At 70.5% G+C, this 111762-nt stretch carries 109 protein-coding genes, 1 tRNA gene and 1 pseudogene (1 of these 111 only partly in view); 48 read left to right on the top strand and 63 right to left on the bottom strand.

Annotation, left to right across the window (positions count from 1 at the left end; genetic code table 11):
* The 7 genes from LUU90_RS10430 to LUU90_RS10400 all read right to left on the bottom strand — a co-directional run.
* Positions 1–955, bottom strand: partial view of an MFS transporter gene (locus tag LUU90_RS10430; RefSeq protein WP_275003354.1) — the 5' portion only. The gene continues 290 nt to the left of window position 1, outside the view; 955 of the gene's 1245 nt are visible here — the first part of the coding sequence; the start codon lies at positions 953–955; the stop codon falls past the left edge of the window.
* A 143-nt stretch (positions 956–1098) separates the two neighbouring features.
* Positions 1099–1878 carry a hypothetical protein gene (locus LUU90_RS10425; RefSeq protein WP_275003353.1) on the bottom strand — a complete coding sequence of 260 codons (780 nt, stop codon included), beginning with the start codon at positions 1876–1878 and terminating at the stop codon, positions 1099–1101.
* Positions 1879–1924: 46 nt separating this feature from the next.
* The gene (locus LUU90_RS10420; RefSeq protein WP_275003352.1) at positions 1925–2800 is read right to left on the bottom strand and encodes an oxygenase MpaB family protein; all 876 of its coding nucleotides are present in this window, start codon (positions 2798–2800) and stop codon (positions 1925–1927) included.
* A 30-nt stretch (positions 2801–2830) separates the two neighbouring features.
* On the bottom strand, positions 2831–3709 hold the full coding sequence (locus LUU90_RS10415) for a formate/nitrite transporter family protein (RefSeq protein WP_275003351.1): 879 nt from the start codon (positions 3707–3709) through the stop codon (positions 2831–2833).
* Positions 3710–3883: 174 nt separating this feature from the next.
* Positions 3884–4822 (bottom strand): Ppx/GppA phosphatase family protein, encoded by a 939-nt coding sequence (locus LUU90_RS10410; protein ID WP_275003350.1) that lies wholly within the window; start codon positions 4820–4822, stop codon positions 3884–3886.
* 96 nt (positions 4823–4918) lie between these two features.
* Complete coding sequence (locus LUU90_RS10405) at positions 4919–5353, bottom strand: VOC family protein (RefSeq protein WP_275003349.1); 435 nt, start codon at positions 5351–5353, stop codon at positions 4919–4921.
* 72 nt (positions 5354–5425) lie between these two features.
* Complete coding sequence (locus LUU90_RS10400) at positions 5426–7345, bottom strand: ABC transporter ATP-binding protein (protein ID WP_275003348.1); 1920 nt, start codon at positions 7343–7345, stop codon at positions 5426–5428.
* A gap of 131 nt (positions 7346–7476) precedes the next feature.
* Here LUU90_RS10400 and LUU90_RS10395 point away from each other — a divergent pair, with 131 nt between their 5' ends.
* Positions 7477–8034 carry a TetR/AcrR family transcriptional regulator gene (locus tag LUU90_RS10395; RefSeq protein ID WP_275003347.1) on the top strand — a complete coding sequence of 186 codons (558 nt, stop codon included), beginning with the start codon at positions 7477–7479 and terminating at the stop codon, positions 8032–8034.
* Between the two features lie 36 nt (positions 8035–8070).
* On the opposite strand, the gene LUU90_RS10390 is transcribed toward LUU90_RS10395, so the two are convergent.
* Entirely contained in the window at positions 8071–9246 is a 1176-nt protein-coding gene (locus LUU90_RS10390) for a Gfo/Idh/MocA family protein (RefSeq protein ID WP_275003346.1), read from the bottom strand.
* The gene (locus LUU90_RS10385; protein WP_275003345.1) at positions 9231–9938 is read right to left on the bottom strand and encodes a ThuA domain-containing protein; all 708 of its coding nucleotides are present in this window, start codon (positions 9936–9938) and stop codon (positions 9231–9233) included. The genes LUU90_RS10390 and LUU90_RS10385 overlap by 16 nt, the downstream gene beginning before the upstream one ends.
* A gap of 132 nt (positions 9939–10070) precedes the next feature.
* Between LUU90_RS10385 and LUU90_RS10380 the strand changes: the two genes are divergently transcribed.
* Entirely contained in the window at positions 10071–11090 is a 1020-nt protein-coding gene (locus LUU90_RS10380; RefSeq protein WP_275003344.1) for a LacI family DNA-binding transcriptional regulator, read from the top strand.
* Between the two features lie 17 nt (positions 11091–11107).
* On the opposite strand, the gene LUU90_RS10375 is transcribed toward LUU90_RS10380, so the two are convergent.
* Positions 11108–12868: an acyltransferase gene (locus LUU90_RS10375; RefSeq protein ID WP_275003343.1), complete on the bottom strand. Its 1761-nt coding sequence runs from the start codon at positions 12866–12868 to the stop codon at positions 11108–11110.
* Positions 12869–12955: 87 nt separating this feature from the next.
* Positions 12956–13993 (bottom strand): DNA topoisomerase IB, encoded by a 1038-nt coding sequence (locus LUU90_RS10370; protein ID WP_275003342.1) that lies wholly within the window; start codon positions 13991–13993, stop codon positions 12956–12958.
* Positions 13994–14139: 146 nt separating this feature from the next.
* On the opposite strand from LUU90_RS10370, the gene LUU90_RS10365 reads away from it, so the two are divergent.
* The 3 genes from LUU90_RS10365 to LUU90_RS10355 all read left to right on the top strand — a co-directional run bounded on the left by LUU90_RS10365 (position 14140) and on the right by LUU90_RS10355 (position 16461).
* Positions 14140–14589, top strand: coding sequence for an SRPBCC family protein (locus LUU90_RS10365; protein WP_275003341.1), 450 nt, complete (start codon positions 14140–14142; stop codon positions 14587–14589).
* Positions 14590–14781: 192 nt separating this feature from the next.
* Positions 14782–15891 carry a TerC family protein gene (locus tag LUU90_RS10360; protein WP_425596217.1) on the top strand — a complete coding sequence of 370 codons (1110 nt, stop codon included), beginning with the start codon at positions 14782–14784 and terminating at the stop codon, positions 15889–15891.
* A 114-nt stretch (positions 15892–16005) separates the two neighbouring features.
* A complete protein-coding gene (locus LUU90_RS10355; protein ID WP_275003340.1) occupies positions 16006–16461 on the top strand; it encodes a hypothetical protein in 456 nt (151 codons plus the stop codon).
* A gap of 83 nt (positions 16462–16544) precedes the next feature.
* Here the strand turns inward: LUU90_RS10355 and LUU90_RS10350 are convergent, their stop codons facing one another.
* The gene (locus LUU90_RS10350; RefSeq protein ID WP_275003678.1) at positions 16545–18617 is read right to left on the bottom strand and encodes an MDR family MFS transporter; all 2073 of its coding nucleotides are present in this window, start codon (positions 18615–18617) and stop codon (positions 16545–16547) included.
* Between the two features lie 129 nt (positions 18618–18746).
* On the opposite strand from LUU90_RS10350, the gene LUU90_RS10345 reads away from it, so the two are divergent.
* The 3 genes from LUU90_RS10345 (at position 18747) to LUU90_RS10335 (ending at position 22573) form a co-directional block, all read left to right on the top strand.
* Positions 18747–19808 carry an ATP-binding cassette domain-containing protein gene (locus tag LUU90_RS10345; protein WP_275003339.1) on the top strand — a complete coding sequence of 354 codons (1062 nt, stop codon included), beginning with the start codon at positions 18747–18749 and terminating at the stop codon, positions 19806–19808.
* Complete coding sequence (locus LUU90_RS10340) at positions 19805–20611, top strand: ABC transporter permease (RefSeq protein ID WP_275003338.1); 807 nt, start codon at positions 19805–19807, stop codon at positions 20609–20611. Before LUU90_RS10345 ends, LUU90_RS10340 begins: the two co-directional genes overlap by 4 nt.
* A gap of 150 nt (positions 20612–20761) precedes the next feature.
* Positions 20762–22573 (top strand): calcineurin-like phosphoesterase family protein, encoded by a 1812-nt coding sequence (locus LUU90_RS10335; RefSeq protein ID WP_275003337.1) that lies wholly within the window; start codon positions 20762–20764, stop codon positions 22571–22573.
* A 95-nt stretch (positions 22574–22668) separates the two neighbouring features.
* Here LUU90_RS10335 and LUU90_RS10330 read toward each other — a convergent pair whose 3' ends face one another.
* The 3 genes from LUU90_RS10330 to LUU90_RS10320 form a co-directional block, all read right to left on the bottom strand.
* Positions 22669–24069 carry a cryptochrome/photolyase family protein gene (locus LUU90_RS10330; RefSeq protein ID WP_275003336.1) on the bottom strand — a complete coding sequence of 467 codons (1401 nt, stop codon included), beginning with the start codon at positions 24067–24069 and terminating at the stop codon, positions 22669–22671.
* A 140-nt stretch (positions 24070–24209) separates the two neighbouring features.
* Positions 24210–24581, bottom strand: a complete 372-nt coding sequence (locus LUU90_RS10325) for a nuclear transport factor 2 family protein (RefSeq protein ID WP_275003335.1) — start codon at positions 24579–24581, stop codon at positions 24210–24212.
* A gap of 144 nt (positions 24582–24725) precedes the next feature.
* Positions 24726–28634: a S8 family serine peptidase gene (locus tag LUU90_RS10320; protein WP_275003334.1), complete on the bottom strand. Its 3909-nt coding sequence runs from the start codon at positions 28632–28634 to the stop codon at positions 24726–24728.
* Between the two features lie 108 nt (positions 28635–28742).
* Between LUU90_RS10320 and LUU90_RS10315 the strand changes: the two genes are divergently transcribed.
* Positions 28743–28937: a hypothetical protein gene (locus LUU90_RS10315; protein WP_275003333.1), complete on the top strand. Its 195-nt coding sequence runs from the start codon at positions 28743–28745 to the stop codon at positions 28935–28937.
* Positions 28938–28953: 16 nt separating this feature from the next.
* Here LUU90_RS10315 and LUU90_RS10310 read toward each other — a convergent pair whose 3' ends face one another.
* The 3 genes from LUU90_RS10310 to LUU90_RS10300 form a co-directional block, all read right to left on the bottom strand.
* Positions 28954–29310, bottom strand: coding sequence for a DUF5134 domain-containing protein (locus tag LUU90_RS10310; RefSeq protein WP_275003332.1), 357 nt, complete (start codon positions 29308–29310; stop codon positions 28954–28956).
* Positions 29292–29471, bottom strand: coding sequence for a hypothetical protein (locus LUU90_RS10305; protein WP_275003331.1), 180 nt, complete (start codon positions 29469–29471; stop codon positions 29292–29294). Before LUU90_RS10305 ends, LUU90_RS10310 begins: the two co-directional genes overlap by 19 nt.
* A gap of 218 nt (positions 29472–29689) precedes the next feature.
* Positions 29690–30586, bottom strand: coding sequence for an SDR family oxidoreductase (locus tag LUU90_RS10300; RefSeq protein WP_275003330.1), 897 nt, complete (start codon positions 30584–30586; stop codon positions 29690–29692).
* 96 nt (positions 30587–30682) lie between these two features.
* On the opposite strand from LUU90_RS10300, the gene LUU90_RS10295 reads away from it, so the two are divergent.
* Positions 30683–31258: a TetR/AcrR family transcriptional regulator gene (locus LUU90_RS10295; RefSeq protein ID WP_275003329.1), complete on the top strand. Its 576-nt coding sequence runs from the start codon at positions 30683–30685 to the stop codon at positions 31256–31258.
* A gap of 60 nt (positions 31259–31318) precedes the next feature.
* On the opposite strand, the gene LUU90_RS10290 is transcribed toward LUU90_RS10295, so the two are convergent.
* Positions 31319–31705 (bottom strand): VOC family protein, encoded by a 387-nt coding sequence (locus tag LUU90_RS10290; protein WP_275003328.1) that lies wholly within the window; start codon positions 31703–31705, stop codon positions 31319–31321.
* A 242-nt stretch (positions 31706–31947) separates the two neighbouring features.
* Here LUU90_RS10290 and LUU90_RS10285 point away from each other — a divergent pair, with 242 nt between their 5' ends.
* The 10 genes from LUU90_RS10285 to LUU90_RS10240 all read left to right on the top strand — a co-directional run bounded on the left by LUU90_RS10285 (position 31948) and on the right by LUU90_RS10240 (position 42238).
* Positions 31948–33411, top strand: a complete 1464-nt coding sequence (locus LUU90_RS10285; protein WP_275003327.1) for a family 43 glycosylhydrolase — start codon at positions 31948–31950, stop codon at positions 33409–33411.
* Positions 33412–33518: 107 nt separating this feature from the next.
* Positions 33519–34781 (top strand): carboxylate--amine ligase, encoded by a 1263-nt coding sequence (locus LUU90_RS10280; protein WP_275003326.1) that lies wholly within the window; start codon positions 33519–33521, stop codon positions 34779–34781.
* Complete coding sequence (locus LUU90_RS10275; RefSeq protein ID WP_275003325.1) at positions 34774–35580, top strand: aspartate/glutamate racemase family protein; 807 nt, start codon at positions 34774–34776, stop codon at positions 35578–35580. The genes LUU90_RS10280 and LUU90_RS10275 overlap by 8 nt, the downstream gene beginning before the upstream one ends.
* Positions 35581–35656: 76 nt before the next feature.
* On the top strand, positions 35657–37333 hold the full coding sequence (locus LUU90_RS10270; RefSeq protein WP_275003324.1) for a PQQ-binding-like beta-propeller repeat protein: 1677 nt from the start codon (positions 35657–35659) through the stop codon (positions 37331–37333).
* Positions 37334–37453: 120 nt separating this feature from the next.
* Positions 37454–38341, top strand: a complete 888-nt coding sequence (locus tag LUU90_RS10265) for a hypothetical protein (protein WP_275003323.1) — start codon at positions 37454–37456, stop codon at positions 38339–38341.
* Positions 38342–38515: 174 nt separating this feature from the next.
* Positions 38516–38589: transfer RNA gene (locus LUU90_RS10260), tRNA-Pro, on the top strand.
* Between the two features lie 322 nt (positions 38590–38911).
* A complete protein-coding gene (locus LUU90_RS10255; protein ID WP_275003322.1) occupies positions 38912–39406 on the top strand; it encodes an aminoacyl-tRNA deacylase in 495 nt (164 codons plus the stop codon).
* Positions 39407–39582: 176 nt separating this feature from the next.
* Entirely contained in the window at positions 39583–40416 is an 834-nt protein-coding gene (locus tag LUU90_RS10250; RefSeq protein ID WP_275003321.1) for a CPBP family intramembrane glutamic endopeptidase, read from the top strand.
* Positions 40413–41582 (top strand): sensor histidine kinase, encoded by a 1170-nt coding sequence (locus LUU90_RS10245; protein ID WP_275003320.1) that lies wholly within the window; start codon positions 40413–40415, stop codon positions 41580–41582. The genes LUU90_RS10250 and LUU90_RS10245 overlap by 4 nt, the downstream gene beginning before the upstream one ends.
* Positions 41579–42238 (top strand): response regulator, encoded by a 660-nt coding sequence (locus LUU90_RS10240; RefSeq protein ID WP_275003319.1) that lies wholly within the window; start codon positions 41579–41581, stop codon positions 42236–42238. Before LUU90_RS10245 ends, LUU90_RS10240 begins: the two co-directional genes overlap by 4 nt.
* Before the next feature lie 106 nt (positions 42239–42344).
* On the opposite strand, the gene LUU90_RS10235 is transcribed toward LUU90_RS10240, so the two are convergent.
* From LUU90_RS10235 to LUU90_RS10195, 9 genes are all read right to left on the bottom strand, one after another.
* Positions 42345–44966, bottom strand: a complete 2622-nt coding sequence (locus LUU90_RS10235) for an FtsX-like permease family protein (protein WP_275003318.1) — start codon at positions 44964–44966, stop codon at positions 42345–42347.
* Entirely contained in the window at positions 44966–45784 is an 819-nt protein-coding gene (locus LUU90_RS10230; RefSeq protein ID WP_275003317.1) for an ABC transporter ATP-binding protein, read from the bottom strand. Before LUU90_RS10230 ends, LUU90_RS10235 begins: the two co-directional genes overlap by 1 nt.
* 130 nt (positions 45785–45914) lie before the next feature.
* Entirely contained in the window at positions 45915–47048 is a 1134-nt protein-coding gene (locus tag LUU90_RS10225; RefSeq protein ID WP_275003316.1) for an epoxide hydrolase family protein, read from the bottom strand.
* A 120-nt stretch (positions 47049–47168) separates the two neighbouring features.
* Positions 47169–47876: an NADPH-dependent F420 reductase gene (locus LUU90_RS10220; RefSeq protein ID WP_275003315.1), complete on the bottom strand. Its 708-nt coding sequence runs from the start codon at positions 47874–47876 to the stop codon at positions 47169–47171.
* Between the two features lie 31 nt (positions 47877–47907).
* Positions 47908–48852 (bottom strand): SDR family oxidoreductase, encoded by a 945-nt coding sequence (locus LUU90_RS10215; RefSeq protein WP_275003314.1) that lies wholly within the window; start codon positions 48850–48852, stop codon positions 47908–47910.
* A gap of 135 nt (positions 48853–48987) precedes the next feature.
* Entirely contained in the window at positions 48988–49611 is a 624-nt protein-coding gene (locus LUU90_RS10210) for an NADPH-dependent F420 reductase (RefSeq protein WP_275003313.1), read from the bottom strand.
* Between the two features lie 67 nt (positions 49612–49678).
* Positions 49679–50581, bottom strand: coding sequence for a TIGR03619 family F420-dependent LLM class oxidoreductase (locus LUU90_RS10205; RefSeq protein WP_275003312.1), 903 nt, complete (start codon positions 50579–50581; stop codon positions 49679–49681).
* 120 nt (positions 50582–50701) lie between these two features.
* Positions 50702–51325, bottom strand: coding sequence for an NADPH-dependent F420 reductase (locus tag LUU90_RS10200; protein ID WP_275003311.1), 624 nt, complete (start codon positions 51323–51325; stop codon positions 50702–50704).
* A 72-nt stretch (positions 51326–51397) separates the two neighbouring features.
* On the bottom strand, positions 51398–52171 hold the full coding sequence (locus LUU90_RS10195) for an SDR family NAD(P)-dependent oxidoreductase (RefSeq protein ID WP_275003310.1): 774 nt from the start codon (positions 52169–52171) through the stop codon (positions 51398–51400).
* 180 nt (positions 52172–52351) lie between these two features.
* Between LUU90_RS10195 and LUU90_RS10190 the strand changes: the two genes are divergently transcribed.
* The gene (locus tag LUU90_RS10190) at positions 52352–53263 is read left to right on the top strand and encodes a LysR family transcriptional regulator (protein WP_275003309.1); all 912 of its coding nucleotides are present in this window, start codon (positions 52352–52354) and stop codon (positions 53261–53263) included.
* 368 nt (positions 53264–53631) lie between these two features.
* Here LUU90_RS10190 and LUU90_RS10185 read toward each other — a convergent pair whose 3' ends face one another.
* Positions 53632–54114, bottom strand: a complete 483-nt coding sequence (locus LUU90_RS10185; RefSeq protein WP_275003308.1) for a DUF1003 domain-containing protein — start codon at positions 54112–54114, stop codon at positions 53632–53634.
* 108 nt (positions 54115–54222) lie between these two features.
* On the opposite strand from LUU90_RS10185, the gene LUU90_RS10180 reads away from it, so the two are divergent.
* The 3 genes from LUU90_RS10180 to LUU90_RS10170 all read left to right on the top strand — a co-directional run bounded on the left by LUU90_RS10180 (position 54223) and on the right by LUU90_RS10170 (position 55690).
* Positions 54223–54630, top strand: coding sequence for a hypothetical protein (locus LUU90_RS10180; protein ID WP_275003307.1), 408 nt, complete (start codon positions 54223–54225; stop codon positions 54628–54630).
* Between the two features lie 200 nt (positions 54631–54830).
* Entirely contained in the window at positions 54831–55205 is a 375-nt protein-coding gene (locus LUU90_RS26490) for a WYL domain-containing protein (protein WP_425596220.1), read from the top strand.
* Positions 55094–55690 carry a hypothetical protein gene (locus LUU90_RS10170; protein ID WP_275003305.1) on the top strand — a complete coding sequence of 199 codons (597 nt, stop codon included), beginning with the start codon at positions 55094–55096 and terminating at the stop codon, positions 55688–55690. Before LUU90_RS26490 ends, LUU90_RS10170 begins: the two co-directional genes overlap by 112 nt.
* A 213-nt stretch (positions 55691–55903) precedes the next feature.
* On the opposite strand, the gene LUU90_RS10165 is transcribed toward LUU90_RS10170, so the two are convergent.
* Positions 55904–56656 (bottom strand): SDR family NAD(P)-dependent oxidoreductase, encoded by a 753-nt coding sequence (locus tag LUU90_RS10165; RefSeq protein WP_275003304.1) that lies wholly within the window; start codon positions 56654–56656, stop codon positions 55904–55906.
* Between the two features lie 139 nt (positions 56657–56795).
* Between LUU90_RS10165 and LUU90_RS10160 the strand changes: the two genes are divergently transcribed.
* Entirely contained in the window at positions 56796–57716 is a 921-nt protein-coding gene (locus tag LUU90_RS10160; RefSeq protein ID WP_275003303.1) for an AraC family transcriptional regulator, read from the top strand.
* Between the two features lie 89 nt (positions 57717–57805).
* Here the strand turns inward: LUU90_RS10160 and LUU90_RS10155 are convergent, their stop codons facing one another.
* From LUU90_RS10155 to LUU90_RS10135, 5 genes are all read right to left on the bottom strand, one after another.
* Positions 57806–58387, bottom strand: a complete 582-nt coding sequence (locus tag LUU90_RS10155) for a TetR/AcrR family transcriptional regulator (RefSeq protein ID WP_275003302.1) — start codon at positions 58385–58387, stop codon at positions 57806–57808.
* A 147-nt stretch (positions 58388–58534) separates the two neighbouring features.
* Positions 58535–59476, bottom strand: a complete 942-nt coding sequence (locus LUU90_RS10150; RefSeq protein WP_275003301.1) for a CPBP family intramembrane glutamic endopeptidase — start codon at positions 59474–59476, stop codon at positions 58535–58537.
* A gap of 522 nt (positions 59477–59998) precedes the next feature.
* Complete coding sequence (locus LUU90_RS10145) at positions 59999–60640, bottom strand: hypothetical protein (protein ID WP_275003300.1); 642 nt, start codon at positions 60638–60640, stop codon at positions 59999–60001.
* Positions 60641–60998: 358 nt separating this feature from the next.
* Positions 60999–61907: a LysR substrate-binding domain-containing protein gene (locus tag LUU90_RS10140; RefSeq protein WP_275003299.1), complete on the bottom strand. Its 909-nt coding sequence runs from the start codon at positions 61905–61907 to the stop codon at positions 60999–61001.
* Between the two features lie 236 nt (positions 61908–62143).
* Positions 62144–62314: a hypothetical protein gene (locus LUU90_RS10135; protein ID WP_275003298.1), complete on the bottom strand. Its 171-nt coding sequence runs from the start codon at positions 62312–62314 to the stop codon at positions 62144–62146.
* 160 nt (positions 62315–62474) lie between these two features.
* On the opposite strand from LUU90_RS10135, the gene LUU90_RS10130 reads away from it, so the two are divergent.
* Positions 62475–63050, top strand: coding sequence for a small multidrug efflux protein (locus tag LUU90_RS10130; RefSeq protein WP_275003297.1), 576 nt, complete (start codon positions 62475–62477; stop codon positions 63048–63050).
* A gap of 266 nt (positions 63051–63316) precedes the next feature.
* Here the strand turns inward: LUU90_RS10130 and LUU90_RS10125 are convergent, their stop codons facing one another.
* Positions 63317–63616, bottom strand: coding sequence for a hypothetical protein (locus tag LUU90_RS10125; protein ID WP_275003296.1), 300 nt, complete (start codon positions 63614–63616; stop codon positions 63317–63319).
* A gap of 134 nt (positions 63617–63750) precedes the next feature.
* On the opposite strand from LUU90_RS10125, the gene LUU90_RS10120 reads away from it, so the two are divergent.
* Both LUU90_RS10120 and LUU90_RS10115 read left to right on the top strand, forming a co-directional pair.
* Positions 63751–64074: a DUF1330 domain-containing protein gene (locus LUU90_RS10120; RefSeq protein WP_275003295.1), complete on the top strand. Its 324-nt coding sequence runs from the start codon at positions 63751–63753 to the stop codon at positions 64072–64074.
* Positions 64075–64192: 118 nt separating this feature from the next.
* Positions 64193–65188 (top strand): zinc-dependent alcohol dehydrogenase family protein, encoded by a 996-nt coding sequence (locus tag LUU90_RS10115; protein WP_275003294.1) that lies wholly within the window; start codon positions 64193–64195, stop codon positions 65186–65188.
* A gap of 37 nt (positions 65189–65225) precedes the next feature.
* On the opposite strand, the gene LUU90_RS10110 is transcribed toward LUU90_RS10115, so the two are convergent.
* From LUU90_RS10110 to LUU90_RS10070, 9 genes are all read right to left on the bottom strand, one after another.
* A complete protein-coding gene (locus LUU90_RS10110; RefSeq protein WP_275003293.1) occupies positions 65226–66173 on the bottom strand; it encodes a GlxA family transcriptional regulator in 948 nt (315 codons plus the stop codon).
* Between the two features lie 162 nt (positions 66174–66335).
* A complete protein-coding gene (locus LUU90_RS10105) occupies positions 66336–67544 on the bottom strand; it encodes a low temperature requirement protein A (RefSeq protein WP_275003292.1) in 1209 nt (402 codons plus the stop codon).
* Positions 67545–67547: 3 nt separating this feature from the next.
* Complete coding sequence (locus LUU90_RS10100; protein ID WP_275003291.1) at positions 67548–67880, bottom strand: GNAT family N-acetyltransferase; 333 nt, start codon at positions 67878–67880, stop codon at positions 67548–67550.
* Positions 67877–68512 (bottom strand): nuclear transport factor 2 family protein, encoded by a 636-nt coding sequence (locus LUU90_RS10095; RefSeq protein WP_275003290.1) that lies wholly within the window; start codon positions 68510–68512, stop codon positions 67877–67879. Before LUU90_RS10095 ends, LUU90_RS10100 begins: the two co-directional genes overlap by 4 nt.
* A gap of 103 nt (positions 68513–68615) precedes the next feature.
* Complete coding sequence (locus tag LUU90_RS10090) at positions 68616–69575, bottom strand: CPBP family intramembrane glutamic endopeptidase (protein WP_275003289.1); 960 nt, start codon at positions 69573–69575, stop codon at positions 68616–68618.
* Positions 69572–70399 carry a CPBP family intramembrane glutamic endopeptidase gene (locus tag LUU90_RS10085; RefSeq protein WP_275003288.1) on the bottom strand — a complete coding sequence of 276 codons (828 nt, stop codon included), beginning with the start codon at positions 70397–70399 and terminating at the stop codon, positions 69572–69574. The genes LUU90_RS10090 and LUU90_RS10085 overlap by 4 nt, the downstream gene beginning before the upstream one ends.
* Positions 70400–71108: 709 nt before the next feature.
* Entirely contained in the window at positions 71109–71837 is a 729-nt protein-coding gene (locus tag LUU90_RS10080; RefSeq protein WP_275003287.1) for a CPBP family intramembrane glutamic endopeptidase, read from the bottom strand.
* Positions 71838–71885: 48 nt separating this feature from the next.
* On the bottom strand, positions 71886–72827 hold the full coding sequence (locus LUU90_RS10075) for a CPBP family intramembrane glutamic endopeptidase (protein ID WP_275003286.1): 942 nt from the start codon (positions 72825–72827) through the stop codon (positions 71886–71888).
* Positions 72824–73381 carry a small multidrug efflux protein gene (locus LUU90_RS10070; RefSeq protein WP_275003285.1) on the bottom strand — a complete coding sequence of 186 codons (558 nt, stop codon included), beginning with the start codon at positions 73379–73381 and terminating at the stop codon, positions 72824–72826. Before LUU90_RS10070 ends, LUU90_RS10075 begins: the two co-directional genes overlap by 4 nt.
* A gap of 813 nt (positions 73382–74194) precedes the next feature.
* On the opposite strand from LUU90_RS10070, the gene LUU90_RS10065 reads away from it, so the two are divergent.
* The gene (locus LUU90_RS10065) at positions 74195–74935 is read left to right on the top strand and encodes a DUF899 family protein (RefSeq protein WP_275003284.1); all 741 of its coding nucleotides are present in this window, start codon (positions 74195–74197) and stop codon (positions 74933–74935) included.
* 113 nt (positions 74936–75048) lie between these two features.
* On the opposite strand, the gene LUU90_RS10060 is transcribed toward LUU90_RS10065, so the two are convergent.
* Complete coding sequence (locus LUU90_RS10060) at positions 75049–75708, bottom strand: response regulator (protein WP_275003283.1); 660 nt, start codon at positions 75706–75708, stop codon at positions 75049–75051.
* A 55-nt stretch (positions 75709–75763) separates the two neighbouring features.
* Complete coding sequence (locus LUU90_RS10055) at positions 75764–77815, bottom strand: sensor histidine kinase (protein WP_275003282.1); 2052 nt, start codon at positions 77813–77815, stop codon at positions 75764–75766.
* Positions 77816–77930: 115 nt separating this feature from the next.
* Here LUU90_RS10055 and LUU90_RS10050 point away from each other — a divergent pair, with 115 nt between their 5' ends.
* From LUU90_RS10050 to LUU90_RS10035, 4 genes are all read left to right on the top strand, one after another.
* Positions 77931–78134, top strand: coding sequence for a hypothetical protein (locus LUU90_RS10050; protein ID WP_275003281.1), 204 nt, complete (start codon positions 77931–77933; stop codon positions 78132–78134).
* The gene (locus LUU90_RS10045) at positions 78107–78259 is read left to right on the top strand and encodes a hypothetical protein (protein ID WP_275003280.1); all 153 of its coding nucleotides are present in this window, start codon (positions 78107–78109) and stop codon (positions 78257–78259) included. Before LUU90_RS10050 ends, LUU90_RS10045 begins: the two co-directional genes overlap by 28 nt.
* 109 nt (positions 78260–78368) lie before the next feature.
* Positions 78369–79946 carry an alpha/beta hydrolase gene (locus LUU90_RS10040; RefSeq protein ID WP_275003279.1) on the top strand — a complete coding sequence of 526 codons (1578 nt, stop codon included), beginning with the start codon at positions 78369–78371 and terminating at the stop codon, positions 79944–79946.
* A gap of 78 nt (positions 79947–80024) precedes the next feature.
* Positions 80025–80450, top strand: coding sequence for an OsmC family peroxiredoxin (locus LUU90_RS10035; RefSeq protein ID WP_275003278.1), 426 nt, complete (start codon positions 80025–80027; stop codon positions 80448–80450).
* Positions 80451–80541: 91 nt separating this feature from the next.
* On the opposite strand, the gene LUU90_RS10030 is transcribed toward LUU90_RS10035, so the two are convergent.
* Positions 80542–81297, bottom strand: a complete 756-nt coding sequence (locus LUU90_RS10030) for an Atu4866 domain-containing protein (RefSeq protein ID WP_275003277.1) — start codon at positions 81295–81297, stop codon at positions 80542–80544.
* Positions 81298–81616: 319 nt separating this feature from the next.
* Between LUU90_RS10030 and LUU90_RS10025 the strand changes: the two genes are divergently transcribed.
* The 5 genes from LUU90_RS10025 (at position 81617) to LUU90_RS10005 (ending at position 88437) form a co-directional block, all read left to right on the top strand.
* On the top strand, positions 81617–84604 hold the full coding sequence (locus LUU90_RS10025; RefSeq protein ID WP_275003276.1) for a glycosyl hydrolase: 2988 nt from the start codon (positions 81617–81619) through the stop codon (positions 84602–84604).
* Between the two features lie 212 nt (positions 84605–84816).
* Complete coding sequence (locus LUU90_RS10020) at positions 84817–85323, top strand: SRPBCC family protein (protein ID WP_275003275.1); 507 nt, start codon at positions 84817–84819, stop codon at positions 85321–85323.
* Positions 85324–85434: 111 nt separating this feature from the next.
* Positions 85435–86394, top strand: coding sequence for a quinone oxidoreductase family protein (locus tag LUU90_RS10015; protein ID WP_275003274.1), 960 nt, complete (start codon positions 85435–85437; stop codon positions 86392–86394).
* A gap of 54 nt (positions 86395–86448) precedes the next feature.
* Positions 86449–87666, top strand: a complete 1218-nt coding sequence (locus LUU90_RS10010; RefSeq protein WP_275003273.1) for an FAD-dependent monooxygenase — start codon at positions 86449–86451, stop codon at positions 87664–87666.
* A gap of 132 nt (positions 87667–87798) precedes the next feature.
* Entirely contained in the window at positions 87799–88437 is a 639-nt protein-coding gene (locus LUU90_RS10005) for a TetR/AcrR family transcriptional regulator C-terminal domain-containing protein (RefSeq protein WP_275003272.1), read from the top strand.
* Positions 88438–88442: 5 nt separating this feature from the next.
* On the opposite strand, the gene LUU90_RS10000 is transcribed toward LUU90_RS10005, so the two are convergent.
* Positions 88443–89870, bottom strand: a complete 1428-nt coding sequence (locus tag LUU90_RS10000) for an MFS transporter (RefSeq protein WP_275003271.1) — start codon at positions 89868–89870, stop codon at positions 88443–88445.
* 71 nt (positions 89871–89941) lie between these two features.
* On the bottom strand, positions 89942–91396 hold the full coding sequence (locus tag LUU90_RS09995) for a DHA2 family efflux MFS transporter permease subunit (RefSeq protein WP_275003269.1): 1455 nt from the start codon (positions 91394–91396) through the stop codon (positions 89942–89944).
* A gap of 227 nt (positions 91397–91623) precedes the next feature.
* Between LUU90_RS09995 and LUU90_RS09990 the strand changes: the two genes are divergently transcribed.
* A complete protein-coding gene (locus tag LUU90_RS09990) occupies positions 91624–91974 on the top strand; it encodes a TraR/DksA family transcriptional regulator (protein WP_275003268.1) in 351 nt (116 codons plus the stop codon).
* Positions 91975–92130: 156 nt separating this feature from the next.
* On the top strand, positions 92131–93066 hold the full coding sequence (locus LUU90_RS09985; RefSeq protein ID WP_275003267.1) for a cold-shock protein: 936 nt from the start codon (positions 92131–92133) through the stop codon (positions 93064–93066).
* A gap of 68 nt (positions 93067–93134) precedes the next feature.
* Here LUU90_RS09985 and LUU90_RS09980 read toward each other — a convergent pair whose 3' ends face one another.
* The 3 genes from LUU90_RS09980 to LUU90_RS09970 form a co-directional block, all read right to left on the bottom strand.
* On the bottom strand, positions 93135–93950 hold the full coding sequence (locus LUU90_RS09980) for a hydrolase (protein WP_275003266.1): 816 nt from the start codon (positions 93948–93950) through the stop codon (positions 93135–93137).
* A gap of 181 nt (positions 93951–94131) precedes the next feature.
* Complete coding sequence (locus LUU90_RS09975) at positions 94132–95223, bottom strand: Gfo/Idh/MocA family protein (protein WP_275003265.1); 1092 nt, start codon at positions 95221–95223, stop codon at positions 94132–94134.
* Between the two features lie 73 nt (positions 95224–95296).
* Complete coding sequence (locus tag LUU90_RS09970; protein WP_275003264.1) at positions 95297–96268, bottom strand: aldo/keto reductase; 972 nt, start codon at positions 96266–96268, stop codon at positions 95297–95299.
* 147 nt (positions 96269–96415) lie between these two features.
* Here LUU90_RS09970 and LUU90_RS09965 point away from each other — a divergent pair, with 147 nt between their 5' ends.
* Positions 96416–97000, top strand: a complete 585-nt coding sequence (locus tag LUU90_RS09965) for a MarR family winged helix-turn-helix transcriptional regulator (protein ID WP_275003263.1) — start codon at positions 96416–96418, stop codon at positions 96998–97000.
* A gap of 174 nt (positions 97001–97174) precedes the next feature.
* Here LUU90_RS09965 and LUU90_RS09960 read toward each other — a convergent pair whose 3' ends face one another.
* The 4 genes from LUU90_RS09960 to LUU90_RS09945 all read right to left on the bottom strand — a co-directional run bounded on the left by LUU90_RS09960 (position 97175) and on the right by LUU90_RS09945 (position 100500).
* Positions 97175–97459, bottom strand: coding sequence for a helix-turn-helix domain-containing protein (locus LUU90_RS09960; RefSeq protein ID WP_275003261.1), 285 nt, complete (start codon positions 97457–97459; stop codon positions 97175–97177).
* Positions 97459–97959, bottom strand: coding sequence for a DUF2975 domain-containing protein (locus LUU90_RS09955; RefSeq protein ID WP_275003260.1), 501 nt, complete (start codon positions 97957–97959; stop codon positions 97459–97461). Before LUU90_RS09955 ends, LUU90_RS09960 begins: the two co-directional genes overlap by 1 nt.
* A 178-nt stretch (positions 97960–98137) precedes the next feature.
* Positions 98138–99319 carry a glycoside hydrolase family 76 protein gene (locus tag LUU90_RS09950; RefSeq protein ID WP_275003259.1) on the bottom strand — a complete coding sequence of 394 codons (1182 nt, stop codon included), beginning with the start codon at positions 99317–99319 and terminating at the stop codon, positions 98138–98140.
* Positions 99320–99519: 200 nt separating this feature from the next.
* The gene (locus LUU90_RS09945; RefSeq protein ID WP_275003257.1) at positions 99520–100500 is read right to left on the bottom strand and encodes an ArsR/SmtB family transcription factor; all 981 of its coding nucleotides are present in this window, start codon (positions 100498–100500) and stop codon (positions 99520–99522) included.
* Between the two features lie 145 nt (positions 100501–100645).
* On the opposite strand from LUU90_RS09945, the gene LUU90_RS09940 reads away from it, so the two are divergent.
* The 3 genes from LUU90_RS09940 to LUU90_RS09930 are packed head-to-tail and all read left to right on the top strand — an operon-like array spanning position 100646 to position 102717.
* On the top strand, positions 100646–101290 hold the full coding sequence (locus tag LUU90_RS09940) for a dihydrofolate reductase family protein (RefSeq protein WP_275003255.1): 645 nt from the start codon (positions 100646–100648) through the stop codon (positions 101288–101290).
* 49 nt (positions 101291–101339) lie between these two features.
* Positions 101340–102083 (top strand): class I SAM-dependent DNA methyltransferase, encoded by a 744-nt coding sequence (locus LUU90_RS09935; protein ID WP_275003254.1) that lies wholly within the window; start codon positions 101340–101342, stop codon positions 102081–102083.
* Positions 102084–102123: 40 nt separating this feature from the next.
* The gene (locus tag LUU90_RS09930; protein WP_275003253.1) at positions 102124–102717 is read left to right on the top strand and encodes a hypothetical protein; all 594 of its coding nucleotides are present in this window, start codon (positions 102124–102126) and stop codon (positions 102715–102717) included.
* Positions 102718–102753: 36 nt separating this feature from the next.
* Here the strand turns inward: LUU90_RS09930 and LUU90_RS09925 are convergent, their stop codons facing one another.
* The 3 genes from LUU90_RS09925 to LUU90_RS09915 all read right to left on the bottom strand — a co-directional run bounded on the left by LUU90_RS09925 (position 102754) and on the right by LUU90_RS09915 (position 105710).
* The gene (locus LUU90_RS09925) at positions 102754–103590 is read right to left on the bottom strand and encodes an HAD family hydrolase (RefSeq protein ID WP_275003251.1); all 837 of its coding nucleotides are present in this window, start codon (positions 103588–103590) and stop codon (positions 102754–102756) included.
* Between the two features lie 271 nt (positions 103591–103861).
* On the bottom strand, positions 103862–105055 hold the full coding sequence (locus tag LUU90_RS09920) for an MFS transporter (RefSeq protein WP_275003249.1): 1194 nt from the start codon (positions 105053–105055) through the stop codon (positions 103862–103864).
* 154 nt (positions 105056–105209) lie between these two features.
* Positions 105210–105710 (bottom strand): group II truncated hemoglobin, encoded by a 501-nt coding sequence (locus tag LUU90_RS09915; protein WP_275003248.1) that lies wholly within the window; start codon positions 105708–105710, stop codon positions 105210–105212.
* 188 nt (positions 105711–105898) lie between these two features.
* Between LUU90_RS09915 and LUU90_RS09910 the strand changes: the two genes are divergently transcribed.
* Both LUU90_RS09910 and LUU90_RS09905 read left to right on the top strand, forming a co-directional pair.
* Complete coding sequence (locus tag LUU90_RS09910; RefSeq protein WP_275003247.1) at positions 105899–106327, top strand: ribonuclease domain-containing protein; 429 nt, start codon at positions 105899–105901, stop codon at positions 106325–106327.
* A gap of 86 nt (positions 106328–106413) precedes the next feature.
* Positions 106414–106824, top strand: a complete 411-nt coding sequence (locus LUU90_RS09905; RefSeq protein ID WP_275003245.1) for a barstar family protein — start codon at positions 106414–106416, stop codon at positions 106822–106824.
* Here the strand turns inward: LUU90_RS09905 and LUU90_RS09900 are convergent.
* Positions 106760–107437, bottom strand: coding sequence for a TetR/AcrR family transcriptional regulator (locus LUU90_RS09900; protein WP_275003243.1), 678 nt, complete (start codon positions 107435–107437; stop codon positions 106760–106762). The genes LUU90_RS09905 and LUU90_RS09900 overlap by 65 nt on opposite strands.
* A gap of 66 nt (positions 107438–107503) precedes the next feature.
* Here LUU90_RS09900 and LUU90_RS09895 point away from each other — a divergent pair, with 66 nt between their 5' ends.
* Positions 107504–108496, top strand: a complete 993-nt coding sequence (locus LUU90_RS09895) for an oxidoreductase (RefSeq protein WP_275003242.1) — start codon at positions 107504–107506, stop codon at positions 108494–108496.
* The gene (locus tag LUU90_RS09890) at positions 108493–108948 is read left to right on the top strand and encodes a nuclear transport factor 2 family protein (protein ID WP_275003241.1); all 456 of its coding nucleotides are present in this window, start codon (positions 108493–108495) and stop codon (positions 108946–108948) included. The genes LUU90_RS09895 and LUU90_RS09890 overlap by 4 nt, the downstream gene beginning before the upstream one ends.
* A gap of 58 nt (positions 108949–109006) precedes the next feature.
* Here LUU90_RS09890 and LUU90_RS09885 read toward each other — a convergent pair whose 3' ends face one another.
* Together LUU90_RS09885 and LUU90_RS09880 are read right to left on the bottom strand one after the other, a co-directional pair.
* Positions 109007–111616, bottom strand: coding sequence for an ABC transporter permease (locus LUU90_RS09885; RefSeq protein ID WP_275003677.1), 2610 nt, complete (start codon positions 111614–111616; stop codon positions 109007–109009).
* Positions 111616–111762, bottom strand: a pseudogene (locus LUU90_RS09880) (ABC transporter ATP-binding protein); the annotation flags it as partial. The gene LUU90_RS09885 and the pseudogene LUU90_RS09880, both read right to left, overlap by 1 nt.

Below are 111762 nucleotides of genomic sequence, written 5' to 3'. Positions count from 1 at the left end.
CGCCGAGGCCCCAGAGTGCGACGGCGATGCCTGCCAGGACCGGGTTCGGCGCGAAGACGACCCCGGCGACGCCGATCGCCCCACCGACGGCGCTGACCGACAGGACCGCGCGCCGTCCGTAGCGGACCACGAACGGGCCGCCCGCGAAGCGACCGACGGTCATCGCGAGCGCGAAGCCCGCGTAGACGAGCGACCCGCTCGCGGCGGAGACGCCGTGCCCGTCGACCATGAGCAGCGGGAGCCAGTCGTTGGCCGAACCCTCCGCGAAGGCCATCGCCAGCACGACGACACCGATGAGCACGAGCCGCGAGTCACGCCAGACGCTGGGGCGACGCTCCCGGGTGCGCCGGCTGTCGTCGTCCTGCCGCCCGTGTGCTCGCGTGCGGCCCGTGCCTGCGGGGATCCCGGGGAACGCCCACAGGGCGAACGCGGCCATGACGACGGCGACCGCCAACAGGTGCCAGACCACCGGGAAGCTGACCGCGGTCAGCCCGATGCCGGCGAGCGCGCCCACCACCGTGCCGAGGCTGAAGCAGCCGTGCAGCAGCGGGAGCACCGGCCTGCGGGTGGCCGTCTCCACCGCTGCCGCCTCGATGTTGAGGCCGATCTCGCCCAGTCCGCCGCCGAGCCCGACGAGCAGCAGCCCTGCGAAGACCCCCGCCGCCGCCGCCGCGCCCGCGCCGAGGGCGATCACCGCCACGCCGACGACCGTGAGCGCGGCGCCCACCACGATGACGGGCCGGGCGCCGTGGCGGCGGACGTAGTAACCCGCCGACAGGACACCGACCATCGACCCGACCGACAGCCCGAACAGGATCAGGCCCATCCCCGCGGTCGACGCCTCCACGGCGTCGCGCACCGCGGGCGTGCGGGTCACCCACGAGGAGAGGCCGATTCCCGTCAGGAGGGAGAGCGCGAACAGGGATAGTCGTCGACGACGGTACGGGTCGGCCATGGAGCGATCGTACGGTGCCAATGTACGAACGTACACAACTGTGCCGGAACGATTCGAGCGGCAGTTTGGAACCCGCACCGGCGCGTCCCCACACGTCGCCGCGCAGGCCGGGACCCTGCCCATGGTGGATCCCCGGAACTGAGTCAGCCGAAGATCGTGCTCCGGGCGTGGATCCTGCGGAACTGAGCATCGCGGGCGCGTGCCGACCGCACCGCGGCGACACCCGCCCACGCCTCCGCGGGCAGAGCGGCGATCGCGACCGTGTCCGCGGGAACGCCGCCGACCCACTGCCGCAGCTCGAACCCGGGACCGAGCACCGTCGCGAGCGCACGCAGCGTCGTGTCACGGGTCTTCGGGGTCACCGTCCGCTCACCGTGCGGTCCGCTGATCGTGAGGCGCCCGGCGGCGCTCCGGCGGGCGCTGACCGGCACGCCGTCGAGCAGCCGGCTCACCCCCGCGACCACCGACTCGTCGTCGTCCCGGTGGTCGACCCACAGCACGACGTCCGACAGCAGCCGCTCGAAGCTCTCGGGACCCGGCGACCCGAGATAGGCGACGATGTTGTCCGCGGCCGACGGCCTCGGGCCGCTCGCACGCCGCGCCAGCTTCGCCGTGCGCTCCGCCGCGACGCGCAGCGACTCGCGCAGGGCCAGGGCGTTCCGCTCGACGCCGTCCGCCACCCACGGGTCGTCCGTCACCTCGAGCTCGGAATAGCTCGCGGCCCAGTACTCGCCGGTGCGGAACTCGAGCCCGCCCGGTGTCACGCCGACCGCCGTCGGCCGCCCGGATCCGAGCCCCCAGGCGAGGTAGGGCGGCTCGTCAACGCCTCCGGCCGAGAAGACCGGGGTCGTGGCGGCGCCCTCCAGCCCGGCCTCGATGTCGCGGATCAGCGACGTCACGTCGCCCTCGGTCAGTCTCCCCATGCGCCGGAAGCTAGCAGCCGCCTCTGACACGGCGTCAGCCACCGGGTCACCGGCGACGGCCCTGGCGCGAGACGCTGTCCATGCCCCAGCGGACGGCACGGACGGCGACTCCCCCGGCGGGACCGCCGAGCGTCCGGCTGAACCGTGTGCCGGCATCGAGCTCGTCACGCGCCCACGCGGGCAGCAGCGCGACGGCCCCTGCGGCGAGCAGTCGGTAGGGACCCCGCGCCGGCCAGGGCAGCGGGGGCTCACGCAGCAGGAAGCGCGCGGCGTCGAGGGCGGCGGGCGTGGCCTCCAGCTCGCCGCGGTAGGACTCCAGGCAGTCGGCGAGCTCGCGCACCGTCTCGGGCACGTCCTCGGCACCGAGAGCACGCGCGACCCGGCCGGACTGGGCGACGTACTCGTCCGCCTCGTCCGGGCCGAGCGGCCGGACGCCGTAGCGCTGGTGGGCGGTCAGGAACGAGTCGGCCTCCGCGACGTGCACCCACGTGAGCAGGTGCGGGTCGCTCGCCCGGTACGGGCGGCCGTCCGGCGCCCTGCCCCGCACCCGCGCGTGGACGGCGCGCACCCGGTCCACCATCTCCTCGGCGTGCTCCGCCGTCGCGAACGTCGTGTACGCGAGGAACGTGGACGTGCGGGCGAGACGGCCCCACGGGTCGCCGCGGTAACCGGAGTGGCCGGCCACTCCCGCCATCGCGAGCGGGTGCAGCGACTGCAGCAGCAGCGCCCGCAGCCCGCCGACGAAGGTCGCCGAGTCGCCGTGCACCCGCTGGATCGGGCTGTCGGGCGGGAACCAGCGGGGTCCGGGCGTGAGGTGGATCCGGTCGCGCGCCTCGTACCCACCCGGACCGGCGACCCGCAGGAAGAGCGCGTCGCCCACCCGGGTACGCAGACGCTCGACGGGCTTCGAGACAACCGACATACGGCCAGTATCCGCCTGGCAAGACGGCGCTCAGACCAGCTCGCGCTCCCGGTCGACCGCCGGCTCGCTGACCACGGGCTCCGCGACGTTGCCGACCACGGTGGGGCGCCGGCTCGGCGCCGTCCGGGCGTACGTGGCGTACAGGACGAGCCCGACGAAGGTGAGCCCACCCACGAGGTTGCCGATCACCGTCGGGATCTCGTTCCAGACCAGGTAGTCCATGATCGTGAAGTCGGCGCCCAGCAGGAGGCCGGACGGGAACAGGAACATGTTCACGATCGAGTGCTCGAACCCCATGTAGAAGAACAGCATGATGGGCATCCACATCGCGACCACCTTGCCGGTCACGCTGGTCGAGATCATCGCGAAGACCACGCCGGTGGACACCATCCAGTTGCAGAGCACGCCGCGGACGAACAGCGTCAGCATGCCGGCGGCGCCATGGTCGGCGTAACCGACGGTGCGGCCCTCGCCGATCACGCCGATCGCCTGGCCCACCTCGCTGGGCTCGGTCGAGAAGCCGTAGGTGAAGTAGATGGCCATCAGGACGGCCACCATGATCGCGCCGGCCAGGTTCCCGAGGAACACCAGACCCCAGTTGCGCAGCACCGCGCCGACGGTGACCCCCGGCCGCTTGGCCAGCCACGCCAGCGGCGCGAGCGTGAAGACGCCGGTGAGCAGGTCGAACCCGAGCAGGTAGAGCATGACGAACCCGACGGGGAACAGGATCGCGCCGAGCAGCGGCTCCCCCGTCTGGGTGGACACCGTGACGGCGAACGCCGCGGCGATCGTGAGCAGGGCCGCGCCCATGAACGCCCTGATCAGGGTGTCCCGGGTCGACAGGTGCACCTTCGCCTCCCCCGCGTCGATCATGCGGGTCACGAGGTCCGCGGGCTTCACGTGGGTCATGGTTCTCCCAGGGCGGTCAGAGGCGGGTCGTTGGTCAGAGGCGCCACCATGCGGTGGCGCCCCATGACACGGAGACTCGCGAAGGCCCGTTTCGCGCCGCGTGCCGGGGCGTTACGTTCGGGGCGCTTTTTTCTCACGATCCGCCGTCCGACGCCGAGAGCCGCGCCGCAGGACTCAGCCGAAGCCGATGTGCGGCATCTGGTCGAGGCGCTGCAGGATCACTCCCTCGCGCAGCGCCCAGGGGCAGATCTCCAGCTCGGTCAGGTCGAAGACGTCCATGCACGCCTCCGCGACGAGCGCGCCCGGGACGATCTGGTGGGCCCGGCTCGGCGAGACCCCCGGCAGCCGGGCCAGATCGTCAAGCTTTGTGCGGGTCAGCTCGTCGACCCGGTCACGGAGCGCCTCGAGCGACAGCACCCGGCGCACGAGGGGCCCGTCCGCCGCCGGCGCCGCCCCGCAGATCCGCGCGAGCGAACGGAAGGTCTTGGATGTCGCGGCGGCACGGTCGGGCCGCCCGGCACGCAGCAGCGTCCCCGCGTTCTGCGCGATCTCGGCGCGAAGGTCACGACGCAGGGCGTGCAGCGCCTCGGCGTCCGGCACGACGGCGAAATGCGTGCGGGCCAGGCGCGCCGCCCCGAGCGGGAGCGACCACGCGGCGTCGGGCGCCTCGTCGGCGCCGCCCGCGATCTCGAGGGAACCGCCGCCGATGTCGAACACGGCGAGCCGGCCGGCCGACCAGCCGAACCACCGGCGCACCGCCAGGAACGTCAGCCGGGCCTCGTCCTCGCCGCTCAGCACCTCGAGCCGCACCCCGGTGCGCTCCTGCACGGTCTTGAGCACCGTGTCGGCGTTCACGGCGTCGCGTACGGCCGACGTCGCGAACGCCAGCGTCTCCGCGCAGCCCCGCTCCTCGGCGACACGCACGGCCTGTGCGGTGAACTCCACGAGGGCCTCGACACCGGCCGGGCTGACGGCGCCGTCGTCGTCCAGGTGCTCGGCGAGACGCAGCGGCTCCTTGTGCGAGGACGCGGGCAGCGGCGCCGCACCACCATGGGCGTCGACCACCAGCAGATGTCCTGTGTTGGACCCGATATCGAGAACGCCCAGACGCATGGAGCAGACGCTACCCCGGCTCGCGCCGGGGTAGCGTCGGTCGGCCTGTCGGTCGGCCTGTCGGTCGGCCTGTCGGTCGGCTCGTCAGTCGACCCGTCAGTCGACGCAGAACTCGTTGCCCTCGATGTCCTGCAGCGTGATGCAGGACTCGTTCTCCTCGTCGGCGAGCTGCGTGAGCACGTGGGTCGCGCCGAGCGCGATCAGCCGCGCGGCCTCGGCCTCGAGCACGGCGAGACGCTCGTCGCCCACGAGCCCGGTGCCCACCCGCACGTCGAGGTGCACGCGGTTCTTGACGATCTTGCTCTCGGGCACCCGCTGGAAGTAGAGCCTCGGGCCCTCACCGGTGGGGTCCTGGCAGCCGAACCAGGAGTCCCGCTCCTCGGCGGGCAGCGAGCTGTTGTAGTCGTCCCAGGTGGCGAACCCTTCGGGAGGTGGCGGCACGACGTACCCCAGTACCTCGCACCAGAACCGGGCGACACGCTCCGGCTCCGCGCAGTCGAAAGTGACCTGGAACTTCTTGACCGACGACATGCGCGACACCGTAACCAGGAGTGCCGGTCAAGGCCCAGCTGATTTCGGCGGCCGTCGGACGGCCGAGCGCCGTTACGCCCTGACCGGCGCAGGTTCCTCGACGCCCGGTACGGCCCTGCCCGTCTCCATCCGGAGTGCGGCGACCAGCTCGCGGTAGAGCTCGTCCGTCTCCAGCAGCTCGGCGTGCCGGCCGACCGCGCGGACCCGGCCCCGCTCGAGCAGCACGATCTGGTCGGCGTCGATGACCGTCGAGAGCCGGTGCGCGATGGTCACGACGGCCCCGGTGCTCGCGACCTCCCGGATCGCGGAGGCCAGCGCGGCCTCGGTGAGGCCGTCGAGCTGCGCCGTCGCCTCGTCGAGCAGCAGGATGTCCGGCCGGGCCACCAGCGCCCGCGCTACCGCCACCCGCTGCCGTTCGCCGCCGGACAGCTGCGAGGCGCTGACCTCGGTATCCAGGCCGTCCGGCAGCGCGGCCACGCGCTCGGTCAGCCGCAGGGCGTCGACCGCCGACCGGACCTCGGCGTCGGTGGCGCCCGGGGCGGCGTAGGCGAGGTTCTCCCGCAGGGTGCCCGGCACGATGGGGGTGTCCTGCTCGACGTAGGCGATCCGGGACCGGATCTCGTCGGTGGTCCAGTGCTCGTAGGGGTGGCCGTCGAGCTCGACGCGCCCCTCGGCGGGACTGAGGAACCGGAGCAGGAGCGACATGATCGTCGTCTTGCCGGCGCCCGAGGGCCCGACGATCGCGGTGTGGCCGCGCCGCGGGACGTCGAGGGACACCCGGTCCAGCGCCGGCGCGGCCTTGCCGGCGTAGCGGTACGTGACCTGGTGCAGCCGCAGCACCGGGGGCGTGCCGCCGACGCCCGCGGAGCCGGTGCCCGCCCGCGGCACGGCACCGGCGGAGGCGGCATCGTCCGTCTCCAGCTCCATCTCCTCGACCTCCGCGATCCGCGCGGCGGCCGCGAGGCCGGACTGCAGCGACGTCATCGACATCGTCAGGAGCATGACCGGCATCATCAGCTGGAACACGTACAGCAGGAAGGCGACGAGCGTGCTCACGGTGATCGCCTCGGTGGAGACCCGCCACGCCCCGATGCCCAGCAGCAGCAGCACCGCCAGGTTCACCGCGACGCCGGTGATCGTCCACGACACGTTCTCGAGCTTGACCGCGCGGATCCCGCTCCGGGCGGAGGCCTCGGCGTGGCTGGAGACCCGTTCCGTCTCGCGCGACTCGGCGCGGGCGGACTTCACCGTCCGCAGCGCGCGGACCACCCCTTCGAGGCGGCCGCCGAGCGCGCCCACGTGCTCCTGCGCCTCCTGCTGCGCCTTGGACAGCCGCGGCATGAGCGCGACGACGCTGATCCCGGCGAGGACCAGGACGGCGATGGTGACGCCGAGCAGCACCACGTCCAGGTAGGCCATGAGCACCACCGCGCCGACCAGGCCGATGATCCCGTTGACGAAGTTGACCACGCTGGACGTCGTCGCCTCGCGGATGAGCAGCGTGTCCGAGGTGACCCGGGTGACGAGCTCGCCGGGCGCACGGGAGGTGACCTCCGGGACCCGGGCACGCAGGAGATGGCGCACGAGGCCGGTACGGGCCGCGAGGATGATCCGCTCGGCCAGGGTGCCGAGCATGATGCCCTGGACCAGCCCCATGACCGACCCGGCCACGAGCAGCACCGCGAGGATCGTGATGGGCGCGCGCAGGGACGCCGACGTCTCCAGCCCGTCCAGCACCGACTTGGTGACGAGCGGCGTCGCCAGCTCGGTGGCGGTGCCGAGCGCGCCGAGTACCAGGGCGACGACGAGCACCGCCTTGTGCGGGCGGGCGTAGGCCCAGAGGATGCGCGCCTTGTCCTTGGTGGTGCGGTCCTTGGTGGTGCGGTCCTTGGTGGTGCGGTCCTTGGTGGTGCGGTCCGTGGTGGTCCGTTCGCCGGCCCCGATCGCCTCGGGGGTGGTCCGCCCGCCGGTGTCCCGCTCGTCAACAGTCATGCCCTCTGGCACGTCACCACTCCGTCCGCTCGGTTCGCGCTCGATCGCACTAGCGCGAATCATTCTGCGACACCACTGTCGCATTTCGCAACTGAATTGTGTCTCGGATGGTGACGGCATACCCTCGGCACGTGACGACGGAGCAGATCGAGCGAGGTGCGCGTGCACGGACCCGCCAGGCCGTGCTGGACGCGGCGGCATCGGTATGGGCGCGCGACTTCTCCGCCTCGCTGAGCACGATCGCCGAGCGGGCAGAGGTCAGCCGCTCCACCCTGCACCGCTACTTCACCGACCGGCAGGCGCTCATCGACGCGCTCCTGCTCGACTCGCTGGCGCGGCTGGAGTCGCTGGACGACGGCAGCGCACCGGCATCGGCGATCTACACCCTCGAGCAGCACCTGCGCGCCGGCGTCGAGATGGGCGACCGCGTGATCTTCCTGTTCTCGGACCCGAACAGGTTCGACGGCAACCCCCACTGGTCCGCCGACGACGGCGACGAGGAGATGCGGGCGCTCATGGACAGGGCACGCGACGAGGGGGCCGTCGCCCCCGAGATCCCGACCACCTGGGCGGTCACGCTCTTCTACGCGCTGCTCTACAGCGCCGCGGAGGTCAGCAACCAGGACCTTCCCCGCCATGTCGCCGCCGACCTCGCGGTGCAGTCCTTCCGGCGCGGCGTCGCGCCCTGAGCGCGACGCCGCACCGGTCCGGGCCGGATGTCCGGCTCAGCTCGGCGCGTCGGACAGCGGCATGTCCGACAGCGGCATGTCCGACAGCGGCATGTCCGACAGCGGCATGTCCGACAGCGGCATGTCCGACAGCGGCACTGCCGCCGGCCGCTCGCACGTGCTCTCGACGGCGACGCCGGTCCCGCTGCCCGCCGACGCGAGCAGCGACGTCATGATGTCGAGCACGTGGTACGCGAGGTCCCCGTTCGCGCGGGCGGGGGTCCCCGGCGGGGTGGTCGCGAGGTCCACGACGCCGTAGCCGCGCGCCGCGTCGCGGTACCCGGCGCTGGGCGGCAGGGTCCGCCAGGCACCGCCGAGCTCGTGGAGCTGCACGTCGCCGTCGAACCTGTTGGGGTCCGGGACGATCAGCGACCCCGTCTGGCCGTGGACCTCGATCTCGGAGGCCCGGGTCGCTACCGAGTCGAAGCTCATCACGAGGGTCGACAGCGCGCCGGACTCGTGGCGGAGCACACCGGTCACGTGCGTGTCGACGTCGACCGGGATGACCTCACCCTGCCGCGAACCGGACCCGATGGTGCGCGTTGTGCGGGTGTGGCTCGCGGTGCCGACGACGGAGGCGACCGGGCCGAGCAGCGTGACGAGCGTGGTCACGTAGTACGGGCCCATGTCGAGCAGCGGGCCGCCGCCGGGCTGGTAGTAGAAGTCGGGGTTCGGGTGCCAGCGCTCGTGGCCGGGCGTCATCATCGTCGCGGTCGCCGCGACCGGCTCGCCGATCGCACCGCCGTCGATGGCCGCGCGCGCCGTCTGCACGCCGGTGCCGAGCACCGTGTCGGGTGCGCAGCCGACCCGCACCCCTGCCGCACGGCCCGCCTCGAGGACGGCGCGCGCGTCCTCGAGCGTGGCCGCGAGGGGCTTCTCGCCGTAGACGTCCTTGCCGGCGGCGATCGCCTTCAGCGCGATCTCGGCGTGCGCGGCCGGGATCGTGAGGTTGAGGACGAGGTCGACCTCCGGATCCGTGGTCAGCTCGTCGACCGTCAGCGCGCGCACGTCCTGCTCGGCGGCGACCGCCGCGGCGCGGGTCGCGTCAAGATCGGCGACCGCCACGACCCGCACCGCGCCGGGGCGCACCGCCTCGAGCCGTGCGAACGTGGACAGGTACTGGCCGGAGATCGCCCCGACGCCGACGATTCCCACCCTCAGCGGCTGGCCCACAGGATGCCCCTCTCGATGACGGTGCGGACGTTCGGGTCCTCGACGACGGCGAGGTCGTGGCCCGGCGTCGAGACGAAGACGCGGCCGAGGCCCCACTGCCGGGTCCAGATCGCCGGGCAGGTGACCGGCCGGTGCCACGGGTCGAAGTCGCGTGCGGCGAGCGTCGTGGTCGCGAGCACGTCGTTGTAGTCGTCGGACAGGACCCAGTACTGCTCGGTGGTCAGCTCGAAGTCGGAGATCCCGGCGACGATCGGGTGGTCCGCCCGCTCGGGGACGATGTCGACCGTGTGGCGCACGAAGTTGTCGGACGCGTCGCCGGCCAGCTCCTCCGGGAGAGCGCGGGGCGGATGGGCGGCGAACTGCCCGCCGATCAGCTGGAGGTAGTCGGAGCTGCTCCGGTACGAGTCGGCGATGCCGCCGTGCCACCCGGCCAGGCCTGCGCCGTTCCGCACGGCGGTGATCAGGCCACGGAGCTCGTCGCCCTCGATCGTGTTCATCGTGTTGGTCTGGACGACGACGTCGACGCCGGCCAGGTAGTCGGCGTCGGCGTAGACCGCCGTCGTGTTCTCGACCCGCACGTCGTACCCGTGCTCCTTCAGGAACGGGAGGAACGAGTCGGTGGTCTCCACGGGCTGGTGCCCGTCCCATCCCCCGCGCACGACCAGGGCGCGCTTCGTCGTCGAAGTAGTCATGTGGTGCTCGCTCCAAACATTGCGCAACATTGAGCCGGGCGAAGTGCCGCAGGTCTTTGATACAGCACGACCAAGGCTCGATCAAGGTCCAGAATGTTGCGCAACTTCGGCCGCCGTGGCTAAGGTCGCGACATGCAGCAGCCCCGCAGGACGACCCTCGCGGACGTCGCGAAGGCGGCCGGGACGACGGTGCCCACCGTGTCGAAGGTGCTGAGCGGCCGCTCCGACGTCTCGGCGGAGACCCGCTCCCGCGTCATGGGCCTCGTCGCGGAGCTCGGTTACCGCGGGCGGTCCGGCCGGGACGCAGTGACGCGCGGAGCGCACTCACCCTTCGTCGACCTGGTGCTGAGCGGGGTCGAGGGCACCTGGGCGAACCGCGCGCTCAGCGGCGTCGAGCACGCCGCGGAGGAGGCGGGCGTCGACGTCGTCGTCTCGGTCGCCCGGCCGCCGGACGACGCCTGGCTGACCAGGCTCCTGGCCCGCCGGCTGCGTGGCGCGGTGCTGGCCCTCGTCGACACCACGAGCGACCAGCTCGCGACACTGGCCGCCGCCCAGGTGCCCATCGTGCTGCTCGACCCCGTGTCGCAGCCGCCGAGCACCGTCGCGAGCGTCGGGGCCACCAACTGGGCAGGGGGCCGCGCGGCCGCGGAACACCTGCTCTCGCTCGGCCACCGCCGCTTCGCCGTGCTGGCCGGACGGCGCACGCACCTCTACAGCCAGGCGCGCATCGACGGGTTCCGCTCGGCCGTGGCGCAGGCCGGCATCGAGCTTCCGGACGAACGGATAGCGCACACCGACTGGCAGCGTGCGAGCTCCGCCGAGCAGGCCACGCGGCTGTTGCGGCAGACCCCGGCACCCACGGCGGTCTTCGCCTGCTCCGACACCATGGCGCTCGGCGTGTACGACGCCTCGGCCGCCCTGGGCCTCCGCATCCCCGAGGACGTCAGCGTGGTGGGCTTCGACGACTCCCCCGAGGCCCAGTGGGTGAGCCCCGCACTGACCACCGTGCACCAGCCCATCGCGGAGATGGGCTCGGCGGCGCTCCGGATGCTGTTGCGCATCAGCACCGGCCAGCCGTCCGTCGCGCCACGGGAGGAGCTCGCCACCACGCTCGTCGTCCGCGGGTCCACGGCCGCCGTCGTGGGCAGCTGAACGGCGGTGCGGCCGGGTCAGCGCTCCCCGACAGGTGCCAGCCGGACGAGCGGGTCGGGGCTGTGCACGCCGCGCGGCCGGTAGCCCAGTGCATCAGCGATGCCGAGGTAGTCGGACAGCAGCCAGACGATGCTCAGCCACATCTCGGTGCCCTGGAGCCCGGCCACGGCATCAGGACCGCCGGACGCCGGGGCGAAGGCGAAGCCCGCGCCGTCGGTCCAGCTCCGCAGCGCGCGCCGCAGCTGGCCGCGCGCCCACGCCTCGCCCTCGGCACGGCGGTGCCCCGTCTGCCGGGCGGCGAGCCAGAGCGGATGGATGATGTCGAGGACGTTGCAGGCGGTGTACCCCTCGGGCGTGGCCAGGTAGGGGTCGGCCGCGTGCTCCAGCACGGTGTCGACCGCGGCCTCCGGATAGGGCAACGGCAGCCCGAGCTGCGCGTACGAGCCGCGGGTGAGCCGGTAGAACCCGTTCACGGCCTGCAGCCAACGGGGCGCGGGCTGCGGTGTGCCCCACATGCCCGTGCGGGGGTCCGCCGCGGCCGACAGCCAGCCCATGAGCCCGTAGACCGGGCCGGCCCCGCCGTCGGGCAGCTCCGCCGAGAAGTCCGCGATGTTGAGGGCGCACGCCGTGGCGAGCGCGTCGACGGCGGCCCCGCTCCCCCAGGCCTGCGCGCCCCAGTCGCGCGCTTCGAGGGACCTGACGAGGTCGCGCTCGGTCATCGAGTGGACGGCCCGGACCGGGTACGGCAGGCGCCCGCCGAGCAGCCGGACCGCATAGCCGACGCTCAGGATGTGGTAGCTCGCGCTGCCGTCCATGGGGTCGAGGCGTTCCTCGGACGCCGGCGGCTGTGCCGGGCTCCGCTCCGACACACCGCTGTCGGACAGGTCACCCTCGGGGATCAGCCCGGTCGCCGGGTCCTGCCGGGCGGTGAGGCGCCGGACCAGGTCCCCGGCGTCGAACCCGGGCGGCGGCCCGCCGAGCAGCAGGTCCGCGATCTCGACGGCGTCGGCCCACGGGCGCACGGCGGGCTCCAGCGGCCCGGCAGCCGCGGCGGGCCGGTCGACGAACCGGCCGTCCTCGAAGCAGCGGGCCAGCAGCTCACCTGCCTGCTCCCGGGCGCGCCCGGCGAACGACCGGAGCTCCGCGGCGAGGTCCGCGGTCGCGTCCGCTCTCGCGTCCGGCGTCACCTCCGGGGCCGAGGCGGCGCCCTGCTCCGCGCGGCGGTCCCGGATGACTCGCGCCGGGTTGCCCGCGACGATCGCCCAGTCGGGCACGTCCTTCGTGACGACGGCGCCCGCCCCGACGATCACGTGGTCCCCGACCGTGACACCGTCGAGGATCGTGGCGTTCGAGCCGATCCAGACGTCGTCGCCGAGCGTGATGCCCTTGCTCCACGTGCCCTGCTCGAAGATCGGCCGGTCGGTGGACATGCTGTGGTTGAACCCGAGGATCGACGTGTGCGCACCGATGCGGACGCCGTCGCCCATCCGGATCTCGCCACGGACAACGGCGTAGGGGTTGATCGAGCAGTCGGCGCCGATCGTCAGGTCACCCGTGACGTAGGCGAGCGCGGCGATGTACGTGCGGTCGCCCACCGCGAGCCGGTCGCAGAAGACCGCCGCGCTCGGTGCGATGAAGACACCCGTGCCGATCAGCGCGCCGGCGTCGACCAGCTCGCCCTGGCGCGCCTCCTGGGCCGCACCCTCCTGCGACGTGGGGTCGTACTCCCAGGGAAGAAAGTCGATTCGTCGGACGCCCTCGGCCATGGAGTGATGCACGTCGGCAACCCTATCTTTCCCGCCCGTGCGTCTCTTTCCCGCCCGTGCGTCAAGCCGTCCGTCGCGCCTGCCGGACACGCCTGCCCGTCACGCGGCCGGCGCCTCGTGGGCCTCCTCCGCGGCCGTCAGGAACTTCAGGAGGGCGCGCTCGTCGGCGTCCATCCAACGGGACCCGCGGGAGGCGTTGGCGTGGGACCGCTCGATCAGGCGGTCGAGGTCGGCCCGGTCGTCGGCGAGGATCGCGGGGTGGATGTAGCTCTTGCGGCACACCGCGGGGGTGTTGTGCAGGTGGGCGGCGGCGATCCGGACGGCCTCGGCGCGCTGCGCGTCGTGCTCGCGCCGGCTGCCCGGGTCGAGACGACGCAGGTGGCCGAAGGCGACCGCGCTGGCGCCCCACGTCCGGAAGGTCTTGGCCGTGTAGTCCGCGGCGGTCACCCTGCCGAGGTAGTCGTTCACGTCGCGCGACCCGATGCTCTTCACCTGGTCGCCCTCCACGTACTGCAGCAGCTGCTGACCGGGCAGCTCCCGACAGCGGCGGACGATGTTTGCCACCCGCCGGTCGTGGACGACCACGTCGTGCGGCGTGCCCGACTTACCGGGGAAGCGGAACCGCACCTCCGCCCCCTCGATGGTGGCGTGCCGGTTCCGCAGCGTCGTCAGCCCGAACGACTCGCCGGAGCGCACGTACTCGTCGTTGCCGACGCGGATCAGTGTCTCGTCGAGCAGCCGGACCACGGTGGCGACCACACGGTCCGGCCCCAGCCGCGGCGCACGCATGTCGGCGTCGACCCGCTTGCGCAGTGCGGTGAGCCCCTCACCGAACTCCAGCAGCTCGTGGAACTTGGCGGCGTCGCGGTGCTCGCGCCACCGGCGGTGGTACAGGTACTGCTTGCGGTTCTTGGCGTCACGCCCCGTGGCCTGGATGTGCCCGGTCGCGTCGAGGCAGATCCACACGTCGGTCCACGCGGGCGGGATGGCGAGCGAGCGGATCCGTTCGAGCGTCTCCGGGTCGGTGACCCGCGCGCCGCGGTGGTCCACGTAGCTGAACCCCCTCCCGCGCCGGCGACGGTGGATGCCGTTGTCGGCGTCGCAGCTGTGGGTGAGGCCGTTCCCGACTGCGCCCATCGCCACCTCCTCCTGGTGCCTGCCGCCACTACTCCCGCCACTACTCCCGCCACTATGGACCGGCGGACGTCCGCTGGCATCCCGCGCGCCGACACCTGACCTGCGGCGGGGTACGGTCGTGTCCGAGAGCACGACGGAAGGCAACGATGAGCACCGAGACCCCGCGCCACAGCGTCACCGCGACGACCCACATCGCCGAGCCCCCCGAGCGCGTCTGGGCCGTGCTCGTGCACCCGGGCGCACGATGGATGCTGGGCGCCAACATCGAGACGGACTTCCAGCCGGGCAGCCCCATCACATTCGAGGGCCACTTCTTCGGCCGGGTGTTCGCGGACAAGGGCACGGTCATCGCCGTCGACCGCCCGCGGCTCCTGCACTTCACGCACTTCGCGCCGCTGAACGGCCTCGACGACGTCCCCGAGAACTACCACGAGATCCGCATCATGCTCGAGCCGGACGACGGCGGCACGCGGGTCACCGTCGTCGAGGAAAACATCGACACCGAACGGCACGCGATCGCCGCCGAGGGGTACTGGAAGGACGCGCTCGCCACGCTCGCGCACCGGGACGGCGGGACCAGCGCCAAGCACCGGTAGCCCGGCGCGGTCAGGGCCGCGGCTCCAGCCTGTCAACGCTTACCTCATCCAGAAACCTGTCGTAATATGCGCTGTGCGGGGGGAGTACTTCCCAAACATCGTCCGGTCAGTACGGTCGCACCAGCGACCTCGGGCGGCGACCTTGCTGCGGCAAGGTGAAGGAGACCTCGGAGCCATCTACCAGGAGACTCCTTGCTCACCCTCACCACTGCCCCTGCCTCTGCCCTGACCTCGATCGCCACGCCCACCATGTGGGCCGTGACCATCCTCGCCGTCCTGGCTCTGCTCGCCGTGGACTTCCTCATCACCCGACGCCCGCACGAGGTGTCCATGCGGGAGGCCCTGGGCTGGAGCGCCTTCTACATCGCCCTCCCCCTCGCCTTCGGCGGGTGGATCTGGGCCACCTACGGCTCGGACACCGGCGTGCAGTACCTCACCGGGTATCTGGTCGAGAAGTCGTTGTCCGTCGACAACCTCTTCGTCTTCATGCTCCTGCTCACCGCCTTCGCGGTGCCGGCGGTGCTGCAGCAGCGTGTGCTCCTGCTCGGCATCATCGGGGCGCTCGTGCTCCGCGGGATCTTCATCGCGCTCGGGGCGGCGGTCCTGGCCAACCTCAGCTGGGCGTTCCTGCTCTTCGGCGCGATCCTGCTCGCGACGGCCGTCAAGATCCTCGTCGACCAGGTCAAGGGCGGCGCGCACGACACCGACGTCTCGCAGATGCGTTCGGTCCGGCTGATCCGCCGCTTCATGCCCGTCACCGAGGACTACCGCGGGCCCCGGCTCTCGGTCCGCGAGAACGGGCGGCGCATGCTCACCCCGCTCGCCGTGGTGGTGGTCGCCGTCTTCGCCACCGACATCGTCTTCGCAGTCGACTCGGTCCCCGCCGTCTACGGCATCACGAGCGACCCGTACCTGGTGTTCGCGACCAACGCCTTCGCCCTGCTCGGCCTGCGCGCCCTGTACTTCGTGCTCCAGGGCGCCCTCAGCAAGCTGGTGCACCTCGGGTACGGGCTCGCGACGATCCTGGCGTTCATCGGCGTCAAGCTCGTCCTGCACTGGGCCCACGGCATCTGGGCGAGCGTCCCCGAGATCCCGACGCTCGCGTCGCTCGGCGTCATCATCGGCGTCCTCGCCGTGGTCACGGCGACCAGCCTGTACGCCACGCGCGACTCCGGGGACACGGAGGCGTCCGCGCACGTCGCCGAGCTGGGCCGTCGCCCGCACCAGGGCGCGCCGGCCGACGCCGAGGCCACCACCGACGCCGACGCGGCGCCGGGCACGTCCTCGACGGAAACGCGGTGACCTCGACGGGCCGCCCGGTCACCCGGGCGGCCCGTCCACGGCCCCCGCAATCGCGACAAATCCGCTTTGATGGGTGAACAACCACCACCGCGTCGACGACGAGGAGATCGCCCGATGAGCCACGTAGCCCAGGTCGGCACCGTCTACCAGACCAGCCAGGAGCTTCTCGACGCCGACCTGCCCCACCTCAGCGTCGCGCTGGACGCCAGCGGCTACGCGGTCCAGCGGGACGTGGACGGCAACTGGTACAGCGTGTCCTCCGTCGGGCCTGCGGACCTCGCCGAGGTCTACACCCTCATCCATCTCCCCGCCCAGGCCCTTCCCACCACCTACGGATCGGTGGTGATCGCCGACAACGGCACGCCTTTCATGCGCCGCTGGGACGCGGCGACCGACGACCGCTTCGGCGTCGAGCACTGGATCGGGCCCGACGGCGCCACCGTGACCGGCGACCATCTGCGCCGCCTCGGCATCGCGCGGGCCTGGGACGCCGGAGCGCCCAACGGTGTACCGGGCGGCGCGGGCCCCCGCGGACGGGTCCGCACTGCCCCGCCCTCCCCCGGGCACTGAGGGCCGACACGCCGTCCGGCGCGGGGCGTCAGTGGCGGCACCGGGCCAAACCGTCACCGACCATCACCGACCGTCACTGACCATCACGGCCGCTCCGCGTGATCGATCTTGTCGGTCAGGAGGTCGTGCGCCAGCTGGTCCACGAGCTGGGTGACCTCCGGCTCGTCACCGTCGGGCCACTCGGCGACGTAGCGTCGCAGCCGTTCCCGCTCCGCGGCCCGGATCGACTCGGCGACGTCGTCCGCACCGGGCAGGGCGTGGACCGTGTCGCCGTCGACCTCGACGAGCCCGCGGGCGGCGAGGGCGCCGGCGACGTCCCGCACGACGTGCTCAGGGCTGGACGTGCGCTCGGCCATGAGCCGCACCGACCGGACGCGCTTGAGGGAGACCCGCGTGACCATCCACGCCTCCGCCGGGGACAGGCCGACGTCCTGCGCGACGACCTCGTAGACCCGCAAGGGGTCCCGCTTGCCCACACGGCGCCAGAGGATCATCCGCAGCTCCTCCAGCGACGTGCGCGACGACGGCAGGGCGAAGGACTCCCCCGCCGCGTGCCCCGCGGACGCGCCGTCGCCGCCACGGGTGGCCGTGCGCAGCTCGACCTCGGGCAGCAGCCAGGTCAGCAGGAACGCCAGCGCCGCCACCGGCACGGCCCCCAGGAAGACGACGTGCAGGGCTCCGGCGTAGGCGTCGAGGAACCAGGCCTGCACCTCGGGCGAGCACCGCGCGAGCGCCTGGGTGGTGGCCGCGAGCGCCTCCGGCCCGCAGGGGCCCTGGGCGGTGCCGGGGACGCCGGTCATCAGCTCGTCGGTGAGGCGGCTCGAGAAGATCGTGCCGAAGACGGCGACCCCGATGGACGAGCCGATGGTGCGGAAGTAGGTGGCGCCCGATGTCGCGGTGCCGAGGTCGCGGTAGCTCACGGCGTTCTGGACGGCGATGACGAGCACCTGGGTGACCATGCCGAGGCCGGCGCCGAGCACGAACATGCTCAGGCCCGCCTGGAGGGTCGTCGTGTCCTGGTCCATGAGGGAGAGCAGGTAGAGCCCGACGGCGGTGATCGCGGTGCCGAGGATCGGGTAGATCTTGTAGCGGCCGGTACGGGAGATGAGCTGCCCCGACGCGATGGACGTGATGAGCAGGCCCAGCATCATCGGTGTCATCTCGAGCCCGGACTGGGTGGGGGTCGAGCCCTTGACGGTCTGCAGGTAGAGCGGCAGGTAGGTGATGGCGCCGAACATCGCGAAGCCGACGGCGAATCCGATGACCGCCGCGACGGAGAACACCTTGTTGCGGAAGAGGTGCAGCGGCAGCACGGGCTCGGGGGCGCGCCGCTCGGCCACGACGAAGGCGACCAGCGCCCCGATCGCGAGCGCGCCCATCGCGTAGACGGGGCTGGAGTCCCACTCCCATGTGGTGCCGCCCAGGCTGGTCATCAGCACGATCGCCGTCGAGAGGGTGGCCAGCAGGGTGATCCCGGCGTAGTCGATGCGCGGCCGGGCGCCCGTGGTGATGCGGGGCAGGACGGCGGCGACGGCGACGAGGGCGACGGCCCCGAGCGGGATGTTGATGTAGAAGACCCAGCGCCAGTCGAGGTGGTCGACGAAGAAGCCGCCGAGCAGCGGCCCGGCGACCGACGAGACGCCGAAGACCGCGCCGAACAGGCCCTGGTACCTGCCGCGCTCCCGGGGTGGGACGACGTCGCCGATGATCGCCTGGGACAGCACCATGAGACCGCCGCCGCCGATGCCCTGCACGGCGCGCCAGGCGACGAGCTGGCCCATCGTCTGGGACGTTCCGGCCAGGATCGACCCGGCGAGGAAGATGACGATGCACGCGATGAACAGCGTCTTGCGGCCGAAGAGGTCGCCCAGCTTCCCCCAGAGCACCGTGGTGGCGGTGCTGGCGAGCATGTACGCGGTCACGACCCAGGACAGGTGCTCCGCTCCACCGAGGTCGGAGACGATGGTGGGCAGCGCGGTGGCGACGATGGTCTGGTCGAGGGCGGCGAGCAGCATCGCGAGCATGAGCCCGCCGAAGATCGCCCAGACCTTGCTCTGCGGCAACGCCTGCGGTTCGGCCTCTGCGCTCGGTGCGGTCATGCGGCGCCTCCCAGCGTCCGGCGGACGGCGAGGTCCGCGCACTCCCGCCACACACATTGACACGGGCGGTCCGGGTCGGCACGGGGAGCCGCCGCTCGCGCCCGGGGTGGTCCCGGTTCGACCGGCGCCGAAACCGATTGAGCCCCCGTCCCCGCGGTGGGACAGTGGGACCTGGAGGGAGACCACATGTCCGACTCGCTCGCCGTCGAGGCGCGAGGCCTCGTCAAGCACTTCACCAGCCGCAAGTCCGTCACCAAGGCGGTGGACGGCATCGACCTCTCGATCACCGAGGGCAGCGTCTTCGGTCTGCTCGGCCCCAACGGTGCGGGCAAGACCACGGTGGTCCGCATGCTCGCCACCCTTTTGCGGCCCGACGCCGGCACCGCCAGCGTGCTGGGCCACGACGTCGTGCGCGACGCCGACGCCGTGCGCTCCGCCGTCGGCCTGACCGGGCAGTACGCCTCTGTGGACGAGGACCTGACCGGCACCGAGAACCTGCTCATGCTCGCCCGGCTGTACGGGTTCGGACCCGCTGCCGCACGCCGGCGGGTGCAGGGTCTGCTGGAGGCGTTCGACCTGGCCGACGCCGGGTCCCGGCAGGTCAAGACCTACTCCGGCGGCATGCACCGGCGCATCGACCTCGCCGCGTCCCTGGTGCTCGCTCCGCGGGTGCTGTTCCTGGACGAGCCGACCACCGGCCTGGACCCGCGCAGCCGCAACCAGGTGTGGGACATCGTCCGGGTGCTCGTGGACGACGGCGCCACCGTGCTGCTCACCACCCAGTACCTCGACGAGGCGGACCAGCTCGCGGATCGCATCGCCGTCGTCGACCACGGGCGCACGATCGCCGAGGGGACCTCGAGCGAGCTCAAGCGGTCGGTCGGCGAGGGGGCCGTGCACCTGCGCGTCGCCGAGGTGGGCGACCGCGCCCGGGCCGCCGAGATCACCGAGCGCGTGCTCGGCGCCGAGGTCACCTTCGACTCGGACCCGCACGCCATCGCCGCCCGCGTGCCCGACGCCGGCGCCGACGCCGTGCCCCGCCTGCTGCCCGCCCTGGCCGAGGCGGGGATCAGCGTGCCCGAGTTCAGCCTGGGTCAGCCGAGCCTCGACGAGGTGTTCCTCGCGCTGACCGGCCAGCCCCTGCCGGACGACGTGGAGCCGGGCGCGGAGCCGGGCGCGGAGCCGGGCTCCGACTCAGGCTCGGGGCCGGGGCCGGGAGCCCGTGAGTCCACGGAGGTGTCCCGATGACCACCACCCTGCGCGACGCCGTCGCCCTCACCGAGCGCCCCTCGCGGCCGTCGCCCGTGTCGACCACGCTCACGTTCGGCTGGCGCGCCCTGCTGAAGATCAAGCACGTGCCCGAGCAGCTGTTCGACGTGCTGGTCTCCCCCATCATCTTCACGCTGATGTTCACGTACCTGTTCGGTGGGGCGCTCGCCGGCTCCACGCAGGCATACATCCAGTTCCTGCTGCCGGGCATCCTCGTGCAGACCATCCTGTTCGTGACCATCTACACCGGCTACACGCTCAACACCGACATCTCCAAGGGTGTGTTCGACCGGTTCCGCTCGCTGCCCATCTGGCGCCCCTCGCCCGTGGTGGGCGCGCTGCTGGGCGACACCGTGCGGTACACGATCGCCTCGGTCATCACCATCTCGCTGGGGCTGATCCTCGGTTTCCGGCCTGACGGCGGAATTCTCGGCGTGCTGCTCGGAGTACTGCTCCTGCTGGTGTTCGCGTTCGCGCTGAGCTGGACGTTCATCATCCTCGGGCTGCTGGTCCGCTCGCCCAACGCCGTGATGGGCATCTCGATGATGGTGCTCATGCCGCTCACGTTCGCCTCGAACGTGTTCGTGGACCCGGTGACCATGCCGTCCGGCCTGCGCGCGTTCGTGGGCGTCAACCCGGTGAGCCACCTGGTCACCGCCGTGCGCGGCCTGATGGCGGGCAGCCCCGACGCCGCGGAGATCGTCTGGGTCCTGATCGCGTCCGTGATCCTGACGGCGGTGCTGGGCCCGATCGCGATGCGGATCTACCGCACCAGGACCTGAGGCACCAGGACCTGAGGCGGGCCCGTCGACTGGTCGTCGGGTGAGATTTGCCGTGCCGTGAGGAGGAGGACAGCCCGAGTTCATGACCGGGCGGCAGCGTGATGGCCGACCGGCCGGAGGGCCGGTTCGCGATCACGACAGGAGAATTCTGTGAAATCGACTGCCACCCGATCGACCACGCGCTGGCTCCGCACGCTCGGCCTCACCGGAGGAGGGCTCGCGCTCGCCCTCACCGGCGCGCTGCTGCCGTCCGCCACGGCGGCTCCCGGCGGCCAGACCGGCGGATCGTGGGCCGAGACCGCCTACCGCGGCAGCGTCGACGTGGTCGCCGGGCCCGACGAGGACCAGGACACCATCGACGGTGTCGTCTTCGTCGACCGCGACAAGGACTCCGAGCAGGACCGCGGTGAGCGAGGCCTGGGGGGCGTCACCGTCACGAACGGCCGGGACGTCACGACGACCGACCGCAAGGGCCGCTACGAGCTCCCGGCGTTCGACAACATGACGGTCTCCGTCACCCAGCCGCGCGGCTACCAGGTGCCGGTCGACGACGACAACGTCGCGCAGTTCTTCTACCACCACCTCCCCGAGGGCTCCCCCGAGCTGCGCTACGGCGGCATCGAGCCGACCGGCCCGCTCCCGGCCGAGGTCAACTTCCCGCTCGCCCCCAGCACGCTCACCAGCTCGGCGAAGCAGCACTGCCTCATCGGCGGCGACATCCAGACGTACGACCAGGACGAGGTCGAGTACGCCCGCAACGGCGCCTTCGCGGACCTCGCGGCACGCACCGACTACACGGGCTGCGGCGCGCTCTTCATCGGCGACGTCGTGGGCGACGACCTGTCGCTCTACCCGCAGACGCGCGAGCTCGTGAGCATGCTCAACGGCCCGGCGCGGTTCCTGCCCGGCAACCACGACCTCGACTTCGACGCCGCGAGCAGCGAGCACACGTTCGACACCTTCCGCGCCAAGCTCGGGCCGGAGTACTACTCCTACGACGTGGGCAAGGCGCACGTCGTCGCCCTGAACACCGTCGAGTACAAGTCGGGCACCTCCTACACGGGCGCGCTCGACGAGCGTCAGCTCGAGTGGCTGCGCAACGACCTCGCGGAGGTGCCGAAGAACAAGCTGGTCGTCATCGCGGCGCACATCCCGCTGCTCGACTTCGCCGACGAGAGCAGCAACCGGCACCAGGTGGCGCAGGTCAAGGAGATCTACGAGCTCCTCGAGGGCCGGGAGGCCATCGCCCTGGGCGGTCACACGCACAGCATCGAGAACCTGCGTGCGGGCGACAGCCTGCAGGGCTGGTCGGACGTCATGGGTGTCGACGAGCTGCCGTTCACGCACATCACGGCCGGCGCGATCTCGGGTGACTGGTACTCCGGCACAGTGCTGCCCGAGGGCTACCCCGCGGCGCTGCAGCGCGACGGCGGGCAGCCCGGCGTCCTGACGCTCGACATCACCGGCACCCAGGTCAAGGAGCGCTTCACCGTCCGCGGTGCCGACGACAGCCACCAGATGGCGCTGGGCGTGAACACGCCCCGCTACCGCGAGTGGTTCGCCGCCCACCGCTCCGCCGTCGGCTCGGCGCCGGAGTACACCGACCCGCTCGTCGTGTCGCGGGCCGACCTGGCTGACACCACCTGGCTGACCACGAACTTCTGGATGGGCAGCACGGGCTCGACGGTCACGGCGACCCTCGACGGCGGCGAGCCCGTCGAGGCCGTGCGCACGCAGCCGATGCAGGGCGAGGCACAGAAGATCGGTGCCGAGTGGTCCGACCCCGTGGCCGTGCAGCAGCAGCTGGTGCACGGCGGCAGCGTCGCCGAACGCTCCATGCACCTGTGGCGCGTCGAGCTGCCTGCCGACCTCGCGGTCGGCACGCACACCGCCGAGGTCACCGCGACGGACGTGCACGGACGCGAGTTCGTGGAGTCGCTGACGTTCGAGGTCACCGACTGACCCGAGGCCGCACCGCGCCCTGACGGCCCGATGGTAGGACGGCGGGAGATCTCCGCCGTCCTACCACCGGGCCGTCCGCGCTCTCTCGTCCGTCGTCAGGATCTGTCCCGCTCGCGGCGTCGCACCTCCCGGACGGCCTCGTAGCGGTCGAGGGCCACCGCACGCTCGTGCTTGTGGTCGACGACGGGAGCCGGGTACCCGGCCGGTGGTCCGCCCGGCAACGCCCAGGGCTTGTGCACCGCGGCGCCGGCGACGTCCGCGAGCTCGGGCACGTAGGTGCGCACGTAGTCGCCGTGCGGGTCGAACCGTTCACCCTGGAGCACCGGGTTGAACACCCGGAAGAACGGTGCGGCGTCCGTGCCCGTGCCCGCCACCCACTGCCAGCCGTGCTGGTTGGACGCGAGGTCGCCGTCGACGAGCAGACGCATGAAGTGCCGGGCACCCCACCACCACGGCAGGTGGAGGTCCTTGACGAGGAACGAGGCCGTGATCATGCGCACGCGGTTGTGCATCCAGCCCTCGGCCCGCAGCTGTCGCATCCCGGCATCGACGACGGGAAAGCCCGTGCGACCCTCGCGCCACGCTTCGAACAGCCGGTCGGCCTCAGGGCCGCTGTCGGTAGCCAGCGCGTCGTACGCCCGGTCGTAGTTGCGGCGGGCGGAGTCGGGACGCTGGTCGAGCACGTCGGCGTAGAAGTCACGCCACGCAAGCTCCGTGCGGAACGCCTGTGCGCCCTCCGACGTGCTGTCCGCGAGGTCGGCGAGGAGCGTGCGCGGGTGCACGCAGCCGTACTTCAGGTAGACCGACATCCGGGAGGTGCCCGGCTGGTCGGGCCGGTCACGGCCGGTGGCGTACCCGTCGAGATGCCCGCCCAGGAACTGCTGCCACCGCTCCCGGCCCGCTGCCTCACCCGGGGCTGGAAGTTCGGCGGTGACGGCGGGTAGCGCGGGCACCGGCGCCGCTTCGACCTCGACGCCCGCCGGGTCGATCCAGTCGAGGTAGTCGGCGTCGGTCCTCGCCGGTGGGCGCCAGCCATGGTCCGCCCACGCCTGCCGGAACGGCGTGAACACGCGGTAGCGGCCCCCGTCCGCGGTCCGGACACGGCCGGGTGCCACCGCGTACGGGGAGCCCGTGCGCACCAGGGACCGGCCCTGCTCGGCGAGCGACTGCTCCACGCCACGGTCCCGGAGCCGGCCGTACGGCCCGAAGTCCGCGGCGATATGGACGTCGTCCGCACCGACCTGTTCGGCCACCCGCGGGACCACCTCGGTCGGGTCGCCCTCGACGACCAGGAGCCGGCCACCCAGGCTCCGGTCGAGGTCACGCAGGCAGCCGTAGAGGAACCACAACCGCGCGGCGCCCGACGGCGCGAGCAGCCGCCGGTCGAGCACGAACAGGGCCAGTGCGCGAGAGCCCTGTCCGGCGGCGAGGAAGGTGGGCTGATCGGCGACACGGAGGTCGCGGCGGAACCAGACCAGCACCGTGGGTGCGGTCATGACAGGGCCCTCGGACCGCGCACTCGCCGTCCGCACCACGGTGGAAGGTTCTGGATGGTCACTGCGCCCCCTCGTTGTGCCTAGCCAGGCTATCTTCTAGCGTAGGACGCAGTGGCTGAAGGTGCGGGGTCGCCGGGTGATCAGCCGGCCTGCGGCACGGGGGTCTGCTGGTAGAGCGCGAGCTTCCACACGTCGCCCGCACGCGTGTAGACGCTCGACATCAGCGCCACGAAGGCCGGTTCCTCACCGTCGCGGTAGGCGCGCCCGCGGTAGACGAGGGCCGCGTCCCGGTCGCCGATCCGGACCAGTCGCTCGTCGGTGATCTCGTAGGCCCGCCACGGCGGCGCGTCGTTCAGGGAGGCCACGACCGCCGTCCGGTCGAAGACCTGGCCGTGCGCCAGGACCATCACGCCGTCCGCGGTCATGATCGACCCGTAGAAGTTCCCTCCCGTGCCGTCGCACAGGGAGCGCCATCCGTGGTGCTCGAGATCCAGCAGCTCGTCGATGTCCACCGTCCCGCCCTTTCGTCACCTGCTGCCGCCGTCGGTCAGGAACGACGGTAGCCACGAACGGAAAGTGCCGTCGAGCGGGCACCACCCGCCCGGGGGCGGCGTAGGGCCCGAGCCCTCCGCCGCCCCCGTCGTCCGGTCCGGCCGTCAGCGGCGCACGCTGTACGCCCGGATCACCGTCTCGCTCACCTGCGAGCCCGCCGCGTCCCGCGCCTCGGCCCGCAGCGAGACGTGCTCCGTGCCGCGCGGCACCCGCACGACCGCGGTGAACCCCGCGTCACCGTGCGACCCGCTGCCGCCCGTGACATCGACCGGCGTCCAGGTCTCCCCGTCGTCGGCTGATGCCCAGAGCCGCATGTCCTCCACCGCGGACGGCGTGGAGCCGTCCTGGTGCGCCGCCGACAGGTGGAGCACCTCGCGGCGTTCCCCGCGGTTGCGGTCGTCGAGGGACAGCCCGTAGTCGATCTGCAGCAGCGGCAGGACGACGCGGTCGTCCTCGAACGCCGAGGTGAACTCCCACTCCGTGGTCACGCTGGTGGACAGCTCCCACCACGGCGTCGAGCGGGCGACGTCGGACCGCAGGCGGTAGCGCGCCGTCTCCTCCGGGAGGTCGAAGACCGAGCCCCACGTGACCGGGCTGTCGAGCAGGAGCTCGTCGTCCTGCCACAGCCGGAAACGGACGTCGGCCTCCTCCTCCCAGGGCAGGGCGATCGGCATGGAGTGCCCGGCGTCGTCGACCCAGAACGGCATCTCGAACGTGAACGTGTCCCAGTCGCGGACGGCGGACGGTGGACGGAGCTGCCCGTCGCCGCCGACACCCGGCGGCGTGAACCCGCCGTGGTGCGCCTGGGCGAGCCAGACCTCCTCGGCGGTGTCCCCCGGCCGGAACGCACGGAACTCGGACTCGAACGCGCCGGCCAGCATCCCGCCCGTGTGCCGTGGCATCACCTGGTGGTACCAGCGGACGTCCTCGGCGGCGCTCACGTACTCCGTGCGCTTGACCGGTGCCGTCAGCTCGCTGTCGAGACCGTAGACGCCCTGCCGTCCGTCCCGGACGATCACCGGCGTGGCCGTCACCTGCCCCTCCGCCCCGATCGCGCGGTACTCCATGTCGAGCGTCGCGAGGTTGCCCGGTCCCGCGTGCAGGGTCAGGTCCTCGTCGGGCACCTGCCCCTCCCGCTCGACCACCGTGTCGAAGCTGTAGGCCGCCTGGTCGCGCCCGACGACTCGCAGCCGCACCGGCCGGCTCCCCAGCTCGTCCCGCAGGCGGTCACCGGTGTCCCGGTCGGTGGCGAGCACCGGGATACCCGCTCCGTCGACCGTTCCGGGAACCGTGCCGAGCCCGGCGCCGCGGACCAGCAGACCCCTCGCACCGGCTGCCTCGGCGGCCGCCGCCTGCGCCGCCACGTCGCCCTGGTCCACGAGCGCGAACCGGCCACGCACCCGCGCGTCGGCGAGCTCCGCGGCCGACCCGCCGCGGGCGTCGACGAGCCGTGCCCACGCACGGCCGGTCACCGGCCCGGACCCGGGCACCGCCGTGGCGGGCACGTCGCCCGCGCCAGGGTGGGCGGTGACCTGCAGCACCGGCTGACGCTGCTGCGTCAGGGAGACGAGCTCGAACTCGACCCCCTCGCCGACACGCTCGGTGGGCAGCGCGTAGAAGTCGGGCGCGGCGACGTCGTCGGTGTAGCCGCCGTACTCCGCGCTGACCGTGCCGTTGTACTCGCCGTCGACCAGCCGGTAGAAGAGCAGCTTCTTCCCGGAGTCGTCCGTCGCGCGGTGCGTGGTGACGTCCAGGGCCCGGGCGTCGCGGGCGTCCAGCTCGACCGTCGTCGTCCCTGCCACCTCGATCATCGGCTCGGCCACGGCTGTGACCGCGGTCGGCCAGGACGAGCCGTCGTCGCGCGCCTCGAAGAACCCGGCGAGGTAGTACGAGCCGGGGGCGAGCCGCACGGTGGCCACACCATCGGTGAACCGCGGCTCGATCCACGTCCAGTCCCACGGGTCCGCGGCGTTCTGCAGCACCAGGTGGTCGTCCGACGTCGCCGGCGAGCCGTCGACGTCGGTGGCCCGGATGGTCAGGTCGTACTTCTCGCTCTCGTTGACGAACCCGACGGCGGTGCGCACCTGGTCGCCGTCCGCGGACCGCGCGACCAGCGCGCCGCCGTACGCGCCCGGCGGCGCCGTGGCGGGGTCCAGGGTGAGGTCGACGCTCGCGGCGCCGCCGGGCGGCACCGCCAGGCGGGACACCGACGTCGTCACCGTGCGGTCCGGGGCCGGTTCCCCCGCCTCGTCGCGCACCGTGAGCTCCAGGTCGAGCTCGACCGCCGCCTCGCCGGGGTTGCGGTAGGTCACCGTCCGGGTCACCGGCTCCGCCTCGTCCTGCGGGTACGGCACGATGCCGAACGAGAGGGACGGCGGATCGGAGGTGACGGTCTGCCGCAGCGCACCCGGGATCCACACCCGGCCGGTGCCTTCCTGCCACACCGAGTTCCCGCCGGGCTGCGTGGACGCCATGAGCACGTCCTTGAGCTCCTGCCCGCTCAGGTCCGGACGCGCGGACCGCACGACGGCGGCGGCGCCCGCGACGTGCGGCGCCGCCATCGAGGTGCCGCTGGCGGCGACGTGCAGGTCGTCGACCGGCTCGTCGAGCGTGGTGCCGGCGGCCCGCGCGGCGACGATCCCGACGCCGGGCGCCGCGATGTCGGGCTTCAGGGCGCCGTCGACCCGGGGGCCGACGCTGGAGAACCCGGCGACCACGTCGTCGTCCCCGACCGCGGCGACCGTCAGGGCGCTCGACGCCGTGCCGAAGGTCGGGATGGTGCCCGGCAGCGGTCCCTCGTTGCCGGCGGCGGCGACGGCGAGCAGCCCGTACCGCTCGCTCAGCGCGTCCACGGCGAGCGACGCCGGGTCGGTGCCGTCCGTGTAGTTGCCGGGCTCGCCCAGGGAGAGGTTGAGGATGTCGGCGCCCTGCTCGGCCGCCCACTCCATCCCGTCGATCACCCAGGAGGTGTCGCCGCCCTGGGGCGTGAGCACCTTGGCGTCCAGCACGCGCGCGCCGGGCGCCACGCCCCGGTTCACGCCGTCGGACGCCTCGCCCGAGCCCGCGACGATCGAGGCCACGTGCGTGCCGTGCCCGACGTCGTCGGTGGTGCTCTCCGGGTCGTCGCCGGAGCCGGTGAAGTCCCGCGCGGCCGCGACCACGCCGTCGTCCAGGTCGGGGTGCGTGTCGTCGACGCCGGTGTCCACGACGCCGACCGACACACCCTCGCCCGCGTGCCCGGCGTCCCAGGCCTGCGGGGCGCCGATCTGCGGCATCGAGTCCGCGTCCTGCGGCTCGACCCGGCGGTCCAGCCACACCTTGGTGATCGCGCCCGCCGACGGCGCGGCCTGCGCCGCGGCGCCGCTGCGCTGGGAAACGCTGCCTCCCCCGGCTCTCCCGCCTCCCCCGGGGGCGCCCAGCGCGCGGAGCAGCGCCCAGGACGACGCAGGCTCGCCAGGTCCGGCGGTGGTCTCCAGGTCACCGGCGACGGCACCGATGGACTCGAGGGTGCGTTCCGGGTCGACGCCGAGCGCCGCCCAGTCGGGCTGCCGCGCCGCGCGGGCGTCGCGCCCGCGCGTCTGGACGATGACCGGCACGTCGCCGGTGCGCCCGTCGGCCACCAGCCGTTTGACGTCGAACAGGTCGCGGTCCAGCCGGTCCGGGACCAGCGAGAGCACGTCGGTCGGGATGACCAGGTGCCGTTCTTCGCCGGCCACCTGGTGGAACGCCACGGGTGCACCGCCAGGACGCGCGGCGGGCAGGACCCGGACGAGGTCCTCACCCGCGCGCTCCGTGACGACGACCCGGTCGCCGGTGACGAGAGTGACGACGGTGGTGGTGGGGCGTTCCCGGGGCGCCGCGCGTTCCGGGGCGGCGCCACCAGGCGCGGCGTCGCCGGGCGCGAGCGCCGCGCCGGACGTCGCCACGAGGGCGACGACCGACGCGGCCGCGACGACGATCTTGCTGATGGTCCGGCGGCCTGACCCTGCCGTCCGGCGTGCACGAGCTCTCATCATTGAACCCCGATCCTCATTGGGAAGACGCCTCTCCCCTATGACGCTCCGGAGGCCCGAACAGTTGGGTCGGGCAGGGAGGCGACCGAGCACTCTCAGCTAGTTCATGTGGCGACGTTCTGCGGCAAGTGCGACTGCGGATGCCCCGAGCTGTTCGTCGACCGGACCGCCGAGCCCTTGAAGCAGATCGTGATCACCGGCGACTTCGGTCAGCGCATCCAGATGAGCCACGACCAGCTCGCGGACCTGGTGGAGCAGGCCCGCAGCGGCGCGCTGGACGCGACGGCGCTCCAGCCCGCCTGACCCGGTCGGGTGCAGGTCAGCCGACGAGCATGAGCCAGCACATCCCTGCCGTACCGAGGCTCATCGCGGCGCTCGCGACCAGGTCCACGCCGTGCCCGGCCCTGGCCGGTTCCTGGCGACGCAGATGCCGGACGAGGCCGACCACGAAGCACACCCCGCCGACCGCGAGCGCCACCGCCAGCACGGCACCGCTGACCGCGGCCCAGCCGCCGAGCTCTGCGTGGGCCGCGACGTGCGCCGCCGAGTGTCCGTGCTCCGGCCCCAGCCCGTGCCCGGCGCCGGGCCCTGACGACAACGCCGGCCCGCTCGCGACGCCTGGGGCCATCGCGGCCACCGCCCAGACCATCGCCAGCATCATGGCCGCACCCACCACGGCCACACCATGGCGATCATGACCGCGCTCATGCCCAGGTGGAACAGGTAGCCGGCCGCGACGAACACCTGGCGGACGGTGACGAGACGCCAGAGGGAGTGCACGGTCAGCAGGGCGAAGAGGCCTGTGCTCACCCACTGCACGACGGGGTCCGACGTCATGGGCCTCCCCCGGGTGATGTCACGTGAGCGCCCGGACGGTCTGGGCGACCAGCTCGATCGACACCGGGCGGCCCCGCGCTGGTCCCATGCGTCTCAGGCTCCCACGCCCTGGCGGTGAGCGGCACGCCGAGACGGACACCCCTGGAGCACCGCCGAGGGCGCCGCCAGGGATGCCACCAGGGATGCCCAGCGCGTCCGGCCACGGACCGGTCAGCAGGTCAGTGCGGCGTGTAGGCGCCGGCCGCGATGTCCTCGACGAGGGTCGGCCCGGTCGGGGTCCAGCCCAACAGCTCCTGGGTCGCCACGCTCGTCGCGGAGATGTCCACGCCGAAGAACCCGCCGATCCAGCCGAAGTGGTCCACCGCGCCCTCGGGCGCCACCGAAGCCACCGGCAGGTCGAGGACGCGCCCGATCGCCTCGGCGATCTCACGGGTCGGCACGCCCTCCTCGGCGACCGCGTGCACCAGCGCACCGGCAGGGGCCTTCGCCAGCGCGAGGGCGACGAGCCGTGCGGCGTCCGAGCGGTGCACGGCCGCCCACCGGTTGGTGCCGTCGCCCGGATAGGCGGAGACCCCGTGCCGCCGCGCGACGTCCGTCAGGACGGCGATGAAGCCGTGGTCGCCGGTGCCGTGCACCGTCGGGGAGAACCGCAGGCTGACCACCCGGACGTCGCGGTCGACGAACTCGAGCGCGAGGTTCTCAGCGCCACCGCGTGGCGAGTCGGGACCGTGGAACGGGGACACGTCGCGCTCGGTCACCGGCCGGCCCGTGGCCAGCCCTGCGCTCCCCGCCGCCAAGAGGAACGGGCGGCTGGTACCGGCCAGCGCCTCCCCGAAGGTCTGCACCGCGGCCCGTTCGGCCGCGTTGGACACCGCGGGGTTCGAGAAGTCGTGCTTGTTCGCGAGGTGCAGCACCGCCTCGGCGGCGTCGGCGCCGCGGCGCAGACCGTCGAGGTCGTCGAGGTCACCGCGCTGGACGCGGATGCCCTTGGCCTCGAGCGCCGACGCCGAGGCGTCGGACCGAGCGAGAGCCGTGACGGCATGGCCGTCGGCGAGCAGCTCGTCCACGGCCGCTGAGCCGATCCAGCCGGATGCCCCGGTGACGAAGACATGCATGATGAAGCCTCTCTCAGTGATGTCAGTGACTGATGTCGGTCACAGACATCACCGTACGCCTCATGTCAGCGGCTGTCATCACCTACACTGGACGTCATGGTCCGATGGCAGCCCGGCACGCGCGAGCGACTTCAGGAGGCCGCGCTGGAGCTCTTCGCCCACCGCGGCTACGAGCAGACGACAGCCACGGAGATCGCGCAGTCCGTCGGGCTCACCGAGCGGACGTTCTTCCGCCACTTCAGCGACAAGCGCGAAGTGCTGTTCCAGGGCCAGGAGCGGCTGGTCGAAGCGTTCCTCGACGGCGTGGCGGCCGCCCCGGACGGCGCGACGCCGATGGAGCTCGTCAGCGCGGCGCTGGAGTCGGCAGCCGACTTCTTCCCCGGCGAGCGGCGCGACCACGCACGGCTGCGGCAGTCGGTGATCGACCAGAACCCGGCACTGCAGGAGCGCGAGCGGCACAAGCTGTCCGCGCTCGCGACGACGGTCGGCGACACGTTCAGGGCGCGTGGCGTCCCGGAGCCGGCGGCGACCCTGGCGGCCGAGTCGGCGATCACCGTGTTCGGCGTGTCGTTCACCCAGTGGATCCGCGATGGCGAGGACCGCTCGCTCGCCGACATAGAGCGCACGGTCCTGGCCGAGCTGCGCAGCCTGGCCGCCGGCGAGGCCGCGTGACCGGCTCGTCCTGACCGATCGGCCCCTGCCGATCAGTCCCTGCCGATCAGTCCTTGCCGATCAGTCCTGGATGAGCGCGATGACGTTGCCCGCCGGGTCGGCGATCCACCCGATCGTCGGCCCCTGGGACGGGTCCGTGCTGCGGGCGACGCCGCGCTCGTCCTGGTCGAACCCCGGATAGCGGATCAGGCTCACCCCGGCCGCCTCCAGCTCCGTCACCGCCTCGTCGATGTCCGGCACCACGAGGTTGAGCACCGTGTAGGACGCCGGCGCGTGGGCCTCGCCCTTCGGGTAGACGAAGACCGAGGCATCCCCGGTCAGGTCGATCTCGAGACCACCCATGGCGTTCTCACGAGCGGGCAGCCCGAGGGTGTCGCGGTAGAAGCGGAGGGCGGCGTCGGCGTCGTCCACCGAGAAGCCGCTGAAGCTGCGGAGCGTGGTGACCATCATGGGTTCCTTCCGTCGGATTCCATCGGAGCGGTTACCGGACCGACCCCCGGCCGTGGGAGAACTCATCGGTCGCCGTGAGACCGGCACCGGAGCCGGGCCACGTGCTCCCTGCGCCCGCTCGAGGACATGCTGCGCGCCTGCTCGGAGAACCTGGGCTCCGCACCTTGACCGAACAAGTCGGCCTCCGGCAGAGTTCGCGATGTTAGCGCTCACAATGCCGATGACAAAGGAGTCATCCTGTGCCCTCACCCCTTGCCGCCTCGCTGCCCGCACTGTGTCGTCGAATCCTCGCGGCCGGCGCGGCCGCCGTCCTGGCCCTCACCCTCGCGCCCGCCGCCCCGGCGACCGCCCAGTACATCGACGTGCCGAACCCGATCGTGCAGCAGCGCGCCGACACGGCGATCCACAAGCACACCGACGGCTACTACTACATGACCGCGTCCGTGCCGGACTACAAGCGCGTCGAGCTGCGCCGGTCACGGACCCTCGCGGGCCTCGGCACCGCCACACCGGTCACCGCCTTCACCGCACCGTCCAGCGGCGCCCTGAGCGGCTGGATCTGGGCACCCGACATCCAGTACGTCGACGGCGCCTGGTACATGTACTTCTCGGCATCCCCCAGCACGTCACGGTTCGCCCAGCGCCTGTACTCGATCCGCAACACGTCGGCGAACCCGACGACGGGCACGTGGTCGGCTCCGCAGCGCATGACGACGGGCTGGGACTCGTTCCAGCTCGACCCGGCGTCGTTCACCCTGAACGGCACGCGGTACTTCGCGTGGGCGCAGGACAGCCCCAGCACGAGCTACAACAGCCACATGTACCTGGCGCGGATGACCTCGCCGACGACCATCGACACCGCGTCGACCGTCGAGATCGCCCGGCCTACCCACTCGTGGGAGATGGAGGGCGTCGCGGGCGTGGTCGAGGGCCCGTCGCCGATCGTGAAGAACGGTCGCGTCTTCATCGCGTACTCCGCTTCCGCCACGGACTCCCGGTACAAGCTCGGCCTGGTCTCCGCCTCGGCGTCGGCCAACCTGTTGTCCGCGTCCTCGTGGACCAAGCGGTCGACGCCCGTCTTCCAGACGGCGAACGGCTCCTACGGCCCCGGCCACGGCAGCTTCACCGTCGCCGAGGACGGCGTGACGGACATCCTCGTCTACCACGCCCGTGACTACGCGACGCCGACGCCGGACGCCCTGACGGACCCCAACCGGCACACCAGGGTCCAGCAGCTGTACTGGGCGGCGGACGGCTACCCCTTCTTCGGCCAGCCCCAGGCGACCGGCTCCGGGCAGCCCGGGATCCGTGGGCGCCACAGCGACAAGTGCGTCGACGACTACGACTGGAACACGGCGGACGGTGCCCTCGTCAAGCTCCACACGTGCAGCACCGCCGCGGCCCAGAAGTGGGAGTTCAGCTACGTCGGCGGCCACTACCGCATCAAGAACCTCCACGCGGCCAAGTGCCTGGACAACCTGAACGGCTCGACGGCGCTCAACGCCGACGTCGGACTCTGGACCTGCAGCGGCGGCACCAACCAGGACTGGTCGATCATCGACCGGGGCAACGGCTGGTTCTCCCTCCGCAACCGGACCAGCGGACTCTGCCTGGACAACTACGAGTGGAACACCGCGAACGGCGCGCGCCTCTCGATGTACACCTGCAACGGCACCGACGCCCAGCTCTGGCGCCGGGGCTGACCTCGCGGGCACCGGTCGGCGCTCCCCGGCCGGTGCCTGCGCCCGATTTTTCCAGTTCACCCGCTCCGTGACACAACCTTCCGCACGGTCCGTCCGTCTTACGTGGCATGGGGAACAACGCAGCGATCCACCCGGTCATCCTCGGCGGCGACGCCGGTGCCTACAGCCTCGCCCGCGCCTTTCACGAGCGACACGGCGTCCGGTCGACCGTCGTGTCCATCCGCCCGACACCCAACGTCGCGCACTCCACCATCATCGACAACGTCGTCGAGCCGCGCCTCGACGACCCCGGCGTCATGGTCGAGCTGATCCGCCGGGTCGCCGCGGCCGCCCCCGGCCCGGTCATGATTCTCACCTGCGTGGACTGGTACGTGCGGGCGCTCGCGGAGCAGCGCGCCCGTCTGGAGGACGTGGCGACCGTCCCCTACCCGTCGGTCGAGCTGCTCGATCGCGTGATGGACAAGCGGCAGTTCTCCGAGCTCTGCCACCAGATCGGTGTCCCGCACCCGCGCACGGAGGTACGTGGCGGCGGGGAGCCGGTCGGCGACCTCGACCTGGGCTACCCGGTGATCGCCAAGCCCGGTGACAACACGGCATGGCAGCGCGTGTCGTTCCCCGGCAAGGCGAAGGTGCACCTGGTCCGGGACCGCGACGAGCTGGCCGCGCTCCTGCAGGCGGCCGGGGACGCCGGCTACCGGCAGCCGATGATCATCCAGGAGTACGTGCCCGGCGACGACTCGCAGATGCGGATCATGACCACCTACTCCGACCAGGCGGGCGCGGTGCGCATGGCGTGGGGCGGTCGCGTGCTGCTCGAGGAGCACACGCCCGGGACGCTGGGGAACCCTGCGGCCATCCTCACCGGGCGGCTCCCCCAGGTCGAGGCGGACGCCCGCCGGCTCGTCGAGCACCTGGGCTGGACCGGGTTCGCGAACTTCGACGTGAAGGTGGACCCGCGTACCGGCGTCGGACACTTCCTGGAGCTGAACCCGCGCACCGGACGCTCGAACTACTACCTGACCGCGAGCGGCCTGAACCCTGCCGCCTACTGGATGGCGGACCATCTCGGGGACGGCTGGCCGGACGCTCCGGAGCCGCTGGAGGTGCTGTACCGGATCGTCCCGGGCTTCCTCCTGGACAAGTACGTGCACGACGACGCGGTGCGCGCCGCCGTGCGCCAGGCCCGCGTCGTGCACCCGCTGAAGTACCGGCGGGACCTCTCGCCGCGGCGGGACACCTGGGTGCGGCTCGCCGAGCTGAACCAGGTGCGCAAGTTCGCGCAGCACCATCCCGTGCCCGCAGCCGGTGCCGAGGCCGGACCGGCCGGGTCGGGACAGACCGTCTCGACCTCGGAGCGCGAGGTTGCCTGACGTCGGCGCGCCGGGCGCCGGTTCCCCGGCCGGGGCCCCTGACGCGTCCTCGGGCGCGCTCGTCGGTGTGCTGGGCGGGGTCGGACCGCTCGCGACGGTGCTGTTCATGGAACGCGTCGTCCGCAGCACCGCGGCCGCACGCGACCAGGACCACGTGGACATGATCGTGCTGCAGCACGCGACGGTCCCGGACCGGACGGCGTTCGTGCTGGGGCGTTCCGCCGACGACCCGGGGCCCGTGCTCGCCGCCGACGCGCGGCGGCTCGCCGCGGCGGGGGCCGACTTCCTCGTGCTGCCGTGCAACACCGCGCACGCGTTCGCCGACGCGATCGGCGCGGCGACGCCGGTCCCGCTGCTGTCCGCGGTGGACGTGACGGTATCCGCGGTGCTGTCGAGCGACGTCTGGACCGGACGCCTCAGCGGGCCGCGGCCGGAGGCGGTCGGCCTTCTCGCGACGGAGGGCACCATCGCGTCGGGGGTCTACCTGGACGCCTTCAACGCCCACGGCGTCAAGACCCTGGTGCCGGACGTCGCCGACCAGGCGACGGTGACGTCCCTGATCTACGACGGCGTGAAGGCGGGCCGCGGCGGTGACCTGACCGCGCTGGACGACGTCATCACCCACCTGCGACTGCGCGGGGCCGGCGCGATCGTCCTGGGCTGCACCGAGCTGTCGGTCGCGGCGGAGGCGACCCCTCCGGACCGCCTGCCCGGCGTCGTGCTCGTGGACGCGCTCGACGAGCTCGCCCGGGCGACGGTCCTGCGTGCGGGACACCGGCTGCGTGCCGGACTCTCCTGAACGGGCCGCCAGGACTTCATCCGGGCTCCAGGACTTCGCCCTCCTCGGTGCTCTGTCGCGCACCTATGCTCGCTCCATGGCGCGCGATCCGGATCAGAGACCCGCACTTGTCTTTGATCTGGTCGAGCAGGACACCGTCGAGCAGGGCATCTCGGAGCCGGCGGTCCCGTACGCGGCGGCGCGCCCTGACGATCCCCGCCCGCCAGCCGCCCCGGACGACGGCGAGCACGGTGAGCACGACGGGGACGCGCCGCTGCCGTACCGAGCGCACGGCGGATGGCGTGCCGTCACGACGGTCGCGGCGATCCTCGCGATCGCGGTCGGGACGGGGATCGCCTCCGACGGCGTGCGCGACGGCGCGCGGATCGAACGGCTGCGCGACGCCGACGGCGGTGTCGAGGACCTGTCCGGGCCGCTGGAGGAGAGGTGGGCGTGGGACGGGGCCGTCGGCACGGGCGAGAGCCTGGACGGGACCGAGGCGGTCGTGCTCGGCGACGTGCTCGCGTTCGAGTCCGGCCCCGAGCTGGTCGCGCTGGACCCCGCGACGGGCGCGCAGGCGTGGACCGTCCCGCTCGGCGACGATCCGGAATGCGGCCCGCTGGGCGTCTCGCCCTACGCGGGCACGCCGGCCGTTCCGGCATCGGTACTGGTGTGCCTGTCCGGGTCCGACACGAACCGAGAGGTCGTCACGGTCCGGCCGGACGGCGCGACCTCCGCACGGCGCGCGCTCGATCCCTCCGACACGCGCCGGTACGGACCGCCTCGACCCGGGCCGGACGGGACGGTGCTACGGGCGCGACGGGTCGGTCCCGAGTCAGCGGTGGACCGCGGCGACGCCAGGTGCAACGAGAACAGCGAGTGCAGCGGGACGGTCCTGGCCGGCCGGGACGTCGAGCTCCGGGCCGAGGACGCCGTCACGGGCGACATGCGCTGGACCGTGGTCCTCCCGTTCCAGGAGGCGGATGCCCACAACTGCTGGCGCACGTCCTGGGCGGACCGGAGCGGCGACGTGTTCTTCGACGGTCTGATCTACCCCAACGCGTTCACCGCACGGATCACCGCCGACCTCGTGGACCTGACCGGATGCGGCGTGGCGGCCACCATCACCCCGGACGGCACGCTGCTGGGTGCGGAGCTCGAACCGGGTACGGGCGCCGTGGAGAGCCGTGGCGCAGGGCGGTACGCCTGGCTCGACTACAGCGGGCCCGCGCGCACCGTCCTGTACTCGGGAGACGGCGCCGTCGTCGGCGAGCTTCCCGGCTACGTGCGCGGTCCGCGTGCCTCGGACGGAACGGGGCCGGCCACGATGATCGGAAACGACGAGACAGGGTTGCGCCTCCGCGCCTACGACACGGACGGCACGCGCCGGTGGGACGTCGGAGCGCGAAGTCCCGAACAGCCGTTCCTCGCCCAGGTGGGCCGGACGGCGGTGCTCACGGCGGGAGTCGCGGAGGTGTACGGGCTGGACGTCGCCACGGGTGCCGAACGCTGGCACTGGGACGGCTCCGACGTCGGCGAGGGCGTACTCCAGGCGTTCACCGACGGCCACTCGGTCCTGCTGCTCCTGATCCAGCCCGAGACCGGCATCCCGCGGATGGTGTCGCTCGACGCGGCCACCGGCGAGATGCTCTGGCAGGAGGGAGACGACGTCCCCGCGGACGGTCCCGACTACTGGGCGTCCGCGGCGACGCTGATCGCGGTGGACGGGCATCTGCTGGAGGTCGACGGAACGGGCGTCCGCAAGCTCGGATAGGGCCGAGCCTCTGGCGCGGCAACGTCGGGCCCGGCAAGGATGGGTGCGCGCCGGTCGCGGCGCAACGAGGCGCGTTCAGCCCGCGCCGTCGTCGAACGAGCCCGGGAGCGAGAAGCAGTCATGACGGACGCTGTGGCACCCCGGGAGATGGCCTCGACGGACTGGCGGGACTACCCGCCGATGTTCTCGGTGCCCGACAAGGGATCCCGGATCACCGCCCTGGCGCCGGGTGCGGCCCCGGGACAGGTCTCGACCCGGCTGTTCTTCTCGGCCCTGCTGTCGGCGGTGACGTGGGCGAGTGCCGCGCTGGTCGGTTCGTCGGTGCTGTGCGGCGCCTCGGCGGCACCATCCGGCGTGTGCCTCGCGGACGCCGGCCAGGGCTGGCTGATCGGCGGTGCGCTAGTTCTCTGCTATCTGTCCGCCGTCGTCACCGTCGGCGTCGCCGAACGCGCGCGCGACGCCTTCGGGCAGCGACGCGCGGCGTCGTTGTTCTACCTGGCGCCGCTGCTCACCGGCGTCATCCTGGGCTCGGGCGTCGGGGCGGCGATCGCCGTCGGCCCGGATGCGGGAGAGGGAGTACGCCAGACGCTCGACGGCAGGCTCGGCACCGAGGCAGCCGCCATCTCGGCGGCTGTGGCCGTGCTGGCCGCGGTCTGGTTCGTGACCGTCGTGGCCCGGCTACCCGGCGCCCTGCGCCACGCTCGCAAGCGGCAGGAGACGATCGAGCGACTCCGTCGGGACGGGCACCGATATGCCGGCCACCTGCGGCTCGGCGGCGTCAGGTTCTGGCTGCACAGCGAGCCGGAGCTCGATGTCACCGTCGCCTACGACTCTCCGGCGGGCCGTCACGAGGTCTCGGCCCGCATGCGGAGCTCGGCCGACCGAGTACCGAAGGACGGGAGCCGGGTCGTCGTCCTCACCGACCTACGGGGCGCGGTCCACATCGAGCTCGATCCCGCCGTCGAGCCCGTCTTCGAGCCGGAGGAGCGCTATTCGCCGTCTGAGTAGGCTGGATCCGGCACGGTGGTGAGGCCCGTCGTCGAGCCGTGCGGGACTGTGATCTGGGACGCGGGTCGCGATTCGGCCCCTCCTGGTCGGGCATGGGGCTCGAGTTGGGGTAGTATTTCCGTCGGCCCCAAAGGGCCAAAACCGGTAGTGTCGAGCATGCTCGAAACACCGCCGCGGGCTGTGGCGCAGCTTGGTAGCGCACTTGACTGGGGGTCAAGGGGTCGCAGGTTCAAATCCTGTCAGCCCGACAGTGTGATGTCGCAGGACATCGGAATGGCCTGAACCTACGGATCGTAGGTTCAGGCCATTCGTCATTTCCGGGCAGGTCCGGGTGGACGGCCTGTGCCCTGGTAGATCTTCGTCGGGTCGAGGGTCAGGTCGCGGAGGACTGAACCGCCCTGGAGTTCGTTCCAATCCTGACATGAGGAGGATTGAGGACACATCGCACTCCCCCGTGGAGACGACGGTTCTCGGTCGACCGGTTGCTTTGTGGCCTGGAGGGCCGCGGACTAGGGTGATGCCCGTGCGGAGGTTCATACACCTGCGTGCTCAACCCCGAGAGGTGGAAGAATGAGCGACGCAGGTCGTGTGACGGACGGCACGGAGCGGTTCGAGGCGGATGCGGTCGCGCGCGGACTCGACGTCGAGATCGTCGAGCATCTGGAGGCGCAGAACCTCGCAGAGCTAGCCGATCTGCTCAGCGTCCAGCCGGGCGAGATCGTGAAGTCGCTCGTCGTGAAGCGGCACGACGGAAACTTCCTGTTCGCGCTGGTCCCCGGCGGCCGCCAGATCTCGTGGCCGAAGCTCCGCGCGGTGGTGGGTGTCAACAAGCTGCGGATGTCCGACGACGAGATGGCCCACGACGCGACGGGCTACCGGCGTGGCGTCACGCCGATCGGGTCAACCACGGCCTGGCCGGTCGTCGCCGACGAGCGAATAGTGGGCCGCCGGATCGCCGTGGGCGCGGGAACCGCCGGGCGCATCGCCTTCGTCGACGCGGACGCCCTGGTCGCCGCCTACGGCGCGACCGTCACCGACATCAGCGCTGAGGAATCGCCCCACTGACCTTTGCGGTCGACCCTACGCACAACCGGACGCCGACTACCCGGTGCGGTCCGCTCTGTCCCCCGTGCGAGCTACCTGCGAGTGTCCACCGTGAGGTGATGTTTCCGGACGGTCGAATCCTTAGTGTCGAGGTAGTCCGCGGCGCCCACGCCGCGGCTTCTCACCCAGGAGTCATCGTGCGTTTCGTCTGGCAGCTCTTAGCGGTTGCGGCGGTCTGGATCGTCGGCAATCTCGGCACGGCTGCAGTGAAGGACAACCCCTGGCTGGCGCTCGTCGCCGGCCTACTGACGGCCGTCGTCGCGGTCCTGGTCTACCGCTGGGTGGTGCGGCGAACCGAGCACCGGGCGCCCGTCGAGGTGTCTCTGAAGGGAGCAGGTTCCGGGATCAGCTGGGGCACGCTGCTCGGCATCGCACTGTTCGGGGCAGTCATCGCGAACATCGCCTTCTTCGGTGACTACACGGTCAACGGCCTGGGCAACCCGGCGAGCGCCGTCACCCTGCTCGGGATCATGGCGGGTGCCGCCGTGGCCGAGGAGCTGGTCTTCCGCGGTGTCCTGTTCCGCAACATCGAGCGCTGGACCGGAACCTGGATCGCGCTCGTGCTGACCGGCTCGCTGTTCGGGCTGATCCACCTGGCCAACCCGAACGCGACCCTGGTGGGTGCCTTCGCTATCGCCATCGAGGCGGGCGGGATGCTGACCGCCGCGTACATCGCCACCCGCAAGCTGTGGGTGCCGATCGGTCTGCACTTCGGCTGGAACATCGCCGCGAGCGCGATCTTCAGCACCGAGGTGTCCGGCAGCAACACCGCGCAGGGCCTGCTGGACGCGACGATGTCAGGTCCCGCGCTGGTCACGGGCGGCGCCTTCGGACCGGAGGCCAGTGTCTACGCGGTGGTGTTCGGCGTGCTGGCCACCGGCCTGTTCATGTGGCTGGCCTACCGACGTGGGCACGTGGTCCCCGTCCGTCGCTCGGCCCGGGCGGACGTGGCCGCTAGGCTCACCCGGTGACCGAACTCCGGCAGGTTCTGGACCGGTGGCGTCAGCTCGACGTCGCGGTCCGGGACCTGCTGCTCGCGTTGCTGCTGGCGGTCGTATCGTTCGTGCCGGCGTTCCACGGTCTGGGGACGGAGATCGGCGCGCTGCCGACCCGTCCCTTCGACACGCTGGCCGTCGTCGCGATCGTCCTCCAGTGCTTCCCGCTCGCCGTTCGCCGACGGTGTCCGGCCGCCTGCCTCGTCCTGGTGTTCCTTGGCTTTGCTCTCGATCAGCTCCGTGGTTACCACACGCTCGCGGGTGCCGGGCTCGCAGTCGCGCTGCTGAGCGCAGGTGCCTATCTGGAACGCCGTCGCCGCACGGTCGTGATTCTCCTCTCGGGTGCCTACGTGGTGCTGGCAGTCGCGCTCGACCTGGTCGGCGGGGCCGAACGGGTGGACGGGTACCTGACGTTCTATGTGGTGCTGGTCCTCGTGTGGGCCGTCGGCTCGTGGCTGCGTGCCGTCCGGGCGGCCGAGGCCGAACGCAGGCTACGGGTCGCCGAGGAAACACGTACCGCCGAGCGCACGCGGATCGCCCGCGAGCTGCACGACGTCGTGACCCACCACGTGACAGCGATGGTCGTGCAGACAGAGGCCGCCAAATACCTGACAGGCGCCCCCGACCGCCTCGACGAGACGCTGGACGCGGTCACCGACACCGGCCGGCGAGCCATCGGCGACCTACGGCACCTCCTGGACCTGCTCGACCCGGGCCACGACGGCGCCGCCCGGACACCGTCGCTCCGGGACCTGCACACTCTCGTCGAGCAGACCCGTCAGGCCGGACAGCCGGTCGAGCTCACCGAGGAGGGCACACCGTCGCAATCGGCGGGCAGCGCCGAGCAGGTCGCCCACCGGGTGGTGCAGGAGGCCCTGACGAACGCCCTCAAGCACGCACACGGCAGCCCGACAGCGGTCGGCGTGCGCTACGACGAGAAAGAGATCACCGTGCAGGTCAGCACGGCCGGTGCGAGTCCTGAACCCACCGGCACCCGGCCGCGCCCGGCCGCCGGGAGCGGCCGGGGCCTCGTCGGGCTCCGGGAACGGGTGGACGCACTCGGGGGCGAGTTCGGCGCGGACCGGCGAGCGGACGGTGGGTTCGTCGTCCACGCGCGCATCCCCACCGGGAGCCCGGGATGAACCCACCGATCCGGGTCCTGGTGTGTGACGACCAGGCGCTGATCCGTACCGGGTTCGCGACGATCATCGACGCCCAGCCCGACCTCGAGGTGGTCGGCGAGTGCGCGGACGGGCGGGCCGCCGTCGACCTCGCCCGCCGGCTGAACCCCGACGTAGTGGTGATGGACGTCCGGATGCCGGTCCTCGACGGTATCGAGGCGACCCGCCTGCTCGCCGGCGCCGGCGTGGAGCAGCCTGTCAAGGTGCTCGTGGTGACGACGTTCAACCTCGACGAGTACGTCTACGAGGCGCTGCGGGCCGGGGCGAGCGGGTTCCTGCTCAAGGACGCCCCGGCGGCGCAGCTGCTGACCGGCATCCGTACCGTCGCGTCCGGGGCCGCGCTGCTGGCGCCCGAGGTGACCCGGCAGCTCGTCGGCCGGTACGCGTCCCGGATCCGCCCCACCGAGAACGCGGCACCCGAGTCCGCCCTGACCCCGCGCGAGCTGGAGGTGCTGCGCCTCATCGCCAACGGCCTGTCGAACAGCGAGATCGCCACGACGCTGGTGATCAGCCAGGAGACCGTCAAGACGTACGTGTCACGCCTCCTGGCCAAGCTCGGACTGCGCGACCGCGTGCAGGCAGTGGTCCACGCCTACCGCAGCGGCCTGGTGACCTAACAGTTCACCGTGTCCGCAAACCGGGCCCGTACGACAGGCACACATGCGGCGGCGCCCGTGCACCGGTCAGCAGTGCACGGGCGCCGTCGTCGGCGACGAGCGGTCGTCATTCCACCCCGAGCGCTGCCACGGGTGAGGTGCGGGCAGCGGCCCGCGCCGGGAGCACCGAGGCGAGGAGCCCGGCGACGAGCGCGATGACCACGACCACTGCGATGTCGATCCACGGGACGGCGTACTGCACGTCGCCCATGAGGGACAGCGTGGTGGCGGCGCCGGCCCAGCCGAAGATCAGCCCGAGCACGATGCCGACGACCGCCCCGACGCCGGCGATGAGGACGCCCTCGACGGCTAGCATGCCGCGCAGCTGGCCCGTGCTGAGGCCGATGGCCCGCAGGGTCGCGGACTCCCTGGTCCGTTCGATGACCGAGAGCGACAGCGTGTTCGTCACGCCGACCAGGGCGATCACCACGGCGACGGCGAGCAGCCCCACCATGATGCCGAGGATGATGTCGACGATCTGCCGGAACTGCTCGGCCTGAGCCGCGGGGCCCACGACCTGGGCGTCGAGGTCGACCTGCGCGGCGGCGGCCTGGACATCTGTCAGCACCGCCATGGTGTCGGCATCCGAGATGTGCCCCCAGATCTCGGTCCAGGGCTCGGCGTCGGCGACGCGGGCGAGGTCCTCGGGCGTGACGGTCCGGTCGAGCTGCCTGGAGCCCGTGATGACGACCGTCAGGTCGACCGAGCCGTTCGGGCCCGAGACGGGGGTGCTGTCGCCCGTATCGAGGGACAACCAGTCCGCCGTGTCCTGGGTCAGCAGGATCGAGCCCTCCGCGAGCCGTTCCGCCTCCTCCGGTGCGTTCACCACGGCGACCAGCTCGTCCGGGTCCGCGGCGTTCAGCCACGTCTCCTTGGCGTCGGCGATCGTGCCCGTCGCCGTGGTGACGACCGCGACGTCGGAGACGCCGGAGGTTCCGGCGACGGCGTCGCGCAGGCCCTCGACGTACTCGGGTGCGGTGGTGGACACGCTCACGTCGTACGGGAAGGCCCCGTCGAGGCCGCGCTCCGAGGTCGCGCGGGCGCTGGCTGCGCCGGTGGACATCATGGTGACGAGGGTGACGCCGATGAGCAGCGCGGTGGAGGTCGCCGCCGTGCGGCGCGGGTTGCGCAGGGTGTTGGCGACCGCCAGGCGGGAGGCGGGTCCCGTGCGGGCCACCAGGGCGCCGAGGGCCGCCGCGACGCGGGGCAGCCAGAGCACCGCGCTCAGCACGACGCCGAAGAACGTGAAGGCGATGCCGCCGACCGCAGCGGCGACACCGGGTCCCAGGGAGCTCGCGTTCCCGAGGGTGACGCCGAGGCCGAGCAGCGCGATGCCGCCGAGGAGGGAGAGGATCGCGAACACGAGCCGGACCCGGCCGGTGCGGGCGCGGAGCGTCGGGGCGTCGGACGGCCGCAGCGCGGCCAGGGGTGCGACCCGGGTCGCCGAGCGGGCCGGGGCGAGCGCGGCCAGGACCGTCACGACCGTGCCGACGGCGAGCGGCAGCACTATCGACTGCACGGTCGGCGTGATCGTCGTCGGGATCGGCACCCCGAGGTCGAAGCTCGGTACGGTCAGCAGCGCGGCCTGGGCGAGCAGCAGGCCGGTCAGGGTGCCCACCACGGACGCGAGGAGGCCGAGGATCGCGGCCTCCAGCAGGACGCTGCGGTAGACCTGGCCGGTCCCCGCGCCGATGCAACGCAGGAGCGCGAGCGTCCTGGTCCGCTGTGCGACGAGCACCTGGAACGTGTTCGTGATGACCATGGCCGCGATGAGCAGCGCGATGGCGGCGAACGCCATGACGAACACGATGAAGATGAGGTCCTCACCACCGGTCAGTCCGGAGGCCTCCGCTGTCGCCGCCGCCTCAGTGGTCTCGACGGACACCTGAGCGGCGTCCGCGCCGACGACGTCCTGGATCGCGGTGCGCAGCGCCGCGGGGACGCTGGTGCCGGTGGGTGGGGTGTCGAGCGTGACGAGCAGCTGGCTGACCGACGTCGGGAAGGGCTCGGCGGCATTCCAGGCGCTGAGCGTGGCGGACGAAACCGCGGCGACCCCGCCGGAGATCGTGTAGGCGCCGTAGGGGTCGGCGGCGAGGCCGGTCACGGTCAGGGTCTCGATGACCCGTTCCGGCTCGCCGAGCTCGTCCGCCGGGTCCTCCGCCCCGCTCTCGGCCCAGCCCTCCGGGTACAGGGTGCGGGACAGCTTCACCGTGTCGCCGAGGCCGACCTCGAGGCGCTCAGCGACCTGGGTGGTCAGCGCCACCTCGTCGCCGGCGGCCGGCCAGGCGCCGTCGGTCAGCTCGAGCGGCGAGAGCCGCGGGTCCTCGGGGACGGGTGTGAACATCTGGTAGCCGCCCTTGCCGCCGTTGCGCAGGTTGCCCGACCAGCTGGTGACGGGCTGGACGGCCGTGACGCCGTCGACCGAGCCGACGGCCGTGACGTCCGCACCGGTGAACGAGCTGTCGGACGTCTCGGCGGACTCGTCCGATGCGGACACGACGAGGTCGGAGTCGGCGTATCCCGCCGCGACGACGTCGCGGGTCGTCTCCTGGATGACGGTCCCGGCGAGCAGAGTCACGGCGACGAACGCCGTGCTGATCAGGATGGCGACGCCGGCTGACGCGAGGCGGCCCGCGCTGCGGCGCATCTGCCCGAGGGTGAGGCGCGCGGCGGGGAAGGAGACGGCCATCAGGCGCCGGTCCCGGTGGTCGTGCCGGTGCCGGTGGCGGGGTCCGTGGCGACGGAGGGTTCAAGGGTGCGGAGGGCGTCGAGGCCGGCCATGGCGGACTCGGGGGTGGGGTCGCTGATGTCGCCCGCGATACGGCCGTCGGCGATCAGGACCGCACGGTCGGCGTACGCCGCGGCGGAGGGATCATGCGTGACCATGATGATCGTGCGGCCCAGCTCGCGCACGGAGCGGCGCAGGAACGACAGGACCTCGGCCCCGGAGCGAGAGTCGAGGTTGCCGGTGGGCTCGTCGGCGAACACGACGTCGGGCTGCGCGATCAGGGCGCGGGCGATCGCGACGCGCTGCTGCTGCCCGCCGGAGAGCTCTCCGGGGCGGTGGGTCAGCCGGCCCGCCAGGCCCAGGGTCTCGACCAGGGTGTCGAACCAGGCCCTGTCCACCGTGCCACCCGCCAGCTCGACGGGCAGGGTGATGTTCTGCTCCGCTGTGAACATCGGCAGGAGGTTGAACTGCTGGAACACGAAGCCGACCCGGTCGCGACGCAGGCGGGTCAGGGCCTTGTCGTTCAGGCCTGTGGTCTCGGTCGTGCCGAGGAAGGCTTGTCCGCTGGTCGCGGAGTCGAGGCCCGCGAGGAGGTGCATCAGGGTCGACTTGCCGGACCCGGACGGGCCCATGATCGCCGTGAACCGGCCCTGCTCGAAGTCGACGTCCACACCGTCCAGCGCCCGCACGGTGGCCTCACCCTTGCCATACGTCTTCGTCAGGGAACGAGCGCGCACAGCCGGTGACGACGACCCCGGCGCGTAAACGGTGGTATCCATGCCGCAGACGTTACGGACGACCGGTGCCGCACCACGTCCTGCCCCGGGCTGGTTCACTGCGGCTGACGTCATACCCAGGGCGTACGGGTCCGCGCGCCGCCCGCACAGCGCGCGACTGCTGCGGTCGACCTCAGCGCAGCTGGCGGAAGAACTCGGTGATGTCGTCGGCGAGCAGTTCGGGCTCTTCGTGGGCGGCGAAGTGCCCGCCGCGTGGCATCGTCGTGTACCGGGTGATGTTGTAGGTGCGTTCGGCCCAGGAGCGCGGCGGCTGGGTGAGGTCGGCGGGGAAGACGGCGACGGCGGTGGGCACCTCGACCTTGTCGACGCGCCGGGTCAGGCCGCGGGCGTACTCGTAATACGGCCGGAACGACGTCGAGATCGTGCCCGTGAACCAGTACAGGGACGCCTGGGTGAGGACGAAGTCGTCCGTGAAGCGGGACGACAGATCGCCTCCCGAGTCGCTCCAGGCGCGGTACTTCTCCACGATCCAGGCCAGCAGGCCGGTCGGGGAGTCGGACAGAGCGTGGGCCAGGGTGAGCGGGCGGGTGTTCTGCTGATGCTGGTAGCCACCTTCCTCGGCGCTCCAGCTGGCGACCTGGTCGAGAAAGGCATGTTCGTCCGGGGTCAGGCTCGCGGGGTCGTATTCCTGGGGCGCGGCGACGGCGAGCAGGTGGATGCCGGCCAGCGACTCAGGGTAGGCCTCACCCAGACGCGAGGTGATTCCGGCGCCTAGGTCGCCGCCGTGGGCGGCGTACCGGGCGAAGCCGAGCTCGTCGCGCATGAGCCGGTGCCAGATCTCGTGCGTCTGGAGGGCCGGCGGGAGGGTCGGCCGCTGCGGTGAAAACGTGTAGCCGGGTAGCGAGGGAACGATCACCGTGAATGCGTCGGCCGTGTCTCCGCCGTGCTTCGACGGTTCCGCGAGGCGCCGGGCGAGGTCGGTGAGCTCCAGGAAGGTGCTGGGCCAGCCGTGGGTCAGCACGATCGGCAGGGCGCCGGCTCGCTCGCCGTCGAACCGGAGGTAGTGGACCTGCGTGCCGCCGACGTCGGCGATGTGGTGCGGCAGGGCGTTGATGCGCGCCTCGTGCGCGCGCCAGTCGTAGCCCAAGGCCCAGTACTGGGCGAGGCGGTGTACCTCGGAGGTGTCGGCGCCCGCCTCCCAGCCGTCGACCGGCCACGGCGCGGGCCATCGCGTATTGCGCAACCGTGTGTTCAGGTCTTCGAGGTCGGTCTGAGACACCGCGATCAGCGGCTGGTGGTCGGTCATGTGGCTCTCCTGGTGGGGCTCGTGCGCGTTGACCAGGCTCGCTCGTGGCCCCGCCCGATGCCTTCCGGACGGGGCCACGACACGGCCATGGTCATACCGCGGCCCGCGCCAACTTAGGGGCTATCGCGTTGCGGCGGCCAGTGCCGCGCGGATGGCGTCCGCGCCGGCCGGCTGGCCCTTCCCGTTCGAGGCCGACCCGTACGGGGTTCCCCACACCGGGGTGCCCGTCGACTGCCGCCAGCTGTCGGCCAGCGTGCCCGCGTCCACCACGTCGTACCCGACGGAGTCGATGAATGCGGTCACCGCCGCCTTCGCGGGTGCGGAGTCCCCGGCGATCGGCAGGTACGAGCGGTCGGCCGCACCCGCCGGGCGGGAGAGTGAGAGGAGGTGCCTGAAATAGATGGTGTTGAACGCCTTCACGACGCCGGCATCCGGGATGTACCGCAGCAGCAGACCGCTCGAGGTCAGCGACGCGTCGTCGAGCTCGGGGATGTGCCCGTCACGTTCGGGGCCGTAGTTGGACGTGTCGATAACCGCCTTCCCCGCCAGCGGCGCGACGGGGACGTCGGCGAACGCCGTGACCGGGATCGAGACCACGACGATGTCACCCGCCGCCGCTGCTTCCTCGCGCGTCCCCGCGGAGGCCAGCGGCCCCAGTTCCGCGACCGTGCGCGCGAGCGTCTCGGGGCCGCGCGAGTTGCTGAGCACGACCTGATGGCCGGCCGCGACGGCGAGCCGCGCGATGTTGCCGCCGAGGTTTCCGCTTCCGATGAAACCTATGGTCGTCATGTTCTTCGTGTCCTTCCAGTAGGGCCTGGTCCTTGTCATGCCGGACTCGTTGCGGTGGGGGTTCCTGCTGTCAGGTGGCGGGAAAGTAGTGACCGTTGTCCAGATCGTCGAGGAGGCGGGGCTGCGCCGGCTCCCAGCCGAGGGTGCGGCGAGTGATGAGGTTGGACGTCGGGTAGCTCTGCGTGGCGACGTTCGTGAGGAACCCGAAGTACCCCGGCAGCATCAGCTCGTCCAGGGGGACGCTCACGGCCGGCACGCCCAGGCGGCTGCCGATGGCCTCGGCGATCTCGCGGAACGGGACGCCTCCGTCCTCGACCGCGTGCCAGTACCTGCCGGCCGGGCCCTTTTCCAGCGCCAGCCGGAACAAGGAGGCGGCGTCACGGGCGTGCACGGCGTTCCACAGGTTCTCGCCGTCCCCGGGGTAGCCGGCCAAGCCCCTCTCCTTCGCGAGCGCGATCAGGCTGGGGAGGAAACCCGCCTGGTCGGTAGTGCTGTGCGCGATGTTGGCGATCCGCACGACCGAGGACCGCACGTTCTGCTCGGCAAGTCCGATGATGGCGGCCTCTACGACGTTACGGGCCCGCAGGGTGCCCTTGTGCTCGTCGCCGACGGGAAGGGCCGGGTCGTCCTCGGTACCCGGCCGGCCCAGGTCCCTCCCGGTCCCGGGCGAGCCGATGCTCCCCGCCGCGACCAGGGGCTTTCCGGTTCCGGCGAGAGCCTCGCCGTACGCGAGCATGATCGGGAGCTCCGCGGCGGCCACGGCGTCGATCCCGCCGGACGGGAGCAGGTCCTGCCGGTGCGCGACGTGGATAACGCCGTCGGAATCCGCAGCGGCCTCTTTGAGTCTCTCGAGGTCCTGGAGGTCGCCGCGGCGTACCTTCGCGCCCAGCGCGGACAGCGCCGCCGCGGCCGCTTCCGACCGAGCCAGGCCGGTGACCTCGTGCCCGGCGGTGACGAGCTCGGGAATGATGTACGAACCGGAATGGCCGGTCCCGCCAGTGACGAAGACGCGCACGGTACTACTCCTTGTGAGTGGTGCGGGGTGAGGGTGCGGGGTGAGTGGTGCGGGGTGAGTGGTGCGGGGTGAGTGCTGCGGAAGCGTTGGTAGTGCGGGGTGGGCTCAGCCGGGGTGGGCTCAGCCGGGGTGGGCTCAGCGGGGGAAGTCGACGCTGAGGGCGACGTCGAAGGTCCCCGCGCCGTTGCGGGCCAGGCCCATCAGCAGCGGCCCGACCCCTTCCAGCCAGCGAGCCATCTCCAGGCCGCCGACATCGAGGGGACGCAGCCCGAGGCTCTCGATGAACACCGACACGGCGGCCTTGGCTCCCGCGTCGTCTCCGGCAAAGAACACGTCCAACGGACGCTCCTGGACCAGGACGTGACCGAAGACGGTGTTGAACGCCTTCACGACGTACGCGCTCGCCGGGGCCGCCTTGGCGATCTCCTGCGCACCGGAGGTGCCTTCAGGAGTGAGCAGCCCGGTGGCGTCCGCGTTGAAGGTGTTGGAGATGTCGACGATGACCTTGCCGGCCAGCGCCTCCCCGTACTGGGCGACGACCGGCACAGCGCTGGTGTACGGCACCGCCAGGACGACGATGTCGCCCGAAGGGACGGTGCCGAAGGTCCCTGCCGTGACACCGGCGCCGAGCTCGGCGGCCAGGCCCTTCGCCTTGGCGGGGTCGCGGCCGATGAGCTCGACGGAGTGGCCGGCCGATACCGCGCGTGAGGCGATCGCGTGGGCCATGCCCCCGATGCCGATGAAACTGATGCTGCTCATGGTGAGTGCTCTCTTCCTTGGGTGGTCATGCCGTTGTTGGTCGTTTCTTGGGCGATCGTCTCTTCGGTCACAACCGGCCGGTACGTTCGATCACCTGGCCGCCGAAGTCGAGCAGCTGGTCAAGGCTGGTGAACATCGCGAAGGCGTCGAAGTACGCCTCGTCAATACCGGCGTCGGCGTACCGCTTGAGCTGGTCCGCGACCAGGTCGACGGACGTGCCAGGATCGAGGTTGATCCGCATGGCCTTCTTCAGTGCGTCAGGATCGCGGCCGGCGTCCTCCGCCGATCGACGCGCGATCGACCACAGCCGGTCGGCGCCCTCGTCCTGGGTGCTGGCCGCCGCGGCGGGCGCCGGACCTTCGACTCCGAGCCAGCCGACCCCGCTGCGGCCGACTCGGCGCATCGCGGCCTCGCTGGCACCGCCGATCCAGATGGGCGGCCCGCCCTCCTGGACCGGGCGGAGGCCGACATGGACCGGTGTCATGGTGAAGAACTCGCTGTCCCAGGACACGGGACTGGTCGTCCACCACTCGTGCAGGAACGACAGCGTGTCGTCGAGCATCTTGCCGCGCCGCTGCCAGTCGGCGTTGCGGGCCACGTCGTACTCCTGCTTCATCCACCCCAGCCCCACACCCACGCCGAGACGGCCGTTGCTGAGCACGTCGAGCGTGGTCAGCTGCCGGGCCAGGTGCGGCAGCTCGTAGTAGAACGTGCTGAGCGTGCTGGTGTTCAGGCGCACCCTGCTGGTCGCCGCCGCGGCGACGGTCAGCAGCAGTGCAGGATCGAAGGAGCGGGCCATCTGCGGGCCTCGGCCCAGGTAGTCGTCGCCCACATCAACTGGCGTGACCAGGCGATCGCCGACCCAGAGGGCGTCGTAACCGAGGTCCTCGAGTCCGCGGACGAAGGCGCTCAGGGCGGGAGCGTCGCTGACGGAGGGCCCGACAACGGGAATCGTGAAACCGAGCTGCATGGTGATAGGCCTCCTCGGGCGAAATCTGGCCGTTATTGATTTCCGACATGAGAATCGGTGGTCCAGCAACCAGCCGGAGCCGACGGCGCCTAGCTCGGCGACCGTTCGGCCCCGGGTGGGTCAGCCGCTGAAGTCGTTGACGCTGAGTGCGAAGTTCCCGTGGCCGATCCCGTTGCCGGCGAGGCCGACTGTGAGCACGCCCGCACCTTCGAGCCAGTGCGCCATCTTCAGGCCGCCGACATCCAGCGGGCGCAGCCCGAGGCTCTTGATGAAGGCCGCCACGTCCGCCTTGGCCTGCGGGTCGTCGCCGGCGAAGAAGACGTCGGGCCGGCCAGTCTCGAAGACGCCACGGAAGATGGTGTTGAACGCCTTGAAGACCTTGGCGTCGGCCGGGGCGATCTTGGCGATCTCCTGCGCGATCGAGGTCTGCTCGCTGTGGGCCAACCCGTCGAAAGCAGCGTTGAACGGGTTGCTGATGTCGACGATGGTCTTGCCCGCGAGGGCGTCTCCGTACTCGGCGACGGTCGAGACGACGCCGGCGTACAGCATGGCCGTGATGACGATGTCTCCGGCCGGGACGGCGCCCCACTTACCTGCCGTGGTGCCGCCGCCCAGCGTCTTGGCCAGGTCGTCGGCCTTGGACTGGTTGCGCGCCATGATCTCGACGGTGTTGCCGCCGGCCACCGCGAGCGTGCCGATCGTGCGGGCCATGTTCCCCGCACCGATGAAGGTGATGCTGCTCATGAGCTTGTACCTCTTCTTGTGTTCTCGAGGCGCCTGTGGTCCAGGCGCTGTTCTGACTCGTTCGGGTGTCGATCAGATGGCGGTCGTGCCGCCGTCGGCGACCAGTTCCAGGCCGTTGACGTAGCTGGAGTCGTCGGAGGCGAGGAACAGGGCGACGGTCGCGATCTCTTCGGGGCGGCCCATCGTTCCGCGGGGGATGAGGGACTCGAATGCGGCCCTCGTTGCCTCGTCGAACAGCTCTTCCTGCTTGGCCGTGCCGACCTGGCCGGGAGTCAGGACGTTGACCCGGATCCTGCGGTCCCGCAGCTCGTTGAGCCAGACGCGTGCCCAGGCCTGCTGGACGGCCTTGCTCCCCGCGTAGAGGCTCCAGCCGGGAAAGGCGCCGAGAGAGGCGTTCGATCCGGTCATGAGGATCGACCCGTTGTCATTGATCAGCGGAAGCGCCTTCTGCACGGTGAACAAGGTGCCGCGCACATTGAGCGAGAAGGAGCGCTCGAACTGCTCCTCCGTGATCTCGCCGAGGACGCCGGGCTCGCCGAACCCGGCGCTGGCCCACAGCACGTCGATCGAGCCCTTTTCCCGCTTGACGGTGTCATACAAGCGCTCCAGGTCGTCCAGATCGGACGCGTCACCCTGGACCGCGGTCACGTTGCGGCCGATCAGCTTGACGGCGTCATCCAGCGCCTCTTGCCGCCGGGCCTGGATGAAGACATATGCTCCTTCCTCGACGAACAGCTTGGCCCCGGCCAGCGCCAGGCCAGTCGATCCACCGGTGATCACCGCGACCTTGCCATCGAGCTTTCCCACGGCCACTCCTTTGAATTGACGGGTTTCCGAAAAAGGCATGGAAGGACCCAATTAATGACGCGCTCATGCTGGATTGGGTCCCAGCTATCAGATGCCGATCCCGAATTCTTGTACCGAGTTCTCCCGGCCTCATGAACAATGCCACCGGCCTGAGTGGGTGTCCAAGACCTGTTTCAGCAGTGGTGATACCTTGGGGGCATTGCCGGACCGGGAGGCCCCATGGATCTGGACCTGCGCAAGCTGCGCTACTTCGTCGCCGTCGCCGACCGGCTGCACTTCGGCCGCGCCGCCGACGATCTGCACATCGCCCAGCCAGCGCTCAGCCGCCAGATCCGCGCGCTGGAACAGGATCTCGGCGCCTCCCTGTTCACCAGGGACAGCCACGGCGTCACGCTGACCGACGCTGGCCGACAGCTCCTGGACGACGCCGGACCGCTGCTCGCCTCCGCCCACGCAGTCAGGCGCCGGGTCTCCGCGACCGCCCGCGGCGGCCAACGGCTGGTGGTCGGCTTTCGCGCCGGCATCCCGGTCATCCCGGCGACGCGGGTGTTCGAGGCCCAGCATCCCGACGCAGTCGTGGACGTGCAGCGCATGGAATGGGACGACCAGGCCCCGATGCTGCTCGACGGCCGCGTCGACGTCGCCTATGTGCGGCTACCTATCGACGAGACGGGCCTGCGCCTGACTCCCCTCTACACCGAGCCGCTCATGGTGGCGCTGCCCACCGGTCACCCGTTGGCCGGCAAGGAGGAAGTCACCGAGGCCGACCTGGCCGGCGAGCGGCTCGTCTGGCATGCCGACGCAAGCACGCAGCCCACCAGGCGACCGCACCCCGACTCAGGCCTCCGGGTACGCGGGGTGGAGGAGAAGCTCGAGCACGTCGCGGCCGGCCGTGGCATCTCGTTCGTGGGGCGTTCGGAGACGGTGTTCTATTCACGTCCGGACATCAGCTATGTGCCCGTCTCGGACCTGGCGCCCGACCAGGTATTCATCGCGATGGCGGCATCACGCACCTCGCCGCTGGCCGACGACTTCTTCGCCGCGGCTCAGGAGACGGCTGAGATCACGGCGGAATGCGGGAACTATGAGATGTGGCAGATTGTCAACGACACCGTTGCAAAGCGCGGTTGAGTAGTTCGACTGACGACAGCCGGACCCGACCCCCAGTACCCGCATGCCGTGTTCGATCCTGGCCTCATGCAACCCTGGCCCAATGCAACATTGCGGCTTGTCAGCCACAGCGCGCTGATCGACGACGTGATGCGCAGGTTTTGAAGGTCAAGCTCGCTCACCGTACTCGCGCCGCGGGCGTCAGCCGGCTACCCGCTGGAGCACGTGGAGCGCGCCGTGCGGGAACCATGAGGGAATCAGGGCGGCGTTACCGCCCCCGCCAATGGGGACCCAGTTCGACCGCGGCGGGTCGTGATGATGTTGGCGTCGCGAGGTTGCTGGTTGCGACGACCATGGTGCCTCGCCGTACGAGGAACGGCAGGGCGATGCTAATCACCGTCGTCTCGGGGCAAGCCGGTGTTCGGAACTCGATGGTTGCCGTCCTCGATCTCCGTGCGCCGTTCGAGCAGATCGCGGATCACGTGGATGTCGGCCTCTGTGTGGAGCGCCACGAGGAATGCTTCTTGGTCGCGGGCACGATCACGCGACTCGTTCCTGTGCTGTGTGATCAAGATCAGCGGTGTCTGTATGGTGACAAGCATCCCGAGTGCGAACCAGAGATATGTGAGCAGGTTTCCCATCGCGGGCACCTGCACGCTCCACAGCACCGACGCTCCGAGAGCGCCCAGCACCAGGACGAGCAGGACGAGCAGGAAGTGCCAGGTGCCGAATGCACGGGCGAGTTTGGAAGCCACGGCCTCGCCGCGCGTCATCGCCGGTTCCTCGTACATGCTCAGTTCATGACCACACCTCGGACAAACCACCGCGCTACCAGCGCTCGCATCACGCTCGTCCGATTCAGTATCGTGCACGTCCGCTCCTTTGCCCGGCCCGTCACCCAGCGGGATCGTCCCGAGAAGCGCAGGCGTCCGAGGTGCTCCAGCGACCGCCACATCCAGCTTGAGCGACCTGTCGCTGATGTGGTCTCCGACGACGACCTCACCTACAAGCTGCCGGGTGCGAATGCCACGCTCGGCCAGCTGCTCATCGACCTGGGAGACATCCAGGGCGTGTACACCCACTCGTTCGAGACGCTCGAGCTCGACTGGGCGCACCGGCAGCTACCACCGCCGTCACCCGTGACAGTCGCCAACCTCCGTGTGTGGTTCGATATGCAGGATGCCGCGATGAAGGCCGCCCTGGATGCGTTCACGGTCGACGAGCTGCAGGTCGATCGGATCAACCGAGGCGAGGGTTTCATCGCCTCGCCCTTCGTCCAGCACAAGATCTACCGTGAGGCCGTCTACATCTTCTACGGCAGGCTCAGCGTCTATCTGCGCGCCCTGGAGCGCGACGCCGGGCCGAGCTGGATGGCCTGGGTGGGATGAACCAGCTCCATCGTCTGCGGCTCCCGGCTCAGCGCACCATCTACCGCGACGTCGAAGCGCTGTCTGCCGCTGGTGTCGCGGTGTACGCCCAGCGGGGCAGAGCCGACGGCATCCGGCGATGAGACCGACCTGAAATCCTTGTACGCCGCGGTGCTCAGTGATCGCCGGCCGCGCGTCCGTTATCGCCACAGCGGTCAGGCATCGCTCCGCTTCTACACGGTGACCCGTACGGGCTGGTCGCCAAGGCCGGTACCTGGTACCTGGTCGCCGATCACAGCGGAAAGCCCCGGCTCTTCCGGACCGACCGGTTGTCGGCGGTCAGCATCGCGGAGGCCGAGGCCCGCCGCCGCCCCGGTGTTGAGCTGGCCCACGTCCGGCAGGATCTGCGCCGCGAGGCATGGAGAGCGGCCAACGCCAACGGCCAGACCAGGACCATGGATCCGGTCAACTTCACGGTGCAGACATGTCGCAGCAGCGTCCGGGCATCGCCCACCCCCACGACCTCGAACCGATGCGTGCCGGCCAGGCCCCGAGGCGCCGTGAGGACATACTCAGCCTCCGCGGCGGGCGCGTGAACCTCCGTGTCACGGTCCAGCTCGACGAAGGCTCTGGCGAGGTGCGAGGCGGCCTCAACGACACCTGGACCGCAGCGAACCACGTCTCATGCTGGGGCATGCGAGTCCACGCCCTCGACGGGATCTCCCACATGCAGGAGATCAACTGCGACACGGTCGACTCCATCGACGAACTGGCCGTCCTGACAGAACCGTTCCATGACGAGAAAGACGTTCTCGAAACGGTCGCCGACCTGCGCCCCGGCATCGACCCCGACGACGCACAACGCACCGTCCAAGAAGAGCTGCGGTTGCTCCACGAGGACGACGTCGAAGCCATTCGCGATGGCGATGCCCTCGTGCTCGCAGTATCGACCCCTGGAAACTGTGTCATCGCCGTGCGCGAACCGGGCCACGAGCCCTTCGTGTTCAAGGGCTACCAAAGCGGGCAGGTACGATCCGGCTGCACCATCGAGCTCTACACCGACACGCTTGCGGACAACTGAGCCGTCTGTCGGCACCCACATGCCCCAACAAGCTGGCTGTACGGGCCCTTAAGGGCCACGGCTGCCGGCGGGAACAGCCGACCACTGGCTGAAAGGCCCCGGCGAGACCCGTCTGGCAGATGCCCTTCGCCCGGCGCGCACCAACGGCGCGCCCCGCTGAAGCGGGGGGCCGGAGCGGCTGCGCTCCTCCGCGACCGGCCCCCTGCCCCTCGCTCAGACCTGGTTGGTGCCGCCGTCCACGTAGAGATTGTTGCCGACGACGTAGCTGCTCTGTTCCGAGGCGAGGAACGCTATGACCGCGGCGGCCTCCTCGGGCTGCCCCATCCGGCCCTTGGGCACGGTCGAGGCGACCTGCTCCTTGATCGCCTGGGCGGTCTCCTCGTCGCCGAAAGCGGCAGTACCTCCGGGCGTCTCGATCCATGCCGGCGAGACGACGTTGAACCGGATGCCGCGCCCCTTGAGCTCGTTGGACCAGGTCCGCGCGAACGATCGGACCGCGGCCTTCGACGCCGAGTAGGCACCGAACGCCTCCATGCCCCGGTCGGCCGCCGTGGAGCCCGTCAGGACCACCGAAGCTCCGTCGTTGAGCAGGGGGAGCGCCTTTTGCACCGTGAACAGCGTGCCCCGCACGTTGATCCCGAAGGTCTGGTCGAAGTGCTCTTCGGTGGTCTGCTCCAACGTCACGAACGAGCCGACCGCCGCGTTCGCCACGAGCACGTCCAGCCCGCTCCCCCGTGTCCGGACCGCCGTGTAGAGCCGGTCCAGGTCACCCAGCTTCGCGATGTCGCCGACCACGCCTGTCGACCGGTCGGACCCGATGGTCGTGACGGCGGCGTCCAGCTCGGCCGCGCGCCGTCCCGTGACGAACACGTACGCGCCCTCGTCCGCCAGCCGCATGGCGGTCGCCAGGCCGATGCCGCTGCTGCCGCCGGTCACGACCGCTGTCTTGCCCTCAAGCTGTCCCATGTGGATCTCTCCCGTACCTTCCGTCGTGGATCGTCAGGCTCCGATCCTGCGGGACCGCCGAGGTACTATCCATAACGGGTAGTCCAGGTTTCCTTATCGATAGTCCAGGAGTTGAGCGTTGCTCGGTTTCAACGATCCAGTGGCTGACGCGATCGGCCTGCTCCGGCCCCGCACGGTGATCGAGCCCAGCCTCCGGGCCGTGGGCGAGTGGGCACTGCGCTTCGACACGTTCCTGCACGTGCGGATCGGCGGCCTCGTGCGCGGCACGTGCTGGTTGACCCTGGACGGGCACGAGCCAATGCTCCTGCACGAGGGCGACACCTTCATGCTGGGCAACCCGCCTCCCTACGCGCTGGCCAGCACGCTCGACGCGATCCCGCGACCCGCGAAGCCGGTGTGGGCGGAGGCCAGGAATGGGCTCGTGCGGATCGGCCCGGACTCGACGGAGGATCTCTATCTCTGCGTCGGGCACATCGCGTTCGACGACAGCAACGCGTCCCTCCTGACAGATCTCCTGCCGCCGCTCGTAATCGTCCGTGCGGCCGACCCACGTGGCAACGCGCTGGGGCAGCTGATCACGTTGCTGGCCACCGAGGTCGAGGCCACCGCCGCAGGCGGCCCTCTGGTGCAGAACCACCTCGCGCAGGTCCTGCTCGTGCACATGCTGCGTGCGCACGCCGGCCAGACGGACTGGCCCTGCGGCTGGCTCGGCGCCCTGAACGACGACGGCATCGGCGCCGCCCTGCGCGCCGTGCACTCGGACATGGCCCACTCCTGGAGCCTCCAGGAGCTCGCCGAGATCAGCCACATGTCGCGTTCCGCATTCGCCCAGGCCTTTAAGACCCACGTCGGCGTCCCGCCCCTGGAGTACCTGATCCAGTGGCGCATGAACCTTGCCCGCGACGCCCTCGCCCGCGACACCCTGTCGATCTCCGAGCTCGCACGAGCCACGGGCTACCAGTCCGAGAGCGCATTCAGCACCGCATTCCGTAGAGTGGTCGGCTCGTCACCCGCGAAGTTCCGGGCCCAGGCACGCCGCTCGGTCGCGCACGGAGACTGAAGGAGTCGTCCCGCTCGCAGCGAGCTCGCCAACCTGGCCGCATCACCGTGAAGCGGCACGACGCTGCGCAGAGAAGGTCGCCGGAAGGGTCAGAGCGGCGCGCTGAAGTTGCCGTTCGTGGCGAGGGCGAGCAGGAGGCGACGAGCGGTCGCGATACTTGCTTCGTCCTCGTCCCCTTGCAGAGCCGCAGCTGCGACACCCTCAGCGGCCCGGCGAACGATCTGGATCAGCTCGGCACTGAGCCCGTCCATGGCGAACTGCTCGCCCCACCATGCGTTGTGCTCCTCGATGACCGCGGCAACCGCGGGAATTGCACGCAGGCCGTTCCAGCTCGACACTGACGTGAAGTCGCGCGCGGCCACGGCCTCCGCACTTCCCGCGAAGAGCGCGCGGACGTAAGCACGGAGCATCTTTCCGGGGTAGTTCTCCGACAGGTCGAGACTGGCGTATACCGCCGCTCGGAACTGTTCGAACATGTCCTCGACGACGGCGATCACCAATTGATCACGACTGCCGAAGTGGTGGATAAGACCGCTCTTGGAAACTCCGGCGACCGAGGCGACCTCGGCCAGAGTGACAGCCGTGCCCTTTTCGAGAATCAGCCGGGTTGCAGCGTCCAGGACCGCGCGGCGTGTTCGTTCCGTATTGCGCGTCTGCCGACCCTCCGCCACGGAACCCACCTATCTCTCATCGACCGAACTGACCATCTGGTCGATACTACAGCGCGGTCGCGCTATCCCTTTCTTTGCTCCGCACCAACGGCACCTCAGGTCAGGACGCGGCCGGTGCATGGCGCAACGGGGCCCACCGGGTGGCACTCACGAACCCTCGGCGAACCTCGGGTCGGCAGAGGGTGTCTTCGCGGGGCCGGTACGCCGGGTGCGGAGCCACACCGCCACCGTGATAACGAGGAAAGCAAGAGCACTGGGGACGAGCAGAGCGGGTGTGACGGCACCAGCCGAACGATCGAATCGATCGGCAAGGTCCGCATGCAGAATGAACCAGAATACGAACGTCATGACGTTGTAGACAGCATGAATGACGATAGCGATCTCAATCCCGCCTGTACGCCACGTGATGAGAGCGGTGGAGACGGAGAACAAGACATAGAACACGTTCCACCAGGGGTCCGCCGCTGTATGGATCACAGCGAACACCGCCCCGGATACAACGGTTCCCAGGACGAGCGACGCTCGCCGCCCGTGCACCCAGCCCCCCGCGATGCGGAAGACGAGTCCGCGCAGGCCGTACTCCTCCCCTGCCGCCTGCAAGGGCACCAACAGCACGACCACGACAAAGAACCCGATGATGTCGCCGTGCGACCACACGGCAGTCGCTCGCGGTTCCAGGTACTCCGTGATGGCGAGGGCGATCAAGAAGAGCGGCAAGATGGCCAGCAGTGCGCGCCCGAACACATCGAAACGAAATCGGGAAACAACCGAGTGCAGCGATGGGCTCGGCACACCGTAGAGCCAGCGCTGAATGAGCATGCTCCACGGGATGAGCAGCGCGGTGGCAACCAGGCCCGACGCAAGGGTCAGGGGGGGAGTGAGCGCCTGCGGTTCGGTGCGGATGGATCCGTCGATCCAGACGGCCAGGAGGTAGAACACCTGGATCGCGCCGAACATGCCTCCGACGAGAAGGACGATGGCGAGCAGGCCGCGACCGATTCGCCGCTTCTCCCCCGCGAGCATCCGGTGATACTCCACACCTTGCGGAACGAGTTCTGAGGCCCGGCTTCTTGTCGTCGCTGATGCCATTGGTTCGCCTTCCGTCTCTGACCCGGCAGAGCTGCATGGTTGGAGCGCGTTGGTGGTGTCGCACACTGCACCCCACGGTCCGAACAGTATGGCACAACCGACCTCTTGGTCGGTAGAAGCGAACGGGCCCACGGTTCCGCCTGCCCGGGCGCGCATCGTGCCATCTCGACCCGCGGCGCCCTGGCCGCCGCCGACCCGCGCGAACGCGCCGGGACCGTGGCGGCGGCACGTGAGCACGCCGCCGAGCTGCTCGCACGGTACGGAGCGACGACGAGTCGGTCCGCCGCATGCTCGATGAGCGGAGCCACGTGGAGGCCATCACGGCCGAGGTGGCCCCCGCCCCGGCGCCTGCCGCCCCGGCGGGCAAGGCAGAGGCTACGGATGTGGTGCTGGCCGTGCTTGCCCTCGTGATCTGGCCGTCGGCCCCGGTCGCCCTCGTGTGGGCGATCGTGCGGCTGCGCTCCGGAGTGGGTAACCGCGCCCTGCCCGCTAGGTGCACATCACGCGCGGCAGGCGCATCTCCTATCGGGTCAGCACGCCCCGCACGGCGTCGACCACGGTGTGGAATACCGGGTCGGGCGCCGCCTCGCCGGTGTGGCGGACGGCGCCGCTCCACGCCGTCAGCAGGTCCTCTCCGGCTGAGGTCCTGCGCTTCAGCTCATCGGCGAAGGCGCGTATCGCGCACCCCGTCCCGGTGTCGTCGCGTCCCGCCGCCGCGCCCGCCGCCTCGACGGCCCGCACGACCAGCGCCTGGTCCGCACCGGCGTTGTTGTCGCACGTCTCAGCGAATGCCTTCAGGCCGGCTTCCCACGACCTGCTCTCACCCTCGACGGCGTACGGGTACCAGGCCCGGGCAGCGGCGCGCAGCGCTCCGCCCGCCCCCGCCCCGATCTCGTCGGCGACCCGGGCCGCGTCGGCCGCGGCCCTCGCGCCGGATCGGAGCGAGACGAGTGTCGCGTCATCCGGTGCGTCGGCGCGCTCTCCCGCCGCTGCGATCGCCTCGTAAGCGGCTCGAACGCAGCCCGCCCCGAGCAGCGGCGGACCGGGCACCTCGGCGGCCCGCGCCATGTCGGCCCTGAGGGCATCGTGGCCGAGGGCATCCGGGTCGATCCCTTGCGAGAGCTCGTGAGCAAACGCTCGCGCAGTGCCTGGTTCGGAACCCATGTCGCCTCCTGATGTTGGTGTCGCGACCGTACGCGACCTGCGCCGCCACGCGGTGACAGCGCGTTGTCCACGGGATGAACGAAACCGGAGGGCCGACGGCGCGCGTGGCGCGTGGCGCGTCGTGCAGCCTGGGCACGCCGGCGAGGGGGAAACTCTCAGGAACCGGCGAACGGTCCTGTTCCGGTGAAGGCGTACCGGCGATCACCGATCAGCCGTCACCGCCGGCACGAGGGTACGCAGCCGCATCCCGTCGAGGTTGACGACGTAGATACCGACCGACCAGAGACCTGGGCGGGCGTGCTCGCGTTCGACCCTTCCTTGACTGATCGGCGCTTCCGCACCCGTGCTCTGCGTCCAGCTACAGGGTGGGGCCGCCAAGCCATCCGTTGCGTTCCGCACATCGTCGGGCGATGCCCAGGACGCTCGCGACCGCGGGCAAGCTGCCGCCCGCGGACCACAGCACCGAGAGCTCTGCGGCGATCGATGGATCAACGACCTCACGAACGGTGACACCGGTGCCGACCTTCGCTGCGTGCTCGGCGAACGACGCGGGCGCCAGCCCGACCTCGCGCCCGCTGGAGAGCCGGGCGAGCATGGGGTTCACCGGCGGGTTCTCGAACGCGCAGACGTCGGGTTCGAAGCCCGCTTCGTGGCACGCCGCGACGATGCCGTCGTAGTACGCCGGTGCGAGCCGGCGCGGGAAGAGCAGCAGTGTCTCGTCGCGCAGCTCCGCCAGCGGGATCTTCGGCGCCAGGGCGAGGTGGTGACGCGTGCTCAGGAGCGCGGAGACGGACTCCCTGCGCAGGATCTGGCTACGCACCCCGTCGAGCGGCTGCGGCGAGAGGGCGAGACCGATGTCGAGGTCGCCGGTGCGAAGCCGATCGGGGATCTCCGCGCTGAAGGCCTCCCGAGCGTCGATCGTAAGGTCGGGGTGCTCCTCCTGGAGCGCATCCATGAGCACGGTGAGAGTGCCGAAGTTGGCGACCGGGGTATATCCCAGGCGGATCGTCGGTGCGATTCCCGAGGCGGTCAGCCGGGTGAGCTGCACTGCCTGCTCCAGCGCAGCCAGCACTTTTGGCGCCTCCTGAGCCAGCGTCCGGCCCGCGGCGGTGAGCTGCACCCGGCGGCTCGAACGCTCGAACAGGGGCGCGCCGAGCCCTTCCTCGAGCTTGCGGATCTGATGGCTCAAGGACGGCTGAGAGATGTAGAGGCGCACGGCCGCACGGCCGAAGTGGAGTTCTTCGGCCACGGCGAGGAAGTAGCGCAAGAGGCGGGGGCTGATATCGATAGACGAATCCTATCGTCCGGCGTCGAGACAAGTCTTGGACGCCCGCGGGACAGCAGCCATAGCGTCGTGCCATGTCACGAGGAAGCTCGGAGCACTCGTCGCGGTACCCGAGCTACATCGCGACGCCCCCTGACGAACCGCATTCGAGCGCCACGCTCAGCGAGGGCTTCTTCGAGCTCGCCGCCCGGCATGAGCCACGTCCCCGCACCGTGGCCTTAGTCTCGGCCGACGCGGAGCTCACCCGAGTTCGCGCCGATCGTCGAGACCGTCGCGAGCGATGACCCGGACGTGCTGCTCCTGCTGTGCTCCTCTCCTGCCGACTCGATCGGCCTGGTCGAGGCGCTGGACAGCAGCGACTGGGCGCCAAGGATGGTCGGCGGCGCCATGATCGCCCCTCCGGCACCGGCCGGGGAGGCGGACCTGGCCGGTCCAGCGCCGGCGCAGCACAGATGAACGACGTCGTCAGACCCCGTCCTGGGACCACCACGGGGAGAAGAGTCGAGACGCCTCGACCCCAGAGAGCCGGCACCAGCAAAGGACCCCACCATGCTCCCCATCGATGACATCGTCAGCAGCTTCCAGGACCTCGTGGGACATGTCCCTGAGATCGTCCGACCAGTCATCGTGCTGCTCGCCGGCGCGATCCCGTTCGTCGAGGGCGAAGTGGCATCGCTGATCGGCGTCGTGGGCGGACTCAACCCCGTCGTGGCGGGCATCGCCGCGGCCGCCGGAAACTTTCTCTGCGTACTCCTCGTGGTGCTGCTCACCTCGAGCGCTCGCGCCGCCGTCGTGAACCACCGCACGAGCCGTGTCGCGGCGGACGTGGGGACCACCGGCGTCTCGGGTTCCGCGGCGGACGCCGCTACCTGGGCGAGCACGGCCGCAAAGCCCGAGTCGAAGGGCCATCAGCGCTTCAAGAGGTGGCTCGTGCGTTACGGAGTTCCCGGCGCGAGCATCCTCGGCCCTCTCGCCATCCCCACCCAGGTCACGTCAGCGATGCTCGTCGCCGGCGGGACCCCGCGAGCGTGGGTGCTGCTCTGGCAGGCGGTAGCGATCGTCCTCTGGACGACCGTCGCCACGGTGTCGGCCTGGCTCGCGCTCCAGCTCGTCGTTCTCGTTTGAACCCGCGACGCCGCCTGGTGCGAGCCCCGTACCGGGCCGTACCGTCGCCGACACGGCCGTCGACTGCGGTTTCCGGCTCACCCACCTCGGTGCCACGCGCTACCTGGTCGTCGGGTGGTCCGCCGGTGGGCCGCATGCGCTGGCCGGCGCGGCGGTGGCACCCGAGAGCGGGTCGCCATGGCCTACCTGACGGGCGCTGTCATGACCGCTCTCCATCCTGAAGGTCCGGTCGGTCGCATGGACCGGCAGAGGCCAAGCGGCGTTACTCATGCCTTGTCGGTTCGGCGTGGTGGGTTGCGCCGCGGCGTGATGATCACGTCCGGCACCGGCGGTGCGGGAAGCCGGCGCCCGTCGTAGCCCTCGACGCTTCCGAAGCGGTCGGAGGCGGCTTCCCGGTCCTGGCGGGCTCGCAGGATCTCCTCGTGGTCGCGGACGACGAAGTTCCACAGCCTGTCACTATCCTCGCGGTTAATGGCATTGCTGCCACTAGATCGTGTGGATCGGGCGCATGGCACTGAGGGGGCGCCGGCCGTCCCGGTGCGTTGCGCACCCAGCACAAGGAACACCGACAGGACTGATCCGATAAGGGCTGCTGTACTCGCCCGTTTCGGAGGAGCCGATGCTTCCGAGCTGCGCGACGTCTCCGTACCGCATGGACGACCGGTACTTCCAATGGATCAGGCAGCGGAGGGCCGAAAGCATGACTGCATACATCTTGTTCCAGCGAGACGCCACCAACAATCAGCAGGCCCTCGACCGCTACTCAGAACGCGCTGACAGCACGTTCGCCGGCCATGACGTGCAGGTCCTCGTCGACTACGGCACACACGAGGTGCTCGAAGGGCCACCGATCGAAGGTGTCGTCGTGCTGCGGTTCCCGGACGCGTCAGCCGCGAAGGACTGGTATCTCAGCGAGCAGTACCAGGAAGCGGTACAGGACCGCTTCCAGGGCGCGACCTATCGGGCCGTGCTCGTCGACGGCGCGGACGCGGGTGTGCGAACTGCCTGGTCCACCCTCCACTGATGTCAGGAGACCGGGCCATCCCCTCAGCGCTCGTGCACGCCACGCCGAGAGGGAAGCGCCCGTCCCGATATCTCGCGCACCCAGAACCACGATGAGGACCACCGATATGACTGTTTCGATGAAGGCCATTGTGCTCGCCCGTTTCGGAGGGACCGATGCTTTCGAGCTGCGCGACGTCTCCGTACCGGAGGTCGGACCTCGCCAGGTGCGGGTGCGCGTCCACGCGACCGCCGTCAACCCGCTCGACTTTCAGATCCGGCGCGGAGACTACGCGGATCATGTACCGCTCCCTGCGATCATCGGACACGATATCTCCGGCGTGATCGAGGAAGTCGGATCCCACGTGACCGAGTTCCGCGCCGGCGACGAGGTCTACTACACGCCCAAGATCTTCGGCGGCCCCGGCTCCTACGCCGAGCAGCACGTCGCCGACGTCGACCTCGTCGGCCGGAAGCCGGAGAACCTCAGCCACCTGGAGGCGGCAAGCCTGACTCTCGTCGGCGGGACGGTATGGGAGGCCCTGGTGACGCGCGCTCAGCTCACCGTGGGGGAGACGATCCTCGTCCATGGAGGCACGGGCGGTGTCGGCACGATCGCGATCCAGGTCGCGAAGGCGATCGGCGCACGAGTGATCACCACCGCGAAGGCCGGCGGCCATGAGTTCGTGCGCTCCCTCGGTGCGGATGCGACGATCGACTACACCTCGACGGACTACGTCGATGCCGTGGCCGAGCTGACGCGAGGCACGGGGGTCGACGTCGTCCTCGACACCATCGGTGGCGACACACTCACACGGAGCCCGCTGGCGCTCGCCGACTCAGGACGCGTCGTGAGCATCGTCGACCTCGCGCAGCCGCAGAACCTCATCGAGGCGTGGGGCAGGAACGCCGCCTATCACTTCGTCTTCACGCGACAGAACCGAGGAAAGCTGGACGCGCTCACCGCGCTGGTCGAGCGCGGTCTCGTGAAGCCGGTCATCGGCGCGACGCTTCCGCTGGCCCGGATGGGCGAGGCCCACGAGCTCCTGGAGAACAGGCGGTCGTACGCACTGCACGGCAAGGTCGCGATCGACGTGGCGGGCGAAACGGTCGCGCTTCCCCCTCGCGTCCCGTAGCGGAACGCTCCAGGCACTCGGGCGAGGATCGCAGCGGTCAGCCCCGCCCGGAGAAAGTGGCGCGGTACTCAGAGGGGGACACATCCAGGAGCCGGCGGAAGTGCAGTCGGAGGTTCGATCCGGTTCCCAGCCCGACCTGCTCCGCGACGCGGTCGACGGACAGCCGCGTGCTCTCCAGTAGCTCGCGGGCGGTATCGATCCGGGCGCGGAGGATCCACTGCAGCGGGGTGCTGCCGGTCTCCTCGGCGAAGCGGCGCAGGAACGTGCGGCGTGACATCCGCGCGTGTTCGGCGAGTCCAGCGACCGTGAGCTGCTGGTCGAGCCGCGCCATGGCCCATTCGCGCGTCGCCGCGAGGGTCTCGCCCTGGACCGCCGGACTGGTCTTCGGCAGGTACTGGGCCTGACCCCCGGTCCGGTAGGGCGCGGTGACGAGCGCTCGCGCGATCTCGGTCGCCGGGCTCACTCCGAGGTCACGCCGGACGATGTGCAGGCACAGGTCGAGACCGGCGGCGGCCCCCGCCGAGGTCAGGATCGATCCTTCGTCGACGAAGAGCACGTTCGGCTCGACAGTGACCTGCGGGTGCTGCTGCGCGAGCTGCTCCGCCGCATCCCAGTGCGTCGTCGCTCGCAGGCCGTCGAGCAGGCCGGCATCTGCGAGGGCGAACGCGCCGTAGCAGATCGACGCGATGCGCACCCCGCGGGATGCGGCACTCCGCAGTGCTTCGTGTACCTCCACCGGTATCGGCCGACCTGCCGGGACGTACCCCGGGACGATGATCGTGTCCGCGTCAGCCAGTGCCTCCAGGCCCCGCGGGACCGTGAAACCGAAGTTCCCGTGGGTCGTCACCGTTCCGGCGGTGACGCCGCAGGCCGACACCTCGTAGGGGAACCCCAACTCCGGATGGAACACCTCCGCCGGGATCCCGACGTCCAGCGGGCGCGCCCCGTCGAGCACGAGGACCACCACTTGATGTGCTCGCTGCATCACCCGACCCCGATCTGGTCAGCACAAACCAACCGTGTCACCATCCTCGCACCTCCGCGATTGGTGCCATTCGTGCGCATCCACACTGGTCGGACGGCAGAGCCAAGGGCCGGCCGGTCGCTCCGCGCGGCAGCCGCCAGCGTTGCGATCGCCGTCCGATAGTCAGCCGCGGCTGCGTGGCTGTCGTGGTGGCAGTGGAGCGCTGGGTGAGCTCGCGGGCGGGTGCAGCACCAGGATGACGACGACGAGCACGAGGATCATGGCGGTCAGGGTGACGGGAACACCGGGGATCAGCGGGTCGCACAGGACCAGGCCCGCAGCGAGCGGGACGACGGTGTTGACGAGCGGGCCGGCATGGTCCCGGATCGCTACCCACCAGACACCCGCGAGGAAGATCGCGATCGGGATGGTCACGGTGAAGGAAGCGGCCAGGTCGCTGAGCTCGCTGTGCCCGGTCAGGGCGTCGATCTGGACCTCGATGCCTGCGGAGAGCGCGCCTGCGGCGGCGAACACGAGGTAGTGGACGTAGCCGTAGCGCAGCGTCCCGCCGAAGCCGGTGATGGACCGGTGGTGGGGCGGCCAGAAGTAGATCCACCACAGAGCGGCGGTCACGACGAACGCGAGTGCTGCGATCGAGATCAGCGGTCCCAGGGCATCGGTGTCGTGAACGGCCTCGATGATCGCGTTGGAGGAGGCGAGCAGGCTCTCACCGAGCAGGATGAGCGTGAACAGGCCGTAGCGCTCGGTGATGTGGTGGGGATGCCAGGGCGTGGTCCCGCGTCTCTGGGCGACGACCGGGATCGCGACCTCGACGGCGATGAGCAGGACCAGCGTGATCATGCCCGGCACCTCGGGCAGCATGAGCTGCAGGAGCCACAGGACCTGGACCGCCGCGATACCGACGGCGTAGACCTGGGCGGTGCGTCGGACAGACGCGTGAGAGCGCGCAGCGCGCAGCCACTGGGCGACCATGGCCAGCCGCATGACCACGTAGCCGAGGATCGGCAGGGTGTACTCGGCGTCGGTGAAGGCAGGCTCGATCCCCGTGGCGAACACCAGTACGCCGGCCATCTGGACGATGGTCAGCACCCGGTAGAGCCAGTCGTCGGTGTCGAAGGACGTGGCGAACCAGGTGAAGTTCATCCAGGCCCACCAGATCCCGAAGAAGACCAGAGCGTAGGTGAGGAGGCCGTCGAGCACGTGCCCCTCGGTCAGGGCGTGGTGGAGCTGGACGGAGGCGATGCTGACCGCGACGACGAAGACGAGGTCGAAGAACAGCTCGAGCATGCTGGCCGACCGGCCCGGTTCGTGAGCGTCGCGGGGTGCCATCGGGATGAGGCGGGACCTGCTCGCCGGTGTGTTCTTGTGCATGGTTCAGCGCAGGGCGCGCAGGTGCTCCCGGCCGAGGGGGTCGGTCGCGTCGTCGAAGTCGTCGTGCGTGGAGAGCCACTTCTTGACGTAGGGGCAGACGGCGACGATGCGGTGTCCCGCCTGCACGCTGGTGCTCAGCGCGGCGCGAGTGAGGGTGCCGGCCAGACCTCGGCCCTTGAACTCGTCGAAGACCACCGTGTGGTAGAAGATGCGCTGTGTCTCGCCGAAGTCCTTGTACGCGGAGAGCCCGGCGTGGGTGCCTTCGACGAAGATGTCGAAGCGGCTCTCGTCGGGGTTGTCGCGGACGGTCACTTCTTGCTGGTTCTGATCGTTCATCGCTGTGCTCCTCTTGTTGCGGGCGGGGATGTACTGATTTCACGCCATGGGCGGCCACCGGCCGTCGACCCGGCCGGGACGAGGTCCTGCACGACGTCCCAGTGCTGCACGATGCGACCACTCTCCAGGCGGAAGATGTCGACGATCACTACCGGACCAGGCGCCCAGCCACGGACGATGCTGTGGGTAAACACGAGATCACCCTGTGCCGCGGTGCGCTGCAGGTCCCAGGAGAATCCCCGCAGGCCCGGCGCGGCGGAGTACAGCGCCTCCAGACCATCGGGCATCTGAGGCCTGCGCTGCGCATACGGCTCTGCCACATGACCGTCCGCCGCGGTGAGGACCTTCTCGGCGAAGAGCTCCCGCATCGCGGTGAGCACGATCTCGGTATTGCGCTCGGCCTTGTCGCTTCCGAGGGCGCTGTCGGCGACGGGGATGTCCGCCAGCTCCGTGATTGTTCCGACGAAGTTGTACAGGGTGCCGTCGACGGAGAGGTTGGCGTACACCTGGGCATTCGCGTAGTCCTCCACATGGGACACGGTCGTGCCGCACGCCTCCGTCCACGAGTTCAGGTAGACGTCGGCGCGGATCTCCTTCAGATCGAGCGCGACGGTCTCGGCGTGGCCTGCCAACCATCGGCACGGTCATGTCGATCTTTCCTCTCGTTTCCGGCGGCTCCGGTACTGAGTCGATTGCTCACGTCAGAGCCCACGGGCCCACGGAGCTCGAGTGCTCTCAGCGGTTCCCGGGCGTCGGCGCCGTCGAGTTCGAACGTTTGGCGCGCTCCACGAGCCAGACCATGACAACAGCCAGAACGTTCATCACCATGAGGATGACGAGGGAGGCGCCCGGCCCGGAGCCGGCGCCACGGTCGATCACCGACGCGCCACCTCCTGCGAAGAGGGCGTTCAAGATACCGACGAGAACGTTGTTGGAGACATGGAAGGCCATCGCAGCTTCCAGACCGCCGCTGATCAGGCCCATGATCGCTGTGCACGCCGAGAAGACGAACAGATAGCTGACGAGCCACGGGTCCAGGGACACGTGGACCGCTGCGAAGAGCGCTCCGGAGACGAGGATGCCGAACACGATGGCGAGTCGGGTGCTACGGAACCAGGAACTGGCGGCGGGAATGACCGCCCCGCGGAAGGCGATCTCCTCACCTGCCGACTGCAACGGGGTGGCGAGAAGGGTGGCGACAAGGACGGCGACGGTGGTCGCCCCGACCTCGAAGGCTCCCCACCCGTTCGACCCTGGCGCGATCAACACCGTCGCAAGGACGCCCAGGCCGACCACGCCCGCCGACCCCAGGAGATAGATACCCAAGCGGCGCCAGTCGAAGGTGCGCTTGTGCCGGAACACCGCCCGCCACGGCACCTTCGCCATCTTCGCGACCAGCACCGTCGAGAGGAACGCAGTGATGGCGGTGCTGAGGCCCGTAGCAACGATCGTGAGCGGTGAGAGCGTGGGCTTGTTCGGGTCTGCCGGGCCTTCGATCAGGACGACCGGTTGGAACACGATGATCTGGACCAGAAACAGCATCGCCGGGATTGCGATCAGGACGACCAGGGACTTCCAGCGCGCCATCCGAAAGTGGACGCCGAACGGGCGTTCTGCCAGCGTCCCAGGCAGCGCGACCCCTGCGTCACCGGCGTCAAGAGGAGTGGCCCAGCCCTGCCCTGCGGGCCCGGTCACTGTTCGGCTCCCGACCGGACAGTCGCGGTCTGCGCAGGAGCCCCTGCCGCCTCCGGCGTCAGAACTGTCCCTCTGCGTCGCGTACGGATCGCCACGACGACGACGGCGCCGATGACGAGCGGAACAGGGATGAGGACGCTCAGGTCGATCGCGGCGGCGGTGCGGTCGGTAGCCACGGTCGGGTCCACCTGGAACGCGGCGTCGAGGACGAACTGCGTGGCGTTGTAGACCGCATGGAGCACGACGGCGATCTCGAGCCCGCCGGTACGCCAGGTGATCCACGCGGTGCCGACGGCGAAGACGATGTACCAGAGGTTCAGCAGCCCGCTCGTCGAGACGTGGACCAGTGCGAAGAGCACGCTCGAGATGATGATGGCGAGCACGAGTCCGAGGCGAGCGCTGCGCGTCCAGCTGCCGACGACGCGGAGGATGAGACCGCGGAAGCCGTATTCCTCGCCGGCGGCCTGGAACGGTGTCACGGCGAGTGCCGTGGCGGCGAGAAGCAGGGTGTCGTGCCACGACCAGGTCGTCTGTGGCAAAGGCGTCCAGTAATACACGATCTGGAAGACGACGATCACCGGCAGGAGGACCACGACGGCACGGCCGAAGACGTCGAAGCGGAAGTGCGACAGCACCGACGACAGCGACCCGCCGCGCACGCCGTAGAGCCAGCGCTGGATCAGCATGCTCCACGGGATCAGAAGAGCCACTGAGAACGCACCCGCGACGTTGACGAGCGGGGTGTACCCCGCCCTGGCCTCGGTGCCGATCGCCGAATCGATGAGGGTCGCGATGATGACGAACCCAAAGATGAAGATCTGCATTCCTCCGAGGAGGAGGGTAATTGCGAGGATGCCTCGCCCGATACGGCGTTTGTCGCTCACCAGCCCACGGTGATACTCGACAGGTGTGATGGGGTGTTCCATCATGTTCTCTCTCTGTTCTTAATGGGTGGACGCGAGGTCGGTATGGCTCTTGTCGTCAGACGCGGACACTATCGAGGAGCCAGGTGCATTTGAGGTGGTGGGCGCGCTCCGAGTCCAGTTCCGCTCAGCGTCGCGCACTCGATCCATGCATTCCAGGGGAGGCACTGCCAATATTCGCGAGGAAAGTGACACGGCCGCCTCTCGTCGTTGTGGGCGATGGTTGCAATACCGAGACGTCGGGGGTGAGCAGGGCGTCGAGTCCGACCTTTGCGGTACGCGTCACGATGATTCCTTCTCTGTCATAGGTTGAAGGCCACGAGGAGGGCAGGCTCAGAGCTGGTCGGGGCTGATGCGCTCGGTGTGTTGGAGGCGAACCCGGCCCGTCGGCCACGCCGACCGCCACATGTTCCGGGCACGACGAACTGGCGTCGACGAAATGGGCCGGAGCCCTTCACGTGGCGTGGCACGACGCTATGGCGGGCGTCCGGCAGGCGTCCAAGACTTGTCCCGACGCCGGACGATAGAAACTGTCTATCGATCAGCAGACGCCCCGCATCGATGCCTCCCCGCCGTTGGGTTCCCTGACCGGGCATGCCGTCGAGTGAGCTCATGATGCGGCCGCCAGGATCGCCGGGACGATGATCGAGTAGGCGTTGTTGATGGCGTGCACGATGACACCGGGCCAGACCGACCCGGTCCTGCGCAGCAGCAGCACGGCCACGACGCCGACGACGAAGGCGACGGGCAGGATGTAGTTGACCCCGTGGGCGGCGGCGAAGACCGAGGAGCTGACCAGTACCGCGATCCACGGGCCGTACCGGTCCAGGGCCGTCGCAAGAACACCGCGGAACAGGAACTCTTCCCCGATGGGCGTCAGGACAGCCCCCACGGCGATGACGACGATCAGGGAGAGCGCCCCTCCAGATGCAGCGGCCTGATAGTCGGCCTGGAGGTTGCTGGGCGGCCCGGTCAGAGTGATCACGACGATGGTCACCAGGATGTTGAGCAGGATCACCCCGATCCCGGCCCCGATCGAGATCAGCACCCACCTCCCAGCCACGCGACGCAGTCCGAGCGCACGAGGATCCCGGACGCGAAACCACAGCACGGCGGCGAACGCGCCCAGCGGCGCCAGCCCCGACACGGCGTACTGGACGATGCCGGCCAGCTCTGAGCGGTCGTCCGGCACGGACCAGATGGCCGCCATCCCGATCCCGTACAGGACCAGCGCTACCAGGAACGCCAGCCCCACCTCCCGCCAGCCGACGCGGCGCCGTAGGTCGCGCCTCCCGATGGTCTCGTCGCCGGGGTTGGTTACCGCTGCGTGCTCGTTCATGTGGGTCCTCCTAGGACGACCGTTGTCAGTCGATCGGCGCATCCGGCGTCAGCCCAGTGGCCTATGGTCCGGCGCACGCGCGGGAGTGAGCGGCGGTCCGTCGTGGCGGGTGCGGTACCAGACCACCGAGGTGATGATCGCCAGCAGCACGACCGGGATCACGAAGACGATCGAGCCCACGCCGGACGAGCGGTCCGTCGAGGCACCGAGGTCCGCGTGCAGCACCAGAGCCAGCAGGAGCCCGAAGACGTTGTTGGCGGCGTGCAGCACGACGGCGGTCTCGAGACCACCGGTGCGCCAGGTGATGAGCGCGAACGCCACGCCCACCGCCAGGAACTGAACGTTCAGCCAGACGTCCGTGGACAGGTGGATCGTGGCGAACAGCACGGCCGAGACGACGACGCCCAGGACGAGCGCGGAGCGTGGTCCGCGTCCCCAGCTCGCGGCGACCCGGAAGATCAGTCCGCGGTAGCCGTACTCCTCCCCCGCGGTCTGCAGCGGCACGACGACGATCGTGACCGCGAACATGAACAGCAGATCGGCGACCGTCCAGCTTCCTGCTGGTGACGGTTCCAGGACGGCGAGAACCGTCATGTAGACCGCCCAGACCGGCGCGAGGAACAGGACCGCACGGCCAAGGACCGCAGGTCGGAACACCTGGAGCACGGAGTGCAGCGAGCTGCCCTTGACGCCGTACAGCCAGCGCTGGATGAGCATGCTCCACGGAATCAGCAGCGCCGTGGACGCGAACGTGGTGGCCATGGTGACCGGTGTGAACTCGGTCCCGCCCGTCACGACGCTGTCCCGCCCGAGCAGGAGGTCGATCTGACCCCCGAGCTGCGCGAAGGCGGCACCGAAACCCAGCAGGCCTGCGTGCAGCAGCACGATCGCGAGGATGCCACGGCCGATGCGGCGTCTCTCCCCCATCAGTACCAGGTGGTAGGGCACACCTTCGGGGACGGACCCGGCCGGAACCACCGATCGGCTCATCGGACGGCACCGAGGACGCCGCTGATGACGAGAGCGGTCAGTGTGGTCCAGGCGATGATGGCGATGGCCTGCCAGATCAGGATGCGGGCCTTGCCGACGCCGGAAGCGGCGAGCATGGTGGCCGTGAAGTGGGTGGGCAGCAGGAGCGGACCGAGCAGGCTCACGCCGGGGACGCCGTAGCGTTCGTAGGCGCGCTGGAACTTCGCCCGGCGCGCGGCGCTGCGGGTGTCGTCGGACCTTGCGCCCGGCGGTACTTCCAGCGTGGACCCGGCGCGTGCCGGGGCGCCGTCGCGGGTCAGGACCTTTTCGCGGTGCCGGGTCACGACGGCGTTGCGGGCGCCGGAGCCGAGCAGCACGAGCACGGTCACGACGAGGAAGTTGCCGGCCATCGCGGCGATGGCGGCGACGACCGGGTTGATGCCGCCGAGGATGCCGATCGCGACGCCGCCCTCGCCCTCGATGAAGGGGATGGCACCGGCGACCGCGACGATGAGCGGCTGGACGAGCTCGGGCACCTGCCCGAGGAGGTTCTGGAGGATTTCGACGAGGTCCATGCTGTGCTCCTGCGGTCGTGGCCGGCGGTGGGCGTCGGGGTGGTCCCCGGTGCTGACTCCAGTCCACCGCTCGCGAGCTCCGCCCAGAAGTGCCGGACTGTCACCGCCTTCCGGATGCTTCGCGCACCCCGCCCATGACATGTGTCATGCCCCTGACCTTGGCGGATGAACGCGCAGCGCACCCTCGACCAGCGCGACGTCGACGCTTGGCTCGATCAGGGCCCAGGGTAAGGAGACGCTCGACAGCTTGCGCCTGATCGTCGGCGTCCTTCGGGAGCGCCCGGGTGCGGACGGCGAGCAAGGCGCCGACGCTCACGATGCGGCGCCGCCCCGGCGGGCGTCATGGACGCGGCTGACCAGATCTCTGACGTGGTCAGCCGGAGCGAGGGAGCCAATGCTCGACGCGCCGTCGGCTGGAGCGGAGCAGAACGGCCCACGACGTGCAGGGCGCCGTCGACCGGGAGCCCGGCCACCAGCTCCTGCGGAGCCGATCGTGGACCGATTACTGCGCCGCACACCACGTCCCCCGTGGTGCGACTCTTGGCCTTCAGCCTTATCTGCACCCTGGTTGGACGCGTGCGACCGTTGCGCCCTGCACTCGCCCGTCACCGAGCCGGCTCGATACGGCGGATGTGAGTGTGTACGGCGAAGGGCGTAGGCGGGAATACGTCACCGGGCGGATCTGCGGCCGTGAGCGGGTGTGCGAGGTTCTGGAGACGCGCCCTGGGGCGACGGGAGACGATGGATGACGCAACACGCCGTAGGTACCCGTGGCCAGTGGAGCTCACTGGCCCACCTGTTCGGAGGCCGATCATGAACGACCAAACACCCGACCCGGCCCTCCCGCCCGTGGTCGACAGAAAGACCTGGCAGGAGGCGCGGGACGCGCTGTTCGCACGCGAGAAGGCGCACACCCGCGAAGGGGACGCGATCGCAGCGGCGCGACGGCGGCTGCCGATGGTGGAGGTCGACGCCGGCATCGAGGTGATCGGTCCTGACGGGCCGATCACGATCCTCGACGTCTTCGAGGGCCGCAAGCAGCTCATCGCGTACTTCCACGCCTGGTGGCCCGGCCGGCCCGCCGCGGAGCAGTGCGAGGGCTGCACGTTCTTCAACTGCCAGGTACGCGAGCTGTCCTACCTCCACTCCCGCGACATCACGTACGCCACCCTCTGTAAAGGCCCGTACGAGGAGAGCGTCCGCTACCGCGACTTCATGGGTCTGGACATGCCGTGGTACTCGGCCGAGAAGACTGCGGCACAGCTCCTGGAGGGTCGCGACTGGCAGGTTCACCACCTCGTCTGCTACGTCCGCGACGGTGATCGGGTGTTCGAGACCTACTACACCGGTGGTCGCGGTGTCGAGGTCATGACCCCCACCCACGGACTGCTGGACATGACCGTCTACGGACGCCAGGAGACCTGGGAGGACTCGCCCGAGGGCTGGCCTCAGCCCTGGAGCGAGGAACCCGGCCACCACCATTGGAGGACGAACGGACGACCCATCGCCCAGTGGTCCCGTATCGAAGCCGGCCGCTCCGACGCGCTCAGCTGAGGAGGCCGGCGGCCGATCCCGGGACTCAGCTCCTGCGCCCGTGCACACGTGGTGGACGACGCGACCTCGTCAGCGGCGGTCACCCGCGTGCTTGCTGCTCGCTTCCGCGCGCGTCACTGGTCGACGGTGCCGCGGGGCCGGACGAGCCCGATCTCGTAGGCCAGGATCGTGGCCTGCACCCGATCGCGCAGCTCGAGCTTGGCCAGCAGGGCGTTGACGTGCGACTTCACGGTGCCCACCGTGACGCCGAGGCGCTCACCGATCTCCGCGTTCGTCAGACCGGAGGCGATGAGCAGCAGTACCTCGTGCTCCCGGGACGTCAAGCGCTCCAGCGCGCCGCTCACCCCGGGCGGCACCGGCGCACCCTGCGCGAACGTCCCGATCAGGCGGCGCGTGACGGCCGGGGCGAGGACCCCCTCCCCCGCGGCCACCACCCGGATCGCCGCCAGGAGATCGTCCGGCCGACAGTCCTTGAGCAGGAAGCCGGACGCCCCGGCCCGCAGGGCCTCGTACACGTACGCGTCCAGGTCGAAGGTACTCAGCACGAGGATCCTGGGCCGGCTGACCAGATCGGCGATCAGCCGCGTCGCGGTCAGGCCGTCCATGCCGGGCATCCGAATGTCCATCAGCACGATGTCCGGCGCCGTCTGCTCGGCCAGCCGGAGCGCGGCGGAGCCGTCACCGGCCTCTCCGACGACGGCGAGGTCGGGCTCCGCGTCGACGATCGCCGCGAATCCCGCACGCACCACTGCCTGGTCGTCGACGACCAGCACGCGTACAGCGATGACGGCACCCCCTTCACCTGGCCTACCGGTTTGACCCGCCCGTTCAGCCCTGCTCCGGGCCCCCGCCCGAGAGCTCGCCGCGAAATGTCGTCGGACCGGACACCCGCAGCGTATCGGCACGGTCCGGATCCCCCGGCCGACGTGGCTGCCCGTCTTCCGGCGCGGTCTCGCGCAGACGGTGCAGGAGCTCCCGCATCGCCTCCAGCGCTGACCTGGCCGCGACGGCAACGGCGTCCAGCTCACCCCGGCCGGCCAGCTCCGACACGGCCGCGGTCCGGTGCAGCACCGCCTCCTGCAGCCCGTTGGCGATCCGCCTGCGCTCGGCGGCGACGGCGTCGGCGGCCTCCTGCTCGGACCCGGTGATCTCCTCCTCCTCGCGCAGCACGACCCGTAGCCGCCTCCTGCGCACGGCCAGGCCCGCGACCCACACGAGAGCCAGTACCACCCCGCCCATGATCGTCAGCACCACGACCGCCTCCGACACGGCGGCCACCGAGGCGTCCTCGCCGGAGAGCGACCCGTCGACGGCGCCAGTGGCCGTCAGCGCACCGGCCAGCCCGCAGGCCGCCACGAGAATCGCCGGCCAGGTCCGGACACCACGCCCGTACACGGCGAGCGCGTAGACCGCGAAGACCTCAGCGAGCGCCGCGAAGTGCAGGTAGGCCGTCCAGACCGACGGCAGCAGCCCGGCGTCGCGGGCCAGCGGCCACAACCACGCGGTGGCCGCCACGGCCCACAGCACGAGCCACGGAACGCGGCGACGCCAGACCAGGGGCAGGGCGTGGAGCACGCTCAGCACAACCATGGTCACGCCGAACGCGGGCCCGACCGGCGTCGACCCGTCCTCGGCTGCCGCGAGCAGAGTCACCGGGGGCAGTCCCGCGGCGACGACGAACAGCGCCCCGTCGGTCAACCGTTGTTCGGCCACGAGATCGCGCCGGCGAGCGGGGGCGGCATGCCCCGACGGTCCGGCGGTGTCCGGCAGGAGCGCCTTCACCGTCCACCCGCCCGTCGCGTCTGGCCCGGCACTCAGTCGGCCGCCCACGGCCGCCGCCCGCTCCCGCATCCCCTCGATGCCGCGCCCCGAGCCGAGCCCGGCCGCCGGGCTCCGCCCCATACCCCGCGGTGCGTCGTTGTGCACCGTCAGCTCGAGCGCGCCGTCGGTGCGTCGCACCCGGAGCCACACCGCGGCCCCGGTTGCGTACCGGAGGGCGTTCGTCATGGCCTCGCGCACGATCCCGAAGACCGCCTCGGCTGGCGGGCCGGCCAGGTCGGGCGGCAGGTCCATCACGATCGGCCGCCCCAACCGGCTGAAGGCCGCCACCACGTCCTGGATACGTCCGGTCATCGGCCGAGGGTCCGGCCGCTCCCCTTCGCCCATCAGCGCCACCAGCCGGTGGAGCGTTCGCAGCGCCTCCTGACCGGAGCGCTCGGCGAGCGACAGCGCCTCGGCGACGAGCTCCGGGCGCTCGTGCCTGAGCCTGCTGGCCGCATCCACCGTGATCACCACGGAGGTCAGATGGTGGGCGCTGACGTCGTGCAGCTCTCTGGCCAGCCGGTGACGTTCGCTGTGGGCGACCCGATGGCGGTCGTCCTGCGCCACGCCCAGTCGCCGTGCCGCCACCTCGCGCTCCGCCAGCCACCACCGGCGGGCCTGTCCCAGGCCGGAGCACGCGACATACAGCACGGCGGTGATCGCATACCCGAAGACGAACGAGATCACCGGAGCGCCCTGCAGCCCGGCAGTCTCTCGCGCCCACTCGCACACCACGGCGACGGCGGTCCACGCCACCGTCACTCTCGTGCTGCGACGGACCGCCACGGAGTACAGGGCGATCAGCGCACCGATGTCCAGGAAGTGGTCGGGTCCGGTCAACGACCCGATCAGAGCCGCCACCAAAGTCCCGACCAGTGCCTGGACCGGTTCGCTACGGCGTCGCCCGAGCGCGACGAGCTCGATGGCCGCGGCGGTCAGCACACCGATCAGCGACACCGGACCCGGCGCGGGTAGACCCACCGACGGAGCCAGGAGCAGCGTGAACAGCTGGGTGGCCGCGACGATCCCCGGCAACAACCAGGCCCGTGTCGTCTCCATGTCGGCCCCGAGCATAACTGCACCTCAGGCGGTGCTCGTCTCCACCCGGAGATAGAGAAAGAAGTCCGTCTGCCGACCGACGCCCTGCGGCGACGATCCCGACAGACTCGCAGCCATGATCCTCGCAGCCACCCTGGTCGTCCTCGGCATCGTGTTCCTCGCCATGGTCTTCGTCACCGTCCGCAACGAGCTGCCCCTCTGGGCGTACGTGCTCGTGGCGCTCGCGGTCCACCCCCTCGCCGCCTTCCTGATCCACGACACGGCGCTGGGCGACATCGGACCCGAGCCGTCATGGACTGGGCCCTGTCGCTCCCGCTGATCGCGACCGGAGCCGGGATCGTCAGCATCCTGTACGACAAGCGCAGGAAGCGGGACGCCCGTCGCGGGCTCCAGGCCGCGCTGCCCGAGGACCACGAGCCCGACCCGTCTCGCGGAACAGCATGAGCGTCGTGTTCGCCGCGCTCGTCGCGTCGGCACTCCCAGTAGCACCAGGACATCGAGCTACGAGCGCTCACCCTTTCTTCCCCCGCTGCGACGTCAGATCGGCAGAAGCATGTCTCCTCATCACCTCTCGTCCCGAGCCGTCGCCATCCTGGCATCGCTCGCCGTACTCGCCGCCGGGCTCACGGCCTGCACTCCCGGCGCCGACGGAGCCTCGGGCCCACCCCCGGTGCCCCGTACCCTCACCGAACAGGAGCCACGCTGGACCGCGTGCTCTGCTCCGTCCAGAGCCCAGGGCGGCGGTGACAAGCCCGAGAAGCTGCCAGACGGTACGACGTGGCAGTGCGCAACCGTCAAGGTGCCGCTGGACTACGCGAACCCCGACGGCAAGACCATCGACCTCGCCCTCGTCAGGGCAGCAGCCGCCCCGGGCCCCGGCGAGAAGCGCATCGGATCCCTGCTCTTCAACTTCGGCGGCCCCGGTGGCTCCGGGGTCTCGACGCTCCCCCTCATCGCCGGCGACGACTACATGAAGCTGCACCGGAGCTACGACCTGGTCTCCTTCGACCCGCGCGGGGTCGGGAACAGCGCCGGCGTGCAGTGCCTGGACACGAAGGCCATGGACGCGCGGCTGGCGGGCGACTCGACTCCGGACGACGCGGCGGAAGAAGAGAGCTACGTGCGTGGGGCACGTGCCTACGCCCGGTCCTGTGAAAGCAACTCGGGCGCGGTTCTGGAGCACGTCGGCACCCAGGAGGCCGCACGTGACATGGAGCTGATGCGTCAGGTGCTGGGCGACGCGAAACTGAACTACTTCGGCATCTCCTACGGGACGCAGCTCGGTGGCGTCTACGCCCACCTCTTTCCGGACAACGTCGGACGCTTTGTCTTCGACGCCGTCGTCGACCCCACCGAGAACTTTCTCGCCGGTGGACTCGGTCAGGCCGAGGGGTTCCAGAGCGCACTGCGGAACTTCCTCAAGGACTGCCCGAAGCACGACTCGTGCTTCTTCGAGGGCAAGGACCCCGCTCAAGGCGAGAAGGAGGTCGTCGCACTGATCGAGCGCCTGGACAAGCGTCCCTTGCCCACCGAGTTCGATCGCCCCCTCACCCAGAGCCTGGCCCTCAACGGCATCGCCGCCGCCCTCTACGGCGAGGAGAGCTGGGCGATCCTCAGGGACGCGCTGACCGAGACCGAGAAGGGGAACGGCACCGTGCTGCTGTGGCTCTCCGACATGCTCAACGAACGTGCCTTCCTGGAGGACGGGTACTCCAACATCAACGACGCCAACACCGCGGTGAACTGCGCCGACTACAAGGACCGCTACACCGCCGCCGACGTGCACCGGCATCTTCCCGCGTTCCGCAAGGCGTCCGGCGTGTTCGGCGACTGGATGGCCTGGGGTCTGCTGCAGTGCGCCGGCTGGCCCGTGGAGGGCCATGCCCCCACCATCGACGTCTCGGCCGACGGCGCAGGCCCCGTCCTCGTCATCGGCAACACCGGTGATCCCGCCACCCCCTACGAGGGAGCCGAGAAGATGGCGGACGAACTGGGCGAGGGAGTCGGTATACATCTCACCGTCGATGGCGAGGGACACGGCACCTACGGCGTCAACGACTGTCTGACCCGCGTCGTCGACAAGTACTTGCTCAAGGGGTCGGTCCCGAAGGACGGCACCAGCTGCTCGTGACGAACAACCACCACCCGGCGGCCGGAACATCGGGCCTCCACCGCTCCTTTCCACGCACCGCAGAGAAACGGACTCATCATGGCAACCACGCGCTCAGCGCACACCGTCTGGGAAGGCGGCCTGCTGAACGGAGGCGGCATCGCCACCTTCGACTCCTCCGGCATCGGTGACCAGCCGGTGTCCTGGCCCTCGCGCGCCGAGCAGGCGGAGGGCAAGACCAGCCCGGAGGAGCTGATCGCCGCGGCTCATTCGAGCTGCTTCGCCATGGCCCTGACGCACGGCCTCGAAGGGGCGGGCACGGCGCCCACCCGGCTCGCGGTGTCCGCCGATGTCACGTTCCGGCCCGGCGAGGGTGTCACCGGTATCCATCTCACCGTCGAGGGCACCGTCTCCGGCATCGACAACGACGCGTTCGTCATCGCGGCGCAGGACGCCAAGGCCAACTGCCCAGTCAGTAGAGCTCTTTCGGGAACGACGATCACGCTCTCGGCCAAGCTCATCTGAACCGGACCGGACGGCTCTCGGGGCACCGCGCGCTGCGGAAGCGCGCGGTGCCCCTGTTCCGGATGTCGTCAGACCGGGACGGTGCGAGGTCTCAGCCCAGGTGCATGACGTAGCCGACGTGGTGCAGCTCGTCCCCGCGGAAGTAGCCCACGGCCCAGAAGCCGAGGTCGTCCAGGTAGTCGATCCGGTCGCCGTCGATCCAGTACCGGCCCTGGTAGGCGTGCGGCCGCCCGCCCCGCGTCTCGTCGTAGCGGCCGTCGGCGGTGAGTTCCTGGTGCAGGAAATCGTCCTGGTCGATCCAGACGCCGACCCGCGGGCTGCCGGTCAGGTCCGGGGAGGCTGGCACGCCTGGGGCGGGTGCTGTGGCCCTGCCCGGGGCGTCGCTGCCGGCCCACAGCACAGGACGGCCGGCCGCGATCAGTGCGCGGACCTGGTCCGGTCGGGACATGAGGACGGCCAGGGCGCTCGGCACGTCGGCGGCGAGCTCCTCGGGTACCACCAGCAGGTCGCTGGCGTTGCCCGGGGTCAGCGTCGCGACGTACTGCGCGCGTTCACCGCGGCCGCCGGCCAGTGCGACGGCGTCCACGACGGCCGGGACGACGGTCATGCCGGTGGCATCGACGACGATCGCGTTGTCGTCCTCCGCCGCGGTGAACAGGGACGGACCGACCGCCACGATCAGCGAGCCGACGAACAGGATGTCAGCACCGGTCATGGTCCCGATCAGCGGATCCATCGTCAGGATGCGGGCGTTGGTGAACAGGATGGGACGTCCCGCATCGTTCGCAACGATTTCACCGAGGGCCTGGGAGTTCCATCGCGCGATGTCCGTGTTGGTAATGCTCATTGTTCGCTCCTCGGAAATGACTGCACATTGATCGGTGGGTGATGCGCGAAGTGCGCTGATGCAGGCCGAGTGGGCGTCAGACGGCGCCGGGCGGCTCCTGCACGATCAGTTTCGGGGCGGTCATTCACCGGAACCAGACCGCCGTCCTCCCGGGTGTGTGGCACCTATGCGGTTCACCTCATTCTGAAGCGATCAGTTAAACGATTCGGAACTGCGTCAGCCACTGACCTGGGTGCGTCCTCGGCGCTACGTTGGGCCGGTCCCATCCCATCTGCGGCCGGCGCCGACGCCTGTCCGCGAGGTGACCGGAGGTTCAGCGTTGAGCCCTTCTGCCCGAGCACGTGACCCTCGCCCGGCCGCGCCGGCCTCGACCGCACAACACGGACGGACCCGTGCCACGCCGACGACCGCACGCAGGCTGCTCGCGGGGCTGGCCGCCCTCGCCGTGATCGCCCTCGCCGTGACCGGCCTCGGCGTGCCGCTCGCGACGACCGCCGCGGCCGAGCCCGTGCCGATCACCGACCCGGTCGTCGACCTGGTCGACGCCGAGGCGACCGCCGAGACCCGAAGCCTCTTCGCCTACCTGCGCGACGTGCGCGGCCAGGGCATCCTGTTCGGCCACCAGCACACGACCGACGTCGGCGAGACCTTCACCACGCGGGACGGCGTCTCGTCGGACGTGCTGGCCGCGACGGGTGACCACCCAGCCGTCTTCGGCTTCGACACCCTCGTCATCGAGGGGAACGTCCCGCCCGGCGTCTACGGCGGACCTCGCGAGGAGAACGCCCTGCTCCTCGCACGAGGCATCCGGGAGGCGCACGACCTCGGCGGCATCAGCACCCTGGCGATGCACATGGAGAACGTGGTCACGGGCGGCGACTTCTACGACACCTCGGGCGACACGCTGCGCGCCGTCCTCCCCGGCGGCACCCACAACGCCGAGCTGCGCGCGTACCTCGACCTCGTGGCGCTGGCGGCTGACAACGCCCGTGACGCCGACGGGAACCGCATCCCGATCGTGTTCCGGCCCTGGCACGAGAACACCGGCTCGTGGTTCTGGTGGGGCGCCGCCTTCGGCACACCCGGCGAGTTCAAGGAGCTCTTCCGGTTCACCGTGGAGTACCTGCGCGACGTCAAGGGCGTCGACAACCTGCTCTACTCCTGGTCGCCCAACGGCACCTTCGGCGGTGACGCCGAGACGTACCTGCGTACCTACCCGGGCGACGACTTCGTCGACGTGCTCGGCTACGACTACTACGACGACTCGGGCGCGTCGCCGGCCCGCCTCGCCACCGTCGTGGCGGACCTGGGCATGATCGCCGACCTCGCCGACGAGCGCGGCAAGGTCAGCGCCTTCACCGAGACCGGCCCGACGGGTGGCATGAAGCCCGACGGCGAGAACCTCAACACCTCCTGGTTCACCGACCTGCTCGCGGCGATCGAGGCCGACCCGCGCGCCTCCCGGACCGCGTGGATGCTCACGTGGGCCAACTTCGGCGGCTCGAACGCGCCGTGGACGCCCACCGAGGGCGAGATGCTGCCCGACTTCCAGGCGTTCCATGCCGACCCGTACACGTACTTCGCGGACGAGGTGGAGGGTGCCTTCGACGCCGTCACCGAGCCCGTGGCCGCGGCTCCCGTGGCGCACCTCGCGTCGCCGTCGGACGGCTCGCGCGTAGCGTCCGGGCCGACGACGCTGCGCGCCACGATCTCCGGCGTCGACGTCGAGCGAGCCTCCGTGACCGTGGGCGGCGCCGTGGGCGAGGTCGAGCTCACCCCGCCCGCCGCGGGCGAGCTGTGGTGGACCGGCGAGTGGGCGATCCCCGCCGAGGAGCTCGGCAACTCGACCCGCGCCCTCACCCTCCGCGTCGTCACAGCGGAGGGCGAGGTGACGGTGCCGTCGGCGGTGGTGCTCGGCCCCGAGCCCGTCTTCCCGCCCGGCGTGATGGACGATTTCGAGGGCTACGGCGACCACACCGCGCTGCGCGCCGAGTACGTGCAGTACAACGCCAACACCATCACGCTCGAGCGGGCCGCCGCGGGCGGCTCCGTCGGGTCGGGCGACAACGCGATGCGCCTCGCCTACGACTTCGCGAACCAGTCGTACACCGGCGTGGGTCGCCAGGTCGGCGCCGACTGGTCGGGCAACTGGGACTTCTCGCTCTGGGTGGACCCGGACGCGTCGGGAAACAAGCTCGTGCTCCAGCTCGTCGCGGGCGGCGTCTCGTACGAGGCATACCCCTCGCTCGCGGGCGATGCCCCGTACGTGGCGACCATCCCGTTCTCCGACTGGCGCCCGGCTCCCTGGGACACCGGCAACGCCGACCGCCGGATCACACAGGAGGACCTTGAGAACGTCAGCCAGTTCAACGTGTACGTCAACGCCGCCGACGGCGGTGCGTCCTCCGGCGCGATCGTCGTCGACGACCTGAAGGCCGTGCCCGGCACCCCACCGCCGCCTGTCTTCCGCGACACACCGCGCACGATGGCCGAGTACGAGGCGATCGAGTGGCTCGCCGAGGAAGGTCTTGCCGAGGCCGTGCGCTGGGGAGACAGCGGCGGCCGCTTCTACCCGACGCGCGCCGTCAAGGCGGGCGAGCTCGCTGCCCTCCTGCGGGCGTACGACCCGGAGGGCGACGTCACCACCCCGGCCGCGCCCCGCGCCGGGGCCACGAAGCTGGCCGTCGCCGAGGCGTTCTGGCGCCTCTACGGCTCGCCCGCCACGGACGTCACCACGGTGTACAGCGACGTCCCGGCCGCCTCCGCCGAGGCCGTCGCGTGGGCGGTGGAGACGGGGGTGGTGCCGGCGCCGTCGTCGACGTCGTTCGGGGTAGGCCACACCGTGAAGCGGTCCGCGCTCACCGCGATGCTGTTCCGGTTCGACGCACTGCCGTCGCCGCTTCAGCCGGCCGTGATCGCCGACTTCGAGGCCGGAGACCAGGGCTGGGCCGTGCCCAGCTGGTCGGACGGGACGGCGAGCGCGTCCGGCGGCATCCTGACCGTCGAGGCCGGGACCGACGGCGCCTGGTTGTCCGGGCCCGGCGGCATCGACCTCACCGGCCGCACCGAGCTCCGGCTCGATGTGGCAGGGACCACCGGCTTCGACACCAAGGTGGCGCTACAGCTCGGTCCCGACTGGACCTGGTGCGAGACGGGCCAGGCCGGCTGGGTGCAGGAGCCTGGTGAGGTGGTGGTCGACCTGACCACGCTGACGGAGGAGTGCCAGGCGCTCGTCGGCACGGTCCAGGGCGTCAACGTGTTCCTGAACGGGGGAACGCACCGGCTGGACGCGATCAGCGTGCACTGAGCTCCTGTCCCTGAGCGAGCCCGGCAAGCACGCCTCGACGAACAGGAGGACCCCGACGAGGTGTACGTCCAGGACGTCATGGTGCACCCCGCCTACCGGCGCACGGGCGCATGACAGCGTTGCTGGCCGACGTCCACGCGTGAGTGGTACTGGCAGACCTAGGGACGACGAAGGTTCTGGCTGGCGCTGCCCGCACAGCCAAGACTGAACCCATGAACGCCACAGTCGCTCCACTCATCACCCGCTCTGACACGACGGTCCCGGTGACCGTCTTCGCCCGTACGACGGCCGCGCCCCGCCAGGCGTTCGACGTCATCGCCCCCATCGACCTCACCACCGTCTTCCACCCGGTGTTCCCCTTCCCGGGGGTCACCGAGGTCCGGAACCAGACACAGTCGTGGGACCACGCCGGCCCGTCGCGGAACCCCACCTTCGGCGACGGCTCCCAGGCCACCGAGCGCCTCACCGAGTACGTCGCTGGGCACGGCTTCGCCTACGAGCTGACCGGGTTCACCAACGTCCTCGGTCGTCTCGCCGCGGGGGTCCGAGGCGAGTGGTCCTTCCTGCCCGACGGCGACGGCAGCTCAATCCGCTGGACCTATGAGTTCAAGCCGCTACGCGGCCGCCGGCTCATCCTCGCAGGCCCGTTCCGGCCCCTGTGGCGCCGCTACATGCAACGGGCCCTCGACCGGATGGTCGACGTCGTCGAAGCCGCCTGACCCCTCTGCGGTGGCACATCGTGCCGGCGGGTGGTCGAGCAGCCATGGTTGACAACTTAACGCTGTTCAATGACACTGGGCGCATCATTGAACTTAGTTAAGGAGAACCCGATGCGCGCTGCTGTCGTCACCGCCCCCGATGCGTCACCCACCTGCGGTGAATTCCCCGAGCCGACCGTCCCGCCTGGTGAGGAGCCGCTGCACCTTGTCGGAGCCGGCCTGCACAACATCGTTCGCGGGCTGGCCACCGGCCAGCACTACGGCCGCGGACAGATGACGTATCCGCTGGTGCCGGGCATCGACGCGGTCGCTCGCACCAGCGACGGGCGCCTGGTCTACACCGGCTACGCGCGTCCGCCCTTCGGGACGATGGCCGAGCGGCTGGTCGCTCCCTTCCAGGTCGAGGTTCCGGCGGGGGCAGATCCGCTCGCGATCGCCGCGGGCATGAACCCCGGCCTGTCGGGCTGGATGGTCCTCACCGCGCGGCGCAAGGAGATGGGGTCGCTGGGCACCGTGCTGGTGCTGGGCGCCACGGGGAGCTCGGGCAGCCTTGCCGTGCAGGGGGCGCTGGCGCTCGGGGCGGAGCGGGTCATCGCCGCCGGACGCGACCCGGAGGCGCTGGAACGGCTGCGCGCCGTGGGAGCGACGACCGTGTCGCTGGCCCATGCCGACTCCGACGACCCGACGAAGGCCCTGGCCGATGCCATGTCCGAGACATCACCCGGCCTCGTGCTGGACTACCTGTGGGGACCGGTCGCCGAGGCCACCTTCGCGGTGCTGGGGCGCAGCGGCGAGGACACCGAGGCGAACACGGCCTACGTGCAGATCGGGTCGCTCGCGGGCCTGGAGGCGTCACTGCCCGCGGACCTCCTGCGCAGCCGGCGGATCCGGATCACCGGGAGCGGCGTCGGATCGCGGTCCGCCGAGGAGATGCTCGCCGAGGCCCCCGAGGTCATGGCCCGCTTCGCGGACGGTTCCCTGCAGCTGCCCTACACGGCGTTCCCGCTGAGCCGGGTCGGCGAGGCGTGGGCGCACACCGGCCGCAGCCGCGCCGTCGTCGTACCGGACTGAGCCGGTGCTCGGACAGACATGTTCCAGCTGAGCGTGACCGGAGAGGAGAGAGCCATGCAGAAGAGAGCGCTGGTGGTGGGGCTCGGGATCGCGGGAATGTCCGCGGCGATCGGGCTGCGACGTGCGGGATGGACGCCGGTGGTCGTCGAACGGGCGGCCGAGCGTCGAACGGGGGGCTACTTCATCTTCTTGTTCCCGGAGGGCGTGCAGGCCGCTGCCGACCTGGGGATCGCCGACCATCTGCACACCCGTAACCCGGACTGGAGGCCGGGCGGGAACTCGTGGTCGGTGGACCGTCGGGGCAGGCGGAAGCCTGCCCTGGGACTGCTGGACGTGCCCAGCGGGCAGGCGGCGGTGCTGCGTGGCGACATCGAGGCCGCGTTGTGGCAGAGCATCAGCGGCGACGGGACCGGGGACTCCGTCGAGGTCCGGTTCGCGACCACCCCGGTCGAGATCACCGAGGGCACCGATGGCGTGCAGGTCCTGCTCGAGGACGCCGGCACCGGAAAGCAGTACCGCGAGGACTTCGACCTCGTGGTCGGCGCGGACGGGATGCGATCGAGCATGCGCCGGATGATGTTCGGTCCGGACGAGGACTACATGGTGAACTGGAAGGCGATGATCTGCGCGTTCCAGCTCAAGGAACAGGTGCCTACGTACCAGGAGAGCGACAGCATCATCGTCGCGCGCCCCAGGCGTGCGATGTGGGTGTTCGGTCTCGACGACCACGCCCCCTGCGCCTGGCTGACCTACCGCACCGAGGACATCCCGGACCGGTTCGCCGGGGAGTCGATCGAGCAGGTGCGCGCGGTCTTCGCCGGGATGGAGGACGACCCCGTGGTGCGCCACGTCCTGGACTCCCTGGAGCAGGCCCCTGAGCACGTGTTCGACTCGATACACCAGGTGAAGATGCCCCGCTGGAGCGCCGGGCGGGTCGTGCTGGTGGGGGACGCCGCCTGGTGCATGAACACCTACTCGGCCATGGGCTCCTCGTCCTCGCTGCGCGGCGGCGCCGCACTGGGCGTGGCACTGCGGGAGAACCCCGACGACCTCGCCGCCGCACTGAACTCCTGGGAGAAGGGACTGCGTCCCTACATCACCAGGCAGCAGCGCTCCGCACGGATGAAGCAACAGCGGTTCGTCCCGTCCAACCGTGCGGTCGACGTGCTGCGCTCGGTCGTCCTGGAGGCGATCCGCAAGATCGTCCACCGCCGGATGACAGCGCGGTTCGCCGCCTCTGCGGCCCCGGTCCCGTCCGTGACGGCACGGTGACAGGGACGCCGGTACAGGGGTTCGAGGTCGGGCGGCAGGTTCCTGGTTCAGGGACCTGCCGCCCAACTTTTGTTCCTCAGCCGATGCTTACTGTTGCAGTGAGCGCCTCTGAACACCGTTAAGGTGTCATCCATGACCAAGGGCATCACCCGAGAACTGATCGTGGCGGCAGCGCTGGAGCTCCTCGACGACCAGGGCATCGACGGCCTCACCGTCCGAGCGCTCGCCACCCGGCTGGGTGTCCGCGCTCCCGCCCTCTACTGGCACGTGCGCAACAAGCAGGAGCTGCTCGACGAGATGGCCACCGAGGTCATGCGCCGCGTGACCGCCGCCTTCGCCGCGGTCCAGCCCGGCACCGGCTGGCGCGACGACCTCACCGCCTACGCCCGCGTCCTGCGTTCGGAGTACCTGCTCCACCGCGACGGGGCCCGTGTCTTCAGCGGCACCCGGATCACCGAGCCGGACGTGGTCCGCATGAAGGAGCCGTTGTTCGAACGCTGGACCGCATCAGGTTGGAAGCCCGCCGACGCCGACGACGCCGTCGACGTGGTCACTGCCTTCGTCGTCGGCTTCGTCATCGAGGAACAGGAACGACGCCAAGCCGCCGAGACCGATCCGACGCGCTACTCCACCACTCAGCGCGACGCCTGGCTCGGCGAAGGCGCGTCACTGGTCAAGGAGGCCGGACACCTCCAGGATGACGGCGACCAGCGGTTCGAACGGCACCTCGACATCGTCCTGGAAGGGCTCGCTGCCCGACTCGGGAGCTGAGCGGCCTACCGGTGCCTGCGCACCAGCAGCGTTGCCATCACCGTCGCGACGACGAGCGCCGCGCCGGACATCAGGATGTATAGCTGCACCCCCGTCAGGGAGTTCGCGGGAATCCCCGCGACAAGCGTGTCGGTGGACGTCGCATTGAGCACCATCACGCCGACCACGTTGAGGGCGACCGACACGACGCAGAGCACGACCGGCACCAGGCTGCCGGTCACGCCGTGGTGCTCGGGCGGTGCGATGGCGGTCACGAGGTTGAAGCCGGAGGCGATGCTCGCGCCGACGGCCACGCCGAGCAGGGTGGCGCAGACGAGCCCGGCCGGGAGCACCGAGACCCCCACGAGCATCCCGATCGTGGCCAGCAGGCCGACCACGATCCCGCCGAGCAGTGTGGACGCCGGGCCGATCCGCGATGAGAGCACGCCGGACACCGGGCCACCGATCATGATGCCGAGCGCGGACAGTACAAGGATCAAGATGACCGCATCACCGCCGCCGATGCCGTAACCCAGCCCCAGCTCGGGCGGCACCTCCGCGACGAGGCTCTGCAGCTGCAGCAGGCTCTGCACTGCCCCGGACGCGAGTGCCATCGCTCCGAGCGTCAACGCCATCGGGGCAGTGAGCCGACGCAGGTCGACGATCGGCTCGGCGACCCGCAGCACGTGCCGCACTCCGCCTGCCAGCGCGGCGACGCCGGCGATCAGCGTGGCCAGCATGCCCACGTTCGTCCACCCCAGGTCCGGCGCCATGCTGACGTATCCGAGTACGGCGATCAGTCCGGACCCGAGCAGCAGTGCCCCGACGACGTCGACCGATCCGCTGGAGCGGATCGGCGGCTCCGGGATGAACAGCCGGATGGTGACGGCGCAGACCGCCGCGAGAACAGCGGCCAGTAGGAACACGCTCCGGTAGCCGAACTGGTCGATCACCGGGCTCAGCAGGAGAATCATGGGGATCCCCAGGACCGACGCACCTGTGGTCACGACCCCGACGGCCGTCATACCGACCCGCGGAGTGCAGAGCTGGCGAGTGATTGCCACCGAGAGCAGCACCGCCCCCATGGCCGCCCCCTGCAGGAACCGCCCGAGCACGAAGATGACGACGTTCGGCGCGACCAAGCAGACCAGCGAGCCCGCGAACGTGACGAGCATGGTGACGACGAGGATCCGGCGCTTGCCGCGGATGTCGGCGGTGCGCCCGAGCAACGGCGCCCACATCGCACCCGCCAGCATCGCGGTCGAGCTGAGCCACGCCGCCTGATCGGTCTCGAAGTGCTGCATCATGTCGGGCAGTACCAGAAGCGGAGCGACGACGACCGCGTCCCCCAGCAGGTTCGCTCCGACGAGGATCACCAACCAGCGGACCAGCCGCCCGCTCCACCTGTCCTCCGCGGAATCCGACGGGCGCGTTACGGGTACGACATGCACCATGACTTCTCTCCAAGTGGTGGTGAGCGGGTATACCGGGGACGCCCGAGACGGTCGGGGCCGGCACGAAGCCGTCAGTGCGCCGCGGGCGTTGCGGCGGGCGCCGAGCCGCGGATCAGGAACGCCCCGACGATCGGGAACAGCGACAGCGTGGCTGCCACGAGGAACGCCGCTTGCACACCGCCTGCCGTCTGCTCCGCGAGCGGCACACCCTCGGCGACGAGCGCTGCCGAACGCACCGACAGCACGCTGACCAGGAGCGCCACGCCGGCAGCACCGGCCAGCTGCTGAACGGTGCTGAATATCGCGCTGCCGTAGGCGTACAGCTTCGGCGGCACCGACCCCAGGCCCGCCGCGAACAGCGGTGTGAACACGAACGCCAGCCCGGCCGACAGGAGCAGGTTGAAGCCGACCGCCTGCAGCAGCGAGCTCTCGACCGTGAGCAGCGTCCCGGACCACAGTGCCGCGCTGGTGGCGACCGTGCCGGGCACGAGCAGCTTCCGCGCGCCGAAGCGGTCGTACAACCGCCCGACCACCGGCCCCAGCGCACCCATGAGCAGACCGCCCGGCAGGAGCGCCAGGCCCGTGGTGAGCGGCCCCAGCACCAGCGCGCTCTGCAGGTAGATCGGGAGCAGGATGGTCGTGCCCAGCAGCGTGGCCATCGTCAGCATCATCATCACGCTGGCGACCGTGAACGTCCGCGACCGAAACGGGCGTAGGTCCAGCAGAGCATGGTCGGCCCGCTGCAGCAGCAGCTGCCGGGCGACGAATGCGACGACGCCCGCGACGCCCACGAGGAATGCGGCCCACACCGGGACCTGCGACATGCCACCGGAGCTGCCCAGGCTGCTCAAGCCGTAGACGAGGCCACCGAAGCCGACCGCCGAGAGGACCACGGACAACACATCGATCGGTGCCGAGGTGGTGTCCCCGACATTCGCGATCTGCCGCATTCCCAGCAGCAGCACGGCGAGCGCGATCAGCAGCATCAGCCAGAAGATGTACCGCCACCCGAGCGAGTCCAGCACGATGCCCGAGACCGCCGGTCCGATGGCCGGCGCCATCGACATGACGATCGCGATGTTGCCCATCAGGGCGCCCCGGCGGGCGGCCGGTACGAGCGTCATCACCGTGGTCATCAGCAGTGGCATCATGATCGCGGTGCCGGCGGCCTGCACGACGCGGCCGGCGAGCAGCACGCCGAAGTCCGGTGCGACCGCGGCGAGCAGCGTGCCTGCGCTGAACAGCACCATGGCGGTGGTGAACAGGGCGCGCGTGGGCACCCGCCGGATCAGGAACCCGGTGATCGGGATGACCACGGACATCGTCAGCAGGAAACCCGCGGTGAGCCACTGCCCGACGTTCGCCTCGACCCGCAGCTCGGTCATGAGTACCGGCAGTGCCACGCTCATGACCGTCTCGTTGAGCGTGACGACGAACACGGAGACCAGGAGCACCCGGATCGCGATGCGGTCGCGGGAGCTCAGCTGTCCCGAGGTGTCGGAACCGCCCTCGACGAGGATCGACATGATGGCTCCTTAACTTAGTTCGTCTATCCTGGAACGCAGCCTGACTGAACATTGTTAAGGTGTCAAGCGCGACAACGACAGCACGTCGGCGCCGCGCTCTCCGCATGACCGCGCAGGTGCTTCACGTTCGCCGTCGGGTCCGCCGTGAGGAACGGCGATCCACGGGCACGGCCGGTAGCCTGCGAGAGTCAAGAGGCCCAGGATTCGTTGGGAAGGCGGCGGGGAGAATGCCTCCGATCACCCAGATCCATGGGCTGCTGGTCGCCGATCGCGAGCGCACGGCCGACCTGATCTCCTCCCTCTCCGGCAACATTGCCTCGATGGTGGACGCGTCGCGGCTCGACGCGTCCGACGACGAGCACGACCCAGAAGGGTCGACGATCGCCTTTGAGCGCTCCCAGGCGAGCACACTGCTCGCTGCGGCCAGAGATCATCTGGCCGACGTGGACGCCGCGCTCGCGAGGATCGCCGCCGGCACCTACGGCTCCTGCGAACGCTGCGGACGACCAGTCGCACGTGACCGCCTGCTGGCCCGGCCCACGGCCCGCACCTGCATCAGCTGCGCTGCTGCCGGCTAGCCGCACCGCGTTGTCGACGAGCAGGTCGACGAGCAGGTCGACGAGCAGATCGGCAAAATGGTCGATATCACTCTCGGCGCGGGACCCGACGCACCCGCCCCGGGTTCTGTCAGGGACACTGGACGACAGCAATGTCTGCGAGATGAGGAGTCTTAGGTGCCCCAGGGAACTGTCCGATGGTTCGACGCCGACCGAGGGTTCGGCTTCATCGACCTCGGGAACGAGGCCGAGGACCTGTTCGTGCACGCGTCCGAGATCGTCGGTGACGACGGACCGAAGCTTCTCCGCGAGGGGCAGGCCGTCGAGTTCGAGGTCGGCGAGGGTGAGCGTGGCCCGCAGGCGCGCCGCGTCCGTGTCACGGGCGAGAGGGCCGCCGACGCTCCCGTGGGCGTACTCGGCACCGTCACCTGGTACGAGCCTGCCAAGGGATACGGCTTCGTCACGCCCGACGACGGTCGCGCCGAAGTCTTCGTGCACAGCTCGGCCATCGTCGGGGGCGGTGTGATCTCGGAGGGGCAGCGGGTGGCGTTCCTCGTCGTCGACGGGGAGAAAGGGCCGCAGGCGGACCACCTGCTACCGCTCGGGGCGGAGGCTGCCCGGCATGCTGTGCCGTCAGACGGAGCGAACGGCACGGTGTCCTGGTACGACGACACGAAGGGCTTCGGGTTCGTCGCTCCCGACTCGGGTGGCGAGGACGTCTTCGTCCACGTCAGTGCGCTCGGCCGGGGTGTGACCGAGCTCTCCGAGGGTGCCCGTGTGACCTTTGACGTCGTCGACGGCGACAAGGGACCGAACGCCCGCAACGTCCAGCTCGTGCGCGGCTCCGGGAGTGCGCGGCCGGCCACGGACCGTGGTCGGCCGAGCCGTCACGCGGCATCGGCCGGCCCTGTGCGCGGAGGCGAGGGCACCGTCGCACGCTACGACGCGGAGCGCGGTTTCGGCTTCATCACCCCCGACTCCGGGGGCGCGGACCTCTTCGTGCACGTGTCGGTCGTGCGGGGCGACGAGGTCCTGGAGGAGGGTGACCGGGTCCGGTTCAAGGTGCGGCAGAGCGACCGGGGGCCGCAGGCCGACGGTGTCGAACTGCTGTGAGCCGTGAGCCGTGAGGCGGCGGGCCGACCGACCCCTTGACCGGCCCGCGCCCCACCGGCGGGGACGGATCACGTGAGGTGGTCGAAGTCTCCGCGGGCCCATGCCGCGTGGCGCTCCGCGGAGCGCAGCACCACGTCGCGGGCGTCCACCGGGATGACACCCTGGAAGTTGTTGTAGAGCCTGTCGAACTCGAACCGCCTCACGTGGTGCGCGATCCGCAGCACCACCGCACCCGACAGCGGGATGCGGTTGGGATAGCTGCGCATGAACGACACCGATCTCCGGTCCGGGTTGGCGAAGATCGTGTCGCCGCCCAGCAGCACGCCCCTCCCCTCCGCGCCGGACGACCAGTGCGCCACCACGGAACCCGGGAAGTGCCCACCCGGCTGGCTCAGCGTGACACCGGGCAGGATCTCGCGGTCGCCCTTCCACAGCTCGACGGCGTCGTCCGACCGGGCGAGCCAGCCGGCATCGGCCTCGCTGACCAGTACCGGGACCCCGCCGAGCCGGCGGCTCCACTCGACCTGCACCCCGTACATGTGCGGATGGCTCGCCACGATGTACGCCAGCCCACCCAGATCCTCGACGGCGGCGACGGCGGCGTCGTCCAGATACGCCAGGGGGTCGAACATGAGGTTGCCCGCGCTGGTGCGGACGATCTTCGCGGTAGGGCCGATGCCGACGTCGGGCATCGTCGTGAGGCCGACCAGGTCGGGCTCCAGGTCCTCGACGGCGATGGTCTGCCCCTCGGCGGCCAGCTCGTCCAGCGTGGTCCAGTGCTGCCCGTCGGCCGGAACCAGCTCGCGCTCGTCCGCGCAGATGGCGCACACGGCGGGCCGGGGCTCGTGCTCGACGCCGCACCTGCGGCAGATCCAGAACGGCATGCGGCGTCTCCCCTTCGTCAGGCCATCGTTTCAGCCCGTGCACCAACCGCGTGGGCCGTGCACGGCGATCCCAGTGTCCATCGAAAGACGTCCGAGTCGCCGGTCGGAGAAGCCCAGCGCAGGCGGACCTGGTGTCCGCGCGGTCTGCTGCCGGCACCAGGTCCGGCTGGTAACGGTGTGGCTATTGCCGGATCCCGGTTCGTGCGGCCCGCTCGACCCGCGCGACCAGGCGGCTGTTGTGGGCGGCGTGTTCGAATCCGGGGGTGTGGTGGGTGCCGTCGACGATGTCCCGCACGAGACTCGCGTACACCTCGCCCACGTTGATGGAGGCGCCCGTCCAGATCTCGGCGGCGGCCGGCCCGGTCCCCGTGGCGACGGGGGCGTCCGGGGCGTCGAAGTCCACGCTGGAGGTCAGGGTCAGGTCACCGACCTGGACGCCGGCGGGGTGGTTGCCGGTCAGCCTCAGCCAGCCGTCGGCGCCGCGGACCTCGAGGCTGAACTGCGCGTCGGGTACAGGCACGCCGGCAAGCACCTGCACGCCCACCGGGGCGCCCGACGCGGTCTTGAGGATCGCGTCGAGGTGGTCCGGCACCTCACGGGTGGTCGTGGTGCCGGTGTCGGTCAGCCTGACCTCCGGCCAGAGCAGCTCTGTGCGCGCATCGATCTCGGTGATGCGGCCCAGGACCGTCTCAACCACGTCCAGGACGTGGCCCACCGCGATCGTCATGAAGCCGGCGCCGGCGTCCGCCTTGTCGAAGTACTCGTACGCACTCGTCGACTGCGGCCCGTTCCCGAAGGTGGTCGCGGTGACCCGCGCCGACAGCAGCCGTCCGAGCCGTCCCTGGGTGATGATCTGGGCCGCTCGGCGCACCGACGGGTTGAGGCTGCCCTGGAGCCCGATCGCCGTGTGCAGGGAGCCTGCCGCCGCGGCCATCTCCTCGGTCTGCGCGACGCCGGCCCCCAACGGGGACTCGGAGTAGACGGCCTTGCCCGCCGCGAGGGCCGCGAGCACGAGCTCGCGGTGCGCCGGGACCTTGACGGCGACGGTGACGAGATCGATCGACGGGTCGTCGATCAGCGCGTACGGGTCGGCGTACCAGCGCTCGGCGCCGAACAGCTCGGCGGCCTTCCGGGCGCTCTCCTCACGTCGTGTCGCGACGGCGGCCAGCACGAGCTGCGGCTGGGCCGCCACAGCGGGAATGTGGGACGCTCCGGCCCAGCTCGCCCTGGTGTCGGCACCGATGATCCCGACACGGATCACATTGCTTGTCACTGTGTACAGCTCCGTTCGTTCGTGGTGACGGCACGGTCATCTCGTGCCGTTCGGCTCATGACCGAGTCGCTCTTCACCGGTCGATGGCCGACATGCCGTTGGGGTCGTGCCGGTCACCGGACGCGGGGGTCAGGTCGTTCAGCCTGCCGACCTGCTCCGGGGTGAGCCGGATCTTCTCGGCGGCGATGTTCTCCTCGAGGCGCTCGACGCGCCGGGTACCGGGGATGGGGCTGATGTCCTCGCCCTGGGCCAGCAACCACGCCAGGGCGACCTGCGCGGGGGTGGCTCCGACCTCGGCGGCCACCGCCCGGACCTCGTCGACGATGCGCAGGTTGCGTTCAAGGTTGCCGCCGGTGAACCGCGGGTTGGTGCGCCGCCAGTCGTCGTCGTCCAGTCCATGCAGGGAACGGATGTTCCCGGTCAGGAATCCGTGACCGAGCGGGGAGTACGGCACCAGGCCGATCCCCAGTTCGCGCAGCACCGGGAGCACCGCCGCCTCGGGGTCCCGGGTCCAGAGCGAGTACTCGCTCTGGACCGCTGCCACCGGGTGGACCCCGTGTGCACGGCGGATGGTGGCGGGGCCGGCTTCGGACAGACCGATGTGGCGGACCTTCCCTTGGGTGACCAGGTTGGCCAGTGCGCCGGCGGTGTCCTCGATCGGGGTGCCCGGGTCAACCCTGTGCTGGTAGTACAGGTCGATGTGGTCGGTGCCGAGGCGCCGCAACGACCCCTCCACGGCGAGACGAATATTCGCCGGCGTGCTGTCAGCCCCGGGCCGGCCAGCGTGGGACACCAGGCCGAACTTGGTGGCAAGCACCACCTCGTCCCGACGCCCCCTGATCGCCCGGCCCAAGAGGACTTCGTTGGCGCCTCCCCCATACACCTCAGCGGTATCCAGGTGCGTGACCCCGAGGTCCAGGGCGTGCTGGATGGTGCGGACGGAATCTTCCTCCGGCCCGTCCTTGCCTGTGTAGAAACCGGACATGCCCATGACTCCCAGGCCGAGGCGCGAGACCTCGAGCCCGCCGAGTGCGGTGATCTGCATCGTGTGCCCTCTTCGTGGTTCGGCCGCCGGTCCCCCGTCAGGGCGTGCACCCGAGATAGGAACTTGACGGTTCAAGTTCAACTTGACGCGTCAATATCTACACCCTTGAACTTGATGCGTCAACAAGCAGGGTCGTAGGCTGCCCGCATGGTGAAAGCAGCGGATGGACCCGGGGGCACGGCGCTCGAGACGCGCGCCTCTCGTGAGGCAAGTGACGAACCGCGCTGGCTCAACCAGGACGAGCTGGCGGCCTGGCTGGCGAACTCCGCGATCATGATCAGCCTGCCGGCGGCCCTGGACGCGCGGATGCAGCGTGAAGCGCAGCTGACGTTCTTCGAGTACATGGTGCTCTCGGTGCTCTCCGAGGAGCCGGACCGCACCATGCAGATGAGCGCACTGGCCGCCCGCACGGCGGCATCGCTGTCGCGACTGTCGCACGTGGTGGGACGCCTGGAGAAGCGCGGGCTGCTCGCCCGGTCCCGGATACCTGGCGCGGGACGCCGCACCAACACGACCCTGACCGAGGCCGGATACGACGTCGTCGTCGCAGCAGCGCCCCGACACGTCGCGGCGGTCCGCGAGTACCTGATCGACGAGCTCGAACCGCACGATCTGAAGGCCTTGCAGCGCATCGGCACCGCCGTCGAGGCCGCCATCAGCCGCGGCCGGACCACCGCGGCGGCCAGAACAACCGCCTCCCCCGGGGTGGCTCTCGAGGACGAAGAACCCTGAGCCCTGACGGCCACCAGGCTGTGGCCAGCCCTCCCGGCGCCACCACGGTCACCTTGGGCCGAGGCCGGACCCCGGGCGGCCTCGTGGGTGCCCGACCGCCCGGGGTCCGGTCGGCTTTCTACGCGATGAGACGGGAGCTGTGGCCCTCGTCGCGCGCAGCGCGTCGTCCGCCGGTCAGCTGTCGCCCGGTGTGGCCGACAGGCGTGTCAGCCGTCGCTTTCCGGAAGGCGCCGCCCCGGATTCGTCGTCGCCGTCATCGGGGACCCATCGCAGCACGTCTCCCGGCTGGCAACCGAGAACCTCGCAGATCGCGTCGAGCGTCGAGAACCGGACCGCCTTCGCACGGCCGTTCTTCAGCACCGACACGTTGGCCGGGCTCAGGCCGATCGCGTCGGCGAAGTCGCCGACCGACATCTTCCGCTTCGCCAGCAGCACATCGATCTCGACGACGATCGCCATCAGAGCACACCATCCAGCTCGATCTGCGCTTCCGTCGCTCGTTCGACGAGCCGATGGGCCACGAACACTATGCCGAGCACGGCAACGCCGACCAGACACCCCAGGCCGCTCGCCATCCACAGCCCCAGCTCCCCCATGTCGGCGTCGTTGGGCGTCGGGATCCCCACGAACGTCAGGTACAGGAAGAGACCGCTGCTGAGCAGCGTCGCGCCGGTGACCGCCGCGCCGATCGTGATCACCCAGGGCTGCGTGCCCGGCCGGAAGAAGATGCCCGTCTGGGCACGGAACACGAGCACCCAGAGGGCCACGAGCGATACCTGCGCGCAGGCGATGAACGCGATCGCGACGGCCAGGAGCGGGGCACGGTAGGGCTCGTACGCCGGAAAGTGCCGGACCTCGTCGGCTGCGATCCCGGGCAGGATCATGATCTGGGCGAACAGGCTGAAGGCGATCCCACTGAAGATCAGCAGCGTGAGCATGTTGAAGACGATTCGGTTCATGTCACGAGTATCGATGAGGATCGCTCGATAATCAATAGATTATTGGCGACGTTCGATCGATGTCTCTATCAGGCCCGCACTACCACAACGGGCACGCCGGACGGGTGACGCCCTCGAGGGCGACCCGTCCGGCGTCATCTCGTCATGGTTCGACGGCGAGGCCCGTTGGCGCCGGGCCTCAGTACAGGATGGAGGCCTGCTCGCGCGGCCAGGCGAGGGTCGCGTAGATCTGGACCATCGCCGCCTGCTCCAGCAGCTCGGTGTGCTCGTCCCCGGCGTTGAACAGCCCGGTCGCGGGCTCACGCTCGGTGCGCCACTGGTGGTCGGCATAGTCCGCCATGGCGTCCCGGTAGGTCGTGCCGCCGGTCACGGACTCCAGAAGGAGGAGGTTCTTGAACCAGATCGAGTTGAAGAACATCGGCTGGCCGGCCAGCCGCTCCTCGGTGACGTAGTAGCGGTAGGACGCCGCCGCGATCGCCTCCGCCTTCTCCAGGTAGCGCTCGTCGCCCGTCGCCTCGTAGAGCAGCGTGTAAGTACCCACCGGGACCCCCTGGTTGTACGACCACTGGGTGCGGTCGATGGACCCGTCGAGCTTGATGTTGTCCCAGTAGAGGCCGTTCGGCGCGAGCAGGTACTCGTCGGTCCACTCCACCATCCGCAGGGCCCAGTCGAGGTAGTGCTGCTCCCCCGTGATCATGAACAGGCGGGTGGCGAGCTGCGCGCCGGGCATCGTGGAGACCGTGTTGCGATCGGTGCTCCAGTCGGCCTGGGTCCAGAACACGCCGCCGGGCGCCGGGTGCGACGGGTCGGTGTCCCATCCGGAGACCACGAGCTCGAAGATCTCCTCGGCACGCCTCAGCGATGCGTCGTCGCCGGTCGCCAGATACTGCTGCACCTTGGCGAGCGCGACCCACTCGTTGTCGTCGTAGAACATGTCGCCGCCATCGCCGTACGGCGCGCGCGGGTACGAGTCGTAGCCGGGCAGCCCGGTGGTGCCGCCGCCGGCATTCCAGAAGTGCTCCTGCCCGCGGGCGGCGTCGGCGAGGTCGTCCTCGAACGACCGCCCCAGCGCCCCGGGCAGTCCGGTGAGGTCAAGCACCGCGACGTGCGCCTGGGAGTGCGGCCACTCGAACGAGTAGGGGCGGTCCTCGGCCCCGCTCGGATACCGCTCGCGGTAGAGGCCGGAGCCGTCGTCCGCGGCCATGTACTCCTGCATCGCGTCGTACGACGCGACCGCCCGCTGCACCTGCGTGCGGTGCGACACCGTAGGGCCGCCGCCGTCCTGCGCGCCGGCGGGGGCCGACGCCCCCAGCGCACAGGCCAGCGCGACGACCGTGCCGGCAACTCTGGTGAACCTCATCGTTCGCTCCTTCGTTCGGTGGTGCTCGATCATTCGGTGGTGTTCGCACCCAGGCCTCGACCGAGGTCAGCTCGAGCAGCACGTCATGGCCGCGGCGAGGGATGTCAGCGCTGTCATTCCTCCGAGCGGCCAGGCTATGGGATCCCACCTGACCGGTCAACGACGCGCTCCGGCTTTCGAGCCCGCTCCTCGGGGAGCTCTCATTCGACCAGGGTGTCGCCTCGCGTGGTCCTGCGGTACAGCACCATCCCGGCGACCCGTGTCCGGCCGACGAGCCCGCTCGCGTTCAGGATCGACAGGTGCTGACTGACACCCCCTGGGGTGAGCCCCAGGCGGCCGGCGAGCGAGGTCGTGGTCGCAGGCTCCGCCAGAGCCATGAGGATGGTGGCGCGCGTTCGTCCAATCAGGCCCGCCAGCGCATCGGGTGGGGGCGGTGGACTGGTTTCCCACAGAGTGGCGACGCCGCGAGCCGGGTAGGCGAGCATCGGCTGATAGCGGTCGTCGGTCGACCACGGCTTGAACCGACCGGTCATCTTGCGTACCGAGGGCCAGCCCATCGCATGTGGCACCAGTGTCAGCCCGGTGCCGGTCAGATCGCCACTCCATTCGACCGGATCCACCACGGAGAGGCGGTCTCCGTCGAGGCTCACGGACTCGTGCAGGTCAGCGAAGAGCGCCTGCAGGCCGCCGTCGGCCAGTCGTCTCGACCGCCACCAGACGTCGGCCTCCAGGAGCCGCAGGATGCTCGGCCAGTGCTGGGCGAGCGCCGTGTTCCAGTACGTCTCGAGCGTGTCGGCGATGCGATCCGTGGCCGCTCGAGGGTCCGCCCGGATCCGGTCCGCCACCTCGTCGGGCACGTCTGCCGTATCGGCGAGGTCAGAGAGCACTCGCAGCGGTGGGGTACGCCGGACGGTGTCGAGCTCGGTCGCGATGTCGGGCTGTGGTTCCGTCGGGGTGAAGGAGATGAAGTCAGCCATCCAACCACGCACCGGAACCAGCGCGTACACCTCGGCCAGGTCGAGCTCGGCGACCAGGGGTCGAGTCGCCCGCACCCATGGCAGGTGCGCGGAGTGTTCCCGGGGCGCACGCAACGCCACGAGGCTCAGCACGAGCTCCATCAGCGGTGAGAAGGCGAACCTGATCCGGATGACGTCCTCGGTGCGCATCCGCCACTCGATCACTCTCTGGTCTCCTCGACGCCCTGGCTGCACGCAGCACGCCTTTAGCCGACGCTAAAAGTCTCGCCGTGTCTCGGCGCTTCGGCCAGAGTCGATCGCATGTTTCGACCTCATCCGAAATCAAGCGCCAACCGAAGGAGCACCAGCCATGTCACTCACTCGCGTCACCAACTTCGCCATCTCGCTCGACGGGTTCGGCACCGGTGAACCCCAGACCCGGGAGACTCCATTCGGCCATGCCGGCGAACGGCTGCACGAGTGGATGTTCGCCACCCGGTGGTGGCGCGGGGCTGACGACCCCGGCGGAAGCGGCGGTGTCGACGATGCTTTCGTCCGGCGATTCGACCCGGGGATCGGAGCCGAGATCATGGGGGCGAACAAGTTCGGCCCACCCGGATGGCACGAAGACCCGGACTGGAAGGGCTGGTGGGGTCCGAACCCGCCGTTCCACACGCCGACGTTCGTGCTCACGCACCACGCTCGCGAGCCGATCGAGATGGAGGGCGGGACCACCTTCTACTTCGTCCAGGGCACTCCGCAGCAAGTGCTCGAGCAGGTCCGCGAGGCGGCCGAGGGCCAGGACGTGCGCATCGGCGGCGGTGCCACGATCGTGCGCGACTTCCTCGCCGCCGGGTTGATCGACCATCTGCATGTGGTCCAGGTGCCGATCCTCCTGGGCCGTGGCTCACGTCTCTGGGACGGCCTGGAAGGGCTGGAGAAGGACTTCGACGTCGAGGCCGTCTCCTCACCCAGCGGCGTCACGCATCTGACATTCACGCGCACGGAGGGCTGACTCCGGCAATTCCTTGGACGTGTGCCGGGCGGCGGAGAATGCTGGCGGCATGGAGCAGGAAGACGTCTGGGACGCTGATGTCGCCCGGCACTACGACACGCCCGGAACCGACATGTTCGCGCCCGCGGTCCTGGACCCGGCCGTGGAACGTCTCGCGCAGCTCGCGGGCGGTGGTCAGGCACTCGAGTTCGCCATCGGGACCGGACGAGTGGCGGTACCGCTCGCCGCGCGAGGCGTCCCGGTGACGGGAATCGAGCTGTCGCCGCCCATGGTGGAACAGCTGCGCGCCAAGGCCGACGAAGCGTCGATCCCCGTCGTCGTCGGCGACATGGCGACCACCAGGGTGCCCGGCGAGTTCGCCGTCGTCTACCTCGTCTACAACGCGATCTCCGTGCTTCTCACCCAGGCCGAGCAGGTCGAGTGCTTCCGCAACGCGGCACGTCATCTCGCTCCCGGTGGACGCTTCGTGATCGAGCTCTGGGTTCCGGACCTGCGCAGGCTCCCTCCGGGCCAGCGGGCCACGGTCTTCACGTCCGAGCCCGGCTACATCGCGCTGGACACCGTTGACGTGCTGCGCCAGCAGGTCGTGTCGCACCACTTCCGGTTCGGCGACACAGGAGGTGCGGAACTGTTTCGCAGTCCGCACCGCTATGTCTGGCCGTCCGAGCTGGACCTCATGGCCCAGCTGGCCGGCTTCGAGCTGGAGAGCAGGCACGCGGACTGGAGCGGCACGGAGTTCACCGCCGAGTCGCCGTCGCACGTCTCCGTCTACCGCATCCCGCCGGCGCGGTGAGCCAGGATTGCCGCCCCAGGCCGACACGTAGTGTCGTGACATGCCCCCGCCCCGCACCATCCCCCTGCTGCCCTGCGCCGACATCGACGAGATCGAGCCCTTCTTCGCCGCCCTGGGGTTCCGTACCACCTACCGCCAGCACCGACCGTATGCATGCCTCGCCGTCAACGGTCACGGGATCGACCTGCAGTACTACGGCCTGGACGGTCACACCCCGGAGGCCTCGCACAGCTCCTGCCTCGTCATCGTCGACGACACGGGCCCGATCTGGGAGGAGTTCGCCTCAGGTCTGCGCGAGGCGTACGGCCGACTGCCGGCCAAGGGATTCCCGCGCATCACGCGGCCCCGCCCCCGAAAGAACGCCGGCGGCCTGAGCGGCTTCAGCCTCGTCGACCCGGCCGGCAACTGGATCCGCTTCTTCCGCTACGGCAACTCGGAGGCCGAGCTCACCGAGGTCAGTCGGTTGGGCGAGGCCGTTCGGAACGCGGTCGTGCTCGCCGACAGCAAGGGGGACGTGGCCCAGGCCGCCAAGGTCCTCCACGGTGCCGTCAAACGCGCACCCGCAGACGATCCTGCGCACGACGAAGCCCAGCGCTTCCTCGCCGAGCTGACCGAGCGCCTGGCGGAGGACTGAGACCGGACGGCCACCGCTCAGACGTTCATCTGCCGATCAGCCGGCGCCCGGAGTGATCGACCTGAGCACGTCCACCACGCCGTGCTCATGGATGGTGCCGGTGACCTCGTCGGCGACGGCGAGCAGATCGGGCGGCGCATGTCCCATGGCGACCGAGCGGGCCGCCCAGCGCAGCATGTCGATGTCGTTGTAGTTGTCCCCGACGGCGACGGTGTTCCCTCGTGCGACGCCGAGCCGTTCCCGCACCTTCTCCAGCGCAGTGGCCTTGCTCAGCCCGAACGGCGTGACGTCGACCGAGTCCGGCCCCGAACGGGTCGCTGTCAGGCCCAGGGCACGCACTGCCCCGGCCAGCTCCGTCGCTCGCGGACCGCGCAGGATCACCCGGGTCGTCGGCCGGCTCCAGACCTCCTCGAGGGCGACCAGGCGCTGGGGTCCGTTCAGGGAGCCGTCCGGCAGCCGGGCGCTGGTGCGATATCCCCAGCCGAGCTCCTCCACGGCGATCATGAGGTCAGGTGCGCTCTCGCGAGCAAGGCGCACCAGCGGCTCGACGTCGAAGGTGTGTGCGTCCTCCACGACGTAGCCGGCCCGGGTGCCGAGGTCCAGGCGAAGGATCACGGACCCGCTGGAGGCCACCGCCCAGCCCGGGAAGATGTCCAGTGCACGAGCGACGGGAAGCAGGCCCACGGTCGAGCGGCCGGTGGCCAGGACCAGGTGGTGACCGGCAGCCCCGGCCTCGGCGACCGCGTGCCCGGTCGCGGGCGGAATCGCTCGGTCCTCCCCCACCAGCGTGCCGTCGATGTCCAACGCGACGAGCAGCGGAACATCGACCTGTCGCCCACGCCTGCGGCCCTCAGCGATCCCCGTGCTCGTCATGCACGCTCCGGTACCGGCCGCACGTCGACCCCCGTGGTCACCAGGGATCGATCCGCTGGTCTCGGAGGCACCATCGTCATCAGCACTCAGGAGATGGGTCACGCACTCGCCGGCACCCGCCGCAGCCGATAGTTCGACCTCACCATTCGCCTCCCCCAGATGGCTCCGGCACCCCTGCCTGATCGCCGGGGTCACCTGCGTCCGCTACTCGGACGTTCCCGACTTTCTGTCTCCACGCTATGCCGCCCGGCGGCCACTGGCACGCGTAGCCTCAGCGCACTCCGAGACGCCCACGATCTCCGTCGGGACGGCGCCGGCCGGGGCGGCGTGCGAAGGCGATCCCCGCACAGCAGAGGGCCACCGTGCCGGCGAAGGCAAGGGGCAGCCCGATGACCTCGGCGACGAAGCCGATCACCGGCGGCCCGCCGAGATATGCGAGGTACCCGGCAGCGCTGACCTGCGCGGTCATCGCCGCGGCCCGGCCGGGTGCGGAGCGGCTGGCCCGCGAGACCGCCACGGGGAAGACCGGCCCCAGTGCGAGCCCGACCAGGCCGATGGACACGGCCATGGCCACGGGATGGGCGACAATCGAACCGAGCACCACGAGGCAGCCCACCACCACGGCAACGGTCGTCAGCACCGCGCGTTCGGTGCAGCGGTTCAGCACGGCGTCGCCCGCCGAGCGCGAGACGAACATCGCCACGCTGAACAGGGCCAGGGTGCCGGCCCCCAGGGAGGCCTGCGCTCCCAGGTCGCGGGTGATCAGCAGGGCCGACCAGTCGGTGACCAGCCCCTCGATCAACAGTCCGGAGACGGCGAGCATCGCGATCCCCACCGGCAGGCCGAAGCGCCTGTTCCGCACGACGACCGGAGTGCCTGCGCCCCCTCGAACGCCAGGGCTCCGCGGCTGCGACCACAGCGTCGGGGCACACGCCAGGGCCAGCACCACCAGGACGACGGCGACCGCGAGGAAGTGCTCGGTCACCGTGGCACCACCCTCCGTGGCAGCCACGCCGCCCAGAGCGCCGGCGAGCACGCCCAGGCTGTATGCGCCGTGCAGCCGGGACAGGACCCGGTGACCGGTGTGCTGCTGATACGCGATGCCGGCGGTGTTCATCGCGATGTCCAGGACGCCGCTGGCCGCACCGAGCACCATGAGCACGCCGGTCAGCTGCCACACGCCGTCGACGACGCCGAGCAGAGGCAGCGACGCGCTGAACACCAGCGCCGTCACCACGCAGACGGGTCCCGATCTCACCCGATCGAGGACCCGAGCGGTGAGCAGCAGTGCGGGCACGGATCCGGCGGCCACGCCGAACAAGGCGAGACCCAGCTCGCTGTCGCTGAGGCCGAGGAGGTGCTTGACCTCGGGGATGCGCGGGGCCCAGCTGGAGAGAACAGCCCCGTTGACAAGAAAGACGACCCAGAGACGGGCGACGAGAGAACGGTTGCGTGTCAAGGACATGGCGACCCTCAGGCCGCCCTGACGACTACGCTCCGCCTTTCCCCCGGACGGTCAGGAGAGGCGTTCCATGACGTTGGAACACTCTCACAGGACGGCCGCCCTCTCGGCAAGACCCGTGCCCGGGGGGCGGACCGGGTCGTTCGAGGGAGAGCGCCTACGTTCCGGGACCCCGCGCGCCACCAACAACAGGACCGTCCCAGCTCCAGTACGGCATCGGCAGGCCGGTCGGGACAGCCTCGGGCGTCCGGTGCTCGTGGTTCACGTGCTCCGTGGCCCACACGAACCAGTCGGTGAGGGCGGCACGCAGCCGTTCGTCGTCGGGCAGCCCTGCCTCGTCCATCGCCAGGACGAAGCAGCCGACGGCACGCGCGTCCATCTCGTCGTGCGGCCCGTTCCCGGAGTGGACCCGGACGACATCCGCGTGGTCACCCAGGGGCGACCCTCCCCCGGTGTACGCGGGCGGGCCGCCGAGCTGCTCGGCCCAGTAGGTGGCCAGCCGCTCGACGTGGTCCGGATGCACACGACCCTGGAAGGCGTGGGCCACGACGCGGTCGTCCAGGCAGAGCCGGTGCCACGCGTCGGCGAGCGCCACGACGGCGGGCATCCCGCCCATCGAGTCGTAGATGGTCCGGCTGCCGTGCGCCTCGTCCGTCATGGGTTCACGCTACTGCTCGTCCGACGGCGAGGGCAGCCCCGTCGTGCTCGAGGCCGAGGGTCGCCTGTCCGCCTACGAGCCGGCCCACGGACAGGTGAAATTCACCCACCCGTCGGCCCGTCGTCGGGTCCACGTCGACTGGGCGGGTGAAGATTCTCCCGGTATTCCCAACCGAGAGGGAGATCAGCGTGTCCGAAAAGGTGTCCGAGAAGAACAGCGTCGTGTCCGGACTGGTCAGGATGCTCGTCGTCCTGTCCACCATGGCAGGCCTCGTCGCCGGGGGCGTCTCCGTCGCGCCCGCGGCCGAGGCGAACGTCTACAGCTCCTGCACGCACAGCGGCTGTGCGGAGGCGTACTCGTCGAACTCGATCTGGCGTTCCAAGGGCTACCCGAGCACCCGTGGCTGGGTCAGCTGGCCGAACGGCCAGTGCAACTTCGCGGGCGGCGTCCACCGCAACGCCGAGGGCCAGCTGCCCGCCGGCCACTCCTACCTCGAGTTCGACGTCACGCCGCGTGCCTGCGGCGCCTCGCGGCAGGCCTACCGCCTCGTCCTGGACCGCACCACCGGCGTGGTCTACTTCTCGCCCAACCACTACGGCGACTTCTACCGGATGTGACCGGGTCCCGTGCGCCGCGTCCGGTCCGTCGGGGGCAGGACGCGGCGCACGGGCACGGCCCTGAGCAGGACGGTTAGCCTCGGACCATGACTCGTGACCTCCCCGTGCTCGTCGTCGACGGTGCGCGGTTCAGCGACCTCGACGGCTTCGCCCGTGAGTTCTCCGGACTGTTGAGCGGGTACACCTGGCGCGGGAACCTCGACGCCCTCAACGACATCCTCCGCGGCGGCTACGGCACCCCCACCGAAGGCTGGGTACTGAGGTGGGTCAACGCGGAGACGTCCCGGGCGGCGCTCGGTCACGCTGAGACGGCCCGACGGCTGGAGCGGCTCCTCCCCTCCGTCGACCCGTCGAACCGCGCGGCCTTCGAGGCGAGGCTCGCCGAAGCGCGCCGTGGCGAGGGCCCGACGTTGTTCGACGAGATCGTCGCCCTCATCCGCGAGCACGGACCGGGCAGCCAGGAGTCGGCGGACGGGATCCTGCTCGAGCTGAGCTGATCGTTCCGACGCCCGCTCCCCCGGCTGCGCCGCGAAGGAACTGGCTTACCGCGGTGTCGGTGAGCTCGTCGAGCCGCCCCGCGGGCACCATGTTCGTGTTGACCAGCATGGTGATGCCGTTGATGGTCGCGTAGAGGATGAGCCCGAGCTCCTCCGGTTCGCCGGCCTCCAGGATGTCCTGGGCCTGCCCCTCGCGGATCAGCTCGAAGATCGGCTCGAACGCCGCCTCCGCGGCACGCGCGACGCTCGGGGCGCCCTGGTGCTTGGTCGAGTTCATCAGTTCCAGCAGCGCTGGGTTCTCGACGGCGAAGTGGGCGAACGCGGACGCCGTCCCCCGCGTGCGCGCGGCGAAGTCCTCGTCGGCGTCGACCAGCGCGCGACGGATATTCTCCCCCAACAGGGCGAACCCTTCCTCGGCCAACGCGTCGAGCAGTTCCTGCCGATCCGCGAAGTGCCTGCGCGGCGCCGCGTGACTCACTCCGACCGCCCGGGCCAGGTCCCGCAACGACAGCTGCGCCGCGCCGTGGGCGCGCACACTTCGTTCCGCCGCCTCGAGCAGAGCGGTCCGAAGGTCTCCGTGGTGATAGCGGCGCTGCTCGGGCTGGTCGTTCATAGCCGACATGGTACGCGGAATCATGTAGTCATTGACAACACTGTTGTCAGTGCCTACATTCCTGGCATGGCTTCATTCATCCTTGCCGACGTCCCACCGATGAGCGGGCGTACCGTCGTCATCACCGGAGCGAACAGCGGCATCGGCCGTGTCACCGCCTCTGTGCTGGCAGAGCGGGGCGCACGCGTCGTCCTGGCCGTGCGCAACCGGGACAAGGGACTCGCCGCGGCCGCCGAGATGCGCGGGCACACCGAGGTGCACCGTCTCGACCTGGCGGACCTGTCGTCGGTCCGGGAGTTCGCAGGGAGATTCACCGAGCCCTTTGATCTGCTCATCAACAACGCGGGCCTCTCGCTGCCACCGCTGAAGCGCACAGCCGACGGGTTCGAGCTGCAGTTCGGAACCAACCACCTCGGACACTTCGCTCTGACCAACCTGCTCCTGCCGCAGGTGCGCGACCGGGTCGTGACCGTCAGCTCGCTCGCGCACCACATAGGCTCGATCAACTTCGCAGATCTGAACTGGCGGCGACGCCGTTACCGCGCGCACCCGGCCTACGGACAGTCCAAGCTCGCGAACCTCCTGTTCGCCCACGAGCTGCAGAGGCGACTGGCCGCTGCCGGCTCCTCGGTGATCTCGACCGCCGCCCATCCGGGCATCGCCACCACGAACCTGGTGAACGTCGACGCGGGGCAGCTGTTCCTCCTGGAGAAGGCCCTGATCGGCAAGGTCTCCCACAGCGCAGCGGCCGGAGCCCTGCCGACGCTCCAGGCCGCGACCGCGGACCTCCCCGGTGATGCCTACGTCGGCCCGATCGGGCTGCTGGGCCTCCGCGGCGCACCCGGCCCCGCCAGGCGCGCGGCGAAGGCGCGCGACGCCGATGCCGCGCGCCGCCTGTGGGACGCCTCGGAGCAGCTGACCGGCACCGCGTTCCCCTGGACGAGCCACGAGAGAACGCCCCCGTACGACACGGCCGGCGAGCGTCCGCGAGACACCTCCCCGACCACCGACAGACGCCCATCCCATACTGCTGACCAGGAAGAAGAAGCGACCTCATGACCCTGGAATCCGATCGCGCCGAGATCATCGAGCTCTTCGGCCGCTACGCCGACATCGCGGACACGAAGGACTTCGACCGGCTACCCGGCCTGGTCCACGCCGACCCGTTCACCGTCGACTTCGAGGCGGTCGCGGGCATCCCGCCGACGGAGACACGCCTCGACGACTACGTCCAGATCCTCCGCGGGACCTTCGATCCGTTCGTCGCGACCCACCATGCCATCACCGGCCATGTCATCGACATCGACGGTGACCGCGCACGAGCCCACGCACACGTGCGCGCCGAGCACTGGGTGCCGGACGAAGTCGCCGACGGCGGATCGAACCGCTGGCTAGTCGTCGGCTTCTACGACAACGACGTGGTGCGTACCGACAGGGGCTGGCGATTCAGCAAGGTCAAGCTCACCCCCGCCTACCAGGAGAACGCGCACCTGCTCGCACGAGCCGCCTGAGACACCACGAGACGTAGGACGGCCATGACTCACCATGGCCGTCCTACGTCTCGTGCCGTCACTCCACGCCGAGCGCCGCCACGGGTGAGGTGCGGGCTGCGGCCCGCGCCGGCAGGACCGACGCGAGAAGGCCTGCGACGAGGGCGATCACCAGGACCACCCCGACGTCCGTCCACGGGACGGCGTACCGCACGTCGCCCATGGCGGACAGGACGGTGGCCGCCCCCGCCCAGCCGAACACGAGCCCGAGCACGATGCCGAGCATCGCGCCGACACCGGCGATGAGGGCGCCCTCCACGGCGAGCATGCCCCGGAGCTGCTCCTTGCTCAGGCCGATGGCCCGCAGGGTCGCGGACTCCCGGGTCCGCTCGATGACCGAGAGGGACAGCGTATTCGTGACGCCGATCAGGGCGATCACCACGGCGACCGCGAGCAGGCCCACCACGATGCCGAGGATGACGTCGACCACCTGGCGGAACTGCGCCGCCTGGGCCGCCGGCCCCATGACGAACGCGGAGCCGTCGACCTGTGCGACGGCGTCCTGGACGTCCGCGAGCACGTTGGTCGCCTCGGCACCCGAGATGTGCGCCCAGATGTCGGCGATCGTGTCCTCGGTGGGGACACCGGCGCGGGCGAGGTCAGCGGTGGTGATCATGCGGTCGAGCGCGTCGGTGGTGGTGATGACCACGGCCAGGTCGACGGAGCCGTCAGCACCCGACACCGTGATCGGGTCGCCCGCACCCAGGGACATCTCGTCGGCGGTGCCCTGCGTGAGCAGGATCGAGCCCTCGGCGAGCCGACCCGCCTGCTCGGGCACGTTCACCACGTCGGCGAGCTCGGCAGGCTCGGCAGCGATGACGCTCGAGTCCTCCATCTCACCGAGCGTGACCGTCGCGTGGCTAACGAGGGTCGTGGACGAGATGCCGGACGTGTCGGTCACGGCGGAACGCAGGTCCTCGACGTAGTCGGGGGACGACGCCGACACGGCCACGTCGTACGGGTACTGCTCGTCGAGCAGGCTCTCCGCGGACATCCGGGCGCTGGCCGCACCGGTGGACATCATGGTGACGAGCGTGACGCCGATGAAGAGCGCTGTGGAGGTCGCCGCCGTCCGGCGCGGGTTGCGCAGCGTGTTGGCGACCGCCAGGCGAGCCGCGGGGCCGGTTCGGGCCACGACGCCTCCGAGGACCGCCGCGACGCGCGGCAGCCACAGGACCGCGCTCAGCACGACGCCGAAGAACGCCAGGGAGCCACCGCCGACCGCGGCGACGAGACCGGGCTCGGTGCCGCCGTTCATCCCGAGGTACACGCCGCCACCGAGCGCCGCGAAGCCGCCGACCAGGCAGATGAGCGATACCACGAGGCGGGTGCGACCGGAGCGGGCGCGCAGCGACGGGACGTCGGACGGCCGCAGCGCGGCGAGCGGCGCCACCCGGGTGGCCGAGCGAGCGGGAGCCAGCGCGGCCAGGACCGTCACCACCGTGCCGACGACGAGCGGGAGAACCACCGACTGCCAGGTCGGCGTGATCGCCGTCGGCAGCGGCACCCCCAGGTCGAAGGTGGGTGCCACGGTCAGCGCCACCTGGGCGAGCACGCCGCCCGCCAGGATGCCTGCCACCGAGGCGAGCACACCCAGGACGGCCGCCTCGAGCACCACGCTGCGGTACAGCTGGCCGGTCCCGGCGCCGATGCAGCGCAGGAGGGCGAGCGTCCGGGTCCGCTGGGCGATGAGCACCTGGAACGTGTTGGTGATGACCATGGCCGCGATCAGCAGCGCGATGGCCGCGAACGTCATGACGAACACCAGGAACATGAGGTCCTCGCCGCCGGTCTGCTCGGCGGTCTTCGCCGCCGCCACGTTCTCGGTGGTGTCGACGGTCACGCCGCCGTCGGCCCCGTCTGCGGCAGAGCTGAGGGACTCGGCGAGCGAAGCGGGGATGCTGTTGCCGTCGAGGGGAGAATCGAGCGCGATCAGCAGATCGCTGACCGTGTTCGGGTAGGGCTCCGCCGCGTTCCAGGCGGCGAGCGTGGCGGCCGGGACCGCGGCGGCCCCTCCGTAGGCGGCATAGGCGCCGTAGGGGTCGCCGGCGAGGCCGGTCACGGTCAGGGTCTCGGTGACGTCCTCCGGGTCACCGAGCTCGGCCGCCGGGTCCTCCGCCTGACTGTCGGCCCAGCCCTCGGGGTACAGGGTGCGGTTGACCGTCACCGTGTCCCCCAGGCCCACCTCGAGCCGCTCGGCCAGGTCTGCTGTCAGTGCCACCTCGCCGTCCGTCGCCGGCCAGGCGCCGTCGGTCAGCTCGAGCGGCGACAGACGCGGGTCTTCCGGGACCGACGCGAACGTCTGGTAGCCGCCCTTGCCACCGTTGCGCAGGTCGCCGAACCAGCCGGTGAGCGGCTGGACGGACGCGACGCCGTCGACCGCCGAGACGGCGTCGATCTGGTCAGCCGTGAAGGCGCTCTGGTCGGCGATCGACACGACGACATCAGCCTCTGCGTACTCCGCCGCGACCATGTCGTGCGTGGTGCCCTGGATGACGCCGCCGGCGAGCAGCGTCACGGTGACGAACGCCGTGCTGATCAGGATCGCCACGCCTGCAGCGGTGAGGCGGCCGGCGCTGCGGCGCATCTGTCCGACGGTGAGCCGGGCGGTGGGGAACGAGGTGGCCATCACGCACCCGTCCTGAGCGTGCCGGTCCCGCCCGGACGGGTGGTGACGGCGGGTTCGAGGGTGCGCAGGGCATCCAGACCGGCCATCGCGGACTCCGGCGTCGGATCACTGATGTCACCCGCGATCCGACCGTCAGCGATCAGAAC

Origin of the sequence: Promicromonospora iranensis (assembly GCF_028994775.1) — a bacterium.
Classification (GTDB): Bacteria; Actinomycetota; Actinomycetes; order Actinomycetales; family Cellulomonadaceae; genus Promicromonospora; species Promicromonospora iranensis_A.
This window is presented reverse-complemented; position numbering and strand designations above follow the sequence as displayed.

What these genes read in the sequence shown, in the direction of transcription:
- LUU90_RS10075 (WP_275003286.1), bottom strand. Translation starts at nt 72,827, where the DNA reads ATGAGCCGATCGGTGGTTCCGGCCGGGTCCGTCCCCGAAGGTGTGCCC.
- LUU90_RS10280 (WP_275003326.1), top strand. Translation starts at nt 33,519, where the DNA reads ATGGGGAACAACGCAGCGATCCACCCGGTCATCCTCGGCGGCGACGCC.
- LUU90_RS10305 (WP_275003331.1), bottom strand. Translation starts at nt 29,471, where the DNA reads ATGACGTCGGACCCCGTCGTGCAGTGGGTGAGCACAGGCCTCTTCGCC.
- LUU90_RS10385 (WP_275003345.1), bottom strand. Translation starts at nt 9,938, where the DNA reads ATGACTACTTCGACGACGAAGCGCGCCCTGGTCGTGCGCGGGGGATGG.
- LUU90_RS09960 (WP_275003261.1), bottom strand. Translation starts at nt 97,459, where the DNA reads ATGGCGATCGTCGTCGAGATCGATGTGCTGCTGGCGAAGCGGAAGATG.
- LUU90_RS10300 (WP_275003330.1), bottom strand. Translation starts at nt 30,586, where the DNA reads ATGCATGTCTTCGTCACCGGGGCATCCGGCTGGATCGGCTCAGCGGCC.
- LUU90_RS10355 (WP_275003340.1), top strand. Translation starts at nt 16,006, where the DNA reads ATGAGCCACGTAGCCCAGGTCGGCACCGTCTACCAGACCAGCCAGGAG.
- LUU90_RS10045 (WP_275003280.1), top strand. Translation starts at nt 78,107, where the DNA reads ATGGACTGGGCCCTGTCGCTCCCGCTGATCGCGACCGGAGCCGGGATC.
- LUU90_RS10415 (WP_275003351.1), bottom strand. Translation starts at nt 3,709, where the DNA reads ATGACCCACGTGAAGCCCGCGGACCTCGTGACCCGCATGATCGACGCG.
- LUU90_RS10295 (WP_275003329.1), top strand. Translation starts at nt 30,683, where the DNA reads ATGGTCCGATGGCAGCCCGGCACGCGCGAGCGACTTCAGGAGGCCGCG.
- LUU90_RS10380 (WP_275003344.1), top strand. Translation starts at nt 10,071, where the DNA reads ATGCAGCAGCCCCGCAGGACGACCCTCGCGGACGTCGCGAAGGCGGCC.
- LUU90_RS10150 (WP_275003301.1), bottom strand. Translation starts at nt 59,476, where the DNA reads ATGGCATCAGCGACGACAAGAAGCCGGGCCTCAGAACTCGTTCCGCAA.
- LUU90_RS10225 (WP_275003316.1), bottom strand. Translation starts at nt 47,048, where the DNA reads ATGACCGACCACCAGCCGCTGATCGCGGTGTCTCAGACCGACCTCGAA.
- LUU90_RS10005 (WP_275003272.1), top strand. Translation starts at nt 87,799, where the DNA reads ATGACCAAGGGCATCACCCGAGAACTGATCGTGGCGGCAGCGCTGGAG.
- LUU90_RS10055 (WP_275003282.1), bottom strand. Translation starts at nt 77,815, where the DNA reads ATGGAGACGACACGGGCCTGGTTGTTGCCGGGGATCGTCGCGGCCACC.
- LUU90_RS10080 (WP_275003287.1), bottom strand. Translation starts at nt 71,837, where the DNA reads ATGAACGAGCACGCAGCGGTAACCAACCCCGGCGACGAGACCATCGGG.
- LUU90_RS09915 (WP_275003248.1), bottom strand. Translation starts at nt 105,710, where the DNA reads ATGACGGACGAGGCGCACGGCAGCCGGACCATCTACGACTCGATGGGC.
- LUU90_RS10135 (WP_275003298.1), bottom strand. Translation starts at nt 62,314, where the DNA reads ATGGCGCCGCCGACCATCCTTGGCGCCCAGTCGCTGCTGTCCAGCGCC.
- LUU90_RS10350 (WP_275003678.1), bottom strand. Translation starts at nt 18,617, where the DNA reads ATGTGTGTGGCGGGAGTGCGCGGACCTCGCCGTCCGCCGGACGCTGGG.
- LUU90_RS09940 (WP_275003255.1), top strand. Translation starts at nt 100,646, where the DNA reads ATGTCACTCACTCGCGTCACCAACTTCGCCATCTCGCTCGACGGGTTC.
- LUU90_RS10400 (WP_275003348.1), bottom strand. Translation starts at nt 7,345, where the DNA reads ATGACTGTTGACGAGCGGGACACCGGCGGGCGGACCACCCCCGAGGCG.
- LUU90_RS10105 (WP_275003292.1), bottom strand. Translation starts at nt 67,544, where the DNA reads ATGCACAAGAACACACCGGCGAGCAGGTCCCGCCTCATCCCGATGGCA.
- LUU90_RS10420 (WP_275003352.1), bottom strand. Translation starts at nt 2,800, where the DNA reads ATGTCGGTTGTCTCGAAGCCCGTCGAGCGTCTGCGTACCCGGGTGGGC.
- LUU90_RS10265 (WP_275003323.1), top strand. Translation starts at nt 37,454, where the DNA reads ATGACGGACGCTGTGGCACCCCGGGAGATGGCCTCGACGGACTGGCGG.
- LUU90_RS09955 (WP_275003260.1), bottom strand. Translation starts at nt 97,959, where the DNA reads ATGAACCGAATCGTCTTCAACATGCTCACGCTGCTGATCTTCAGTGGG.
- LUU90_RS10210 (WP_275003313.1), bottom strand. Translation starts at nt 49,611, where the DNA reads ATGAGCAGCATCAGTTTCATCGGCATCGGGGGCATGGCCCACGCGATC.
- LUU90_RS10255 (WP_275003322.1), top strand. Translation starts at nt 38,912, where the DNA reads ATGAGCGACGCAGGTCGTGTGACGGACGGCACGGAGCGGTTCGAGGCG.
- LUU90_RS10145 (WP_275003300.1), bottom strand. Translation starts at nt 60,640, where the DNA reads ATGGGTTCCGAACCAGGCACTGCGCGAGCGTTTGCTCACGAGCTCTCG.
- LUU90_RS10040 (WP_275003279.1), top strand. Translation starts at nt 78,369, where the DNA reads ATGTCTCCTCATCACCTCTCGTCCCGAGCCGTCGCCATCCTGGCATCG.
- LUU90_RS09890 (WP_275003241.1), top strand. Translation starts at nt 108,493, where the DNA reads ATGACCCTGGAATCCGATCGCGCCGAGATCATCGAGCTCTTCGGCCGC.
- LUU90_RS10120 (WP_275003295.1), top strand. Translation starts at nt 63,751, where the DNA reads ATGACTGCATACATCTTGTTCCAGCGAGACGCCACCAACAATCAGCAG.
- LUU90_RS10330 (WP_275003336.1), bottom strand. Translation starts at nt 24,069, where the DNA reads ATGACCGCACCCACGGTGCTGGTCTGGTTCCGCCGCGACCTCCGTGTC.
- LUU90_RS10035 (WP_275003278.1), top strand. Translation starts at nt 80,025, where the DNA reads ATGGCAACCACGCGCTCAGCGCACACCGTCTGGGAAGGCGGCCTGCTG.
- LUU90_RS10170 (WP_275003305.1), top strand. Translation starts at nt 55,094, where the DNA reads ATGTCGCAGCAGCGTCCGGGCATCGCCCACCCCCACGACCTCGAACCG.
- LUU90_RS09925 (WP_275003251.1), bottom strand. Translation starts at nt 103,590, where the DNA reads ATGACGAGCACGGGGATCGCTGAGGGCCGCAGGCGTGGGCGACAGGTC.
- LUU90_RS10195 (WP_275003310.1), bottom strand. Translation starts at nt 52,171, where the DNA reads ATGCCTTTTTCGGAAACCCGTCAATTCAAAGGAGTGGCCGTGGGAAAG.
- LUU90_RS10405 (WP_275003349.1), bottom strand. Translation starts at nt 5,353, where the DNA reads ATGTCGTCGGTCAAGAAGTTCCAGGTCACTTTCGACTGCGCGGAGCCG.
- LUU90_RS10130 (WP_275003297.1), top strand. Translation starts at nt 62,475, where the DNA reads ATGCTCCCCATCGATGACATCGTCAGCAGCTTCCAGGACCTCGTGGGA.
- LUU90_RS10220 (WP_275003315.1), bottom strand. Translation starts at nt 47,876, where the DNA reads ATGACAAGGACCAGGCCCTACTGGAAGGACACGAAGAACATGACGACC.
- LUU90_RS10270 (WP_275003324.1), top strand. Translation starts at nt 35,657, where the DNA reads ATGGCGCGCGATCCGGATCAGAGACCCGCACTTGTCTTTGATCTGGTC.
- LUU90_RS10425 (WP_275003353.1), bottom strand. Translation starts at nt 1,878, where the DNA reads ATGGGGAGACTGACCGAGGGCGACGTGACGTCGCTGATCCGCGACATC.
- LUU90_RS10015 (WP_275003274.1), top strand. Translation starts at nt 85,435, where the DNA reads ATGCGCGCTGCTGTCGTCACCGCCCCCGATGCGTCACCCACCTGCGGT.
- LUU90_RS09895 (WP_275003242.1), top strand. Translation starts at nt 107,504, where the DNA reads ATGGCTTCATTCATCCTTGCCGACGTCCCACCGATGAGCGGGCGTACC.
- LUU90_RS10345 (WP_275003339.1), top strand. Translation starts at nt 18,747, where the DNA reads ATGTCCGACTCGCTCGCCGTCGAGGCGCGAGGCCTCGTCAAGCACTTC.
- LUU90_RS09885 (WP_275003677.1), bottom strand. Translation starts at nt 111,616, where the DNA reads ATGGCCACCTCGTTCCCCACCGCCCGGCTCACCGTCGGACAGATGCGC.
- LUU90_RS10205 (WP_275003312.1), bottom strand. Translation starts at nt 50,581, where the DNA reads ATGCAGCTCGGTTTCACGATTCCCGTTGTCGGGCCCTCCGTCAGCGAC.
- LUU90_RS09980 (WP_275003266.1), bottom strand. Translation starts at nt 93,950, where the DNA reads ATGCCGTTCTGGATCTGCCGCAGGTGCGGCGTCGAGCACGAGCCCCGG.
- LUU90_RS10100 (WP_275003291.1), bottom strand. Translation starts at nt 67,880, where the DNA reads ATGAACGATCAGAACCAGCAAGAAGTGACCGTCCGCGACAACCCCGAC.
- LUU90_RS10050 (WP_275003281.1), top strand. Translation starts at nt 77,931, where the DNA reads ATGATCCTCGCAGCCACCCTGGTCGTCCTCGGCATCGTGTTCCTCGCC.
- LUU90_RS10110 (WP_275003293.1), bottom strand. Translation starts at nt 66,173, where the DNA reads ATGCAGCGAGCACATCAAGTGGTGGTCCTCGTGCTCGACGGGGCGCGC.
- LUU90_RS10165 (WP_275003304.1), bottom strand. Translation starts at nt 56,656, where the DNA reads ATGGGACAGCTTGAGGGCAAGACAGCGGTCGTGACCGGCGGCAGCAGC.
- LUU90_RS09930 (WP_275003253.1), top strand. Translation starts at nt 102,124, where the DNA reads ATGCCCCCGCCCCGCACCATCCCCCTGCTGCCCTGCGCCGACATCGAC.
- LUU90_RS10235 (WP_275003318.1), bottom strand. Translation starts at nt 44,966, where the DNA reads ATGGCCGTCTCCTTCCCCGCCGCGCGCCTCACCCTCGGGCAGATGCGC.
- LUU90_RS10200 (WP_275003311.1), bottom strand. Translation starts at nt 51,325, where the DNA reads ATGAGCAGCATCACCTTCATCGGTGCGGGGAACATGGCCCGCACGATC.
- LUU90_RS10410 (WP_275003350.1), bottom strand. Translation starts at nt 4,822, where the DNA reads ATGCGTCTGGGCGTTCTCGATATCGGGTCCAACACAGGACATCTGCTG.
- LUU90_RS10240 (WP_275003319.1), top strand. Translation starts at nt 41,579, where the DNA reads ATGAACCCACCGATCCGGGTCCTGGTGTGTGACGACCAGGCGCTGATC.
- LUU90_RS09990 (WP_275003268.1), top strand. Translation starts at nt 91,624, where the DNA reads ATGCCTCCGATCACCCAGATCCATGGGCTGCTGGTCGCCGATCGCGAG.
- LUU90_RS10365 (WP_275003341.1), top strand. Translation starts at nt 14,140, where the DNA reads ATGAGCACCGAGACCCCGCGCCACAGCGTCACCGCGACGACCCACATC.
- LUU90_RS09920 (WP_275003249.1), bottom strand. Translation starts at nt 105,055, where the DNA reads ATGTCCTTGACACGCAACCGTTCTCTCGTCGCCCGTCTCTGGGTCGTC.
- LUU90_RS10290 (WP_275003328.1), bottom strand. Translation starts at nt 31,705, where the DNA reads ATGGTCACCACGCTCCGCAGCTTCAGCGGCTTCTCGGTGGACGACGCC.
- LUU90_RS10065 (WP_275003284.1), top strand. Translation starts at nt 74,195, where the DNA reads ATGAACGACCAAACACCCGACCCGGCCCTCCCGCCCGTGGTCGACAGA.
- LUU90_RS10190 (WP_275003309.1), top strand. Translation starts at nt 52,352, where the DNA reads ATGGATCTGGACCTGCGCAAGCTGCGCTACTTCGTCGCCGTCGCCGAC.
- LUU90_RS10020 (WP_275003275.1), top strand. Translation starts at nt 84,817, where the DNA reads ATGAACGCCACAGTCGCTCCACTCATCACCCGCTCTGACACGACGGTC.
- LUU90_RS10340 (WP_275003338.1), top strand. Translation starts at nt 19,805, where the DNA reads ATGACCACCACCCTGCGCGACGCCGTCGCCCTCACCGAGCGCCCCTCG.
- LUU90_RS09935 (WP_275003254.1), top strand. Translation starts at nt 101,340, where the DNA reads ATGGAGCAGGAAGACGTCTGGGACGCTGATGTCGCCCGGCACTACGAC.
- LUU90_RS09905 (WP_275003245.1), top strand. Translation starts at nt 106,414, where the DNA reads ATGACTCGTGACCTCCCCGTGCTCGTCGTCGACGGTGCGCGGTTCAGC.
- LUU90_RS10370 (WP_275003342.1), bottom strand. Translation starts at nt 13,993, where the DNA reads ATGGGCGCAGTCGGGAACGGCCTCACCCACAGCTGCGACGCCGACAAC.
- LUU90_RS09965 (WP_275003263.1), top strand. Translation starts at nt 96,416, where the DNA reads ATGGTGAAAGCAGCGGATGGACCCGGGGGCACGGCGCTCGAGACGCGC.
- LUU90_RS10320 (WP_275003334.1), bottom strand. Translation starts at nt 28,634, where the DNA reads ATGAGAGCTCGTGCACGCCGGACGGCAGGGTCAGGCCGCCGGACCATC.
- LUU90_RS09900 (WP_275003243.1), bottom strand. Translation starts at nt 107,437, where the DNA reads ATGAACGACCAGCCCGAGCAGCGCCGCTATCACCACGGAGACCTTCGG.
- LUU90_RS10030 (WP_275003277.1), bottom strand. Translation starts at nt 81,297, where the DNA reads ATGAGCATTACCAACACGGACATCGCGCGATGGAACTCCCAGGCCCTC.
- LUU90_RS10070 (WP_275003285.1), bottom strand. Translation starts at nt 73,381, where the DNA reads ATGGACCTCGTCGAAATCCTCCAGAACCTCCTCGGGCAGGTGCCCGAG.
- LUU90_RS09950 (WP_275003259.1), bottom strand. Translation starts at nt 99,319, where the DNA reads ATGAGGTTCACCAGAGTTGCCGGCACGGTCGTCGCGCTGGCCTGTGCG.
- LUU90_RS10085 (WP_275003288.1), bottom strand. Translation starts at nt 70,399, where the DNA reads ATGCAGATCTTCATCTTTGGGTTCGTCATCATCGCGACCCTCATCGAT.
- LUU90_RS09995 (WP_275003269.1), bottom strand. Translation starts at nt 91,396, where the DNA reads ATGTCGATCCTCGTCGAGGGCGGTTCCGACACCTCGGGACAGCTGAGC.
- LUU90_RS09970 (WP_275003264.1), bottom strand. Translation starts at nt 96,268, where the DNA reads ATGCAGATCACCGCACTCGGCGGGCTCGAGGTCTCGCGCCTCGGCCTG.
- LUU90_RS10010 (WP_275003273.1), top strand. Translation starts at nt 86,449, where the DNA reads ATGCAGAAGAGAGCGCTGGTGGTGGGGCTCGGGATCGCGGGAATGTCC.
- LUU90_RS10115 (WP_275003294.1), top strand. Translation starts at nt 64,193, where the DNA reads ATGAAGGCCATTGTGCTCGCCCGTTTCGGAGGGACCGATGCTTTCGAG.
- LUU90_RS10230 (WP_275003317.1), bottom strand. Translation starts at nt 45,784, where the DNA reads ATGGATACCACCGTTTACGCGCCGGGGTCGTCGTCACCGGCTGTGCGC.
- LUU90_RS10000 (WP_275003271.1), bottom strand. Translation starts at nt 89,870, where the DNA reads ATGGTGCATGTCGTACCCGTAACGCGCCCGTCGGATTCCGCGGAGGAC.